Source organism: Streptomyces sp. NPDC002870, assembly GCF_042888505.1.
Classification (GTDB): Bacteria; Actinomycetota; Actinomycetes; order Streptomycetales; family Streptomycetaceae; genus Streptomyces.
In genome coordinates this window covers 114,357-229,699 of record NZ_JBIAPW010000008.1, presented here as the reverse complement: position 1 = coordinate 229,699, position 115,343 = coordinate 114,357, and the positions used below count along the sequence as shown (strand labels likewise).

The 115,343-nt window shown below is 69.3% G+C and carries 96 protein-coding genes and 1 riboswitch (2 of these 97 cut by a window edge); of the genes, 53 read left to right on the top strand and 43 right to left on the bottom strand.

Going from position 1 to position 115,343, the window contains the following annotated elements; genetic code table 11:
* The 3 genes from ACFYWY_RS13290 to ACFYWY_RS13280 form a co-directional block, all read right to left on the bottom strand.
* Positions 1–3,378, bottom strand: partial view of a SpvB/TcaC N-terminal domain-containing protein gene (locus ACFYWY_RS13290; protein WP_389184355.1) — the 5' end (the start) only. 4,179 nt of this gene lie to the left of the window's left edge; the window shows 3,378 of its 7,557 coding nt (coding positions 1–3,378); it begins with the start codon at positions 3,376–3,378; the stop codon falls past the left edge of the window.
* A gap of 530 nt (positions 3,379–3,908) precedes the next feature.
* Positions 3,909–4,880 carry a hypothetical protein gene (locus ACFYWY_RS13285; RefSeq protein WP_389184352.1) on the bottom strand — a complete coding sequence of 324 codons (972 nt, stop codon included), beginning with the start codon at positions 4,878–4,880 and terminating at the stop codon, positions 3,909–3,911.
* 112 nt (positions 4,881–4,992) lie between these two features.
* A complete protein-coding gene (locus ACFYWY_RS13280; protein ID WP_389184349.1) occupies positions 4,993–5,883 on the bottom strand; it encodes a helix-turn-helix domain-containing protein in 891 nt (296 codons plus the stop codon).
* 152 nt (positions 5,884–6,035) lie between these two features.
* Here ACFYWY_RS13280 and ACFYWY_RS13275 point away from each other — a divergent pair, with 152 nt between their 5' ends.
* Positions 6,036–6,422 (top strand): hypothetical protein, encoded by a 387-nt coding sequence (locus tag ACFYWY_RS13275; RefSeq protein ID WP_389184346.1) that lies wholly within the window; start codon positions 6,036–6,038, stop codon positions 6,420–6,422.
* A 90-nt stretch (positions 6,423–6,512) separates the two neighbouring features.
* Here the strand turns inward: ACFYWY_RS13275 and ACFYWY_RS13270 are convergent, their stop codons facing one another.
* Positions 6,513–7,409 (bottom strand): RNA polymerase sigma factor SigF, encoded by an 897-nt coding sequence (locus tag ACFYWY_RS13270; RefSeq protein WP_389184343.1) that lies wholly within the window; start codon positions 7,407–7,409, stop codon positions 6,513–6,515.
* Positions 7,410–7,636: 227 nt separating this feature from the next.
* On the opposite strand from ACFYWY_RS13270, the gene ACFYWY_RS13265 reads away from it, so the two are divergent.
* A complete protein-coding gene (locus ACFYWY_RS13265; RefSeq protein WP_389184340.1) occupies positions 7,637–7,933 on the top strand; it encodes an STAS domain-containing protein in 297 nt (98 codons plus the stop codon).
* Positions 7,930–8,853, top strand: coding sequence for an anti-sigma factor RsbA family regulatory protein (locus tag ACFYWY_RS13260; RefSeq protein WP_389184337.1), 924 nt, complete (start codon positions 7,930–7,932; stop codon positions 8,851–8,853). Before ACFYWY_RS13265 ends, ACFYWY_RS13260 begins: the two co-directional genes overlap by 4 nt.
* A gap of 37 nt (positions 8,854–8,890) precedes the next feature.
* On the opposite strand, the gene ACFYWY_RS13255 is transcribed toward ACFYWY_RS13260, so the two are convergent.
* On the bottom strand, positions 8,891–9,151 hold the full coding sequence (locus ACFYWY_RS13255) for a DUF5133 domain-containing protein (protein ID WP_389184334.1): 261 nt from the start codon (positions 9,149–9,151) through the stop codon (positions 8,891–8,893).
* 323 nt (positions 9,152–9,474) lie between these two features.
* Between ACFYWY_RS13255 and ACFYWY_RS13250 the strand changes: the two genes are divergently transcribed.
* From ACFYWY_RS13250 to ACFYWY_RS13235, 4 genes are all read left to right on the top strand, one after another.
* A complete protein-coding gene (locus ACFYWY_RS13250) occupies positions 9,475–9,645 on the top strand; it encodes a hydrophobic protein (protein ID WP_326654632.1) in 171 nt (56 codons plus the stop codon).
* A gap of 401 nt (positions 9,646–10,046) precedes the next feature.
* Positions 10,047–14,066: a HAMP domain-containing protein gene (locus ACFYWY_RS13245; protein WP_389184331.1), complete on the top strand. Its 4,020-nt coding sequence runs from the start codon at positions 10,047–10,049 to the stop codon at positions 14,064–14,066.
* Between the two features lie 63 nt (positions 14,067–14,129).
* The gene (locus ACFYWY_RS13240; protein WP_389184328.1) at positions 14,130–16,670 is read left to right on the top strand and encodes a SpoIIE family protein phosphatase; all 2,541 of its coding nucleotides are present in this window, start codon (positions 14,130–14,132) and stop codon (positions 16,668–16,670) included.
* A gap of 183 nt (positions 16,671–16,853) precedes the next feature.
* Positions 16,854–17,084: a CsbD family protein gene (locus tag ACFYWY_RS13235; RefSeq protein ID WP_389184325.1), complete on the top strand. Its 231-nt coding sequence runs from the start codon at positions 16,854–16,856 to the stop codon at positions 17,082–17,084.
* A 144-nt stretch (positions 17,085–17,228) separates the two neighbouring features.
* On the opposite strand, the gene ACFYWY_RS13230 is transcribed toward ACFYWY_RS13235, so the two are convergent.
* The 11 genes from ACFYWY_RS13230 to ACFYWY_RS13180 form a co-directional block, all read right to left on the bottom strand.
* Complete coding sequence (locus ACFYWY_RS13230) at positions 17,229–17,960, bottom strand: VOC family protein (protein WP_389184455.1); 732 nt, start codon at positions 17,958–17,960, stop codon at positions 17,229–17,231.
* Positions 17,961–18,143: 183 nt separating this feature from the next.
* On the bottom strand, positions 18,144–18,335 hold the full coding sequence (locus ACFYWY_RS13225; RefSeq protein WP_389184322.1) for a DUF6381 family protein: 192 nt from the start codon (positions 18,333–18,335) through the stop codon (positions 18,144–18,146).
* A gap of 141 nt (positions 18,336–18,476) precedes the next feature.
* Entirely contained in the window at positions 18,477–18,935 is a 459-nt protein-coding gene (locus ACFYWY_RS13220) for an SRPBCC family protein (protein WP_389184319.1), read from the bottom strand.
* 137 nt (positions 18,936–19,072) lie between these two features.
* On the bottom strand, positions 19,073–19,480 hold the full coding sequence (locus ACFYWY_RS13215; RefSeq protein ID WP_389184316.1) for a gas vesicle protein K: 408 nt from the start codon (positions 19,478–19,480) through the stop codon (positions 19,073–19,075).
* Between the two features lie 11 nt (positions 19,481–19,491).
* Positions 19,492–19,731 carry a gas vesicle protein GvpJ gene (gene gvpJ / locus ACFYWY_RS13210; protein ID WP_389184313.1) on the bottom strand — a complete coding sequence of 80 codons (240 nt, stop codon included), beginning with the start codon at positions 19,729–19,731 and terminating at the stop codon, positions 19,492–19,494.
* Complete coding sequence (locus tag ACFYWY_RS13205; RefSeq protein WP_389184310.1) at positions 19,728–20,543, bottom strand: GvpL/GvpF family gas vesicle protein; 816 nt, start codon at positions 20,541–20,543, stop codon at positions 19,728–19,730. Before ACFYWY_RS13205 ends, gvpJ begins: the two co-directional genes overlap by 4 nt.
* Positions 20,536–20,934: a gas vesicle protein gene (locus ACFYWY_RS13200; RefSeq protein ID WP_389184307.1), complete on the bottom strand. Its 399-nt coding sequence runs from the start codon at positions 20,932–20,934 to the stop codon at positions 20,536–20,538. Before ACFYWY_RS13200 ends, ACFYWY_RS13205 begins: the two co-directional genes overlap by 8 nt.
* A gap of 31 nt (positions 20,935–20,965) precedes the next feature.
* On the bottom strand, positions 20,966–21,217 hold the full coding sequence (locus tag ACFYWY_RS13195) for a gas vesicle protein GvpG (protein WP_389184304.1): 252 nt from the start codon (positions 21,215–21,217) through the stop codon (positions 20,966–20,968).
* 10 nt (positions 21,218–21,227) lie between these two features.
* Positions 21,228–21,941 (bottom strand): GvpL/GvpF family gas vesicle protein, encoded by a 714-nt coding sequence (locus tag ACFYWY_RS13190; protein ID WP_389184301.1) that lies wholly within the window; start codon positions 21,939–21,941, stop codon positions 21,228–21,230.
* 3 nt (positions 21,942–21,944) lie between these two features.
* Positions 21,945–22,442: a gas vesicle structural protein GvpA gene (locus tag ACFYWY_RS13185; protein ID WP_389184298.1), complete on the bottom strand. Its 498-nt coding sequence runs from the start codon at positions 22,440–22,442 to the stop codon at positions 21,945–21,947.
* A 27-nt stretch (positions 22,443–22,469) separates the two neighbouring features.
* Positions 22,470–22,820, bottom strand: coding sequence for a gas vesicle protein (locus tag ACFYWY_RS13180; protein WP_389184295.1), 351 nt, complete (start codon positions 22,818–22,820; stop codon positions 22,470–22,472).
* A gap of 240 nt (positions 22,821–23,060) precedes the next feature.
* Here ACFYWY_RS13180 and ACFYWY_RS13175 point away from each other — a divergent pair, with 240 nt between their 5' ends.
* Entirely contained in the window at positions 23,061–23,906 is an 846-nt protein-coding gene (locus ACFYWY_RS13175; protein ID WP_389184293.1) for a histone protein, read from the top strand.
* 3 nt (positions 23,907–23,909) lie between these two features.
* Positions 23,910–24,866 (top strand): SRPBCC family protein, encoded by a 957-nt coding sequence (locus ACFYWY_RS13170; RefSeq protein ID WP_389184291.1) that lies wholly within the window; start codon positions 23,910–23,912, stop codon positions 24,864–24,866.
* 11 nt (positions 24,867–24,877) lie between these two features.
* Here the strand turns inward: ACFYWY_RS13170 and ACFYWY_RS13165 are convergent, their stop codons facing one another.
* Entirely contained in the window at positions 24,878–25,369 is a 492-nt protein-coding gene (locus ACFYWY_RS13165; protein WP_389184288.1) for a metallophosphoesterase family protein, read from the bottom strand.
* A 383-nt stretch (positions 25,370–25,752) separates the two neighbouring features.
* Here ACFYWY_RS13165 and ACFYWY_RS13160 point away from each other — a divergent pair, with 383 nt between their 5' ends.
* The 4 genes from ACFYWY_RS13160 (at position 25,753) to ACFYWY_RS13145 (ending at position 29,231) form a co-directional block, all read left to right on the top strand.
* On the top strand, positions 25,753–26,355 hold the full coding sequence (locus ACFYWY_RS13160; RefSeq protein WP_389184285.1) for a hypothetical protein: 603 nt from the start codon (positions 25,753–25,755) through the stop codon (positions 26,353–26,355).
* Positions 26,356–26,372: 17 nt separating this feature from the next.
* Positions 26,373–26,801, top strand: coding sequence for a hypothetical protein (locus ACFYWY_RS13155; protein WP_389184282.1), 429 nt, complete (start codon positions 26,373–26,375; stop codon positions 26,799–26,801).
* A 106-nt stretch (positions 26,802–26,907) separates the two neighbouring features.
* Positions 26,908–27,714, top strand: a complete 807-nt coding sequence (locus tag ACFYWY_RS13150; RefSeq protein ID WP_389184279.1) for a hypothetical protein — start codon at positions 26,908–26,910, stop codon at positions 27,712–27,714.
* 671 nt (positions 27,715–28,385) lie between these two features.
* Entirely contained in the window at positions 28,386–29,231 is an 846-nt protein-coding gene (locus ACFYWY_RS13145; RefSeq protein WP_389184275.1) for a trimeric intracellular cation channel family protein, read from the top strand.
* 138 nt (positions 29,232–29,369) lie between these two features.
* Here the strand turns inward: ACFYWY_RS13145 and ACFYWY_RS13140 are convergent, their stop codons facing one another.
* The 4 genes from ACFYWY_RS13140 to ACFYWY_RS13125 form a co-directional block, all read right to left on the bottom strand.
* Positions 29,370–29,993, bottom strand: a complete 624-nt coding sequence (locus tag ACFYWY_RS13140; protein WP_389184272.1) for a sigma-70 family RNA polymerase sigma factor — start codon at positions 29,991–29,993, stop codon at positions 29,370–29,372.
* A gap of 137 nt (positions 29,994–30,130) precedes the next feature.
* The gene (locus tag ACFYWY_RS13135) at positions 30,131–32,320 is read right to left on the bottom strand and encodes an AAA family ATPase (RefSeq protein ID WP_389184269.1); all 2,190 of its coding nucleotides are present in this window, start codon (positions 32,318–32,320) and stop codon (positions 30,131–30,133) included.
* An 883-nt stretch (positions 32,321–33,203) separates the two neighbouring features.
* Positions 33,204–33,890, bottom strand: coding sequence for an intradiol ring-cleavage dioxygenase (locus tag ACFYWY_RS13130; protein WP_389184266.1), 687 nt, complete (start codon positions 33,888–33,890; stop codon positions 33,204–33,206).
* Positions 33,887–34,510 carry an ester cyclase gene (locus tag ACFYWY_RS13125; protein ID WP_389184263.1) on the bottom strand — a complete coding sequence of 208 codons (624 nt, stop codon included), beginning with the start codon at positions 34,508–34,510 and terminating at the stop codon, positions 33,887–33,889. Before ACFYWY_RS13125 ends, ACFYWY_RS13130 begins: the two co-directional genes overlap by 4 nt.
* A 774-nt stretch (positions 34,511–35,284) precedes the next feature.
* Here ACFYWY_RS13125 and ACFYWY_RS13120 point away from each other — a divergent pair.
* The gene (locus ACFYWY_RS13120; RefSeq protein WP_389184260.1) at positions 35,285–35,500 is read left to right on the top strand and encodes a hypothetical protein; all 216 of its coding nucleotides are present in this window, start codon (positions 35,285–35,287) and stop codon (positions 35,498–35,500) included.
* Between the two features lie 15 nt (positions 35,501–35,515).
* Here ACFYWY_RS13120 and ACFYWY_RS13115 read toward each other — a convergent pair whose 3' ends face one another.
* On the bottom strand, positions 35,516–36,517 hold the full coding sequence (locus ACFYWY_RS13115) for an alpha/beta fold hydrolase (protein ID WP_389184452.1): 1,002 nt from the start codon (positions 36,515–36,517) through the stop codon (positions 35,516–35,518).
* Between the two features lie 224 nt (positions 36,518–36,741).
* Here ACFYWY_RS13115 and ACFYWY_RS13110 point away from each other — a divergent pair, with 224 nt between their 5' ends.
* From ACFYWY_RS13110 to ACFYWY_RS13000, 23 genes are all read left to right on the top strand, one after another.
* Complete coding sequence (locus ACFYWY_RS13110; protein ID WP_389184257.1) at positions 36,742–37,524, top strand: glucosamine-6-phosphate deaminase; 783 nt, start codon at positions 36,742–36,744, stop codon at positions 37,522–37,524.
* Between the two features lie 156 nt (positions 37,525–37,680).
* On the top strand, positions 37,681–39,006 hold the full coding sequence (locus ACFYWY_RS13105; RefSeq protein ID WP_389184254.1) for a globin domain-containing protein: 1,326 nt from the start codon (positions 37,681–37,683) through the stop codon (positions 39,004–39,006).
* 656 nt (positions 39,007–39,662) lie between these two features.
* Positions 39,663–41,513, top strand: coding sequence for a phage tail sheath family protein (locus tag ACFYWY_RS13100; protein ID WP_389184251.1), 1,851 nt, complete (start codon positions 39,663–39,665; stop codon positions 41,511–41,513).
* A gap of 29 nt (positions 41,514–41,542) precedes the next feature.
* On the top strand, positions 41,543–42,067 hold the full coding sequence (locus ACFYWY_RS13095) for a phage tail protein (RefSeq protein ID WP_030352235.1): 525 nt from the start codon (positions 41,543–41,545) through the stop codon (positions 42,065–42,067).
* Between the two features lie 30 nt (positions 42,068–42,097).
* Positions 42,098–42,844: a hypothetical protein gene (locus ACFYWY_RS13090; protein WP_389184248.1), complete on the top strand. Its 747-nt coding sequence runs from the start codon at positions 42,098–42,100 to the stop codon at positions 42,842–42,844.
* Positions 42,837–43,550: a hypothetical protein gene (locus tag ACFYWY_RS13085; RefSeq protein WP_389184245.1), complete on the top strand. Its 714-nt coding sequence runs from the start codon at positions 42,837–42,839 to the stop codon at positions 43,548–43,550. The genes ACFYWY_RS13090 and ACFYWY_RS13085 overlap by 8 nt, the downstream gene beginning before the upstream one ends.
* 4 nt (positions 43,551–43,554) lie before the next feature.
* On the top strand, positions 43,555–44,439 hold the full coding sequence (locus ACFYWY_RS13080) for a DUF4255 domain-containing protein (RefSeq protein WP_389184242.1): 885 nt from the start codon (positions 43,555–43,557) through the stop codon (positions 44,437–44,439).
* A 33-nt stretch (positions 44,440–44,472) separates the two neighbouring features.
* Entirely contained in the window at positions 44,473–46,707 is a 2,235-nt protein-coding gene (locus ACFYWY_RS13075; RefSeq protein ID WP_389184450.1) for an AAA family ATPase, read from the top strand.
* Positions 46,698–46,994, top strand: coding sequence for a hypothetical protein (locus ACFYWY_RS13070; protein ID WP_389184239.1), 297 nt, complete (start codon positions 46,698–46,700; stop codon positions 46,992–46,994). Before ACFYWY_RS13075 ends, ACFYWY_RS13070 begins: the two co-directional genes overlap by 10 nt.
* Positions 46,991–53,467, top strand: coding sequence for a DUF4157 domain-containing protein (locus ACFYWY_RS13065; RefSeq protein WP_389184236.1), 6,477 nt, complete (start codon positions 46,991–46,993; stop codon positions 53,465–53,467). The genes ACFYWY_RS13070 and ACFYWY_RS13065 overlap by 4 nt, the downstream gene beginning before the upstream one ends.
* Positions 53,468–53,512: 45 nt before the next feature.
* Positions 53,513–54,214, top strand: a complete 702-nt coding sequence (locus tag ACFYWY_RS13060; protein ID WP_389184233.1) for a hypothetical protein — start codon at positions 53,513–53,515, stop codon at positions 54,212–54,214.
* On the top strand, positions 54,211–54,876 hold the full coding sequence (locus tag ACFYWY_RS13055; protein ID WP_307665184.1) for a hypothetical protein: 666 nt from the start codon (positions 54,211–54,213) through the stop codon (positions 54,874–54,876). Before ACFYWY_RS13060 ends, ACFYWY_RS13055 begins: the two co-directional genes overlap by 4 nt.
* Before the next feature lie 3 nt (positions 54,877–54,879).
* Entirely contained in the window at positions 54,880–55,230 is a 351-nt protein-coding gene (locus ACFYWY_RS13050) for a LysM peptidoglycan-binding domain-containing protein (protein ID WP_389184229.1), read from the top strand.
* The gene (locus ACFYWY_RS13045; RefSeq protein ID WP_389184226.1) at positions 55,223–56,362 is read left to right on the top strand and encodes a hypothetical protein; all 1,140 of its coding nucleotides are present in this window, start codon (positions 55,223–55,225) and stop codon (positions 56,360–56,362) included. Before ACFYWY_RS13050 ends, ACFYWY_RS13045 begins: the two co-directional genes overlap by 8 nt.
* 26 nt (positions 56,363–56,388) lie before the next feature.
* Complete coding sequence (locus ACFYWY_RS13040) at positions 56,389–56,916, top strand: phage baseplate assembly protein V (RefSeq protein WP_389184223.1); 528 nt, start codon at positions 56,389–56,391, stop codon at positions 56,914–56,916.
* Positions 56,917–56,945: 29 nt separating this feature from the next.
* The gene (locus ACFYWY_RS13035) at positions 56,946–57,284 is read left to right on the top strand and encodes a hypothetical protein (protein WP_389184447.1); all 339 of its coding nucleotides are present in this window, start codon (positions 56,946–56,948) and stop codon (positions 57,282–57,284) included.
* Positions 57,281–57,667, top strand: a complete 387-nt coding sequence (locus ACFYWY_RS13030; RefSeq protein WP_389184220.1) for a GPW/gp25 family protein — start codon at positions 57,281–57,283, stop codon at positions 57,665–57,667. The genes ACFYWY_RS13035 and ACFYWY_RS13030 overlap by 4 nt, the downstream gene beginning before the upstream one ends.
* A complete protein-coding gene (locus ACFYWY_RS13025) occupies positions 57,664–60,855 on the top strand; it encodes a putative baseplate assembly protein (protein ID WP_389184217.1) in 3,192 nt (1,063 codons plus the stop codon). Before ACFYWY_RS13030 ends, ACFYWY_RS13025 begins: the two co-directional genes overlap by 4 nt.
* A complete protein-coding gene (locus tag ACFYWY_RS13020) occupies positions 60,852–64,634 on the top strand; it encodes a putative baseplate assembly protein (protein ID WP_389184214.1) in 3,783 nt (1,260 codons plus the stop codon). The genes ACFYWY_RS13025 and ACFYWY_RS13020 overlap by 4 nt, the downstream gene beginning before the upstream one ends.
* Positions 64,631–66,790, top strand: a complete 2,160-nt coding sequence (locus ACFYWY_RS13015) for a hypothetical protein (RefSeq protein ID WP_389184211.1) — start codon at positions 64,631–64,633, stop codon at positions 66,788–66,790. The genes ACFYWY_RS13020 and ACFYWY_RS13015 overlap by 4 nt, the downstream gene beginning before the upstream one ends.
* A 77-nt stretch (positions 66,791–66,867) precedes the next feature.
* On the top strand, positions 66,868–68,442 hold the full coding sequence (locus tag ACFYWY_RS13010; RefSeq protein ID WP_389184208.1) for a DUF6519 domain-containing protein: 1,575 nt from the start codon (positions 66,868–66,870) through the stop codon (positions 68,440–68,442).
* Positions 68,443–68,468: 26 nt separating this feature from the next.
* Positions 68,469–69,353, top strand: a complete 885-nt coding sequence (locus ACFYWY_RS13005) for a peptidoglycan-binding protein (RefSeq protein ID WP_389184206.1) — start codon at positions 68,469–68,471, stop codon at positions 69,351–69,353.
* A 103-nt stretch (positions 69,354–69,456) separates the two neighbouring features.
* Positions 69,457–70,407, top strand: coding sequence for an ornithine cyclodeaminase family protein (locus ACFYWY_RS13000; RefSeq protein ID WP_389184203.1), 951 nt, complete (start codon positions 69,457–69,459; stop codon positions 70,405–70,407).
* Between the two features lie 22 nt (positions 70,408–70,429).
* On the opposite strand, the gene ACFYWY_RS12995 is transcribed toward ACFYWY_RS13000, so the two are convergent.
* The 3 genes from ACFYWY_RS12995 to ACFYWY_RS12985 form a co-directional block, all read right to left on the bottom strand.
* Positions 70,430–71,971 (bottom strand): hypothetical protein, encoded by a 1,542-nt coding sequence (locus ACFYWY_RS12995; RefSeq protein WP_389184200.1) that lies wholly within the window; start codon positions 71,969–71,971, stop codon positions 70,430–70,432.
* Entirely contained in the window at positions 71,968–73,956 is a 1,989-nt protein-coding gene (locus tag ACFYWY_RS12990) for a hypothetical protein (RefSeq protein WP_389184197.1), read from the bottom strand. Before ACFYWY_RS12990 ends, ACFYWY_RS12995 begins: the two co-directional genes overlap by 4 nt.
* 133 nt (positions 73,957–74,089) lie before the next feature.
* Complete coding sequence (locus ACFYWY_RS12985; RefSeq protein WP_389184195.1) at positions 74,090–74,476, bottom strand: winged helix-turn-helix transcriptional regulator; 387 nt, start codon at positions 74,474–74,476, stop codon at positions 74,090–74,092.
* Between the two features lie 158 nt (positions 74,477–74,634).
* On the opposite strand from ACFYWY_RS12985, the gene ACFYWY_RS12980 reads away from it, so the two are divergent.
* Positions 74,635–75,606, top strand: coding sequence for an NADP-dependent oxidoreductase (locus tag ACFYWY_RS12980; protein WP_389184192.1), 972 nt, complete (start codon positions 74,635–74,637; stop codon positions 75,604–75,606).
* Between the two features lie 178 nt (positions 75,607–75,784).
* Here the strand turns inward: ACFYWY_RS12980 and ACFYWY_RS12975 are convergent, their stop codons facing one another.
* From ACFYWY_RS12975 to ACFYWY_RS12960, 4 genes are all read right to left on the bottom strand, one after another.
* Positions 75,785–75,958, bottom strand: coding sequence for a CsbD family protein (locus ACFYWY_RS12975; protein ID WP_389184189.1), 174 nt, complete (start codon positions 75,956–75,958; stop codon positions 75,785–75,787).
* A 77-nt stretch (positions 75,959–76,035) separates the two neighbouring features.
* Positions 76,036–76,281, bottom strand: coding sequence for a WhiB family transcriptional regulator (locus ACFYWY_RS12970; RefSeq protein WP_389184186.1), 246 nt, complete (start codon positions 76,279–76,281; stop codon positions 76,036–76,038).
* Between the two features lie 55 nt (positions 76,282–76,336).
* Positions 76,337–76,510 (bottom strand): hypothetical protein, encoded by a 174-nt coding sequence (locus ACFYWY_RS12965; protein WP_389184183.1) that lies wholly within the window; start codon positions 76,508–76,510, stop codon positions 76,337–76,339.
* A gap of 328 nt (positions 76,511–76,838) precedes the next feature.
* Positions 76,839–77,342 carry a DUF6629 family protein gene (locus ACFYWY_RS12960; RefSeq protein ID WP_389184444.1) on the bottom strand — a complete coding sequence of 168 codons (504 nt, stop codon included), beginning with the start codon at positions 77,340–77,342 and terminating at the stop codon, positions 76,839–76,841.
* Between the two features lie 96 nt (positions 77,343–77,438).
* On the opposite strand from ACFYWY_RS12960, the gene ACFYWY_RS12955 reads away from it, so the two are divergent.
* Positions 77,439–77,780 (top strand): nuclear transport factor 2 family protein, encoded by a 342-nt coding sequence (locus ACFYWY_RS12955; RefSeq protein WP_389184180.1) that lies wholly within the window; start codon positions 77,439–77,441, stop codon positions 77,778–77,780.
* A 74-nt stretch (positions 77,781–77,854) separates the two neighbouring features.
* Here the strand turns inward: ACFYWY_RS12955 and ACFYWY_RS12950 are convergent, their stop codons facing one another.
* Positions 77,855–78,220: a VOC family protein gene (locus ACFYWY_RS12950; RefSeq protein ID WP_389184441.1), complete on the bottom strand. Its 366-nt coding sequence runs from the start codon at positions 78,218–78,220 to the stop codon at positions 77,855–77,857.
* Positions 78,221–78,310: 90 nt separating this feature from the next.
* Complete coding sequence (locus ACFYWY_RS12945) at positions 78,311–78,700, bottom strand: MerR family transcriptional regulator (RefSeq protein WP_389184177.1); 390 nt, start codon at positions 78,698–78,700, stop codon at positions 78,311–78,313.
* Between the two features lie 218 nt (positions 78,701–78,918).
* Here ACFYWY_RS12945 and mutA point away from each other — a divergent pair, with 218 nt between their 5' ends.
* From mutA to meaB, 3 genes are read left to right on the top strand one after another with little or no spacing between them, the layout of a single operon-like run.
* Positions 78,919–80,799 (top strand): methylmalonyl-CoA mutase small subunit, encoded by a 1,881-nt coding sequence (gene mutA / locus ACFYWY_RS12940; RefSeq protein WP_389184175.1) that lies wholly within the window; start codon positions 78,919–78,921, stop codon positions 80,797–80,799.
* Positions 80,799–83,003, top strand: a complete 2,205-nt coding sequence (scpA, locus tag ACFYWY_RS12935) for a methylmalonyl-CoA mutase (RefSeq protein WP_389184172.1) — start codon at positions 80,799–80,801, stop codon at positions 83,001–83,003. The genes mutA and scpA overlap by 1 nt, the downstream gene beginning before the upstream one ends.
* A 13-nt stretch (positions 83,004–83,016) precedes the next feature.
* Positions 83,017–84,003, top strand: a complete 987-nt coding sequence (gene meaB / locus ACFYWY_RS12930) for a methylmalonyl Co-A mutase-associated GTPase MeaB (RefSeq protein WP_389184169.1) — start codon at positions 83,017–83,019, stop codon at positions 84,001–84,003.
* A 103-nt stretch (positions 84,004–84,106) separates the two neighbouring features.
* On the opposite strand, the gene metE is transcribed toward meaB, so the two are convergent.
* The 3 genes from metE to ACFYWY_RS12915 all read right to left on the bottom strand — a co-directional run bounded on the left by metE (position 84,107) and on the right by ACFYWY_RS12915 (position 88,941).
* Positions 84,107–86,416 carry a 5-methyltetrahydropteroyltriglutamate--homocysteine S-methyltransferase gene (gene metE / locus ACFYWY_RS12925; RefSeq protein ID WP_389184166.1) on the bottom strand — a complete coding sequence of 770 codons (2,310 nt, stop codon included), beginning with the start codon at positions 86,414–86,416 and terminating at the stop codon, positions 84,107–84,109.
* Positions 86,417–86,568: 152 nt separating this feature from the next.
* Positions 86,569–86,799, bottom strand: a riboswitch (cobalamin riboswitch).
* Between the two features lie 66 nt (positions 86,800–86,865).
* Positions 86,866–88,086, bottom strand: coding sequence for a DUF2993 domain-containing protein (locus ACFYWY_RS12920; RefSeq protein WP_389184163.1), 1,221 nt, complete (start codon positions 88,084–88,086; stop codon positions 86,866–86,868).
* A gap of 159 nt (positions 88,087–88,245) precedes the next feature.
* Positions 88,246–88,941, bottom strand: coding sequence for a type 1 glutamine amidotransferase domain-containing protein (locus ACFYWY_RS12915; RefSeq protein WP_389184160.1), 696 nt, complete (start codon positions 88,939–88,941; stop codon positions 88,246–88,248).
* Between the two features lie 79 nt (positions 88,942–89,020).
* Between ACFYWY_RS12915 and ACFYWY_RS12910 the strand changes: the two genes are divergently transcribed.
* The 5 genes from ACFYWY_RS12910 (at position 89,021) to ACFYWY_RS12890 (ending at position 95,833) form a co-directional block, all read left to right on the top strand.
* Entirely contained in the window at positions 89,021–89,977 is a 957-nt protein-coding gene (locus tag ACFYWY_RS12910) for a LysR family transcriptional regulator (protein WP_389184157.1), read from the top strand.
* A gap of 24 nt (positions 89,978–90,001) precedes the next feature.
* Positions 90,002–90,589, top strand: coding sequence for a putative glycolipid-binding domain-containing protein (locus ACFYWY_RS12905; protein ID WP_389184154.1), 588 nt, complete (start codon positions 90,002–90,004; stop codon positions 90,587–90,589).
* Between the two features lie 102 nt (positions 90,590–90,691).
* The gene (locus tag ACFYWY_RS12900; protein ID WP_389184151.1) at positions 90,692–91,441 is read left to right on the top strand and encodes a DeoR/GlpR family DNA-binding transcription regulator; all 750 of its coding nucleotides are present in this window, start codon (positions 90,692–90,694) and stop codon (positions 91,439–91,441) included.
* A complete protein-coding gene (locus ACFYWY_RS12895) occupies positions 91,438–92,778 on the top strand; it encodes a 6-phospho-beta-glucosidase (protein WP_389184148.1) in 1,341 nt (446 codons plus the stop codon). Before ACFYWY_RS12900 ends, ACFYWY_RS12895 begins: the two co-directional genes overlap by 4 nt.
* Positions 92,779–92,788: 10 nt before the next feature.
* Positions 92,789–95,833, top strand: coding sequence for an alpha-mannosidase (locus ACFYWY_RS12890; protein WP_389184145.1), 3,045 nt, complete (start codon positions 92,789–92,791; stop codon positions 95,831–95,833).
* Between the two features lie 66 nt (positions 95,834–95,899).
* On the opposite strand, the gene ACFYWY_RS12885 is transcribed toward ACFYWY_RS12890, so the two are convergent.
* From ACFYWY_RS12885 to ACFYWY_RS12865, 5 genes are all read right to left on the bottom strand, one after another.
* Positions 95,900–98,116: a WD40/YVTN/BNR-like repeat-containing protein gene (locus ACFYWY_RS12885; RefSeq protein ID WP_389184141.1), complete on the bottom strand. Its 2,217-nt coding sequence runs from the start codon at positions 98,114–98,116 to the stop codon at positions 95,900–95,902.
* 233 nt (positions 98,117–98,349) lie between these two features.
* A complete protein-coding gene (locus ACFYWY_RS12880) occupies positions 98,350–99,336 on the bottom strand; it encodes an NAD(P)-dependent oxidoreductase (protein WP_389184138.1) in 987 nt (328 codons plus the stop codon).
* Between the two features lie 154 nt (positions 99,337–99,490).
* Complete coding sequence (locus tag ACFYWY_RS12875) at positions 99,491–99,751, bottom strand: type B 50S ribosomal protein L31 (protein ID WP_389184135.1); 261 nt, start codon at positions 99,749–99,751, stop codon at positions 99,491–99,493.
* Between the two features lie 63 nt (positions 99,752–99,814).
* Positions 99,815–99,979 (bottom strand): 50S ribosomal protein L33, encoded by a 165-nt coding sequence (rpmG, locus tag ACFYWY_RS12870; RefSeq protein ID WP_389184132.1) that lies wholly within the window; start codon positions 99,977–99,979, stop codon positions 99,815–99,817.
* A gap of 163 nt (positions 99,980–100,142) precedes the next feature.
* On the bottom strand, positions 100,143–100,940 hold the full coding sequence (locus ACFYWY_RS12865) for a lytic polysaccharide monooxygenase (protein WP_389184128.1): 798 nt from the start codon (positions 100,938–100,940) through the stop codon (positions 100,143–100,145).
* A 227-nt stretch (positions 100,941–101,167) separates the two neighbouring features.
* On the opposite strand from ACFYWY_RS12865, the gene ACFYWY_RS12860 reads away from it, so the two are divergent.
* From ACFYWY_RS12860 to ACFYWY_RS12845, 4 genes are all read left to right on the top strand, one after another.
* Positions 101,168–102,007, top strand: a complete 840-nt coding sequence (locus tag ACFYWY_RS12860) for a hypothetical protein (RefSeq protein WP_389184125.1) — start codon at positions 101,168–101,170, stop codon at positions 102,005–102,007.
* Positions 102,008–102,094: 87 nt separating this feature from the next.
* Positions 102,095–104,446 (top strand): FHA domain-containing protein, encoded by a 2,352-nt coding sequence (locus ACFYWY_RS12855; protein ID WP_389184122.1) that lies wholly within the window; start codon positions 102,095–102,097, stop codon positions 104,444–104,446.
* A 14-nt stretch (positions 104,447–104,460) separates the two neighbouring features.
* Positions 104,461–105,108 (top strand): hypothetical protein, encoded by a 648-nt coding sequence (locus ACFYWY_RS12850; protein ID WP_389184119.1) that lies wholly within the window; start codon positions 104,461–104,463, stop codon positions 105,106–105,108.
* The gene (locus ACFYWY_RS12845) at positions 105,108–106,106 is read left to right on the top strand and encodes a serine/threonine-protein kinase (protein WP_389184116.1); all 999 of its coding nucleotides are present in this window, start codon (positions 105,108–105,110) and stop codon (positions 106,104–106,106) included. The genes ACFYWY_RS12850 and ACFYWY_RS12845 overlap by 1 nt, the downstream gene beginning before the upstream one ends.
* 8 nt (positions 106,107–106,114) lie before the next feature.
* Here ACFYWY_RS12845 and ACFYWY_RS12840 read toward each other — a convergent pair whose 3' ends face one another.
* Positions 106,115–107,386 (bottom strand): streptophobe family protein, encoded by a 1,272-nt coding sequence (locus tag ACFYWY_RS12840; protein ID WP_389184113.1) that lies wholly within the window; start codon positions 107,384–107,386, stop codon positions 106,115–106,117.
* Between the two features lie 202 nt (positions 107,387–107,588).
* Between ACFYWY_RS12840 and ACFYWY_RS12835 the strand changes: the two genes are divergently transcribed.
* Entirely contained in the window at positions 107,589–108,821 is a 1,233-nt protein-coding gene (locus tag ACFYWY_RS12835) for a DUF6777 domain-containing protein (RefSeq protein ID WP_389184110.1), read from the top strand.
* A gap of 44 nt (positions 108,822–108,865) precedes the next feature.
* Here the strand turns inward: ACFYWY_RS12835 and ACFYWY_RS12830 are convergent, their stop codons facing one another.
* The 3 genes from ACFYWY_RS12830 to ACFYWY_RS12820 all read right to left on the bottom strand — a co-directional run bounded on the left by ACFYWY_RS12830 (position 108,866) and on the right by ACFYWY_RS12820 (position 112,413).
* Positions 108,866–109,783: a GNAT family N-acetyltransferase gene (locus ACFYWY_RS12830; RefSeq protein WP_389184107.1), complete on the bottom strand. Its 918-nt coding sequence runs from the start codon at positions 109,781–109,783 to the stop codon at positions 108,866–108,868.
* Positions 109,784–109,857: 74 nt separating this feature from the next.
* Complete coding sequence (locus ACFYWY_RS12825; RefSeq protein WP_389184104.1) at positions 109,858–111,309, bottom strand: amino acid permease; 1,452 nt, start codon at positions 111,307–111,309, stop codon at positions 109,858–109,860.
* Positions 111,310–111,456: 147 nt separating this feature from the next.
* Positions 111,457–112,413, bottom strand: coding sequence for a hypothetical protein (locus tag ACFYWY_RS12820; protein WP_389184101.1), 957 nt, complete (start codon positions 112,411–112,413; stop codon positions 111,457–111,459).
* A gap of 613 nt (positions 112,414–113,026) precedes the next feature.
* Here ACFYWY_RS12820 and ACFYWY_RS12815 point away from each other — a divergent pair.
* Positions 113,027–115,343 carry the 5' portion of a GH92 family glycosyl hydrolase gene (locus tag ACFYWY_RS12815; RefSeq protein WP_389184098.1) on the top strand. 986 nt of this gene lie beyond the right edge of the window, so only the first 2,317 of its 3,303 coding nucleotides appear in the window; its start codon is at positions 113,027–113,029; its stop codon lies off the right edge, out of view.

The following is a 115,343-nucleotide window of genomic DNA, read 5'->3' as shown; positions in this document are numbered from 1 at the left end:
CACCACGGCGGGGGTGAAGGCCAGCCGGTAGCTCTCGTATGGCAGGGCGAGGGTGTCCCACTGGCCGAGCGGCAGCGGGTCGAGCGCGTTGTCCCGGAACAGGGCGCGGTCCGCCGCCAGTTGGCGCTTCTGTACGGACGTGCCGTCGGGGTCGGCCTCGTAACCGATGGCGCTCGCACGGGCGATGCCGTCCCGCAGTTCCTGCGGGGTGAAGGCGCCGGCGGCCGGGGCCAGACCAGTGATCTCGTGACTGCGGGTCTCGAAGGCCACGCCGAGGCGGTGTGCCGGTACGGGTGTCCACGCGTCCAGGTCCGGGGTGTAGTCGGCTTCCGCGCAGGTGATGTGCAGGCGCCGCTGGTCGCGGGTGACCTCGGCTGGCAACGCCGTGTCCGCCACCTGACGCCCGTACACGACCGCGGCGGAGCGCAGGACCCGTCCGTGCGGTCCGTGTTCGAGGGCGACGGTGTGCGCGATGCGTGGATCGGAGGGGTCGCGGTCGTAGTGGCGGGTCATCGTCTCGCGGCCCTTGACGAGGAAGGCCGCGTGCGCCGCGCCGTGGGCGTGCTGCAGACGCTCGATCGCGTACGAGCTCTCGGTGACGCTGTAAGGGTGGTCCTGGTCCGGGGAGCCGTCGAAGCTGTAGACCTCGCTGCGCAGCGGTAGTCCCTTCAACGCCCTTACGCATTCGCGCAGTTCCTGCGCGTCGAGGCCGTCGGGCAGCTCGGGAGCGGGCAGGTGTCGCTGCCCCAGGTAGAACTCGGCGGTGATCTTCTCCAGCAGGTCCGCACCGTCGGGGTGGGCGCCGGTGTGGAACCAGGTGCGGGTGGTGACCGGCGGCTGGTACAGGGCCGGTGCGGTCTCCTGCGCGCCGCCGGTGCGCGCCACCTCGGCGGCGTATCCCTCGTACGCCTCGGTGTCGTGCTGCTCGACCATGCCGAAGCCGCGGAACTCCCGCTCCACGCCGTCGTAGTAGCCGTGGTGGTAGGCGTAGCGGGTGGTGAAGCGGGTGCGCCGGACGTGGTCGAGGTGCTCGACCTGCTCGACGACGTGCACCGGGAACGGAAGGCGGGTGTGCCAGGGCCGCCCGTCGCGCCGGTCGGCGAGATAGAAGGCGGTCGAGGGGGCGTAGCGGACGCGGGTCTGGGCGCCCATGTGGTTGTCGGCTCCGACCAGCAGGTGCGGCTTGGTGCCGCCCATGAGGTCGATGTAGCGCAGCGGGTCGTCCGCGTCGGCGGGCAGCGGTGAGGACCACACCAGGCAGGCGGTGCCGTTGCCGAGCAGGTCCGCGGTGCGCACCTGGGCGGGCCGGCCGAGGTGCGGCAGGGCGGGCAGCTGGTAGGCGGGCCCCCAGGCGTTGCCGGAGCGGTTGTACCAGAGCCGCACCCCGTCCGGGGAGACGTAGAGCAGGTCGGTGGTGCCGGAGCCGTCGACGTCGGCGAGGTGGAGATTGCGCGGGTCGAAGCGGTCGGGGGTGTCGAACAGCGGGGCGTCGCTCATGACGACAGGGGCGCCGAACCGCCCGTATCCGAGATTGGGCCAGTAGCGCACTTCTCCGCTGCGGACGCGCACCAGGTCGGTGAGGCCGTCGCCGGACATGTCGGCGAGGAAGAGGGTCTGGGTGCTGTCGCCGAGCAGCGGGCGCGGGCCCGCGCCGTCCTCGTCGGGGTGGGGAGCGCCCTGCGGGTCCCCGAAGCCCCGGGCGCCGAGCGCGGGATACCAGACGACACCGGTGTCCTGACAGGTCAGCAGGTCCGCGAGGCCGTCGCCGGTGAGGTCCATCAGCTGGGTCGAGGCGGCACGGAAGTCGATGTCCGGCACGGCCGCGAACGGGGTGAAGGCCTCCCAGCCCTCGCCGTCGGCGGTGCGCTCGTGGAAGCCGCGCGGCTCGCCACCAAGGCGTACCAGATCGATCCGGCCGTCACCGCCGAGGTCGGTCAACTGATGGAGCGGGGCGCGCAGTTGCATCGATGGCTGCGTGCCAAGGCGCCGCAGCGGGCCGAGCCGGCCCTCGCCGAGGCTCGGCTTGTAATACCAGGCGCCGCCCTGCTCGCTGAGCACTCCGGGCAGCCCTTCGCCGTCCAGGTCGACCCATTCGCAGAGGGTCTCGTCCAGGCCCGCGGGCAGGTTCTCCCGGCTGCCCTCGTCAAGGCGCCGCACCTCGGTGCTGATCCCGGCCCGGGTGTACGTGAAGGTGAGCGGCGGCAGCGACTGGCTGGTGTATCCGCCGCCGGCGGCCCGCCGGAATCCGCTGCCGGTGACCGATTCGAGGAAGGAGCCGCCCGGGTGGCCCCGCTGTGCGTCGCCGGGCACTCCCTGGGTGTCGGGCGCGGCCCGGTAGGCGAAGGCGGTGGCGGCGACGAGACAGTCCCGGCCCACCCCCGGCTCGCCCGGGAAGTGGTGGAACATCAGCACGCGCCGGCACAGCCGGTAGGTGCGTACCTCGAAGCCGGGGCGGTGGGTCGAGAACGGGTCGGCGCGGCAGAGCCAGGGTCCGGTGGGGGCCGGTGTGGGGGTCTCGTCCTGGTGCTCGCCGTAGTCGAAGACCACTTCGAACATCCAGCCCGCGTCGCGCAGCGCCTCCGGCGTGACATCCACCGGGCGGCGCCCGTTCCGGTCGAGCAGCGGAACTTGATTGCCGTAACGAACGCTCTTCAGATACCGGTTCGCGGTGCGTGCAGAGCTGTCCCTGCCGCCGCGGCCCCGTTCATGAGGGAGCGTGACGTCGACATCTTCGGCGTCCTCGCGCTTGTAGCGGTACTGGACGGCGTTTCCCCGGTCGTCACGGGTCTCGCACAGCAGCCAACTGAACACCCGGTGCGGGAAGTCCGGGTCGGCGATGCGCGATTCGCTGTCCCGCCCGTACACACTCAGGACGTTGTCCGCCGACAGGACCCGCCAGTGCACTTCTCCGTCGGCGGCCCGAGTCCAGCGCTCGATGCGGGCGAAGCCGGCTTCGATGCGCGGCCGGTAGCGGCGCACGGTGTATCCGGCGACCTCGCTTTCCCGGTCCTCGTGGCCGGGCGGAAAGGGAACTAGATCGTCCGCACCGCTCAGCACGAAGACATCTGAGTCCTCGGCCTCCCGGTAGCGGGGAAGGCCGGTCTCCGTGCGTCGGGTGACGGAGGGCACGGACAACTGCCAGCCCAGCCCGAACGGACCGTTTCCGGCTCCGGAGTCGTACGAGAGTGAAAGCGAAGGCGTCAATTCACGCGCCGCACTGGTCGCAATCGGAACGGACATCCGGCCGGTACCGCTCACCGGATCGGCGGCGAATTTCTCTCCGATTCCCCGAATGGCGCCCCCGCCCTTGGGCAGCGAGACGGCGGGAGCCATAGGCCGCCCGTCGCCTTCGCGCTCCGTCCCCCTGAGTTCGTCCACGAAGCCCCCTCGTCCCGCGTCTCACGACCGGGTAGGACCAACCTGCGCTCCAGGCAAGAATGAGCCAGTCCAAAGGGACACGTAAAGGGCGAAATCTGGAAGGCCCGCTCAGTGATTCAAGCGGAACAGGCGTACCCACAGACATCCGTACGACAATGATCCACAAGGCATCCTCCCCCCATGCCCGTTCGCACGGAGGGGGCGAGTAATTGCAGCCCGACCCAACACAAGGACGGTTCCGGAGGAATGCTAATCGAATTCTCCTGCTCTGTCTGACTCTGCGTATCCTCGGGTGGAATCCAACAGACCTTCACTCTCCGTCGGGGCACGCTGAATTGGCATCGCGCACCAGGCGCGAACGCGATGCATGCCGGAAAATTCGGCTCGTTTCGCTCTTACCAGCCCCAGGCCTCGGCCACATGGGGGTGCGGGCCTTCGGTCAGCTCCCAGATGACGCTGACGTCGCCCAGCCTGATCTCCTTCGCGGTCTCGTTCATCGTGCGCTCCGTGCGCTCCGTGTGGTTCGGCGGTCAGCGGTTGTGCGGGAGACGGGCCAGCAGCAGATTGGGATCGGTGGCCGTGGTGTAGGCGGCGCTGGGCACGTAAGCGGTGCCGCGGCGCAGTGCGACCGAGGTCGGGTTCTGCAGACCGTCGGCGGCGGTCAGGACGGTGGACACAGCGCCGTTGCCCCGGATGCGGACTACCGTGTTGGGGGCGTTGAGGGCCGCAAGGATCTCGTCGCCATTGCCGGTGAAGGCGAAGTCGTCGATGCCGGCGAGGTTCGTGGCCCTGGTCTGGACCGGGCCGGGCCGGTTGCCCGGCCGGAACGGGATGCGCAGCACAGTGCCCTTGTCGAGATTGGTCACCCACAGCGCACAGTCGTGGATCTTGAGGCCGTTGGCGCCGAGGAAGCCGGCGGGAGCGAGTTCTGCCGCGGAGGACCACGTGGCCGGCGCACCACCGGCGGCGGGGACCGTGAAGATCGTGCCGAGCACGGAGTCGGCGATGTAGAGCACGCCCTTGCGCTCGTCCAACGCCAGCCCGTTGGGCAGGCCGCCTGCGGGCAGCGCGGCGATGCGGTGCGGGGTGCCGCCCGGGCGCAGTCGCCACAGGCCGGTCAGGTCTTCGGTGCCGCTCGCATAGAGGAAGTACAGCGTTCCGTCATGGGCCCGGGCGATGCCGGTGGTCAGCGCGAAGCCGAGGACCGGGGTGTTCACTCCGCCGTCGGCTGGAGCCGGCATGGTGGCCAAAACCCGCGTCCTCCCCGCAGGGGTGACAGCCGCCACCTGCCGACTGGCCGCGAAGGTGACGTAGGCCGTGCCGTTGGGCTCCAGCGCGATGTTCTCCGGCATCTGCCCTTGCGCCAGATCGAAATGCGCGGCAAACCGGGTCTTGATCACCGGATCGGTGCCGGCCGACGCCGGGGCCACCGTGAAGGCGGCCAGGGTGACCACAGCGGCCGCCGTGGCTGCGCCGGCGATTGTTGCCAGTTTCATTTTCATGTTCCTTCACGGTTTTCGGGCGTGCGGTATCCACACGCGAAATACGGGGTGATCACGGTGAGTTCAGCGAACTGATCCGTACAGGCAGAACCGTTTGTCTGCGCCGCTTCGACTACGCCGGATTGCTGGAGCGAGCGGGAACGCCATCCTCCTGGTCGGTCCGCACGCTGTGCATCAGCAGCGTCATGGCGGCCTGGGAGGGCGAACCGGGCTCGGTGGTGGCGACGACGATGTGCTGCCCAAGTTCGGTGTGCAGGGTCTGCTGAGTGACTTCCAGGCTGCCCACCAGCGGATGCAGCATTTCGTAAACTGCGGCGCCGCCGGCCTTGACCCGGTGATCGGCCCACAAGGATGCGAACTCGGCGCTCTTGACCGTCAGCTCGCCGATCAGCGCGGCGAGAGCGGCGTCATCCGGGTGCTGACCGCATGCGAGGCGCAAAGTGCCGACCACGGCTTTGGCCTTGGCCTGCCAGTCGGCGTACAGGGCGCGGGTGTGCCCGTCGAGGAAGAGCAGGCGGGCCATGTTCGGACGCTCAGCCGGCCGGTCCGGGCTGCCCGGGTCGAGATGCCCCGCAAACAGGGCGTGACCGGCACGGTTCCAGGCCAGAACGTCACTGCGCCGACCGAGCACCACCGTCGGCACATCCGCCAGGGCCGCCACCAGTTGACCCACCGCCGGCGTCACCCGTTCCGGCACCGGTCGGCGCGCCCCGGCGCGACGCCGTGTGCCAGTGGCCAGGTCGTGCAGGTGCCGGCGCTCGGCCGCGTCCAGCCGCAGCGCCTGGGCGATCGCGTCGAGGACCTCCGGGGATGCGTTGGACGACTGCCCCTGCTCCAGCCGCGCGTAGTACGAGGCACTCACCCCGGCCAGCAGAGCGAGTTCCTCGCGCCGCAGACCCGGCACACGGCGCCGGTCACCGTACGCCACCAGACCCACGTCCTCGGGCAGCAATTGCGCGCGGCGGGTCCGCAGGAACTCACCGAGCGGTTGTTTTCCTTCCATGTCCCCGAGTATTGGCTCCTCGGCGCGACGCATCCACACCCTGCCAGGGATACCGTCCATCGAGCTGAGGGAGGACACGCTTACCGACAATCACAGCCCGAGGTCGTGACATCGCCCGCCGTGGCCGCCCACGCCATACTACGGTGACGAGCATGAGCGCCGACGACATCAGCCCCGGCAGCCAGTGGCCGCTTCCTCCGGCCTGGATGTTCACTTGTACCGACTGTGTTCGCCTCTACAAGACGATGAAGGAGATCCGGGCCGTTACGGACGAGCTCTGGCTCACCGGGGAACGCGGAGTGGACTGGGACCCCTTCGACAGCGCGGTGGGCGCGCAGATCCGTCTGGCCCGCCACCTCGCATCCGCCCACCAAGACCTCCTGCCGGACTGGGATCCGGCCTGCCCACGGTGCACGGAGCACCGGAACAGTCTGGTTGAACGGGGCCAGTCGGACCTGTTGCGGGGAAGGGCGGAAGCCGCTCGCGAGCATCGCGCGTACCACGTCTTCGCACCGCCACACGGAGTGGGACTCATGTAAGCGGCCGGGCGTAACGGACTCGGGCCGCCTTGCTCGCGGGATGCCGGCGCCTGCCCCCGGTGGGCCGGCAGGGCCGAGGTCAGTTACTGGTCAGGCGAACATGCCGGTGCGAAGCGTGGCGAGCGTGCGCGTGAGGAGTCGGGAGACGTGCATCTGGGAGACGCCCAGTTCTGCGCCGATCTGAGACTGGGTCATCTCCTGGCCGAAGCGCATCTCGATGATGCGTCGCTCCCGGTCCTCGAGCTGTTCCAGGAGGGGGGCCAGGGTATGCAGGTCCTCCATCGTCTCAAGGGCGGGGTCCGGCTCTCCCAGTACGTCGGCGATCGTGCGCGCCTTGCCGGCCTGGCCCTCGTCGCCGAGGTCGTTGGGCATGTCGAGGGAGCCTGCGATGTAGCCGTTGGAGGCGACGAGGCCTTCGATGACCTCGTCCTCGCTGAGCTTCATATGCTCGGCGAGTTCCTTGACCGTCGGGTCGCGGTCCAGGCCGCCTGCGAGCTGTTCCTTTGCCTGGGCGATCTCCACGCGCAGCTCCTGCAGGCGCCGGGGGACGTGGACGGCCCAGGTGGTGTCGCGGAAGAACCGCTTGATCTCGCCGACGATGCAGGGGATGGCGAAGGAGGTGAACTCGACTTCGCGGGACAGGTCGAAGCGGTCGATGGCTTTGATGAGCCCGATGGTGCCGACCTGGATGATGTCCTCCATGTCGCCGCTGCCGCGGTTACGGAAGCGGCTCGCGGCGAACCGCACCAGGGAGAGGTTCATCTCGATGAGGGTGTTGCGCGCGTACTGGTACGCCTGGGTGCCCTCCTCGAGGACCTGAAGCCGGTCGAAGAACAGCTTCGAAAGGGCCTTCGCATCTTTCGGGGCTACCTTCCCCGCGTCCTCGATCCAGGGCAGCTCATCGATGCCGGTCGGCGCGCCGATCGGAGAAGACGCTCCGGCCTCGGACTGCGCGGTGTCGGCCGTCTGTACAGAAGTCTCTGTCATGTCTCCAGCCATTCCCTCGTCGTGCGCTCTTCCCTGACCGCGCCTTCCCGGACGTGAGTGCTCTATGCCTCTCGCCCTTGTTCTGCCTGGTTCTGTGCGATCTGGGGAACGCGGTGGGGATAGGGTCAGCGAAGCTGGGACGATGCCGACTCTGTGGGGGTGGGACTGTGGATGCCTCACTCGGTGCGGACCCGCCAACAGCATCATTGCCGCGCAGGTTGGCCGTATTGGAGATCTGTCCGCTGACGGACAGGCCGGGAGTGCACGCGGCCGGTGAGATCACTCTGACCACGCGCACGGCGTGGGAGCGGGCACTGGAGGGAATGGCCGTCGGGGGTGGGGACGTTTACCTGGATCTGTCTGCGGTGACGTTCATTGACGTCGCGGGTGCGTCCGCCGTGGCGGTCGCGGCCCAGCAGCTGGGCAGCGGCAGGCGCATGGTCCTCAAAGGGCCGCCGCCCGCGCTGCTGCGCGCTTTGGAGATGTTCTGGCCCGGCTTGGCGGCGATCGAGGTGACGACGTGACGCACTCGACTGAGTCTTTCGTCCACCCTGCGCTGTTCTACCGGAATAGCCAGGAGTACCTGGCCGGGACTGTGCCGTTCATCCAGAAGGGTCTCGCTGTAGGCGAGCCGGTGGCGGTAGCGGTCCCCGGGAGCAACGTCCAACTGCTGCGCGCAGAGCTGGGGAAAAGCGCCGAAGCCGTGCAGTTCATCGATATGAAAGAGGCCGGGCGCAACCCGGGAAGGATCATTCCCAAGGTGCTGCGGGCCTTTGCGGACACCCCTCCCAGCGGGCGGGTGCGGATCATCGGTGAGCCGATCTGGCCCGGCCGCACTCCGGCCGAATACCCCGCCTGTGTCCAGCACGAGGCACTGATCAACACCGCGTTCCGCGGACGGGAAGTCACCATCGTCTGCCCCTACGACGCCGCACGGCTCGATGCTGCGGTGCTCGCCGACGCGTACGCCACGCACCCCGTCGTGGTCGACGCAGGACGCGAGGAGTACAGCGACACGTACGACCCGGACCGCGTCGTTGCCGCCTTCAACCAGCCGCTGGCGCGCCCGCTGCGGGCCGCCGGGTTCGCCTTTGAAGCCGAACGCCTGCCCGATGCAAGGGACTTCGCGGTCGCGCAGGCCAAGCGCCTGGGTCTGGCGGGTGAGCGTGAGGACGACTTCGCCCTGGCTGTCGCCGAGCTGACCACCAACAGCGTGGTGCACGGTGGTGGATCAGGCACCGTATGGGTCTGGGGCGAGGGCGGGCAGGTCCTGTGCGAGGTGACAGACTCAGGGCAGCTGAGTGACCCACTGGCGGGCCGCCGTCCGCCCCTGCGCGACCAACTGGGCGGCCGGGGCCTGCTGATGGTCAACTACCTAACCGACCTGGTCCGCGTCCACACCGGCCCGGAGGGCACCGCGATCCGCTTCCACCTCGGGCGCTGACCGGGACAGAGCCATGCCCGGGGTGTGCCGATACCTGTCACACAGCGGCCGGCCCCGCGGCTGGGCTCGGTCGGGCGCTCAGCAAGGAGTCGTCCTCGGTGCGGGCCCCGGGGAGCCGGTGGCGGGCCGCGACAAGAGCGGCGTCGATGTCGCAGGTGCCGGTCGAGACGCACAACGTGTAGGCGACATCGTCCATTCGCTGTCGCGCCTGCGATGACCCGTCCTCGGCGCGCAGCACACGCAGCGCGCCGTACTGCTCGATCAGATTGCGCAGGACGACAGGGTGAGCCATCAGCATGGGGGAGCCTCCTTCAGACAACGGCCGCTGTGGAGCGGGTTGTCTCCCGGCTACCCCCCGCCTCCCACGACATGCCGTCACGATCAAAGGAGGGACTTCCCCGGCTTCAGAAGGCCGGGGTTGTCGCGGTCCGGTGCCGCTGTCACACTGCCGACAATCCGGTGGCTGCCTGGATTCCCCTCAGATCAAAGGCCTTTGGTTCCTACGGGGCCACTCCCTCATGCGGCCACCCCGAATGCCCACAGAGCGACATGCCAAACACATAAGAATCAGCGCATGAGGGCTCAATCGCAGGGAACACGAGGTCCTGGAGGTTGATATCTATGGTTCCCCTGCTTCTCGTTCTCTTGCTCGCGCTGATTCTCTTCGGTGCCGGATTCGCATTGAAGGCACTGTGGATCGTGGCAGTGATCGTGCTCGCCGTATGGCTGCTCGGTTTCGTCATGCGCTCCGCCGGAACCGGAGGAAGTCGCGGCCGCTGGTACCGCTGGTAGGGCACGACCCCAGATCCGCAGGGCGGCCCCGGACATCCGTGTCCGGGGCCGCCCTGCGCTGTGTTTGTTTCTGGTCGAGTCGGTCAACCGACAGCCACCCCGACAGGATTGACGGCCCCGGCCGTGCCCAGCAGTCAGTCTCCGCAGGATCAACTCCCCGCTCCTCCAGCCGCGTCTGACCCCTCGCTCCCCTGCGGCGCGCTCCACCCCGCGCCACCGGAACATACGCCTCCGCAGATCTTTGTCGGTGTCGCAGCTCGTGGGCTAGTCTTTGGCGAATTTGCCGCCTTCAAGGGCGGCGGATGGAAGCGTGGGCTCGGGCATTCGCGATCTGTCCAGGGTGGGCACTTCGTATCTCTGTGTACTGCTCTCGTAGCGGCCGAATTCGAAGTGAGGTTGACATGGCTGACACGACCGGACCACGATCTGCGGCGCGCAGCACGGCTGCACGCGGCGACGCCAGGGTCGGTGAGCAGGAATTGCGGCAGCTGCTTGCCGGGCTGACCGCCGTCCGCGACGGTGATTTCGGCACTCGGCTGCCCAGTGAGGCCGACGGCCTGCTCGGTGAGATCGCCACGGTCTTCAACGGCATGGTCGACCAACTCTCCTTGTTCACATCCGAGGTGACCCGGGTAGCCCGCGAGGTGGGCACCGAGGGAACACTGGGCGGCCAGGCCGAGGTACCCGGCGTGTCCGGCACCTGGGCGGATCTCACCGACTCGGTGAACGCCATGGCCGGCAACCTCACCACGCAGGTACGTGACATTGCGCAAGTGGCCACAGCGGTGGCCAAGGGCGACCTGTCCCAGAAGATCGACGTCGATGCCCGCGGCGAGATCCTGGAGTTGAAGGAGACCGTCAACACGATGGTCGACCAACTCTCAGCGTTCGCCGACGAAGTCACGCGCATGGCACGCGAGGTCGGCAGCGAGGGCCGCCTCGGTGGTCAGGCGCAGGTACCCGGCGTCGGTGGCGTCTGGCGGGATCTGACCGACTCGGTGAACTTCATGGCCGGCAACCTCACCAGTCAGGTCCGCAACATCGCCCAGGTCACCACAGCGGTCGCCAAGGGGGACCTGTCCCAGAAGATCACCGTCGACGCCCGCGGCGAGATCCTCGAGCTGAAGAACACGATCAACACCATGGTCGAACAACTCTCCGCGTTCGCCGACGAGGTGACCCGCGTCGCACGGGAGGTCGGCACCGAGGGCAGGCTCGGCGGGCAGGCGGACGTCCAGGGGGTCTCCGGCACCTGGCGGGATCTGACCGACTCGGTGAACTTCATGGCCGGCAACCTCACCGCTCAGGTGCGTTCGATCGCGCAAGTAGCCACTGCGGTCGCCAAGGGCGACCTGACTCAGAAGATCAACGTAACCGCACGCGGCGAGATCCTCGAGCTGAAGGACACCATCAACACGATGGTCGGCCAGCTCTCCGCCTTCGCCGACGAGGTGACCCGCGTCGCACGCGAGGTCGGCACGGAGGGCAATCTGGGGGGCCAGGCGCACGTCCCCAACGTGGCCGGGACCTGGAAGGACCTGACAGAGAACGTCAACTCCATGGCGAACAACCTGACCGGCCAGGTACGCAACATCGCCCTGGTGACCACCGCTGTCGCCAACGGCGACCTGTCGAAGAAGATCGACGTCGACGCACGCGGCGAAATCCTGGAACTCAAAACCACCATCAACACGATGGTCGACCAGCTGTCGTCCTTCGCAGCCGAGGTGACGCGCGTCGCCCGGGAGGTCGGCAGCGAGGGCCGCCTCGGGGGCCAGGCGGAGGTCGAGGGAGTTTCGGGCATGTGGAAACGCCTCACGGAGAACGTCAACGAGTTGGCAGGCAATCTGACGCGGCAGGTACGGGCCATCGCAGAGGTGACCAGCGCTGTGGCGGAGGGCGATCTGACCCGCTCCATCACCGTGGACGCTTCCGGCGAGGTCGCCGAACTCAAGGACAACATCAACTCGATGGTGGGGTCGCTGCGGGAAACCACCCGGGCCAACCATGAGCAGGACTGGCTGAAGACGAATCTGGCGCGCATTTCCGGCTTGATGCAGGGCCACCGGGACCTCACCGTCGTGGCCGAGACCATCATGGATGAGCTGACCCCGCTGGTGGAGGCTCAGTACGGTGCTTTCTACCTCGCCGTGGACGGCGACCAGGGTGTGGAACTGACACTCGTCGGCTCCTACGGCCGCCCCGCGGGATCCGCCCGGGACACACGGTTCAAGCTTGGCGAATCCCTGGTCGGCCAAGCCGCGCGCAGCCGCCGCGTCATCGCCGCGGACGATGTTCCGGGAGACTACGTCACCGTCTCGTCCGGCCTCGGTCGCACAACGCCGGGTAGCTTGATCGTGCTGCCGATTCTCGTCGAGGACCAAGTCCTCGGTGTCATCGAGCTCGCGTCCTTCAGTTCCTTCGCGCCCGTCCACCGCGACTTCCTCGAACGCCTCATGGGGACCGTGGGCGTCAACGTCAGCACCATCGTGGCCAACGCCCGGACCGACGAGCTGCTCGACGAGTCGCAACGCCTGGCGAGCGAGCTACAGGCACGCTCGGAGGAACTGCAGGTGCAGCAGGAGGAGCTGCAACGGTCCAACGCCGAGCTGGAGGAGAAGGCCGCGCTACTGGCCGCGCAGAACAGCGACATCGAGGCAAAGAACCTCGAGATCGAGCAAGCGCGCGGCGAGTTGGAAGCCCGGGCACAGCAGCTGTCCCTCGCGTCGAAATACAAGTCGGAGTTCTTGGCCAACATGAGCCACGAGCTGAGGACACCGTTGAACAGTCTCCTCATCCTCGCGCAGCTTCTGTCGCAGAACCCCACACGAAACCTCACGCCCAAGCAGGTCGAGTACGCGGGCATCATCCACTCAGCCGGCTCCGATCTGCTGCAATTGATCAACGACATCCTGGACCTGTCGAAGGTCGAGGCCGGAAAGATGGACGTCAATCCGGAGAGAGTCCCGCTGCGCCGGCTCCTGGAGTACGTCGAAGCCACCTTCCAGCCACTTACCATTCAAAAGAGTCTGGGCTTCACGATCACCACAGCCCCTGGAGTGCCGACCGAACTGCTCACCGACGACGTGCGGCTGCGTCAGGTACTGCGCAATCTGCTGTCCAACGCGGTCAAGTTCACCGAACGCGGCAGCGTTGAACTCCGGATTGAGCCGGCGTCGGAAAGCGAACTGCCACAGACCATGCGCCGGACCGGACCCACCGTGGCGTTCCGCGTCAAGGATTCCGGAATCGGCATCGCCGAGCAGCAGCTGGAATCCATCTTCGGCGCCTTCCAGCAAGCAGACGGCACCACGAGCCGGAATTACGGCGGCACCGGGCTGGGTCTGTCCATCAGCAGGGAGATCGCCCACCTGCTCGGAGGCGCGGTCACCGCTGAGAGCACGCTGGGCCAGGGAAGCACCTTCACCCTTTATCTGCCCGCGTGCCGCGCGGACTTCGAACACCGCGCACTGACCCAGAGCGCTGAAATCGGCAGAAGCGAAACGGCCCCCGACGACAGCCTTCGTCCCACCGCTCCCGTCCCGCTTCAAAGGTCCCCGCGACAAAGACGCCTTCTGGTGATCGAGGAACGGCCTCGTGGCCTCATGACACTGGTCGCAGAAAGCACCGTCGCCGAGTTCACCGACAGCCGCGAACTGACCGACCCGCGTGCCTCAGTGGAAGTCATCAGCGCCCTCGGAGCCCAGGAAGCGGCAGCCGCGCTCGCCGCGGAATCCTGTCACTGCGTCGTACTGGACCTTGACATGCCCGACGGCGAGGCGCTGCGGTTCCTTGACGCCATGGATGGCGACGCGGGACTCCGCAGCGTTCCCGTACTGGCCCACAACAACCGTCGCCTGGATCCGCCACACGAACGGAAACTGCAGACGCGTGCCGAGACCCAGCCGCTGGAGCTGCTCTCCAGCCTGGACGAGCTGCGGGAACGCATCGCCCTGCACCTGTCGGCCGAGCAGCCGGGCGACGTCCTGCCACTCATGCGACCCGAAGAAGCCGCACACGCATCGCCCCAGGACACCGACGACACCCTGGCCGGGCGCACCGTCCTCGTCGTCGACGACGACGCCCGTAACCTGTACGCCCTCAGCGGCATCCTCGAACTCCACGGCATCAACGTTCTGCACGCCGAGAACGGCCGCAAGGGCATCGACGCCCTCACCGAGAACCCCGGCATCGACCTGATCCTGATGGACGTGATGATGCCGGAGATGGACGGCTATACCGCCACCGCGGAGATTCGGCGGATGCCGGCCCACAGCGCGCTGCCCGTCATCGCCGTGACGGCCAAGGCCATGCCTGGGGACCGCGAGAAGTGTCTGGCCGCGGGAGCCAGCGACTACGTCACCAAACCGTTGGACGCCGATGAACTCATCGCGTGCGTCCGCCGCTGGGTGAACACGTAGCCGTAGCTCCGCCCCTGCCAACCGCTTTCGCGCGTCAACCATCCTGTCAGGAGCAGCACTACGGTGAATACCCACCAGCCGCCCGAAGAGCCTGTCCCCCATGACGGGCCGCTGGGAGCTGCCTCCGATCGCCGGCACCCCCGCGTCGACGTGCCCCCGCCCCACCGGTCGGAAGAGGGCACCGAGGACGAGGCGAGCTCCGGGCTCTACGTCATCGTGGAGGACGCCCAGGCTGAGGCCGCCGCCGACCCGGCCGGCGCATCGGCGGTCGGCCGACTGGCCGCGACAGTGGAACGTCTTCGTCGTGAAGTCCAAGCAGCCCATGCCGCCGCTGATGGCCGTGCCTTGATCGAGCTCGCCAAAGGCGTCCTGATCGAGCGGTTCCACTGCGGCCCCACCGAGGCAGCCGGGCACCTCGCCGGGCTGGCCGAACAAACGGGCATGTCCCCGCTTGAGCTTGCTGCCGACATCATCAATCAGTCGGCACAGGACAGTTTCGCCGAGGCGGCGCACGACTTCATTTCTCGGACCAGGAGTGCCAGTGAGAGGTCCGACGGGAGAACAGGCGGATCTGTCGCGGTGCGGCTGCGCGCAGCCGAGAGCGGCGCACTGGCCGCAGACGACACGCAGGCAGTGGCCGAGTCCGTCCTGCAACACGCGCTCGCCCCGCTGGGTGCCACTGCGGTCGCCATCTGGGCGGCAGGGCATGACGCGTCTCTCACCCTCGCCGGCAACGCCGGGTTCGCCGCGGAAGAAGCCGGGCGCTGGCGTTACGTGCCGCCCGGTGTGGAGACCGTGGCCCGCCGAGCGCTGACCGAGCGCCGGACAGTGTGGTTCCAGTCACTGGCAGAAGCGAGCGTTCCGTCAATCAGCGATCATCAGGCGACCGGTGGCGGCCGAGTGGCCGTACCGGCCGGCGCCGGCGGCCGGATCATCGGAGTCCTGGAAATCTGCTGGCCCCATCGCCTTGCGCCGCAACCGCGTCAGATCCAGCGTCAAGTGGAAGCCCTCGCTGAACTGTGTGCCCACACCCTGGAAACCCACACAGCCGCAGTCCTCGGTTCCCCGGGCGCACCCAACGCGCTGAAACGAGACCTCGCCGAACTGGTCGACCTCGTCGACGGCCTCTACGATCCCGCGTTGGTGCTGCTGCCTCACGTCGAGGCCGACGGGCACCTGACCGACTTCCGTATCCATCACACGAACCGTCACTTCGTCGATCCCGCGGGGCGACCGCGCAGCGCCGTCAGCGGGGCGATGCTTCTGGAGGCCTACCCCATGGCCGCCGGGGACAGTGAACTGTTCGAGAAGGTGGAGCGGGTGCATGCCACCGGTGAAGCCTTCCACGCCCAGCGGATGACTCTCACCGCGCTGGTCGATCAGGTGCCGCTCGAAGCTGTCGCCGACATCAGTATCAGCAGGCATGGCGGTGCTGTACTGCTCATCTGGCGGATAGAAGACGAAGCGGGCCGGCTGGCCAGCCTGTTGCAGCACGCGCAGCGCCTGGGCCGTATTGGCGGATTCGAGGAGAACACCACCTCCGGCAAGATCACCTGGAACCAGCAACTGCACAGCCTCCACGGCCTGCCGCCCACCGCTGCACCCATTCCTCTGGAGCAACTGCCCGCGCACGCCCACCCCGACGACGCTGTCACCATCGGCCGCTTTCTGCGTACTTTGTTTCAGCACCGGCGGTCCGCTTCCACTGCCTTCCGTCTGCAGCGTCCCGACGGCGTTACTCGGCACGTCCGCGTCGTCGCTGAGCCGGTCCTCGACGCGGACGATCGGCTGCTCGCCGTACGGGGTGCCTTCCAGGACATCTCCTCTCAGCACTGGACCGAGGTGGCGCTGGCAGCAACGCGTGACCAACTCGCCCACACGGAACAGGAGTCGGCCGAGAGAAACCGCCTCGCGCTGCAACTCCAGCAGGCGATCATGCCGCCGGCCCGGGGCCCGATCGACGCGCCTGGGCTCAGCATCGGAGTGCGCTACCGGCCCGCGGAGACCGAGCACCTCGTCGGCGGCGACTGGTACGACGCGTTCGTCCTGCCATCCGGGCAGGTCCTCGTATGCGTCGGTGACATCGCGGGCCATGGCATCGAGGCAGCGACCAGCATGATCGTCCTCCGCAACGCCCTACGGGGCCTCGCTGTCACCGGCGCAGGCCCGGCCCAGCTCCTGACCTGGCTCAACGTAGTGGCTCACCACCTGACCGAACCGGTCACCGCCACTGCGGTCTGCGGCCTTTACGATCCCAGCCGCCGCATCCTGCGCTGGGCCCGTGCCGGGCACCTGCCGCCCGTCCTGGTGACCGAACAGGAGACCACGAAACTGCCGCTCATCCGCGGCATGCTGCTCGGCGCGGTCGCACATGCGGATTACGAGGAAGGCGAAGTACGCCTCGAGGTGGGCGACACGTTGCTGATGTACACCGACGGACTGGTCGAGCGAAGGGACTCCTCCATCCACGACTCACTACAGCATCTGATCGCCACCGCGAGCGTTGCCACCCAGTCGCTGGAACAACAACTGGACCGGCTACTCACTCACAGCAGGGCAGACACCGATGACGACACATGCGTCCTCGGCCTCCAGGTGGAGTGACGGTGCGCACCGGGCGGCCCTGACCGGCATCGCGTCGTTTCTGGTCATCGCGGCACACGACTACATGTGTGGTGCTTCGAACACGGTGTGCCGGTCGCCTTCGAAACGACCTGCCCCGGGGTTTGTCCGCCCCATTTCGAGGTAGTCGCGAAAGTAGCGAAAGCGTCACACGTTGATCGAGAAGTGGAGCTGATCCGCGTGACTCGTCAAGGAAAGAAAATCCGTGGCAAGAGCCAGGAAACCATGGGCAAGGCCAAGGAAACGCTCGGGGACGCAACGGACGACGACAGCCTGCGCCTGAAGGGAAAGACCGACCAGGTTCAGGGCGAAGCCAAGCAGGCGGCCGGAAAGACTGGCGAAGCCGTACGTGACGTAACCGACCAGGCAAAGGGAAAAATCAAGAAGCACAAGTGACGGAAAACCACCGGGCGCTTTGACGCGGCCGGCCGGTCCGACAGGTCACATGAGCAATGGGCCTGGGTGGAAGTGTTCTCCCACCCAGGCCCAGTCATGCTGTCCGGTGTTGAATCTTCGTTATCGCGGGCGTTATCTCGGTCGTTATCCCGGCTCGCGCGTGGTGACCGTGAACAGGCCACCGTCAGGGTCGCGCAGCGTGACCCCGGTGCCGTCGTCGTAGCCCTCGACGGGCGGGACGACGCTGCCGCCGAGCCGGGTGGCCGTCTGGATCGCGGCTTCGGTGTCGGGGACGTAGAAGTGCACGTGCCAGCGCGGGCGGATCTGCGGGTCGGGAGCCGCTTCGACCGCACCTCCGGTCAGCCGTGCCACGGCGTCGCCGGCATGGCGCAGCACCACATGATCGTCCTCGTAGGCCACCTCGCAGCAGCCGGGTCTTTCGCAGGCCCAGTCGAGAACCTCGGCGTAGAAGATGGCCGCGTCAAAGGCGTCTCTGGTACGCAGCTCCAGCCAGGCAGGCGCTTTGTCCCGGCCCACACTCCAGTCGGGGATGACCCTGCCTTCCCAGATGCCGAAGGCGGCGCCGTCGCGGTCGGCGGCGAGGGCGGCCCTGCCGGTACCGAAACTGAGCGGGCCGACCGCGACGGTGGCGCTGCGCTCTCGGATACGGGCCGCGGCCGCGTCCGCGTTGTCGACGGCGAAGTAGGGGGTCCACGCGACGGCCACGGCCAGGCGGCGGGCGAGTGCGCCGATGCCGGCGACCGGGGCTCCGTCGAGGAACGCGACGGAGAACTCCTCCCCCAGTCGCGTGGGCCGGAATTCCCAGCCGAACACGGCACCGTAGAAGCCCTCCGCGGCGCGCAGGTCGCGGGCCATGAGGCTGACCCAGCAGGGAGCGCCGAACACCTCATGACTTGAGGTCGACACGACTGCCAACTCCATCCGCCGCGCACGCGTGAGTGGACCGTTCCACGTTACCCCGCTCACCTGCACAGAACGGGGCGGCACACCCGGCCGACGGGACGCGGCGGCCCCCGTCGGCCGGGTGTGTCACGGCGGTTACTCCTGGGGGTAAATGTCCCCCGCGGCCATGGCGCTCTCCTGCTCGCTCTGCGCAAGCAGCTTCTGCGCCTTGTCCTGGAGCCGCTGGCGCTCGCCCGGGTCGGTCGCCCGCTCCGCCTCCTGTTTCAGTCCCTCGGCTTCTTGTCGCAGCTGACGGACGTGACTCCCGGATTCGCCTGAATCGCTCATGGTCACTCCTCGGACGTTCGGGATGAGCCGGCCCCCTCAGAGAATCAGCGCGCCCACGAATTTGCATCCCGAACGGTCTCCGGAAGGCGGCCCTGGCAGCGGTCTCCGGCTGAGGTCCCGGGCAGCGGTCTCCGACAGCTGTTACGCAGGGCTGACGCGGCCTCGCCACGAGCCGGATTCCCCGCCTCGCTGCTCGATGTACTCCTTGAAGCGCCGCATGTCGCCCTTGACGCGCCGGTCGATCAACCCGACCGCGGTCGCGGTCTTGTCCGCCACCCCGCTCGGTTCGACGTCCATCACGAGTTCCACGCGGGTGTGCGTGTCATCCAGGCGCTGGAAGCGGACCATGCCCATCTGCTTCGTGTCACCGCTGATCGTGCGCCAGGCGATGCGCTCGTCCGGGAGCTGGTCGACGATCTCGGTGTCGAATTCCCGCCGTACGCCACCGATCCTGGTGGTCCAGTGGTTGTGGACGTCGTCGAGCTGGGTCACCTCCTCGACTCCCTCCATGAAGTTCGGGAATTCCTCGAACTGCGTCCACTGGTTGTAGGCGGTGCTGACGGGAACCTCGACCTCGACCGATTCCTTCACCGTGCTCATGCCTGCGCGTCCTTTCCGTATCCATTGCGTCCGCAGCGGTTCTGCCGCACACGGTCGGGCAGATACGGCGGGTACCCCAGATCGCGCGGATTACAGCCCGCGGCCCGTTCCCGGTTCACATCGGGGGTCGTTCGGCCTCAGTCCGAGGGCGGCAGCAACGTGCCCAGCGGCCCGAGATCCAGATTGAGGTCCGCCATGGTCAGTCCGTACTGGTCGCACAGGTCGCTCATGCGCTCGTGCAGAAGCAGGAGCGTGGCCCCGAGCCTTTCCTCCTGCTCGTCGGTGAGGTCTCCCTGGTCGACCCGGTGCAGCGCCTGGCGCTCCATGAGCTGGCGCAGCAGCTCGACGAGAGTGAGGACCAGCTTGATCAGGTCCCGTTCCACGGAGTCGGGGTCGGCGCTGATCCGGTGTGCCGGGGTGCGCGAGGCCTTGCCGGGCGGCGGAAGATCACGAGGCGCGGCAGGCAGCAGCCGGAAGGCGCGCTCGGCGGCGTCCGCGACCTCTTCGAGGCGGCGCGCCGGCCCACCTTCCTCCTCAGCCGTCATGGCGGCCTCCCTCAGCCGTCATGGCCGCCTCGCTGCGGACTCGTGACCGCCCAGGGTGAGGGATTCTGCTCGGTGATGGAGACGATCAGGGCCCGCAGCGAGATACGTACGAGGTCGATGTCCGCGATGGACAGAACCACATCACCGGTGACAACGACCCCGCCGCTGAGTAGGCGGTCCAGCAGATCGATGAGCGCGACCTGCCGTTCCGGCAGGTTCTCCACCGGCCGCGGCGGGCCTGGCGCGGTCATGGGCCCCCGCCTTCCGCGGTCTCTTCGGATCCGGCGGAGAGCGTGGCGAAGGAGTACGGCGCCCATGGGCCGGTGACCTCCACCCGAACCCCCTGGAGCCCGTCGGCGGCATGCTCCACTTCGGATCGGAACTCCTCGGTACGGTCCCGGGGCACCAGGTACGCGTCGTTGACGACGTTTCCGCCGACCCCGTCGGCCAGGGGGCCTTGCTGCACCCTGTGGCGAGCCCTGCCGGCGGCGTGCGCGCGCCCCGCGGCCTCGACCCGTTCAGCGGCCTGCTCGGCAGCCCGGTAGGCGCTGTCGCGGACACTCCGCTGTTCCTTGCGGCTACGGAGATAGGCGCGCCCGGGGGTGAGGTCCGCATCCGGAGCGGGAGCGGGATCGGCGGGCGCCGGGGACAGGTCGACGTAGATCTTGACTCCCCATTCGACGTGCTCGGCGAGCTGCGCCAGTCGCTCCGCGAAGGCGGCGCTCCCGGCGTCCAGGACGTCCCGCGCCCTGGTGTCGTCGAGGTACACGGTCGCCAGGCGCAGCGGAAGCACCGTGGTGCGCGTGGCCAGGGCGTCGATGACGCGGTTGTGCGCGCGGGCGACCGCCTCCAGCCACTCCAGGTCTTCGAGGTGCCCTTTGAGGGCGTCCTCCTGGAAGTCCTGCGCGGGTACCGGGCTCACGACGAGCACCGTCTCGTCGTCACGCGTTCCGGCCACGAGATGGACCGGGGCGTCGGCGACGCCTGTCAGTGCGGCCATGGACTCCTCCAGCCCGGCGGCATTGCGTGCCACGGCGTACGCGTACGTGACGAGGTCACTCATCGCGAGCACTCCCCCGGCGACGGGCGGCCCGTGGCTCTTCCTCACCTTCGGGCAGTTCCCCGCCCTGGCGCAGAGCGTCGATCTCGGCCCGCAGCCGCCGGTTCTCCTCGGCGAGTGACTGCTCGCCCCTGGCCCGGGACGACAGCGCGGGATCGTGCTCCCACCAGTCGATGCCCATTTCCTTCGCCTTGTCGACCGAGGCGACGAGGAGGCGGAGTTTGATGGTCAACAGCTCGATGTCGAGCAGATTGATCTGAATGTCGCCCGCGATGACGATGCCTTTGTCGAGCACCCGCTCGAGGATGTCGGCGAGATTGGCGGAGGAGCCCTGCCCGTGCGGCGCCGCTCTGGACGGGTAGGAGCCGAGTCGGTTGGCCACAGGTTCAGTCACAGTGATGGCCTCGTTTTCGCTCGTACCCGAGTCAGGACTGTTCGCCCTGCCAGAAGGCCCTGATCTCCTCGAGCCGGTCGAGGAGTTCGTCCTCCCGCCGGTCGAACGTCTCCTCGTCGATCTCCCCAGCGACAAGTTGCCGCTCGAGCTCGGCGAGTTCGCGCTGGACCGGCGCCGGGTCGTAGTACTCGTTCTCGGCCGCTTCCAGGACGCGGTCAGCCACCCAGACAGCGCCGCGGACCGGCGCCAGGGGGAGGGTGAGGAGCTGTGTGAGCAGTCCCATGGGAAGTCCTTCAGACGAAGGTGTAGGGGGGAAGGGGGCCGTTGAGCCGGAACTGGAAGTCGTCGCCCATCTGGTTGGCAACGCTCAACTCCGTGGTGAGGAAAGGCTCCTCCTGGTCCTCGGCCACCAGGAAAGAGACATTGAGAAAGTCCGTTCCGGTCGGCTGGGAGTTCTCATGGTCCCGGGCGAACGGGCGCAGCGCCTCGACCACACCCGCGGCCAGGGCCTCCTGGCGCGCCTGCACCTCCTGGGCAACCAGCTCACCGAGCGCGACAGGCGCTTCGGGGCCCGCGGTACCGCTGCGGATGGCGTCGTTGAGCTCCCGTGCGGGGCCCGACTCCTCAAGGATCTGGCGGAGCAGAGCCTCCTCTTCCTGCGACGCCTTCAGGTTGTACTCGGCGCAACCCTCCAGCGTCTTGAGCCGGTCCGTGTACTCCTCGACACGCTCCTCCAGGGCGAGGCGTACGGCTTCGTCGCTCTCTGCCATGAGGCCGAATCGCAGCGGCAGTACCGTGCCGTCCGCCATGAGCCGCTCCTGGACCTCCTGGTGCGCGCTGAGGTCGCGTCGCTTGGGACGCAGATCGTCCGGAGCGTCGCTCACCACCGCGGTCAGTGGCCCGCCTGTCACTGTCCGCAAGGCGGCAGCCGGTTCCCCGACACCGCTCAGACCGTCGAGACGGAGCGGGTGCTGTTTCTCGGTGATGGAGTAGATGTATACGCCCATGGCTCATTCCCTCTCGCGGGGCGAACCCCTCTCACGTCGGGCGCTCCGCCGAGCCGGCCGAGGTCGCCTCTCCACGGGTTCCTTTTCCTTTTCCTTTTCCTTGTCCTCGTCCTCCCCCTCGTCGCCTCCGTCACGGTCGGTGACGCTCTTGACGGAGTCGGTGACCGCTTCCACGGCGCCGGTGAGGGCGCCCTTGGACTTGCCCTTGGCTCCGCTCTCCACCGAATCACCGACTATGTCGGTCAGCTGGGCCGGCTGCTTGCTCCCGGACTCGAGATCGAGGCGGTTGCAGGCCTCGGCGAAGCGCAGATAGGTGTCGACGCTGGCCACGACTATCCGCGCGTCGATCTTAAGGATTTCGATGCCCACCAACGACACGCGGACAAAGACATCGATGACGAGCCCGCGATCAAGAATGAGTTCCAGGACGTCGTAGAGGTTGCTGGTACCACCGCCTCCGCCTCTGGAGACACTGGCTCCGCCCTGCGGCACCACGGTCATGGTGCCTCCTTTCACCGACTGTGGCTCTCAGCCCCGCCGGTCGATCTGTCCACGGGTGTAGCGACGCGTCCGTTCATAGGTAACCAGGTCGCCCTCCTTGTCCAGCGTCACTCGGTAGCTGCCCATCACGCTGGTGGTTTCGGGGATGCGTTCCAACTCCAGAACCTCCACCTCGGCCTCCCACCCGTCGTCCGTCGGTTTCAGCGACGAGACCGACTCGGGGGCCCGCCCGAGCAACTCCTCCAGCTGCTTCGCCGCGGAACGCATGGCCCAAGCCGCTTTGTCCTTGCCGGAGCGGCGCGTGGGGTCCCTCGGAGTGCCGCGGTCGGTGCTGCGGCTACCGCTGGACCGCCGCTTGGCGGGTTCTGCTGCGGCCATGGTCTCTCCGATGGTCGGAGCGCGCGCCATATCCCACGCACGAACATACAATTTCATCATATAGAGCTATATCCCGCATCGGCTTAGGTATGCCCCACAGAATCCGCCGATGGATGCGGGCGACCCGGGGGACAGCGGGCCGTGAGACGTGTCTGTGCGTCCCCGCTTCGTCAATCGCGCGCTGGGCAGAGGGCGTTGGCCCGGAGGCAGGCGCCCCGCCCTTTCCGAAGGGACCGGTTCATGGATGACACGACCAAGATCGCGCTCGCAGCCGCGATCGCGGGCGGGTACCTGCTCGGCCGTACGAAGAAGGGCCGACTCGCCTTCGCCATGGCGACCTATCTCGCCGGCCGCCGCTTCGGGCTCAACCCTCAGCAGTTGGCCACGGAAGGCCTGCGCAAACTCGGAGAAATTCCACAGGTCGCGGACCTGAAGGACCAGGCGCGGGGCGAACTGCTGGAAGCAGGGCGCAAGGCACTGGCGGCCACAGCCGACCGCCGCCTCGCCGACCTGGCAGGCTCTCTACGCGAACGCACCCTCCACCTCGGCGAGAAGGACACGGGCAAGGAGGAGGAGTACGAAGACGAGGAAGAGGGCTACGAGGAGGAGCCGGAGGAAGAGGAGCCGGCGGAGGAAGAGGAGGAAGAGCCCGAGTACGAGGAGGAGTACCGGGACGAAGAGGAACCGGAGGAGGAGGAAGAACCGGAAGAAGAGGAAGAAGAGGAGGAAGAGGAGGAGCCGGAGGAAGAGGAACCGGAGGAGGAAGAGCCGCCACGGCGCCGCCGTCGCCCCGCCGCTGCCCCAGCGAGGAAGCGGACAGCCAAACCCGCTCCTCGTAAGGCCGCCGCCAAGAAGACTGCCGCCCCGAAAAAGGCTGCCCCGGCAAAGAAGACCGCTCCGGCGAAGAAGACCGCGAAGAAGGCGGCGCCCGCCAAAAAGACCGCTAAGAAAGCCTCGCCCCCGGCCAAGAAGACGGCGGCGAAGAAGACCGCCGCGAAGAAGGCGACCGCGAAGAAGACCACGTCCAAGAGGGCGGCTCCGGCGAAGAAGACGGCCGCCAAGAAGACGGCCGGACGGCGGAGGTAGGTCATGGCAAAGAAAACCGAAACCTCAGGTCTGGACCAGCTGCGCGACGAGCTCTCCGATTACCTCAGCGCTCAGGTGGAGCTACTGGCGGAAAAAGCCGGGGACAAACTTGCGGACGTCACCGACCAACTCTTCGACGCCGCCGAGAAGGGCGGTCCTCTTCCCGGCGCCGGCCTCCTCAAGGATGGCTCCCCGTTGAAGGCGCTCATCGGCGCAAAGCTCAAGGGTGACTCCCCGTTGAAGGCGCTCGTCGGCGCAAAGTTCAAGGGCGTCAAGGACAACGTGGTGGACAAGGCCAAGGACCTGGTGGGCGGTGGAAGCGGCCGCAAATCCGGCAGCGCCAAGATAACCAGCATCGTCGAAACGCTGGACGTGGGCGTGCCGATCCGCACTGCTTACGACCACTGGACCCAGTACGAGGAGTTCAGCGGCTTCACCAAAGGTGTACGCAATGTGTCGCAGAAGGACGAGATCACCAGCGACTGGAAAGTGAAGGTGGGCCCGTCAACTCGCGGCTGGAATGCCACTGTTCAGGAGCAGGTGCCGGACGATCGGATCGTATGGACCTCCGAGGGGGCAAAAGGCACCACCCACGGCTGCGTGAGTTTCCACGAACTGGCGCCCAGTCTCACCCGCATCGTGCTCGTGGTCGAGTACTACCCCTCGGGCTTCTTCGAGAAGACCGGAAACATCTGGCGTGCCCAAGGACGCCGCCTGCGGCTCGACTTCAAGCACTTCCAGCGGTACGTCACGCTCACCGACGAGGAGCCTGAGGGCTGGCGGGGCGAAATCCGCGACGGCGAGGTGGTGCGCAGCCACGAGGAGGCGATGGAGGAAGAGGAAGCTGCCGAGGACGAGTACGAAGAGGGCGAGGCCGAAGAGGGCGAAGAGGACGAAGAGGCCGAGGGATACGACGAGGACGAAGAGGAGTACGAAGAGGACGAGGAGGACGAGCAGTGACGGCCGGGCGCTTACAGCCGATGCAAACGCACGTCGGTCAGCTGCCCGTCGGACACGTCGGCGGTCATGTACGTGCAGAAGGGCTGTCGCCGCCTGTCTGTCGGCGAGCCGGGATTGAGCAGCCGCAATCCGCCCGGAGCTGTTGTGTCCCACGGAATGTGACTGTGCCCGAATACCAGCACGTCCAGGTCGGGAAATCGGTCGGCACACCTGCGTTCCCGCCCTTGGGCCGGGCCGGTCTCGTGCACGACGCCGAACCGCAGCCCGCCGAGTTCGACCCGGGCCACCTCGGGCAGCCGGGCCCGAAGCTCGGGCCCGTCGTTGTTGCCGTAGACGCCGATGAGGCGAGCCGAGCGGGCCTCCAGGAGGTCGAGGGTTGCGCTGTCGAGCCAGTCGCCCGCGTGGAACACCACGTCGGCGTGGGCAATCCGGTCCATCAGGTCCGCGGGCAGTTGCCGGGCCCGCTTGGGCAGATGCGTGTCCGAGGTCAGCAGCAGGTGCATGGCTTCACGATGCGGCATTCGGGCGTTCGCCGCAGCTGCACGGGCGAGTGCGTAGCTGTGGCCGGGGGCGGAGTTTTGTCATGCGTGCATCCTTCCCGGCGTCACTGACACCTTGTGTCGGCTGCTCAATCCGCGCTCAACTTCTGTTCTTTTCCCGGCTCTCTCTGTTCACAAGTAGCTCATTCACTCGAAGCCGCGATGCCCACCGCATACCCTGCCCCGAAAGCGGCCTCCGGTGACCAGCACGCGAGAAAGGGGACGCCATTTATGCTAACGCCTCGCTGCCGGCACGGGAGCAGTCTGACGCTCAACCGGTCAGCGAAATATCGACGAACACCTTCATCACGATGGACCGATCAAGGAGCGGCTCTCTTCTCCGTTCGATGCGCAAGGCTCATCTCTTGGGGCCTGTAGCCCACGATTGGGGAGAAAGCAGAGCCTACGAGAACCTGATGCAGAGCCCCAAATCTTTGACGCTGCTCGACTTCCCGCTGAATCGCCCACCGAGCGAAATCAGGGGTCGAGTACGGGTGTTGAGCCGACTCGGTCCCGTTACGGCGCTGATTCCCGCGGGATATGATCCGGTGCCGATTTTGAACGCGGGCGCTCTGGACGTACTGCGCCGGGACGGCACTGTTGAGGAACTGGCAGCAAAACTCAAGGCAAATCAGCGTTGGGCGGCAACCGCTTCGTTTCCGGCGCCGTCCGGGCAAAGAGACTTGACCGCGTCAATGCCGAAACATCGAACGCAGAGGGTTCTTCTCCAGGTCCTGCTGCATAGCCCGGCACCATGGTGCTGCCATGAGTTGAGTCTCTTGCTGGGGTCGGGCAATCAGCCTTTGAGTCGCCCCGCGCTTCGCGCGCGGATCGAACGTCTTCAGCCCCACCTTTCGCGTCATGGTCTGGTGATCGCCACCTCAGGCCGCTGGCAGCGGATCGCGTACAGCCTGCTGTCGCGGCCGACCAGCCGGCCATCGGTGCAATGAGCCGGAGGCCGGACGCCGTGAAAAGGCCTCAGACGGTCTGGACGAATGGAAAATTCTTTGACACTGAAGAACAGTACGCACCGCGCCGCATGGCAATCCTGTCGGGCAACCAGACGCTGCAGCGGCGGGCCCGCTACGTCACCGGTGCAGACATCGTCCGCATCTCGCGGGCTCCGGCTCTTGAACCGTGGCACTTCACCGCGACCGCTCCAGCTGCCGCGGGCGATCCGACCGGGATCGTTCTGGCCGAGGGACGGCGCCGGGTCAGCCTGAGGCTGGCCAACGCCTCTGCCGGCTGCGTCTTCCTGATACGTACCGCCAGCGGGTCGGGCCACTGCGGCCTGGGAGACCTCGCCCCCGTCTCCTGTCGCATCTTCCCCGTGGAGCCTGGTGAGGGCACCGTACCCGCAAGCCAGGCCCTCGTGTCACGTAACAAAAACCCTTGATTCATCACCACCCTGCAACAGCGGCTCCCAGCGGTGAACCGGTGGCCTGTACAGGGCGTTTCCGAGTCGACACACCGGGAACCAACCCCCGAAAGGGCACTCCACCATGTCGCTTGACCGCTCTCACACACTCACCGCGCTCGGCATCCTGATGACAGGGTTGTTCCTCACCGGGTGCAACCCGGAGGGCGATGCCGTCGCCGGCTCGCCCACGACCTCCAGCGCGAGCGCCGCCAAAGGCGAGGGAGCGACCGTCGGCAACCGTAAGGACGGCACCGTCACCGGCACTCTGACCTACCTGGCACCCGGCAAGCTCGAGGTCGACGGCCGGCCCTTCTACATCGGCGAGCAGAGCAAGATCTGGGGAACGGGCGAGATTTGCGGTGATCCAGCAGACCACAAGACCGTCGAGTGCACTGTGGAGCAGGCCGAGTTGGCGGCCAAGTCCGGCACCGCCCGGGCGGAGGTGGTGATCGAGAAGGGTATTGCCACCAAGATCACTGATCAGTACAACTTTGGGAATCCGTCCGAGGTCGACGAAGGCCACGTCTCTGGAGCCGACGGCGGCAGTGACACGCCGACGAGCCCGCCCGGCGGCGACGAGGCAGGCAGCAGCGCCGGTACGTCAGGCAACAGCGGCACCGGCGGAGCAACCGCCGACAACCGCAAGGACGGCACCGTCACCGGCACTCTGACCTACCTGGCACCGGGCAAGATCGAGGTCGACGGCCGACCCTTCTACGTCGCCGAGGACACCAAGATCTTGGGAAGGGGCGGGATTTGCGGTCCCAAGGGGGCCACGTCCGCGACCAGTTGCACGGATCTGCAGCTGGAAGCCGCCGCCAAGACCGGCAAGGTGACCGCTTCGGTGACGATCCAGCGAGGCATCGGCACCAAGGTCGTCGAACAGTAAACCCGTGGAAACCGAGTGTGTCGCCCAGGACTTCGACGCCGTCCTGGGCGACGCACGTTGACACTTCTCACGGCAAGAGCGCCGATGCCCGTCCCGCCTCACTGGGCTCGTCGGCCGCAGCCTCCGCCGCGAGGATCTCGACTCCCGGCTCCCGGGACTGACCTAATGCGAGCATTCGTAAATGCTCAGCCGAGCAGTCACCTACTGAATAGGCGCTCAACCGAGCATTCGAAGCAACGTAGGCTATACATTGACGCCTAATCAACCTTTGATTGACGTCCTCTGATTTGCTGCATTAGAATCCAAGAACTCCTGCGGCCTCAGCAGCGTGAAGCAACCCCCGTGCTCCAGCGAGAGGCCGCAGGAGGCTGACATCTCCGGCAAGCACGAAGCCCTCCACTCGGACGAACGGTCACTTGCGCACGCTCACATCCTCTGAGTCGGTGGTTCAAAGGCTGTCCAAACCCCGCTCAACACGGCTTATCAGGGCCACCATCGCCGCGGCGGGCCATATTTTGGCTTGCGGACCTCTGATCAGGCGGACGGGAAGTCCGTAAGCACCAACATCCCGGTCGGCCCGACCTATGAGACCCGCCTTACGACATGGCACCTGTACAAGCGCCCGACGCAGCGGGACGCGCAGGGGGAACGGGACACGGTAGTAACCCGATATGAACGAAATAAACGCTCTGATGCACTATCCACTGGATCTCCTGGGGATCTTCGCCTTCGCTATTTCTGGAGCTGTTCTCGCCGTACGCAAGGACTACAATCTCTTCGCGACCGTCGTTATGGCAGAGGCTGCGGGGCTTGGGGGCGGGCTCTTCCGGGACCTCGTCCTCGGAGCGCGCCCCATCGCCTTCACCGACCCGGGCTACGCGGCGGCGCCCGTCGTGGCAGCCGCGATCATCTATTTTAGTGACGTGCTTCAGCGTCGGCCGCAACTGTGCGAAGTGCTGGACGCGGCCGCTCTGGGTCTTTTCAGCACCACCGGAGCGATCAAGGCCCTGCAACATGGTTTCGGAGCGTTTGCCGCCCTGGCCCTGGGAGTTGCTACCGCCCTGGGCGGCGGAATTCTGAGCAGCCTGCTCGCGCTGGAAGTGCCTCCCGTGCTGCGCTGGGACAGCGATCTCTACGCAGTACCGGCCATTGTGGGCGCAGGGTCTGCCTCGTTCCTGCACGCCATCGGACAACTCCAGGTCATCACGGCCGTGTTGTCAGCCCTGGTCGCGCTCGAACTGCGCCTTCTCGCAATGAATTACGGCTGGCGCCTGCCGCGTTCGTCGACGTGGCGTGCCAAATCCCAAGCGGCGATGCAGCAACACACTCCCCGGCTCTCCGCCACAGCGGAACGCACAATTCAGCTGCGGCTTCCACAGCTGTCGCAGTCGGCGGACAAGGTCACGCATCGGCTGACGTTGCCGGATTCCGCGACAACGCGGCCGAAGGCGCTGACGCCCGGCACGCGGCACAGACGTGCACGAGGCCAACTCCCCCCTGGTGACCCCAGATCGTGAACCGCCCTTGGTCGTAGCCGACGGCCCACAGAGCGACCCGCCGCTCGGCACACGACGGGCCACATGGGTTCGCCGCTTGGGCCCCCACGTCCGTCACGTACCGCAGATCCCGCGCCCGGCATGCCGGCCGCGCCGTCGTCAGATACTGACGCCACGAGCTGCGAGAGCCGCTTTGAGGGCGCGTAGGGCGTAGTAGGAGCGCGACTTGACCGTCCCTGTGGCTATGCCGAGGGCCTCCGAAGCCTGCGTGGTGGTGCTATGGAGGTAATAGACGAACCATAGGACCTCCCGATGGTGCACGCTCAGATCTGTCATGGCGTTCGCGATGACGTGCCTGGCGAGCACGTGGTCGGAGGGATCCGCTTCCGGAATATCCTCCTCCTGGATGTAGTCCGCCGTCTGCGGACGAGCCTTCCGTGCCCTGTGCTCGTCAATGACAAGATTGCGAACCACTGTCTTCAGCCAGGCTTGCAGATGAAGGTCCTTGTCAGGCCGTTCCTTGGCCTGCAGCCATGCACGTATGGCCGCCTCCTGGACTATGTCTTCCGCCTTGTGCCAGTCTCCGCCCAGCATGCTGACGGCGTATCGCTGCAGGGCCACAAGGTGCTGGTCAAACATCTCCGTGACCACGCTCTCGGGTGCGTTTCTCCTGTACGCGTGTTGCCCACGGTCGGCCGCTACTGGCGTTGACTCGGTCCCAACCTGCATGAAAACGTGACACCTTCCCCCGGTGGCCTTTCTGAATGGCTGCTGCTCCGCCATCGCAGTCGCAATATCGGACATTACCGGGAGACCTCATCCAGAAATGTTCGGTTCAATGTTCAACTCACGGTCACTAAGCGGCAGTTATGGTTCATGCACTGGTCACTGGCGAAGGGGCCGCCGCACCCCCGCCTGAATCAACGCTCAGCAGACGACACTCCGTACAGCTCGCGCTCCCACAGGACATCTGTCGCGCGGTCCAAGGCAACGCCAAGACGCCTGCGGTAGGTGCTGTAAGAAAGCGCGAGGTGACGTGCCGCCGCCTCCTGACTGCGTGTACCGGACAGGAACGTTACTTCCAGAACGCGTCCAAGTTCCTGTCCCTGCGGGTCGGACGACATCGATGTCACGACCTCGGCCAGAATCCCACGCAGAGCCCGCAGACCGCCATCGAGCGGTAGGACCCGCGAGCGCAATAGACCATTGCTTCCCAGCTGATCCGGCTGGCGTACGTGCCGGAACGCTTCCTTGACCGCAGCGGCGAAGTCCCCCCTCGACAGGGGCGTTTCGGTATTGGCCGGCCCAAGGTCGTCGAGAGTGAGGTCTGGACGGATAATGCGGTCTTCCAGGACAGTCAACCACTTCCTGGGACCCGTCACTCGCCAGTCGTGAACATAAGCCGCACGGCTACCACTTCCCAGGGAGAGAAATCCCTCCACTTGCTCATGCCCCGCCAGGCAGAAGATGGGGAACCAAGCGGCACCATCCGCGCCGCAGGTGAAAGCCACAGCCGGAACAGGATCGTTCATCCAGCGCCCGACGAGAGCCGATATCGCCTGGAGATGCGTCAGCGATCCCGCTTCCTCCGGGAGATCGCCGACTATCCAGCGGACTATCAGTATGTCCTCGCCAGGTCGCAGGGGTCTGTTCTCGGCGACCCATGCAAGTGCGGATTGCACCGCCGGATCGTCCGGGACACCCGGGGCGTCGGGGGTAATCCTGAGCGCCACCAGCAGCACATCGGAACACCTCGGATCCCGGCGCAGGATGGTGAAAGCGCGCGGCTGTACTTTCCACCACGCCATTGCCCACCGCAGTGAATGATGGCCTTCGTGCTCGGCGACAAGGGACATGGCCTCGTCGTATCCGACCGGCTCCCCCCGGTCCGGCAGCAGTTCCGGCGCGAGATCCCAGGGATAGCTGTCTTTGAGAATGTCGTTGTGCCTGCCCAGGTACAGGATGTCAAGGGCGGCGCCGCCCTGGGCTGATGAGATCGTTGGCGCAAGGGCCTTGGAGGTGAGATGTCCAAGAACCCTGCGCAGCATGTCCTCGTACCGTGCAGGGTCCCGCCATCGCAAGTCTGCGACTATCGCCTCGCGCGTCGTGTTGTGAGGCACAAGGCCGGCGGGCGACGGTTCCACGAAGTCGAGCCCCCGAAGCCATGCGAAGAGCTCGGCGCTCCTGGCCGCATCGCCCGTGTGGCAGGTACGGAGCAGTTCTTCCGTAGTCACCCTGGCCATCGCGAGGATCTCGACCGCTTCCCTGTGCGGTGCCGTCAGATTGTCGGGCAGAGCCTCGCGGACCAGGGATTCGGCGACATCGGGTGAGTCTTCGATACACCACGGCCTGCTGCCGTCCGGCCTCTGCGAGATCGCGTCCGCAGCGAGGGCGAGGGCCAGGGGATGGCCCTGAGCAAACCTCAGCACGCCACCGGTCTCACGCTCCGGCACGCCTCGACGGCGGAGCAATGCGGCCGAATCCTCCCGGCTCAGATTGCGCAAGGGAAGTGACTTGAAACTGTCCCACCACGAAGGATCGGTGATCCACTCGGAACTCGGCCTGACCCGGCTGGTGATGATCAGAAGAGCGCCTTCCGGTGCCATCGGCATGAAGCTCGTGCGGAGCAGACCTTCCAGCCCAGCGATCAGTTCCGCCGAGTCGAGGAGCAGCCGCCGAACGCCGGAAGGCCACCTTGGCCCTCCGACGGCACGCACAAACCCCTGCACCGTGGGCTCGATCGTTCGACCGTCCACAACGAGGCACTTATCGCCGTCAGTTATTAGCTCGCCCATGAAGTGGCCGGCCAGCGCCGTCTTTCCCACACCGGCAGGACCGTGAAGCCAGAGGATCGAACACGGCCCTTCCGTCTGCTCCAGCATCGACCGCATCGTGGCGATCTCGTGATCCCGTCCGAAGAAGGGAGGCTGCCGCGCCCGGAACTGGTGCTGAGCGAGGATCAGTCCCGCCGTGGCTCCGTGGTGGCGGGATTGCGGGCGCTCGCCACGCCGGGCTTGTGTCCCACTCGCGCCCAGGCGTGGCGATTTCTGGGGCGCGATATGCAGTGGCCAGTCGACTTGACTCGCCGATGACACGGCTTCCGCGTCCATACGTGGATCCATTTCTTCGAGTTGGCGGAGGTCCCTTCGCGGGTACCGCGGTGCCGAGTTCGGCGGAGCACTCCAGTACCTTTCCGATCCGCAAGGACAGGCGAAGGGTCGGACCGGTGTCGTACGCCGGCCGCCGCGCACCACCAGCGTGCTTCTCTGTGCCGTCGACCCGATCGACGTTGGGCACCACCGCTTTACACGCCCTTGCACACTCGCTGCCGCTCTGCCGAGGTTGGGAATCCGGTCCGGACTCTTGCGGCATCGCCCTGGAAACCGACCGACTGCGACGAGCCGCGTCGCCTCCGCATTCGACCCTCGGCCCGACTGCAGCCAGGGCTGCACCGACCCTGGGGTCGCCGTCCCCTGGCATGCGCTTCCCCGTGGACGCACGCGTCGACCGCACCGAGGGCAAGGAGCACCTGAGGAATGGTGAGGGAGGGCCGGGCGAGGCGGAGAGGAGGCAGTGGTGCGGCACAGCTGCCGTGGGCCACTGCCTCCACGAGTACGCGGGCAACCATGAAAGACGTCGGTTGCCGACAGAGGGGGCGGCGTGTCGCTCTCTGCGCCCATATCGATCCCCTGCTCAATGTTCTTGCCAGCGGCATCGTTCGTCGATGTCACTGCATGGGTGTGTGCTGGATGAGGTGCTCGTGATCTCCCGAGTCGGGACCATCGGTGGAGCTACAGTGCCGATGGTCGCGGGGTTCCGCTGTCGCGGCATCGGTCAACCGACCTATCGGTTCAGTTGCCTACGTCTGACGCCGGCGGCGAGCTTGCGGGCGGGCCTGGGCGTCATCCGGAGCATTCAGCCGCATTCCCTCGGCCATCCCGGAGAGTGCGGAGCGCAGATCGCCCTGAGGAGCGAGATCCCGTCCTCCGTACCTCACGCCACCCCCACCACATACGCGGACCGCCATCCCTTCCCCTCCCGCTCCGGCCGGAGCGTCGTCGCGGGCCCGCTCTCCTGGTACTGGGGGTCCCGGGTGTTGGGGGTGTCGGGGCCGGGCCGGCGGACGTAGGGCGCGCGGGCATAGACCGTCCTGAGGAAATCCTCCGGGAGATAGAACTCCGATGTGGACTCCGTACGCCTGTCGGGTCGCACCTTGAAGTGGATGTGCGGGGCCCGGCCCGCGTACCAGCCGGGAACGATCGTCCGGAACGAGCAGCGGCCCGCCGTATCCGTACGCTGCGTGCCGCGCAGGAACGTCGTTCCGTCCTGCGAATATTCGCCGGACGCGTCGCACTGCCAGACGTCGACCTCAGCACCGACGAGTGGCCGACAGCCCGCAGAGGCACGCACCACCGTCAGTTCCAGGCGCAGCGGTGCGCCGTCGCGGCCCTCAGTGATGTCCGATCGAAGCCGATCCAGGTCCTCGTAGTACGGGCCTTCGCTGGACTGCGGGGTGAGGACACAGCCTGGCGCGATCGCGGGGGCTGAGGAAGTCGGCGCCCGCCTCGGCGCACTACCGCCCGAGCCACCGCAGGCCGTCGCCAGCGCGGCCATGCCGGCCGCGCCGGCGGTGATCAGGAGTGCCCGCCGGTCAAATCGATGCGGACTGTTCTCGGTCATCCGGCTCGCCGCGCTGACTGGGACGGCTGCGTCATCTGGCGGTACGCGCCGAAGAAGTCCTCCAGATGGTCGGTACGGGCAATCTGCCGGTGGTGGTTGAACTGATGGACGTCGACTGCCCGGTACGACAGAACCTTGTGGGTGGCCGGTACACCGAGGAACGGGCGGACCTGCGTGCCGCTGATGACCGTGCGCACCGTGACGACTCGACCGGCCACATGGATCGCCTCAATACGGATCTTCAGGTCCGGGAACGTGGCCACGATGTCATCCCGCACATGGGCTTTCATGCCTTCCCGGCCCGGGCCTTGCCCCGGTGCCAGCGGGACATCCACGAAGCCCTCCGTGAGGAGGCGGTCGTACGTCGTCATGTCGCCGGTCTCGAACGGCTCGTAGAGGCGCAGGGCCGCACGCGCCAGGGGTGAGCGCTCAAGCGTAGTGCGGGCCTGATCGCTCAGACCACCCGCCGGAGACCAGCGCTCGCTCAGGACATACGTGCTGGTGAGCGGGGCCTTGGCAGGTACGGCGTCCGCCCGGACCGGAATCATTCCGGCGATCACGAGCAAGGAGCCGCCAAGGACTGCGGCCGGGAGGATGGTTCTGTTGGATCGCAGAGACATAAGCCTTCTCCTGGGCAGAGGCACGGGTTGTTTCCTTGGTGGTTGGAATGGATGACAGGCCCGGTGGCTCAGCAAGCCGTCGTTTGATCCGGGCCAGTCGTTCCTCACCGTCGCCGTGCCGCGGGGCCATGATGTCCGCTGTGATCGACACGCCGACTCGGTCGTGAATGCCCGCCCAGGTCAAGGCTGATGGGCGAGCCAGGCCGCCGCACAGCGGAGGCCGTGAGATCGCGCTACCGCAGGCTCTCCATCCGGCGGTGACGGTTTCGCCGGGAGCTGATCGCTCCCCGGTCGGCTGTTGCCGACCGGGGGCGCCGTGCGCCGGGCTGCGCGACTCGGGGCTGATCAGTGCTCTCGTCGGACCTGGCGCGGCTCTCCGCGGGGTTCTGGAGGGACATGGGAACTCCTGCAAAGGGTGGGATCGGGCGGGTGGGACACGGTCGGCGTCGCCGCCATGTCCCGCCGCGCCCCCCACGATCGGCGGATGTTCCGTCCCCAGCCAGGGCTGCGTCCACCCAGGGGTTGCCGTCCCCTGGCTCAGACCTCGCTGTGAGAGCAACGAAGGGAGGGTGCCACCGCGCACGGCCAGTCCGCCCTGCTCGGCCTGCTGAGCCCGCTCACCACCACCCCCGCCCAGGTCATCACCGACCGCCGCGCTCGTCGGGCGACACCCAGGACATGGCAGCGAGCGAGCACATGAACGCCGACTGAAGCGAACGCGCTGGGATTCAGGGGCCCACCGGGACCCGTCCAGTCGGCTGGCAGACTGGGGGCATGTCCGCTCCCCGTCGTCGCTGTCCGGTCTGCCGTCGCGAGATCGCCGTCGTCGCAGGGCGGTTCGCCCGCCATGACCCGGCCGGCTCACGTACCGCGGCCGAGTTGGTCTCCTGCCCCGGGTCCCGGCGGCAGGCGCACCTCGATCCGGCGCTGCAGCCCGATCTCGACGGAGCTTTCGTGCCGGACTTCCCCGGTCAACTCCCTCTGTTCTGACCGGCAGGCGCGTCCTCAGGTCGCGCTGCGCTCGCTCGCCAGTTGCAGCTCGGCCTCGACGCCGCACCCGGCGCGCAGCAGCTCCCGCCAGCGCTCCCTACTCCAGTCGGCAGGGCGGGTCGTCTCGATGAAGTCCTCAACCAGCGCCAGGAAGCGCGCCGGATCGGTGTGGAAGGGAAAGTGGCCCGCGCCCTCGAAGATCTCCAGCCGGCTTCCGGGCATTGCCGCATGCGCGCCGTGCGCGTGCTCAACAGGCAATACGCTGTCGCGTGATCCCCACAGCAGCATCGTCGGCATCCCCTGTGCCAGATAGCAGCGGTCGAGCATGGTCACCACCTGACCCCGCCAGTCGACGACGGCCCGCAGTGTACGGATGAAGGCGCTGCGGGAGGTCGCGTCCGGCAGCGCGTCCACGAGGTTGAGCAGCTCCGGAGCGTCCTGCCCGAGGTCGGTGTTCAGTATCCTGACCAGCTCGGCGAACAGACCGGTCCCCTGCCGCATCCCCGGCAGCGTCAGCGCAGCGAGCAGCAGGTCGGCTCCCGGCAGGGAGACCGCCCTGAGGACGGGATTGACCTCCCGGCCGACGCCGCCCGCGCTGACCAGCACCAGTCGTTCGGTGCGCTCGGGGAACTGGTACGCGAACTGCATGGCCACTCCGCCGCCGAACGAATGGCCGATGAGGGTGGCCCGGTCGATGTCGAGCACGCCGAGCAGGTCGCGCATACCGTTCGCGTAGGCCGCGACCGAGTAGTCCGCACGCGGCTTGTCCGACGCGCCGTGGCCGAGAAGGTCGGGTGCGATGACGGTGTAGCGACGGGCCAGCCCGGGGATCAGGTCCACCCAGGTGGCGGAGGAGTCTCCTATGCCGTGGACGAGGAGGACGGCCGGGCCTTCTCCGGCGATCCGGTATGCGCGCCGGTAGCCGTGCACCACATAGTGGCGCAGCTGCACATCGCCTTCGCTGACGGAGCGCAGCCTGCTGCGGTCCGTCGTCTGCGGTCCGAGGCCGGTGACCATCCGCTCACCTCCTACGCGGTTCCTCATCCGCTCCTTCGAATCTGCTCCTCCGAGCGTAGAGCCGCCACCGCACGGGGGATTTCCACCAGGTTTCGCCCCGGGTTCGGCCTGCTGCGGGACGGGCGGACCGCCCGGAAAAGCCCGATATCCCCGCGCGCGACAGCAACCCTGCCCACCGGGTAGATTGGTCTACACCACTTGCGCCTTCAGAGACAGGGATCTTCGTGGAAATCGTCATCGTTCCGGACTCCGCCACGGGCGGCGAGCTCATCGCCGAAACCATGGCTGACCTGCTGCGACGCAAGCCCGACGCCCTCGTGGGCGTCGCCACTGGTTCGACCCCGCTGCCCATCTACGAAGCCCTCGCGGCCAAAGTGCGAGCCTCGGAAGTGGACGCCTCCCGTGCCCGGATCTGCCAGCTCGACGAGTACGTCGGACTGCCGTCAGGCCACCCCGAGTCATACCGCTCCGTGGTCCTGCGCGAGGTCGTCGAACCTCTCGGGCTCACCGACGCGTCCTTCATGGGCCCCGACGGGACCGCCGACGACGTCGCGGCCGCCTGCCTCGCCTACGACCGCGCGCTGGCCGAGGCCCGCGGCGTCGACCTCCAGCTGCTCGGCATCGGCACCGACGGGCACATCGGATTCAACGAGCCCTGTTCGTCGCTCGCCTCCCGCACCCGGATCAAGACGCTGACGGAGCAGACCCGGCAGGACAACGCCCGGTTCTTCAACGGCATCGACGAGGTCCCCCACCACGTGATCACCCAGGGCATCGGGACCATCCTGGAAGCCCGCCACCTGGTCCTGCTGGCCACCGGCGAGGCGAAGGCCGACGCCGTGGCGCTCGCCGTCGAAGGCCCGCTGTCCGCGCTGGTGCCCGCATCGGCACTGCAGCTGCACCCGCACGCCACGGTCGTGGTCGACGAGGCGGCGGCCGCCGGCCTCAAGCTCGCCGACTACTTCCGCGCCACCTACGCCGCGAAGCCCGTCTGGCAGGGCCTGTAGCAACGGCCGGCCGTCCCGGCCGAAGGGAAATGTTCCAGTCGAGAAGTAATTGATGCCGCAACGACTCAGATCCGCCCACGAGTTGATACGGTCAGCTCGCTCAGCACTGTGACGCGCGTTCAACTGTCGCGCAACCGTGCAGCCCCGGGGGAATCCATGAACGACGACGACATAGATCTGGTCAGAGCGAGCCTGGAACGCGTCAGACGGCGTGCAAGTCATGTGGTCCGCTACTTCTACTCCCACCTGTTCACGCACCATCCGCAGCTGCGCAAGCTGTTCCCGGCCGCGATGGACGATCAGTACGAGCGGCTGTTCGCCGCCCTCGTGCACGTCGTGGACCATCTCGGCCACCCAGGGCTCTGCGCTCATCTGGCTCAACTCGGCAGGGACCACCGTAAGTTCGGGATTTGCGACGACGACTACGGGGCGGTGGGCGAGAGTCTCGTCGCCGCGGTCCGCTACCACAGCACGCAGTCGTGGGACGCGCGGACCGAAGCGGCCTGGCTGCGGGTGTACGCAAGCACAGCCGAGGCCATGACCGGCGGGGCGCACAACTCTCTCGCCGCGAGCGAGCCCGCGTCGTGGGAGGCCACTGTCGTCTCGCACCGGCTGCATGGTGGGCACACTGCCGTCATCCACGCCGTTCCGTCCGCCCGCTATCCATGGCGCCCCGGCCAGTACGCCACGATCGAGCATCCGGATCTGCCGGGTGTGTGGCGGCCCTACTCCCTGGCCGGCCGCCCCGACAGTGACGGTGTGCTCGAATTCCATATTGGCCGAGTCCCCCGTGGGCGGCTCAGCAATGTGTTGTGCGACCACACAGAGCCCGGCCACTTACTTCGTCTGGGCGCCGCCTCAGGATCCGCGCTCGCCCCTCCGCCCGGCACTCCGGCCGTCACTCTGATAGCCGCCGGCTCGGGCTGGGCTCCGGTCAAGGCGGTCCTGGACGAGTTGCTCGCCCGCAAGCCGGCACCCCGGATCCGAATCGATGTCGTGGCCCGTGGCGAGGCCGACTTCTACGACGGGGGCTCCCTCGTCGGCCTCCTGCGGGCCCACCCCTGTCTGAGCGCCTACTGGTGGTACGAGGAGCGGGGCGAGGGCCGGATACGGGCCGCGGAACGGCTGCACAGCAATCTGAGCGCGCGCCGGGAGTGGACCGGCGAGACCGTCTATCTGTGCGGTCCGGTGATGTTCGTGCAGGAGACGGCCGAATTGCTGCACGAGTGCGGGCTGCCTGCAGAATCGCTCATCCGTGATCCTTTGCCCCCGTCCGTGCGACAGCGCGGACACGTCTCGCACGCGGAACAGTTCCTCGATCCACGCCCGGTGAACTGGATCGATCCGGACGCCCGTACGCGCCCGCTCGACCTCCCGGCGCCCGAGTCCCAATCCGAGCCTCAGCCGGAAGCACAGCCCCAGCCCGCACCACCGGACAGCGGCAGCTGGTTCGAGCCGCACCGCGCGGCAGGACGGGTCTGACTCTCCCGCCGCTTCGCGGAACTCGCTCGGGCCCCGCCACCCGAGCAGGCGCGCCGAAGACTTGAATCCCCCAGAGGAATTGGCCGTAAGGAGCACCTCGGGCCCCAGGCCGTCTCATTACAGCCGAGGACATCACCCCAGCTGCAGTCCGTCGTGGCGCAGGACCGGCCAAACGGCCGAATTGCCGCCTCGACCAGGGAACTTTCCTGCCCGCGCCAACCCAGCGAGGGACAGGCCCAATTGGTCATTTCTCGCGAACCGGACACAAGGCGGCGCGCCGCGTCCAGTTGTATTCGGCTTGTTTCCCACCCTCGATCGCACTTTCCTGTGAAGCGATCGTGAACACCTCTTCATATTCGACCGACGATACCCCTCTGACCACGCCAAATCGCCGCCGATCAGCGCCCTACCCAATGATCACCGGATGACTGAATCGATCCCTTGACCGACCCTTCAGCGGCAAACCAGACTCCCTAGAGGCACTCATGCATCAGGAGCCACAAGCGCAGGCACAGCCGATGGCCCTGCGAGACCGATATCGCACGGGGTGTGTGACGGGGGAATGCAGTGATGAGCGCGTATGCCTGCTGGACGCATACGCGTGGTTTCTTCACCTCCCTCCTCATCTCTTGGTGCGCAAAGGGAATGGAGGGGGAATGCCGACGCACATGGGCTATCCCGGCGTATACATCGAAGAACTTCCCAGCAGCATCCGGACCATCGCCTCGGTCACCACGTCGGTGACCGCGTTCGTGGGGCACACCCGCCGGGGTCCGCTCAACCAACCCGTGCGGGTCACCAGCTTCGCGGACTTCGAGCGGCGCTTCGGCGGACTCACCTCGCAGAGCGCCGTCAGCTACGCGGTGCACCAGTTCTTCGGCAACGGTGGCACGGTCGCGGTGATCGTCCGCGTCGCCAAGGCAGGCACCGGCGAGGAGGCGTGCGTCACGCTCCACTCCACCGAGGGGCACAGCGAGTGCCCGGTGCTGGAGGTGCACGCCAAGGAGCCCGGCGTCTGGGGCTCTGGCCTGCGGGTCGCCGTCGACCACGACACCCCCACCCCGGACAAGACGTTCAACCTGCACATCCTCGACGCCCGTGGCGGCGCCCGTGAGTCCTTCACCGGGCTTTCGATGCACTCCGGCCACGGCCGCTTCGTGGAGACGGTCGTGGGCGCCGGCTCCTCCCTCGTCCGGGTCAAGGCGCTCGACGAGGACCGGCCCGACCCCTCCGGCACGGTCTCCAAGCCGTTCTCGGCCGAACTACCGGACCTCAACGTCGAGTTGAAGGTCAAGATCGGCGACGTGGAGCGCGAGTTCACCCTCTACGAGCCCGACCACGACGGCGAGCCGCCGCGCACCGTCACCGAGCTCGCCCTGCTCCTCGAGCGCAAGCTGCGCGCGCTGCCCGACGCCCCCGGCAAGCACGCCTTCGCCGGCGTCGAGGTCACTGCATTCGGCCGCCGCCTCCAGGTCGTTGCGGGTTCCGTCGACCCCGACGACGTGGTCCGCTTCATTGGCGAGTGCGCCAACGACCTGGGCCTGGAGGCCTCGGTCAACCCGCCCGTCTTCCCGCTCCAGGGCGGCAAGGACGGCGACCCGCCCGGACCGCGCGACCTGATCGGCAGCGAGGCGCGCAAGACCGGTGTGCAGGCGCTGCGCGACGTGGACGACGTCAACCTGCTGGCTCTGCCGGAGCTTTCGGCGTACGAGTCCACCGATGACATGGTCACCGTGCTGTCCGCCGCCGAGCAGCTGTGCCGGGAGCGGCGCATCTTCCTGCTCGTCGACTCGCCGTCGACCTGGGGCAGCGTGGACGCGGCGCGGGCCGGAATCGGCGCGTTCGAGCCCGTACGCAGCAATCACGCGGGGCTGTACTTCCCGCATCTGCAGCTCACCGACCCGCTCACGGGGCGGCTTCGTTCCTTCCCGCCCTCGGGTGCGATCGCGGGCGTCGTCGCCAGGACCGACGGCGAGCGCGGCGTATGGAAGGCGCCGGCCGGGACCGAGGCACGGCTGGCCGGTGTGCGGTCGCTGACGGTCAAGCTCACCGACCGGGAGAACGGGCTGCTCAACCCGCTGGGCATCAACTGCCTGCGCACCTTCCCGGTGGTGGGTCCGCTGGTGTGGGGCGCGCGCACGCTCGAGGGCGCGGACGCGCTCGACAGCGAGTGGAAGTACGTGCCGGTGCGCCGGCTCGCGTTGCATGTCGAGGAGAGCCTGCACCGCGGTCTGCAGTGGGTCGTCTTCGAGCCGAACAACGAGCAGTTGTGGCAGCAGATCCGGCTGAAGGCGTCGGCGTACCTCAACGACCTGTTCCGGCAGGGGGCGTTCAAGGGCGGCACGCCGCGCGAGGCGTACTTCGTCAAGTGCGACAAGGACACCACCACCGACGCCGATATCGACGCCGGAGTGGTCAATGTCGTGATCGGCATCGCGCCGGTGAAGCCGGCGGAGTTCGTGATCGTCAAGATCCAGCAGATGGCCGGACAGTTCGACCTCTCGTAACCCAAGGAAAAGGAACACGAAGGAAACCGATGGCTGAGTTCCAGATAAACGCCCATCGCTTCGACCCGTACAAGAATTTCAAGTTCCTGGTCCTCTGGGACGGTCGAACGGTCGCGGGCATCAGCAAGATCAGTCCTCTGAAGCGCACCACCGAAGTGGTCAAGCACCGCCACGGTGGTGACCCGAGCTCACCGCGCAAGTCGCCGGGCCGCTCCGAGTTCGAGGGCGTAACGCTCGAACGCGGCGTCACCCACGACCCGGAGTTCGACCGCTGGGCCAACAAGGTCTGGCAGGTCGGCGCCGGGCTCGGCTCGGAGGTCTCGCTGCGGGACTTCCGCAAGGACATCATCATCCAGGTCCTCAACGAGGCCGGGCAGGTGGCCGTCTCGCACAAGCTGTACCGGGCCTGGGTGAGCGAGTACCAGGTGCTCGGCGAGCTGGACGCCAACGCCAACGCCGTGGCCATCCAGAGCGTCAAGCTCGAATGCGAGGGCTGGGAGCGGGACTACGAGGTGGAGGAGCCGGTCGAGCCCTCGTTCACCCATCCGGCCTGAGCACGGCCTCTCGCACCGGAGGAATGAGGGATGACGCCGACGGGACCGGCCGAGCTGCTCGCCACCTGGGAGGCCGGTCTTGCGCAGCACGAGTCGGGAAGGTCTCTGCTGCTGCACCGGGCGGCCCGCCCCGGGGCCGGCGCCGACGAGTTGCTGTCGATGCCGGTCGGCGAGCGGGAGGCGGATCTGTTCGCGCTGCGCCGGGCGTTGTTCGGCGAGCGCATGCAGGTCCGTGTCGAGTGCGCGTCGTGCGGCGAGGCGATGGAGTTCGACCTCGACGCCACGCAGCTCGGCACCCGGACTCGGACGCCGGACGGGCCGCTGCGGGTGAAGGAGGGCGAATGGGCGGTCGAGTTCCGGCTGCCCACCGTCGCCGACCTCGCGGCGGCCGGGGCGGTTCGGGATCCGGCTCGGGCGCGCCAGGTGCTGGTGGCACGCTGCACGGTTTCGGCAGTACGGGACGGGGAGGCCGTTCCGCCGGAGCGGCTGGCTTCGCTGCTGCCGGAGCAGGTGCAGCGACGGCTCGCAGAGAAGGCAGAGGCGGCGGATCCGGCGGCCGATGTGACGCTGAACATCGCCTGTCCCGAGTGCGGTGAGGCCACCCCGGCCGAGCTGGACATCACCTCCTATCTGTGGACCGAACTGGACACCTGGGCACGGGACTTGATGCTCGACGTCCATCTGCTCGCCACCGCCTACGGGTGGAGCGAGCCGGAGATTCTGGCGCTCAGCCCGCTGCGGCGTCGTTACTACCTGGAGCTGTGCGCAGATGCCTGACTACTTCGACCGGCTGCTCGCCCGGTACACGCCGGTGCCGGCGGCCGGTGGCGCTGCGGCGCGGGTCCGGCCTCGGCTGCCCGGCCCGTTCGAGCGGGTCGAGGCGCTGCGGAGCGTGGAGCCGGAGCCGGACGCGCCGGCGGCACTGATTCCGGCCGCGCCCGGTCCCGCCTTCGGTCCTGCCGAGCTGGTCCGGCACGAGCGGGAGGTGCGGACCGACCACCACACCGTCGTACGGACCGAGACGACCTGGGCCGGCGAGCCCGAGATACGCGCGGCGCAAGCGGCGCCGAGTCCCGGGCCGCTGCTGCGGCCCGCCGCGACAGCTTCTGCGACGGCGCATCCGGCCACCGGTGTTCCGCGACCGGCGCGGCGGGCCGGGGTGCCCGCGGTGGCCGATACGCCGCGGACGCCGCCGGTTCCCGCGCCCCGTGAGACCGCTCCCCCGGTGGCCGCCACCGCTCCGGCCCGGCCGCGCGGCGCCGACACCGCCGCCGCCCGTGGCGCGGCGCTGAGCGGGGTGGGACGGCGCGCGCCGCGGCCGGCGGAGCGCGTCGTACACGTACAGATCGGCCGACTCGAAGTGAGCGCGGCACCACCGCCCGGCGCGAGCCGCCCCGCGGGCGGCCGCCCCGACCACTCCGGACGGCGCGCACCCGCGCTGACCCTGGACGACTATCTGTCGCGCGGCGAGAAGAGGGACTGACGTCATGAGCAACGCACTCGCCATAGCGACCGTCACCCAGGCGCTGGCCCTGCTCATCGAGAGCAATCTGGGGCCCGAGACGGACATCGCGGTCAAGGTGGATACCCGCAAGCCGCCGGCCGAACCGCCGGCCGAGCCGACCATCAACGTCTTCCTGTACCAGGTCACTCCGAACGCCTCGATGCGCCACACAGACCTGCCGACGCGCGCCTCGGACGGCACGCTGCTCAAACGCCCTGCCGCGGCGCTGGATCTGCACTATCTGATCAGCGCGTACGGGGAGGAGTCGGAGCTGGTCGGCCAGCGGCTCATCGGCTGCGTGGTGCGGGCCCTGCACGAAATCCCCGTCCTGCCGAAGGAATTGATCGAGCTGGCGGCCGAGCGTCCGTATCTGACGGGGAGCGATCTGGCCCAGTCGCCGCAGCGGGTGCGGTTCACGCCGACGGTGATGGACATCGACGAAACGTCGAAGCTGTGGGGGATGCTGCACCAGACCCCGTACACCCTGTCGGTGGCCTACCAGGCGTCGCTGGTCCTGATCGAGGGCCGCGAGCGGCCGGTCCCGGCGAAGCCGGTGGAGCGAAGGACGGTGCGGGTGCTGCCGTTCGGGGCGCCGGGTGCGCCGGTGCCGCCGGGATCGCCGGGGGCTGAGGTGGTCGAGACGTCCGCCCCGGAGACCGAGGAGGCGGCGGCGGACGCCGCGCCGAAGGCTCCCGCGCCCGCGGCCGCGAAGAAGCGCGCCGCCGCTGCGAAGGGCGCTGCGGCCAAGACGGCTGCGGCGAAGTCCACTGCCAAATCGGCGGCCAAGCGGGCCGCGCCCGCTCCTGCCCGCAAGGACGCGGGCACGGGCACAGACGCGGGCACAGGCGCGGACGGCAAGGAGAACTGAGGCACAGTGCGCGACACGGGGGCGGGTGAGGGCATGGGCACGTTCGACGGGGCAGGTCCGGGAGCGGCGTCGGACGGTCAGGCGCTGGCTGCGGCCGTACGGTCGGTCCTTGCGCGCATCGACGCCCACGCGGATCGTGCGCAGCACGGCGGCAGGTCCGCCGAGCCGACGACCCCAGCCGGCGCTGACGCCGCCGGACCGGTACGACGAGAAGGCAACAGGACCGCCGGCGCGGGCGAAGCCGCAGGGCAGGACGGGGCAGACCGGCCGCGCGTAGATGAGGGTGCGTCAGGACCCTTACGGCGGGCCGCCGTCCCGGCCGTCACCGCGAACGCGGCGGAAACGGCCCGCCGAAGCGGTGTCTCGGCTGCGGACGACAGCCCCGTGAGTACACGCGCCGGCCGACCGAGCCCCCTGGCGAGCGCGGACGCACTCATACCGCGGAACAGCCCCGCACCCGCCGCCCCCCCGGTCGCCACCCTCGACGCACTCGTCGCCTGCTTCGGACTGAGCCCCTTCGAGCGTGACGTGATCCTGCTCGCCGCAGCCGCGGAGCTCGACCCCACCACCGGGGGCCGGTGCGCAGCCGCCTGCGGGGATCCGGAGCGTGCGTACCCGACCTTCTCGCTCGCCCTCGCAGCGCTCGGCGGACCGCACTGGAGCGCCCTCACGCCCGTCGCCCCGCTGCGCCGCTGGCGGCTCGTCGAGCTGGACGACGAGACCCGGCTGACCGCCTCCCGGCTGCGGCTCGACGAGCGCATCCTGCATTTCCTGGTCGGTTCGCCCTATCTGGACTCCCGGCTGCACGGGCTGCTGCGCCGTACGCCCGTACCCCAGTCGCTGCCCGCCTCGTACGACCTCGCGGCGAGCCAGGTCGCGGCTAGCTGGTCGGGAGCGGGCCCGCACGCCCCGCTGCGCGTCGAACTGGTCGGCGGCGATCTGCGGACCCGAGCCGACATCGCCGCCGCGGCCGCCCGTCGGCGCGGACTCGGCCTGTACGCGATGGCCGCCGACGACATGCCCACCGACCCCGCAGAGCGCGACCGGCTCGCGCGTCTGTGGCAGCGGGAGGCGATCCTGCTGCCCGCTGCCCTGCTCGTGGAGGTCGGTGAGCTCGACCGCGAACAGGCCGCGGCCACCGACGCGTTCATCGAGAGCGCGGCTGTCCCGCTCGTAGTCTCCAGCCCCGATCCGCGGCAGACGGCCCGCCCGCGCGGCGAGCGGGTGACCGTGCCCGCGCTGGACACCGAGGAGCAGCTGGGGGTGTGGGCCGACGCGTTCGAGGCCGTACCGGAGGTGTCGCAGGAAGACTTGAAGGATCTCGTCGAGCAGTTCTCGCTGCCGCCGCATCTGATCCGGTCCGCCGGCGCGACCGTCGTACGGGATCTGCCCGATGAGGACGAGCTGGACGCCACCGGTCTCGCCTGGCGGGCCGGGCTCACAGAGGCCCGGATGGGCATGGACGAGCTGGGCCGGCGCATCGAGCCGCAGGCGGCGTGGGGCGATCTGGTGCTGGCGGAACGGCAGTTGCGGATTCTGCGCGAGATCGTCGCGCATGTGCGTCAGCGCTCCACCGTCTACCAGGAGTGGGGCTTCGCCGCGACGCTGCGCCGCGGCCTCGGCGTCACCGCGCTCTTCGCGGGCGGCTCCGGCACCGGAAAGACCCTCGCCGCCGAGGTGATGGCGAAGGAACTGGGTCTCGATCTCTTCGTCATCGATCTGTCGCAAGTGGTCAGCAAATACATCGGCGAGACCGAGAAGAACCTCCGCAAGGTCTTCGACGCGGCCGAACGCGGCGGCGCGCTGCTGCTGTTCGACGAGGCGGACGCCCTCTTCGGCAAGCGCAGCGAGGTCAAGGACAGCCATGACCGGTACGCCAACCTCGAGGTCAGCTATCTGCTGATGCGGATGGAGGCGTACCGGGGCCTCGCGATCCTCACGACCAATATGAAGCAGGCGCTGGACACCGCGTTCATGCGCCGTATCCGCTTCGTCGTCGACTTCCCCTTCCCCGGCGAGAGCGAGCGCGCCGAGATCTGGCGGCGGGTGCTGCCCGCGCGGGCTCCGATGAAGGGCGTCGATCCCGAGCTGCTGGCCCGGCTGACGGTGGCGGGCGGCTCCATCCGCAACATCGCGCTGTCGGGCGCTTTCCTCGCGGCGGAGGAGGGCGACCGGCTCCAGATGCGTCACATGCTGGAGGCGGCGCGTACCGAATACCTCAAGCTGGACCGCTCCTTGACGCCCTCGGAGGTCCACGGATGGGTCTGAAAAACGATCTGAACGAGGCTCCCCGGGAATTTCGTGTGGACATCGGCGAGCTGGTGCTCGACGGTTTCGAGCGGCTCGACCCCGACCGGGTCTCGGCCGCCTTCGAGGCCGAGCTGGCCCGGCTGGTGCGGGAGCGGGGCGTGCCGCTGGCCGCGGACGGCGGCCGAGCCCTGGACGCGCTGTCCGGGCTGCCGCCGCTGCCCGCCACCACCTCTCCGGGGCGGCTCGGCGAGGCGCTGGCACGTGCGGTGCACGCAGGTCTTTCGGGTCGGGGTGAGTCACGATGAGTACGTCCCATGCCTCGGCCCAGGACGCCCAGGCGGCCCAGGCGGAACGGCGTCGCAAGCGCAAGGAGCGGGCCAAGTCCCGTACACCGGAGCCGAAGAACATCGTCAGTGGCGCCGGGCAGCCGCTGGATCTGAGCGTCCGGCGCGAACTGGAGGCGCAGCTCGGCCACGACTTCAGCCGCGTGCGCCTGCACACCGACCGGGACGCGGGCACGCTCACGGAGCTGCTGGGCGCGGACGCGGTGGCGGTCGGCCAGGACATCTTCTTCCGCGAGGGAACCTACCGGCCGGGCACGGCCGACGGGCAGCGGCTGCTCGCCCATGAGCTGCTGCACACGGTGCAGAACCCGGACGGGCTCGGCGCGTTGCGCGTCGGCCGCGACCTCGGCGCGGTGAGCCTGCCGCAGCAGGCGATGGAGCGGGAAGCGGAGTCGGCGGCGCGGGCCCTCGTGCGGGACGAGGAGCAGGCTGCTCCGGATGTGGAGCCGGACCAGGCCACGCCCGGCTGGCTGCGTTACGCCACGGTCGACGCCGACCGCAACCGTATGGAACAGCTGGACCCTGCGACGCTGGTGGACCGGCTGGCGAACGGGGTGCTGCGCTCGCTGCGCGGCGACCCGGCGGACCTGTCGGGCCGCGTACGTCTCCAACTCGCCCGGATGTCACCGCAGTTGCAGGACTCGGTGCTCGACCGGCTGGAAGTGCGGCTGCTGTCGAACGAGTACGACCGACTGCTGGACCTCGCCGTGGAGTCCGAGGCCGAGCCGGTGGACCTCCAGCCGGCCGAAGTTCCCGAGCCCGAGACGGACCTCTTCGAACTGCTGGGTGTCGAGCGCACCCAGTGGAAGCGCAAGGAGGAGGGCGGGCGCGAGGCCAGGGGACGGAGGGACGAGGACGCCCGCGAGGAGCAGAAGGACGCCAAGGCGCGTGACGAGAAGCGCGGCGGCGACCGGAGCAGGGCGCAGTCGGACGCCGCGGCCGAGGGGGCGGAAGCCGCCCGGCGCACGGAGCAGGAGGACGAGCGCGCCCGGTCCCGGCAGCAGGCAGCGCAGGAGCAGCAGCAGGAAGAGGAGAAGCAGGGCCAGGACCGTCAGCGGGTCGACGAGGCCGCCGATCAGCGGGCGCAGGGGCAGCAGGAGGGCGCCGAGCAGGCGAAGGAGGAGCGCAAGGAGCAGCGGGACCGGGAGGAGCAGGACCCCGAGCAGGCCAACGCCCCCGGTGCCGACAAGCGCAAGCGCAAGGACGACGCGAACAAGCCCGCGGACGGGTCGAAGCAGGAGAACGTCGACCCGAAGGCCAAGGGGCAGCCCGGGCCTGTGCGAGCCGAGAAGGTGGACGAGCGGGCGGAGCAGCGGGACAGCGCGCTGTCCGAGCACGGCCTGCACGAGAAGGACGAGGACGAGGGCGACCCGCGCGAGGAGGAGAAGCCGCTCGGGCTCGAGGCGGGCGCGGACAGGGAGATCGGCGGCGAGGAGGGCGACCGGGCCAAGGGCGGTGGCGCGGGCGAGGCCGAGCTGAAGCCCGAGGACTATCTGCCGGAGACCGACCTCGATGTCTCGTCCGTTCCGACGGCGGACAACCCCACGGCCACGGTGCCCACCTTCCCCGCTCCCCCGCCGACGAAGGCCGAACAGGTCCAGGAGCAGCGGGAGAACGACGCCGAGGAAGAAGAGGACGAGGACGCCCCGGAGGCGGAGGCCAAGCCGCCCGGCGCGGAGATGGGCCCGGTCGAGGGTGAGGCGCCGCAGCCCGAGGGCGGCCCGGCGGCCGAGGCAGGGGACCGCAGCGAGAAGGACCTCCAGCCGGAGAAGCCGGTGGACCAGGAGGTCGGCCCCGACCCGGAGACGGACGGCAGGCAGGATCCGGAGCCCGAGGCGGAGAAGCAGGATCCGGAACAGCAGAATCCGGAACAGCAGCAGGACGCGGACGAGAAGGACTCGGAGTCCGGCGACGGCGCGGAGCAGCCGGACGCCAAGAGCGCCGAGGACCAGCAGGAGGAACGCAAGGAGCAGGCGGAACAGGACGCCAAGCCCCGGCCGGGGGCCGCCGGTTCCTCGGCGGGTGCGCCGGGCGTGGGCGTCGCCACCAGTACGGCGGCGTCCGCGACCCCGCCGGCGGGCGCACACACGGAACGGACCTCGGTAGAAGACCGCAGGCCCTCCCCCGCCGCGCGCCGGGTCGCGGACTCCGCGAAGGGCGACCACGAGGCATCGGCGCCCAAGAGCTCGGTGCCCAAGGAGAGCGGTCCGGGAGCGGCGCCGAGCGGTGTGGTCGGCGGCAGCAGTACGGCGGGGCCGAGTGCCGCGGCCGGACCCGGCGGCGCACCGTCGGTCGCGCAGGCCGCCGTGAGCCCCGCGGCCGAACAGGCGGAAAGCCCTGGGAAGTTCGGCGCTCCCGCGCCGGAGGGGGCGAAGGCCCAGCCGGAGGCCTCACTGGAGAAGGACGGGGGCGGTTGCGCCCCGCCGGAGCCCGCGGCGGAGAAGGACGAGGGCGGCGGCAGCTGCGGTGGCGGAGGCGGGGCTGCTCCCGAGGAGAAGCAGCAGGAGCCGCCGGACGTCTCGGGCCAGGACCCGAAGGCCGCCATCGGTACGGTCAGCAAGCTGGCGCCCGACCAGGCGGCGGCCGCGATGCCCGGTGTGGACCGCGCGGCGGACAGGAAGGTCGGCGAGGAGCAGCAGCGCCTGGCCGCCAACCCCCCTACGCGGGAGCGTCCTTCGGGCGCGCCTCAGACCCAGTCGGCTCCGCCACAGGCAGCTCCCCCCGCAGCCCAGGTGACCGGCAAAGTCGAGAAACTGGGCCCCGAGGAGCAGGGCGAGAAGCAGAAGGCCAAGGGCAGCGAGAAGGCGGAGGGCGCGAAGCCCACCGACAACACTCCCCCGCCGCCTGCTCCGGTGGCCGCCGAGCTGACCGCCGAAGAGGCGAAGAACGTCGAAGCCGCGGCCGACGCGGTCCCGACCGTCGACCCGGAACTGCAGAACAAGACGGTCGGCCCTGCCCCCAAGATCAGGCTGGAGGGCGAGAGCGACCCGAAGCGCACGGACGACCAGGCCAAGGCGCTCAAGGAGAAGCAGTCCGAGATCCAGAGCACGGGTCGTGACGACTCCGCCAAGCCGATGGGCGAGGACCGGATCTTCCCCAACGCGCCCCAGGAGCAGTTGGTCGGCAAGGCCACGGGCGGTGGAAAGCGGGGCGGTGGGGGCGATGTGCAGGCCGACTCCGCGCCCAAGCCAGGGGTCGGCGCGGTCGCCAAGCAGGAACGCGGCTCGGAGATCCAGGGGGCCGCCGGCCAGGCCCAGGGCGATCTGGTCGTCAAGGAGAAGGAACAGAAGCAGGGCGAGCAGCAGGCCAAGCAGGAGAAGCAGACCGAGATCGACCGCGAGGTCACTCAGAACACCGAGAAGCAGACCGCCGAGCGGGGCCGGGTCGCGGATGAAGCTCAGCGGGAGCGCGAGAACTGGCGCGCCGAGCAGGACACGAAGATCGAGGAAGCGAACACCAAGTCCGAGAAGGAACACACCAGCAAGAACAAGGAGATCGTCAAAGCCCGCGACGACAAGGACAAGGAAGTAGGTGAGCGAAAGGACAACGACAACAAGAAGATCGACACGGAGCGCGAGAACACGGAGAAGGAGGCCGAGAAGAAGAAGGAAGAGGAGAAGCCCTCGGGCGGCTTCTTCGGCTGGATCGCCGACAAGGTGAAGGGATTCTTCACCGCGCTCCTGGAAGCGGTCACGAAGGTCTTCGATGCCGCGCGCAAGGCGGTCAACGGCATCATCGACACGTTCAAGGAGTGGGCCAACAAGGCCATCGACTTCGTACGCGACCTCGCCATCAAGGCGATCAACGTGCTGGCGGACGCGCTGATCGCCATCGGGGACGTGCTGCTCGCGGCGTTCCCGGAACTGCGTGACAAGTTCCGCAAGGCGATCGAGGGCTTGCGCGACAAGGCGATTGCGAAGGTCAACGAGCTGGCGGACGGCCTGAAGAAGGCCGTGAACGCCCTGCTCGACGCCCTTGCCGCCGGCCTGAACAAACTCCTCGACGCGCTCGAGGCCGGTCTCAAGGCCGTCATCAAGATCTACCAGGCCGTCATCCTGGGTGCGATCAAGTTCGCCCAGGCGGCGATCGAGGCACTCGGCAAGTTCGCGGCACTGGTCGCGGACATCGCGCCGGACCCGGGCGGCTGGCTGAGCAAGGCGGGCAGTTCGGCGAAGTCCGGTATTCAGGACCACCTTTGGGGCGCGATCAAGACGGGCGTCAAGCGGTGGTTCGACACCAAGGTCGAGGGCATCCTCGGGCTCGGCAAGGCCGTGATCAACGTCCTGGTGAAGGGCTGCGTCTCGATCAAGCAGATCGGGAAGATGGCGTGGGACGCGATCATCGCGTCGCTGCCGATGATGATCGCGTCGATCGTGATCGAGAAGGTCGTCTCGATGCTGGTGCCGGCGGCGGGCGCGATCCTGACGATCGTGCAGGGCCTGATGGCGGCGTGGCAGAGCCTGAGCTCGATCCTGAACGCCTTCAGCAAGTTCTGGGCGTACTTGAAGGCGGTGAAGGCGGGCCCGGCGGCCTGCCTGTTCGCGGAGGCGGTCGCGGCGGGGATCGTGGCGCTGCTGGACTTCATCGCCAACTTCTTGATGATCCGTCTGGCGGGCGCGACGAAGGGCGTGGGCAAGCGCCTCAAGGCGATGGCCGAGAAGATCATGAAGGGCCTGAAAAAGACGGGCAAGGGAGCGAAGCAGGCGGCGGGCGACGCGGTGAACCGTGCGAGGGGCGCGGTGCGTAGTGCCCAGGAGGCGCTGAGGAAGCCGACGGGCCCGGCGAAGCCGAAGGGCCCGCGGGTCCCGAAGAACCGCTCGACGTCGACGGACCGGGGGCCGGGGGCGAACCGGGGGCCGAAGGACGCGACTTCGGACAGGCCGACGAGCAGGACGCCGGACAAGGAGCGAGACCGGAGCCGGGACGAGTCCCAGGACAAGCTGCACAAGGACGAGGAGTCGGCGAAGAACCAACAGGAAGGCGGCCGCGACTCCACACCAAACAAGCACCGAATACCAGACCAGAAGCCTGACCTGGCCAAGGACAAGAAGCCCGACGCGCCAAAGAAGAAGAAGGAAACCGAGGCCCCGAAGCGGACGAAGCCGCGCAAGTCGAAGTCTCCGCTGGGCAAGGCGCTTCAGAAGATCAAGGGCAAGGTCAAGTCAGCACTGAAGAAGGTACGCAACGCGGGCAAGGCTCTGGGCAAGAAGCTCCGCAAGAGCAGGATCGGCCAGGCGCTCAAGAACAGCGCAATGAAGGTGCGCGACTTCTTCAAGAAGAAGCGCGACCGCATGCGCGACGAGAAGAAAAGGCGTACGAACCACAAGAAGCAAAGCCGCGACCAGCGCAGGAAGAAGGAGAACTCTCCGGAAGCGAAGCAGGCGCGACTGGCGAGAGCTGTTGCCAGGATCCGTCCCATTGAGGAGCGCAAACTGCGGCCGGGCATGCATCGCATGACGCATCTCGGACTCCTTGCTGGACTGCGCCGCTGGTTCCGACTCACCGACCTGTCAAGGCTGAATCCGCCACACTTCCAAGTGATGGCCAAACTCAACCCGACACTGCCGGTCATTCCAGGCGAGTTCGACCAGGGGGACGGCGTCGACTACCTCGACACGGAACAGCCGGACAAGAAGCTCCCGCCGGTCAAGGCTCCGAACTTCAGGGACAACAGACTGATCTCCAGCTTCACAGCGGAGTACCTCAACAAGGAGTTCGGCCGGAAAGGCCAGGAGGCTAGGCAGCGCACTCCCGATGCCATTGGATTCCGGTACATCAACGACCACATCGACAACACGGGCAACGACAACGAGCGATGGAGTCGTACGCACCTTCTGCCGCGCGAACTGGGCGGAACCATCGAGAACGAGAACCTCGTGCCCGCCAGGCAGTACAAGAACATGGCACTCCGGCCGGTCGAGGCCCCTGCGGCCGCGGAGATCAGCAGCGGCAAGGACATCGCCTGGTACTCGATAAACATCCAGTACTGGAGCGAGAAGGCCGGAGACAGCCGCTACCCCGGTGACACGCGTCCGCCCGGATTCCCGAGCTCGATCGACGCGAGTTGGGGCCGCTACAAACGCAAGCCCGGGAAGCGCGGCGACAGCCGCAGCGACTGGAACAAAATCGACACACCGGTGAACACCGTTTCGATCGGCCCTCTGGAGGAGCCACCCATCCCCGCCGAGGTGTCAGAGATCGACATCAACAGCGAGACCGACCTCTACCGCATGCGGCTTGTCCTGCAGGTGGACGAGCCCTACGTCAACGCCATCGTCGCGCTGCGCGATGAGGCGGACTTCACCGACATCAGCAGCGTGATCAACAGGCTAAAGGCATCACGCCGAGGAAGGCCTGGCCGGCCATTCGCCAATCTCGAAAGACTCCGCGCGCGGCTGGAGCAGTTGAAACGAGAGGGCCGACTGGAGTTCTAGCCTTGCGGTGGAAGCGACGGCCCGACATCTGGAAAGAGAACGCACGTGAAGCCATTGACACCGAACGAGGAACGACACCGGGAGTCCCTCGGCGAGCTACGCCGCAGCGAAGCATTCGATGTGCTGTTCGACGAGCAACAGAAGCTGTGGTTCGCACTTGACGAGTTTCTTCCACTGTCCGACACAAAGGCAGAGTGGACGGACCTGACGCTGGGTCCGGAGCTGCTGAGCTGCGCTCTGCGCTTCAAGCGCATCGCCAGCCAATGGCGACTAGTCGGGTCCCGTCACGAGCTCGCGGGAGAATTCAGCCTCCCGCACTTCTACAAAGCCCTTATCGGTGCCTCCCCACGCCCCACATCCGACGCCTCGGATAGCGACCGCCAGCTGTTCTCGGAGCTACGCATCATCGATTCCACGCCGCGCGACGCAACCGGTCAGGCGGCCTTTGTGCGCATTCAGCCTGACAAAGACCCCTTGGAGATCTGGTATCAGGACAGGGATCTGTACGATGCCATTGCCAACCCGCAGGCGTGCGTGAGGACCAGTCTCAACTACTGCGATTACCTGGACGCACTGCGGCTGACCAAAGGAACCTTCGGCTGGCAACTCCTGTTCGCCGACGTAACTCTCCGGAACACACTTCAGCACCGCGCGGAAAAGCTCACCGAAATGCTCGAGGCCTTTCCCACCGCGTTTCCCGCCCATGACTACACAGCGCTCACTCAGCGTTTGGAGGCCCGGCTGTGACCCGCTACGCAGACATACCCAAGCCCATCCGCTCCGGCATCGTCGTCGTCGACCCCGAACGCGGAACCCCCCAACGCATCATCGTCCTCCAGTTCAACCCCGACACCCTCGAACGCTCCCTCGCCCCCCAGGCCGCCGGCGGAGGCGGTGACAGCGGCGGTGGGGGGAGCGGAGGGGACCGGAACGAGGCCCTGCGCCTCAAGGGGCCCGCCGAGGAGAGCTGGAAGTTCACCGCCGAGATCGACGCCACCGATCAGTTCGAGGTCGCCGCGCCCGACGGGATCCATCCCCAGCTCGCCACGCTCGAGATGCTGGTGCATCCCACCAGCGCTCAGCTCCGCGAGGCCTCCCGGCTGACCAAGAAAGGCACCATCGAGATCAGCCCGATCGAGATGCCGCTGACCCTTTTCACATGGGGGAGCAAGCGGGTCATGCCCGTACGGCTCACCGAACTGTCGATCAACGAGTCGGCGTTCGACGTCAACCTCAATCCCATACGGGCAAGCCTCGGCATCGGCATGAAGGTCCTCAGCGTGAGCGATCTGCCGGCCGGGCATCGGGGGGCCGACTTGTATCTCGCACATCTGGCGCAGAAGGAGCGGCTGGCCAGGGCCGCAAGAGGCGGGCGGCTGGCGGAACTCGGGCTGGGACGGGGGCTGTAGGACGTGATTGATCCTTATGAGAGTGCACTGGACGCGATACCCGGGGCCCACCCCTACCCTCGCACCAGCCGGTACCACGACGCCGAGATCGGCGTGCACCGCCTGAGCGACGGCACCGAAGTGCGTTACACGAAGCGGCGGTTGCTGCCACCGCTCAGCGAGGCCGCCGACGAGACCGCGCCGCACACCGTGAACAGCGGTGAGCGGCTCGACCACCTCGGGCAGCGCTATTTCGGCGACCCGGGGCAGTGGTGGCAGATCGCGGACGCCAACCCCGTCCTCGATCCCGGCGAACTGACCGCAGAACCGGGGCGGGAGATCGATATTCCTCTGCCGGGTGGATTCCATGGCTGATGAGCCCATCGGGAACGGGCCCGTGCATCTCACCCTGCGCATGGGGCCCAAGCTCACCCGCCCCGTGCCGGCCGAGGTGACCGAGGCGCTGCTGTCCGCGCAGATCACCATGACCGCCGGCGAACGGAGCGGGTTCCAGCTCGCTTTCGACCTGACCAAGAGGGGGCTGCTCACACAGCGGCTGCTGCCCGAGGGGTTCTTCGACCCGAAGACCCGGGTCATCGTCATCACTTCGATCAAGGGCACCCCCACGGTCGTCCTGGACGGGCTGATCGTTCGGCAGGAGGTGGGGGCGAGCAATGTCCCGGGGCAGACCACCCTCACCGTCACCGGCGAAGACCTGACCCTGCTCATGGACCTGGAGGAGCGCACCGACCGGTATCCGAATCTGGCTCCTTCGAAGCGCGTCGAGCGGATTCTCCAGAAGTACGCCGATTACGGGATCGACCCCCGGATCTTCCGCGAGCAGGTGCACCAGCCGCCCCACGAGCAGCTGCGCGTCGACTACCAGACCGGCACCGATCTGCAGTACGTGAACGAGCTGGCCAGAGCGAACGGCTACACCTTCTACCTCGACCCGGGGCCCCGCCCCGGCCGGTCCACAGCTTTCTGGGGACCCGAGCAGCGCCTCGGCGAGCGCCAGCACGCGCTCAACGTCAACATGGACGTCAACTCCACAGTCGACCAGCTGACCTTCGCGTACGACGGGACAGCGCGCGAGGAGCCGCAGGCGCGCTGGCAGGACCCCCGGACGCGGAACGCGCAGCTCCTCCCCCAGCCCGACATCAGCCCGCTGCGCCCGCCGCTGGGCCGCCGCGCTTCGCCCGCCCTCAAGCGGAAGACGCTCTCCGGGACCGCGAAGAAGGCCCTGGAACAGGCCCAGGCCGAGATGCTGGGCCGCGCCGCGACGTCCGCCGACGCGATCTCCGGTTCCGGGCAGCTCGACGTCAACCGGCACGGATACGTGCTGCGGCCGCGCGAGCTGGTCGGAGTGCGCGGAGCCGGGGTGACATACGACGGCGACTACTACGTCAAGTCCGTCACCCACAATCTCCGCCCCGGCTCGTACCGGCAGAACTTCACGCTCTCCCGCGAGGGCCTCATCGCCCGTAGCAACACAGTGCGTCCGTAAAGACGTGAGGACCAGGAGAACTTCGCATGGCTGCAGGACCGAACAACCGGTTTCTCGGCAAGTTCCGGGGGCGGGTGATCGACAACAAGGACCCGCTCAGGCTCGGCCGGATCACGGCCCAGGTCCCGGACGTGCTGGGCGACGAGGCGTCCACCTGGGCGCTGCCCTGCCTGCCGTTCACCGGGCGGCAGGCGGGCCAGTACGTCGTCCCGCAGATCGGCGCGGGCGTGTGGATGGAGTTCGAGCAGGGGGATCCCAGCTTCCCCATCTGGACCGGGAGTTGGTACGGGGACGCCTCCGAGCTGCCGCCACACGCGGCCGCGGAGCTGCCCGGCTCGCAGCCGGTGGTGATCCAGACGCCGGGCGATCACAAGCTGGTGATGTCGGACGTTCCCGGCGGCACGGGGATTCTGCTCGAGGCCAAGGGCGGGGCGTACATCCAGATCGACGAGAAGGGCGTGACCATCGGCAACGGCAAGGGCGCGTCCATCGTGCTGATCGGCGACGAGGTCAACATCAACGAGGGCCGGCTGATCGTGCCGAGGAAGCGATGAGCACAAGGACCAATGAAACGGGGAGAATCGTGTTGTCCGGGAATCTCGTGAGCGGCGGGTCCGCGATCAGCTGCCCGCACGGCGGCCGGGTCGTGCCCGCCTCCGCCCCGTCGTCCGGCGTCCGGATCGACGGTTGTCAAGTGCCCACCGCCGCCGATGTCTTCATCGTCAACGGCTGCCGCCACACGATCGACGGCGTGCCGCATCCGTGCGCCACCGTCCGCTGGACGCCGCACCGCGACAGCCTGCTCATCGACGGCTCGCCCGTGCTGCTGGACAGCACGTCCGCGCTGTGCTTCAGCGCCGCGCTGGTGCCGCAGGGCCCGCCGGTCGTCGCCGCGTCGACACGGGGGGTGACCTCCCGATGAGGACGACGAGGACGCCGAGGAGCGACATCGCCTTTCCCTTCCGCACCGACCGGCGGGGACGCACCGCGCACGCGGCGTACGACGAGCATGTGCGGGATCTGATCGAGCAGTTGCTGTTCACCAGCCCCGGCGAGCGCCTGATGCGCCCCGACTTCGGCTGCGGGCTCCTCGATCTGGTCTTCACGCCCAACAGCCCCGAGCTGGCCTCCGCACTGGAGCTTTCTGTGCAGGCCTCGCTCCAGCGCTGGCTGGGCGAACTGATCGAGGTGGAAGCCCTGGACGTGGTGAGCGAGGAGAACGTGGTCCGGGTGTATCTGCGCTACGTGGTGCGCTCCACCGCGAGCCGGCGCGACGAGGTGTTCGAGGGGAGCGGCCCGGCATGAGCGGTACGAGCAAGGAGTTGGTCTGCCGTGCGGACGGCAGGCGCACAAAGGTCCGGGCGGCGCAGCTCGGCGGTGTCGACGCGGTCGAGGTCGGTGACGACGGGCTGACCCTCACCGTCACCTTCCTGGGCAAGGCGCCCCACGGACTGCGCCCGGAGAACATACGCATCGACGGCGGCCGCCGGATCACGGGCATCGAGGCCGTGGAGCTCTCCGTCGAACGCGAGGAGGACCCGGAGCTCGACGACCGGCTGTACGTCACGCTGGACCGGACTGGGGACACTCCCCCGGCTACCGCTGGAGGTGCCCCCGGCTACCGGCTCTCGGTCGTGGACACGGATCCGTACGGGCGGCCGGGCACCGAGCCCTTTCCCGGCTTCGACCAGCGGTATTTCTCGGCCGGGTTCGAGTTCCGGCCCGACTGCCCCACCCCCTTCGACTGCAAGGACGAGCAGCCGGACTGCCCGCCCGCCTACGCTCCCGCGCCGGTCATCGACTACACCGCGCGCGACTACGACACGATCCGCCGCCTCATCCTGGACCGGCTGGCGCTGACGACCCCGGACTGGGTCGAACGCAATGCCGCCGACCTCGGCACGACGCTGGTCGAACTGCTCGCCCACACCGCGGACCGGATCAGCTATCAGCAGGACGCGGTCGCGACCGAGGCGTATCTCGACACGGCACGCCGCCGGGTCTCTGTACGCCGTCACGTACGGCTCATCGACTATCCGATGCACGACGGCGTCAACGCGCGCGCGTTCGTCGCGGTCGAGACCGTACGGGCGCTGACGCTGGCGCCCGGCACGTTCCGCTTCGCCTCGGTCGACGTCCGTACCCTCGGGCCGCGCGACCGGCCCGAGATCGGCACCGTCATCGACGACCGGGATCTGGCGGTGCTCGACGAGCGTGGCTCGGTGGAGGTCTTCGAGCCGGTCGTCGGCGACGAGCCGCTGGTGCTGCGCCCCGAGCACAACACCATCCGCTTCTGGACCTGGGGCGACGACGTGTGCTCGCTGCCCAAGGGCGCCACCTCCGCCACGCTGCGGGACGAGTGGACCGACGAGGAGTGCGCCGCCAGGACGCTGGATCTCTCCCCCGGCGATCTGCTGCTGTTCGAGGAGGTCCGCGGGGCGCGGTCCGGTACTCCGGGCGACGCCGACCCGGCCCACCGTCAGGCCGTACGCCTCACCTCCGTCACCCCGGCCGTGGACCGTCTTGCCGACCAGCCGGTCCTGGAGATCACCTGGGCCCCGGAGGACGCGCTCGCCTTCCCCGTCTGCCTGTCGACCCGCGGCGGCCCGGGGTGCGAGCCGGTGGAGGATGTGAGCGTGGTGCGCGGCAATGTCGCGCTCGTCGACCACGGCCGGTCGCTGACGTTTTGCGGCTCAGCGCCTGAGACGGTCACCGTGCCGCCCGGGCCGGCCGTCCTCGGGTCCTGCGATCCGTCCGGCTTCGGCTGCTGGGACCGTGATGAGGGGAACCCGACGGCGGATCTGATCAACTCCCGCCTGGAGCAGACCCGCTGCGGGGGGCTGCTGACAGCCTATCAGGTGCGGGAGCTTTTCACTGTCGTCGGCGAGGACGCGACCGGGCGCGCCGGTCTCGGTCTGGAACTCGCGGGCCGGCGACGCGAGAAGGTCGTGCCGGGCACCGCGTACGCCCAGGCCGATGCGCTGGAGACGCTGCTGGCGCAGGTCGTCTACCCGGGCATCCGGCCGCGCTTCCGGCCGGTGCTGCAACGCTCCCCCGTCGTCCAGTCCGTGCCGTTTCCGGAGCCGCGCCATGTGTCGGCCGGGCAGGCCTTGCGGCTTGCGGCAATTCCGGGCCGGGTCCGCCAGCGGCTGGTGGAGCTGTGGCGCAGCGCCCGCGACTGCGACGGCCTCACCGAGGCGGAGATCGCCGAGCTGACCGTGCTGTTCGGGCTGCGGGTGCTGGAGCGTCTTGAGCTGCGCCGCCATCCGGTGCGTGCGCTGAGGGAGTTGCTGCACCGCAGCGAACGGCTGCTGGCGGCCAAGCTGCGCCGGATCGAGGTGCTCAGTGCCCGGGCACGGGCCGGCGCGGTACTCGATGACGGCGTCGCCTGGGAGATCACGCACACCTGGGGCCCGCAGTACGCGGCCGGGCTCGACCCGGCCGACCCGGTGCTGCGGGGGCCTGCCGCCGCGCTCGTACAGGATCCGCGGGCAGCGCTGCCCGCGGTGACGATCGCGGACGACGACGAGCCGTGGACGCCGAAGCGGGATCTGCTCAGATCCGGCCCGCGCGAGCGGCACTTCGTCGGCGAGCTGGAGGACGACGGGCGGATCGCGCTGCGCTTCGGGGACGGCCGGTACGGCGCCCGTCCGCAGCCGGGCGCCCGGCTTGAGCTGCACTACCGGCTCGGCGGCGGCACGGCAGGCAACGTGGGCGCGGAGGCCATCAACCACCTCGTCCTGTGCCGTGATCCGGAGGCTTCGGAGGCCGGGGACCCGCTGCCCGTCGCCGGTGTGCGCAATCCGATGCCCGCCGTCGGCGGCACCGAGCCCGAACCGATCGAGCAGGTACGCCAGTTGGCCCCGCTCGACCTCAAGCGCTCCCGGCTGCGGGCCGTCACCGCCGACGACTACGCGGCGCTGGCGTCGAAGCTGCCGGGGGTGCAGCGGGCGGCCGCCGAGATCCGCTGGACCGGCAGTGTGCAGGAGGCGCATGTCGCCGTCGACGCGCAGGGCACGGGGGATCCCTCCCCGGAGCTGCTCGACTCGGTGTCGTACGCGCTGGAGAGCTACCGCCGGATCGGCCACGACCTGGTGGTCGGACCGGCCAGGTCGGTGCCGCTGGACATCGCACTCACGGTGTGTGCCGCGCCCGGCCATCAGCACGGCCAGATCCTCGCCGAGCTGTACCGGCTGCTGGGCAGCCGTCGGCTGTCCGGCGGACGGATCGGCTTCTTCCACCCCGATGCCCTGAGCTTCGGTGAACCGGTGCGGCTCAGCCGTCTGGTGGCCGTGGCTGCGGCCGTCCAGGGCGTGGAGAGCGTGACGGTGACCCGGCTGCGCCGGCTGTTCCACGAAGATCCACTCGATGACACCGCACTGGAGGCAGGCGTGCTGCGGCTCGGCCCGCTGGAGATCGCACGTTGCGACAACGACCCCGACCGGCCGGAGTTCGGCCGGCTGTCGATCGAGCTCGGCGGAGGTGCCCGATGAGCGGCTCCTGCGGTTGCGGCTGCGGTGGACACGACGAACGCCACGCGCCCGAGGTCCTGTACAACCCGCCGGGCCGCACCGCCCTGGACTACCGGGTGGGTGAGTACGGCTCGTTCCTCGCGGCCATGCTCGATCGGCTGGCATCCCCCGCCTATCCGGCGCTGCGCGGGCTGACCGTCCGCACCCCGGACGATCCGGCGATCGGGCTGCTCGACTCCTGGGCGGTCGTCGGCGACCTGCTCACCTTCCACTCCGAGCGCATCGCCGACGAGGGCTATCTGCGCACGGCCGACGAGCACCGCTCGCTGGCCCTGCTCGGGCGCCTTGTCGGGCACCGGCCGCGACCCGGAATCGCCGCCGACACCCATCTCGCGTACACCCTGGACCGGGATCCGCGGGCGGAGGACGTGCCGGTGCTGATCCCCCGCGGCGCGCGCAGCAACAGCGTGCCCAGCACCTCCGACGAGGAGTCGCAGGCCTTCGAGACCAGCGAGGATCTCGTCGCCCGCTGGGCCTGGAACGAGCTGACGGTCCGCCGGCGCCGGCCGGCGCTGCTCACCCCGGACGATCTGCGCAAGCAGTCCGAGATCTTCGTGTCCGGGACCAGTACGTCCCTGCAGACCGGGGACAGGCTGCTCTTCGTCTTCGGCGTGGACAAGAACGCGGGCACGAACGCGGGCAAGGACGCGGCCGGACAGCGGCTGCTGCTGCCCGTGGCGCGCGTCCGGATCGACCGGGACGACGATGTGACGGCGATCGGACTGCCGCAGTCCGCGCCGCCGTCGCTGACCGAGCTGGTGGCGGAGCTGCGCGAGTGGATCACAGAGGACGAGCGGGAGGTCGAGGAGGGCGAGCCCACCCCCGACAACCCCAATCCGCGTCCTGTCAGCCGGATCATCGAGGCCTTCGACACGCAGGTGCTGGCGCCGCTGCGTGCCGACCTGGACGGGATCAAGACGCCCGCGCAGTTCGCCGGGCGGCTCGTCGATCCGCATGAGCGGCTCGCCGAGGCGCAGGCGATCGCCGCCGCGTACGAGGAAGTCGCCGCCTGGTTCGAGCAGTTGGAGGCGGTGGTCGGTGAGCTGATGGAGCGCGCGGCCGAGCTGGAGCCCTCGCGCCCCGAACCTCCGCGCCCCGCGGCCGACGCCGCCTCTCCTGCCATGCGGGCGCTGGGCGCCCTACTTCCGGCACTGCGCACCCGCGTCGTGCGGCCCCCGTCGGGCGCGCGCACGCTGTCGCACGATCCGGGCCGTTACTTCGCCTCGGGCTCCGATCTGGGCGCGCAGTTGTTGTCCGCGCTCGATCCGCGGGGCGCGGACGGCATGTACACGGCGTGGCGGCAGGCCGCCCCCGCCGTGCCCGCGCTGCTGCGCGAGCTGCAGGCGATGCGGGTGACCGCCGCTCCGTTCGGGGCGACGGCGCCGCTCAAGCCCGTACAGGACGACCGCGGGCGGGTCGTCCGGCAGACGGACTGGCCGCTCTCCGGATCCGCGCTGACGACCATGCGGGTCGTGTACGACACGGCAGGCCGCGTTCCGGTACGCGCCGAGTTCCAGCACATCGAGACCGGATCCTCGGTGCAGCGGTCGGAGAACCTGCCCGCAGAGACGAGCTTCGGCCTGGGGCCCGGACGGGTCCTGCTGCAGACCCGCGTCGGCCAGGACCACGATCTGAGCTGGCTGACCAGGCGTCCCGCAGACTCTCAGGAGCCCGGTGTAACCGCACAGTTCACGTCCGGGCTGCCCGAGCGCACCATTTTCGTGTCCCGGCCCGCCGAGGACGGCCGGGTGCATGTGGCCGTGCACAACGGCGAGCCGCTCAACTGGCTGCTGTCTCCCGGCGAGCACAAGCAGGTCACGCACGGCGGGTTCGAAGTGACCGTGCGGTACACGGTCGGCAGTGAGCCGGCGAATGTCGAGGTCGGCATCACCACCGTGCCGGAGCAGGCCAACCGTCATGTCCTGCCGCTGGACTCCGTGCAGGACGGCATCACCGTCGGCAGCTGGGTCGCGATCGAGCGTCCCCGCAAGGGTGCCGAGGGGCCGGACGGGATTCCCGGGGACAAGAAGCTCGCGCTCGTGACCACCCGTGTCACCGCCGTACGCACCGCCGCGTACACCAACTACGGGATCACGGGCCGCGGCACCGAGCTCACCCTCGCCGAGCCCTGGCTGGACGAGCACGACGTGCTGCTCTCCACGATCCGGGACGCCACCGTGCATGCCGGCGGCGAGGCGCTGCGACTGGCCGACGAACCGCTCGGCGAGGACGTGCACGGTAATGAGCTCGAACTGGCCGAGCTGTACGACGGGTTGCGGCCGGGTCGTCATCTGGTGGTGTCGGGCGAGCGCACCGACATCCCGAACACGGCCGGCGTGCGCGGCACCGAACTGGCCGTGATCGCCGCGGTGGAGCAGCAGCTCGACCCGCGGCTGCCCGGTGACCATGTCCATACGAAGCTGACGCTCACCACGGATCTGGCCTACCGCTACCGCCGTGACACGGTCCGCGTCCAGGGCAATGTGGTGCCGGCGACGCACGGCGAGAGCCGCGACGAACCGATCGGCAGCGGTGACGCCGACCGGACCAACCAGACGTTCACGCTCTGGCAGTCGCCGCTGACCTGGCTGCCCGCCGACAATCCCCTGGGCGCGACGCCCACGCTGGAGGTGCGCGTCGACGGGCTGCTGTGGCACGAGGTGGACAGTCTGGCGGGGCGTGGGCCGCGCGAGCGGGTCTATGTGTCCGGGACGGCCGGGGACGGACGTACGACCGTCACCTTCGGCGACGGGGTGCACGGCGCGAGGCTGCCCACCGGGCAGGAGAACGTCCGGGCCCGGTACCGCTTCGGCACGGGCAAGGCCGCCAACGTCCGGGCGGACCGCATCACCCAGGCGATCACCCGGCCGCTGGGCGTCACCGCCGTCACCAATCCGCAGCCCGCGACGGGCGGCGCGGACGCCGACGGTCCGGGTCTCACCCGGCGCACGATCCCGCTCGCGGTCTCCGCGCTCGACCGGCTCGTGTCCGTCACGGACTACGAGGACTTCGCCCGCTCGCGGGCCGGCATCGGCCGGGCGGCGGCGCGCGAGATCTTCGACGGCCGACGGCGAGTGCTGCATGTGACGGTCGCCGGGGTGGACGACATCGCGATCGCGGAGGACTCCGAGGTGCTTCGCTCGCTGCGCTCCTCGCTGGCCGAGTACGGGGACTCACGGCTGCCGGTCCGCGTCGACGTGCGCGAGCTGGTGCTGCTGCTCCTGGCGGCGAAGGTGAAGGTCGCCCGCGACCACACCTGGACCGTGGTCGAGCCGCGGCTGCGGCAGGCGCTGCTGCGTGAATTCGGCAGCGGGCGGCGGGAGTTGGGCCGTCCGGCCCGGCTGTCTCAGGTGCTGGCGACCGCCCACAAGGTGCCCGGCGTCGACTACATTGACGTGGATGCCTTCACCGGAGTACCGGCTTCCGTCACGCCCGACGAGCTTACGCGCCTCGGGGAACAGCTCGCCGAGCCCCGTACCGCGGTGGGGGCCAGGCTCGCGGAGTACGACGAGGACGTGCACCGAGTCACCGCCGAGGGCGGTCAGACGCTCACCCAAATCGCCGCCCGTTACGGCATCCCGCTCGCCGAACTGCTGCGGCTCAACCCGGACATCACCGATACCCGGCCGCTCGAGAAGGGCCGGGCGGTGTTCGTCTTCCGCGGCATCCGGCCCGCGCAGCTCGCCCTGCTCTCCCCGCATGTCGCGGACACGCTGATTCTGACGGAGGTCACCGCATGACGAGGGAACCGGACGGGCTCGCGGAGCTGCTCCCGCAGTGGCACCGCCTGCGGGACGCCGAGGGCGGGGAACCCCTGCGCGCCCTGCTCGCGGTGATCGCCGAGCAGGTCGACCGGGTGCGGGACGGGGTCGAGCAGAGTTACGAGGACTGGTTCGTGGAGACCGCGGCCGAGTGGGTGCTGCCGTATCTGGGCGATCTGGTCGGCTACACCCCGCTGCCGGGCTACGAGCGGGTGCAGGCGAAGGGCCTTGAGGGCGCGGACGGGGACGATTCACGCATATGCCTCGCCGAGGCCCTGGCACCGCGCCGCGATGTGGCCGCCACGGTCGCCAACCGGCGGCGCAAGGGATCCCTGGCCCTGCTCGAGGAGTTGGCCGAGGACGTCGCCGGATGGCCTTCGCGGGCCGTCGAGTTCTCCCGGCTCGTCTCCCACCAGCAGCCGGTGAAGCTGTACGGATCGGGCACTGAGGCGGTCAACGCGCGCCGGCGGGACCGCGGCAGGCTCGTGGACGTACGGGAGGGGGCGGCGCTCGATCTGGCGGGCGGGCCGTTCGGCGCGGTCGCCCAGTCGGTGAATGTGCGGCGGGCGGGCTCGGCGCGCACGCAGGGCGGCTACTCCCCGGCGGGGGTCGGGCTGTTCGTCTGGCGGCTGAAGCCGTACCACGTGAGCGATGCGCCCGCGTACTGCATCGACCGGGCGCGTAACCTCTACACCTTCTCGATCCTGGGCAATGACACGCCCCTGGTGACCAAGCCGGTGCCGGAGCCGTCCGCCACTCATGTCGCGACGATCGACAACGTGCCCGCGTACATACGGCGCAGGCAGCTCGCCGACCGGCTCGCGGACTACTACGGGCCGGGCAAGAGCTTCACGATCTGGCGCGACGGGCAGGACGAGCCGGTGCCGCTGTCCGACATCGTGGTGGCCGATCTGACCGACTGGCGCTACCGCCCGAGGCGCGGGCAGGTGGCCGTCGACCCGGCGCTCGGCCGGATCGCCTTCGGGTCGCGGTCGGCGCCGCGGCAGGGCGTGTGGGTCACCTACCACTACGCGTTCGCGGACGACACGGGCGGCGGTGAGTACCCCCGAGAGCGTGAGACGCCGGCGGCCGCGACGGTCTACCGGGTCGGCCCCGGTCAGACGTACCAGCGGATCATGGACGCGTACAACGACTGGCGGGGCGAGAGGCGGTCGGGGCGCTGCGGTCCCGAGGGCATCATCGAGATCACGCACAGCGGCGCCTACCAGGAGCAGTTGGACTTCGATCTGGACCCGGGCGACCGTCTGGAGCTGCGCGCGGCCGAGGGCACCCGGCCGGTGATCCGGCTGCTCGACTGGTACAGCAACCGGCCCGACGCGCTCAACATCCGTGCCCAGGAGGAGAGTCAGGGCGATGCCCCGCGCATCGTGCTCGACGGTCTGCTGATCACCGGTCGCGGGCTCAATGTCACCGGCCCTGTGGGAGCGGTGGTGCTGCGGCACTGCACGCTCGTACCGGGCTGGTCGCTGGAGCCCGAGTGCGAGCCGCACTCCCCCGATGAGCCGAGCCTGGTCCTGGACCGGACCACCGCGTGCGTCTCCGTCGAACGCAGCATCCTCGGCACCATCGAGGTGATCGGCGACGAGGTGAACCACGACCCGCTGTCCATCCATGTCAGGGACAGCATCCTGGACGCCACCGGCCACGACCGGGCGGCGCTGTCCGCCCCGGACTGCCGCCACGCCCACGCCGTGCTGCACGTGCACCGCACCACCGTCATCGGAGAGGTCCACACCCACGCAGTGGAGATCGCCGAGAACAGCATCTTCACCGGGCGGCTGCAGGTGGCCCGGCGCGGCATCGGCTGTGTGCGGTTCTCGTACGTGCCTCCCGGCTCGCGCACTCCGCGCCGCCACCGCTGCCAGCCGGACCTGGTGGGCAAGGAGAACGCGCAGCTGGTCCGGCCGCTGTTCACCGGCGAGCGGTACGGCACGCCCGCGTACGGGCAACTCGCCGCGGGCTGCGCCGAAGAGATCTGGCGGGGTGCCGAGGACGGCGCCGAGATGGGTGCCTTCCACGACCTCTACCAGCCGCAGCGCGAGGACAGCCTGCGGGCCCGGCTCGCCGAGTACACCCCGGCCGGTACCGACGCCGGGATCATCGCCGTCACCTGATCCCCGTCACCCGACATCCCCGTCACCCGACACGACTCTTTCACCGACTGCCGAACTTCCGAGGGGGACCCCTTCCCATGCACGCAGACATCTCCCGCATCACCTTCCGGCCGGACCGGCACTACTCGGCGGTGATCGCACAGCAGGGCCGTGTCCAGCTCGACGCCGACGCCAACGAGCAGACCGCGATCCAGCTGACGCAGGCCCGTACCACCGCCGCCGATCTGATCGGGCAGCACGGCGGGCCGCGCGGCGCGACCGGCTTCGAACTGCACTTCCTGGGCGGCAGCCGGGATCTCGACGATCTGTCCATCGGCGGCGGCCGTTACTACGTGGACGGTATCCTGCTGGACGCGACGCGCCCGCAGCCCGGCGTCCCGGTCGTCGACGACGGGCACAGCGCCGAGGAGGGCGACAAGGACGCCCCGGCGGACGCGCAGCCGTCGGCCACCTGGACGTACTGGGACCAGCCGGACGGCCACCGGGACCCGGAGCGCCCCGGCGACCGGCTGCCTTCTCAATTCCCGTATCTGGCCTATCTGAAGGTGTGGGAGCGCTCGGTCACCGCGGCCGAGGATCCGCTGCTGCGCGAAGTGGCGCTGGGTTCGGCCATGCCCGACACCGCGGCCCGGCTGAAGGTCGTCTGGCAGGTGCTGCCGCTGCCCGGCTCGCAGCTGGAGCTGGACGACGGCTCGACGAAGGACCAGGTCCGCGCGGCGTTCGCGAAGTGGGCGGCGGCGCAGGCGCCGAGCGCGCGGATGGCCGCGCGCAGCGAGCGCCCCGAGCACGCGGACGAGGACCCGTGCCTGGTGAAGCCGGACGCCCGCTACCGGGGCCAGGAGAACCAGATGTACCGGGTGGAGATCCACGAGGGCGGCGCGGCCAAGGACGCGACCTTCAAGTGGTCGCGGGAGAACGGCTCTGTGACCTTCCCGGTCGACGAACTCGACGGCACATGGGCGGAGTTGGCGTCTCTGGGCAGCGACGACAAGCTCGATCTGAACGTCGGTGACTGGGTCGAGTTCGTGGACAGCGCCTACATCAGCCGCGGCGAGCCGCTGCCGCTGCTGCGCGTCGAGGAGGTCGATCTGCCGGGCCGCCGGGTGCGGCTGTCGGGCGAGCCGGACCCGTCGGTCGGGCGGCGTCCCGAGCTGCATCCGTTCCTGCGGCGCTGGGACCACCGGTCGGGTTCGCGGAGCGGTTCGAGCCGTACGAAGCAGGGCACAGCGAGGCTGCGGGACGGTGCGCTGCGGATCGAGGAAGGCGGCTGGCTGCCGCTGGAGGACGGTGTGTTCGTGTACTTCGAGCCGGGCAGGACGTACCGCCCTGGCGACTTCTGGACGGTGGTGGCGCGTACGGCGACAGGCAATGTCGAGTGGCCGACGGAGGCGGCGCGCCGGCCGCTGCTGCAGGCCCCGGCCGGAAATCAGGTCCACTACGCGCCGCTGGCCTGGGTGCTGGGCGAGGGCTCGGTGGCGGATCTGCGGCTGGAGTTCGGGCCGCTGGCGACCGCCATCCCGGCCGCCGACGCACAGGCGCTGGAGGCGGAGGCCACGTTCGAGGCGGAGGCCGCGGCCGCCGAGAGCGCGGCGCCGGACGGTTCCGGCTCGCGTCCGGCGGGGCAGGACGTCGAAGGACAGCCCGAGAACTGACGTACCACCTGGAAAGGAGCACCACGATGGCAACGCCTCTGTCAGCCTCCAAACTGCTCAAGGTCCTGCGTGACGAAGGACTTCAGGTCGTCGAGCACCGGAGCTGGCGCACGCACAACCGCAATCACAAGGGCCCCTGGGGGCCCATGCACGGGGTGATGATCCATCACACCGTGACCTCGGGCACCCAGAACTCCGTGGACATCTGCTACAACGGCTACTCCAGCCTGCCGGGCCCGCTCTGCCACGGGGTGATAGCCAAGGACGGCACGGTGCACATGGTCGGCAACGGCCGGGCCAACCACGCCGGACTCGGCGACGACGACGTCCTGCGCGCGGTGATCAACGAGACGGCGCTGCCCGCCGACAACGAAGCCAACACCGACGGCAACCGGTACTTCTACGGCTTCGAGTGCGTCAACCTCGGCAACGGCAAGGACCCGTGGCCGGCGGCTCAGCTGGAGGCGATCGAGAAGGCCTCGGCGGCGATCTGCCGGGCGCACGGCTGGACGTTCCGCTCGGTGATCGGCCACAAGGAGTGGCAGCCCGGGAAGATCGACCCGCGCGGGTTCACGATGGACTCGATGCGCGCCCGGATCAAGGCGCGGCTCGGCGGCAGGCCGGACGGCCCGGCCAAGCCGCCCGCGCCCAAGCCCCCGGCGACGTACGAGCCGTTCCCCGGTGCCGCGTTCTTCGCGCCGGGCCGGCGCAGTCCGATCATCACGGCGATGGGCAAGCGGCTGGTGGCAGAGGGCTGCGGCCGGTACGAAGTGGGGCCGAGCCCCGACTGGTCGGAGGCCGACCGCAAGTCGTACGCCGCATGGCAACGCAAGCTGGGCTTCACGGGCAGCGACGCCGACGGCATTCCGGGAAAGTCGAGCTGGGACAGACTCAGGGTGCCCAACGTCTGACGTGCTCGCTGCTCGCCCGGCCGGGCGGCCCTGTCCGTGGACGAGGGGCCGCCCGGCCGGTGCGTGACCTGTAGCGTTTCACTCACAGGGCACTGGAGGGCAGATGAGCAAGGGTGCGGCGCTGGTCATCGGGGCCGACGAGGTACGCGAGGCCCTCCCCATGGCCGCCGCGATCGCCGCGCTCCAGGATGCGCTGTGCGAGGGACTCGACCCGGAGACCGACCCGGCCCGCTCCGTGGTCCCGGTCAGCCACGGGCAGTTGCTGATGATGCCCTCGCACTCCCGCCGCTACGCGGGCGTCAAGATCGCCACCGTGGCGCCGGGCAACCCTGCGCTGGGAATCCCCCGCATTCAGGGCGCCTACCTGCTGCTGGACGCCGAGACGCTGAGCCCGCTGGCCGTGCTGGACGGTATCGCGCTGACCGCCATCCGTACCGCGGCGGTCTCGGCGGCCGCGGCCGACCTGCTCGCCGTGCCGGGGGCCGAGCGCCTGGTCGTCTTCGGCACCGGCCCTCAGGCACACAGCCATATCGAGGCGCTGCGCGCCGTTCGCCCCCTGCGGCACATTTCGGTCGTCGGCCGCGACCTCGACCGTCTCGCCACCTTCCTTCAGCAGTACGGGGACTGGGGGCAGGACTCGGCACCGTTGGTCGAGGCGGGTACGGCGGAGGCGGTGGCGCAGGCCGATCTGGTGGCCTGCTGCACCACGGCCCGTACTCCCCTCTTCGACGGATCGGCGCTGCCCGCGCATGCGACGGTCGTCGCCGTCGGCTCCCACGAGCCGCAGGCTCGCGAGGTCGACGACGAGACGGTGCGCCGCTCGACGGTGGTGGTCGAGGCGCGGGCGGCGGCGCTGCGCGAGGCCGGTGACATCATCCTCGCGGTCCAGTCGGGCGCGCTGGATCCCGAGTCCCTCGTTGGCCTGGCGGAACTGGCGCGCGGCACGGCAGAGGCCGACGTCTCCCGGCCCCGGCTGTTCAAGAGCGTCGGCATGGCCTGGGAGGACCTGGTCGTCGCCGGGGTCGCCTACGAGGCCCGCCAAGGCGTGTCTTAGCAGTCCCGGGTGCCCGGGGAGTTCACTCGCTGCGTGGCGCCGTGCAGTCCTTCGGGGTCGGCTTGCCGGTCGGCCAGGCGAGGCCGACGAAGCGGATGCGTCCGGGGATGTCCGGGGCCAGCTCCACGACCGAGACGGCCTTGTTGTAGGGGTTGCCGTAGTTGTCCAGGCAGATCCAGCCGCTCGCGCCCTCGACCTTGCCCATGCCGTGCAGCCGCAGCCAGGAGTCGCTGATGCGGCCGAGCGCGGGGATGACGGGGTCGCCGTCGTCGCGCATCCGGATGGCGGTGATCGCGGTGAGGCCGGCGTCGTAGAAGGTGATGGTGCGCGAGTCGGTCAGCTCCACCGGGCCGATGTCACCGACCTCCGGGTCGGCGGAGAGCCTCTCGAGCGTACGGAAGGCCGCCGCGGAGCCGCCCGTGACGGTCGGCCCGGCGTCCTTCCAGGCGTCGGGGTGGGCGACGGCCGCGTACTGCAGGGTCACGCCCTTGCCGAAGGCGCCCCATTCGAGCCGCTTGTCGGAGGAGAGGGTGGAGGCTCCGGATCCGGTGATGACGGTGTACTTCTTCTCGGTGCAGCCGCGGTTGCCGAGCTCGTTGATGAACTGCCGCAGTTGCACGGGCCGGCCGGCGAAGTAGATGACCTCGGCGGACGAGGTGCAGATGGTGTCGACCATCTGGTCGAAGGCGTTGGCCGTGGTGCCTTCGTCATGGAATTCGTCGGGCGCACGGTACTGCTCGGGGGCGCGCGGTGAGCCCTTGGTCCGGTTGGCGAAGGCGCGCTTGAGGGCGTCCACGTAGTTGTCGCCTGTGCGAATGTCCTCGACGACCAGGGTGTTCTCGGGCTTGATGTCCTTGTTGAAGTGGGACAGCGCGGCGGCCTGGTCGCTGGTGGTGGGGACGACACGGGCGAGGCCCGGGTAGGCGTCGGGGTTGTGTTTGCTGTTGCCGGAGTCGTCGGCGGTGATGGGGCCGCCGACGACGGGGATGCGCCGCTCGTTCGTCAGATAGGCGATGGCCTGCTGAGTGCTGGCCGTGCTCACGTCGAATCCGATCACCGCGCGCAGATTCGCGCTGCCGCTCTCGGAGAGGGAGCCGAGCTGTTCGGCGACGGGACGCCAATGGGTGTGGTTGCGGCCGGGGTTGGCGAGCAGCAACCGGATCGCGGGCTTCTTGCTGTTGGATTCGTGGTTGGCCCGGTACTGCGCGAGGTAGGCGCCCTGTACCTCGTGCAGTGTCTTCTGCTGTTCGAAGGCCTGGGTGGGCGCCATCGGCAGCATGACGGCGATGGAAACGTACTCGCCCTTGATCTGATCGTTCTCGGCCTTGATCCGGGCGCTGACCTCTTCGAGGTTGGGGGCGAAGGCGTAACTGCCGTCGGTCACCCCGGTGCACTCCTGCTCGCCGTCGGGTCCGCGCCGCTCGACGCCCTTTCCGCAGGACGGGTCGGGGCCGAAGATCGCGTAGCCGGTCCACGCGGCGGCGATGAGCACCACCACGGCGACGAGGAGGACACCCGCCTTGGTGAGCGGGCCGCCGGGGAGTCGCCTGATGAAGGACGTCATGACGGGGACCCTTCCGAGATCGGGAGGTCGGGAGCCTGGACGCCGGCCCTGAGGCGGGCGGGCCACGCGGCGGAAGCTGCGCGGTAGGCGGCGTGGGCGGTCTTGTTGCCGTAGAGCGTCTCCAGCGCGATGCGCACGCTGGTCAGATCGTCCTCGCGCGGTGCGAGGGTGAGCGGGTCGGACAACCGCCACACGATGGGGACGAGGCTGTTCACCGCGTCGTGGTGCGGTCCTGGTCCTTCGCTGCCGCAGGCCGTGCACGAGAACGCATCGGCGGCGTCCGGCGACCGGTAGTCCTCGCGCGGATGGGGTGCGGAGCAGATGTCGTTGAGCGCGGCCAGCCACTGCGGTGCGGGCGTGGCGGTGAACCGGTGGTGGAGCCCGCACACGACTTCGTCCACCCGCCCGAGGGCGAGGGTGTGATGGAGATACGTGGTGCCGCTCGGGTCGCACAGTGAGCGCAGGCGCAGGTGGGTGTCCCGCCATCTGTCGTGCGATGTGGTGGCCGCCAGCCGGTGGCGCAAGAGCAGGTCGAGCGCCCGGTCGCCGTCCAGGCAGGCGCGGGTGCGGTACTCGTCGGCCTCGCGGACGCGGGCGGCGACGAGGTCTTCGGAGTGGTCCTCGGGGTGGGCGAAGGTCCACAGGCCGCGCCTGGTTTCCTCGTCGACCGCGGCGGACAGCAGCACGAGACGGTCGCGCATCGCGGGCTGCGGCAGCAGTTTCGTGAGGAGGTCGGGGGCTGCCGCGTCCAGTAACTCCCGGGTGCCTATGGCGCCTGCTTCCTGGACGCGGCGTATCGCGGCGTCGGCGAGCGTACGGGCGCTGGCCGGGCGGCCTCCGCTGTAACGGGCGACGAGCCGGGGCAGATGCTCGGGGTAGTCGACTGTGCCGAGCATCTCGCCGATGTGTCCGTGCTCGATGGCGGGGAGACCGAGCACGAGCGGGCGGCTCGCGGGGGTGGCGCCCCCGGCGACCGCCCTCAGCGGCGGGTACTCCTCGCCCTTGCCGAGCCGGGTGGCGATCACGACGGGCCGGGTGGGGTCCTTCGTGCTCGGGGCGTAGCCGGATTCGAGCAGCCCGGTGAAGGTCTGGCCGACCTCGGTGTGCGCATTGTCGAGGAGCATCAGCGGCCGCGGCTTCCTGTTGAGCCGCCTCAGCCGGCCGTAGTTGCCGTCGATGTCGTCGAGGAGGGCCGCGACGAGATGCTCCTCGGCGGTGCGCCGCCGGTCGTCGAGCCGCCGGAAGCCTCGTACGAATTGGAACAGCCGCTGCAGCGAGTCTCCTTGATATCCCTGGGAGCGGTGCAGCCGCTCGCCCCACCAGGCCAGCGCGCCGCGGTCCGGCTCGCCCTTCAGGAGTTGGATGCGGGCGGTGTCCAGGACGATGCCGGCGATGCCCGCGAGGCCCGGCACGACCTCCAGCACCTGCGGCAGGTTCTGGGAGACGACGTCGAACCACTGGCCGAGGCTCTCACGGCGGCGCTTCACATCCGGGTCCTCGGCGGTGATGAAGTCCCCCAGTTCAGCTTCGGCGCGCCGCAGGTCGGCGGGTCGCACATCGGCTTCGTCGCTGTTCAGCGGCCGCCAGGCGGTCACCACCAGCAGGCCGAGCGATAGCCTCGGAAAGGCCATGGGTTTGCCGAAATGGCCTACGTCCAAGCCGAGTTTGTATGCGAGGAGATACAGCAGATGCGTGATGTGCGAAGCGTTCGGCACATCGTCGTCGCTGAGTTCGGCGACGCCCGGCTCGCCGAATCCGGGCGCTGCGAGGTCCACGCGCGCAAGTGGGACGCGTTCGTTGTACGCGTCCTGTACCGCGTTCAGCAGCGCGGTCTTGCCGCTGCCGCGTCCGCCGACGAGATGGACGAGGGGCGCGCCCCTCGGATAGGCGAACGGGATCTGGTACCCGTCGCTCTGATGCAGACCGACCAGCCGGGGCACAAAGCCTTCGTGCAGCGTCCCCTGGCCGTAAAGTCTCCCGCCCACGGCGCTCCCCTCGTCTCCTGGTCCCCTGCAGGTCACTGAGAACAACTGCCCGTGCACAGAGGGAATTTACCCGACCTGGGGCCGCCGGGGCGGGTGTTGAGGATGCCCCGGTCCAATGACTGCGGACAGGCGATCAGCCGCAGGCGGGCTCCTCCACCCCGGTGGACCGTATGCCGTCGAGATTGTCCTCCACCCACGCCCGCAGCTGCCCCAGCGGCTGCGCGACACCGCTCCCCAACCTCGTCAGTTCGTACTCGACATGCAGCGGTACGGCCGGGTAGACCGTGCGGTCGACGAAGCCATGGGCCTCCAGCCGGCGCAACGTATTGGTCAGCACCTTGGGGCTCACCCCCTTGAGCCGCCGCTGCAGCGCGCCGAAGCGCTGCGGGCCTTCCTCCAGCGCCCCGATCGCGAGTGCCGACCACTTGCCGGCCAGCACGTCGAGTACGTCGCGGCAGGGACACTGCGCTTCGTACACATCGTGCTCCCCGTGCTCGCCGGTGGTACACGCAACGGCCATGAAAAGTCGCCTCCCGACGGCTGGACCTCACTACTTTCCAATGGATAGTAGTGTCCCTTGCGGGTTACCACTACCCCACAGGTAGCTTCTCGGGTGTCGATGATCAACCGGCCGGGCGGCGCGTCCACGCCCCCGGCATACACCCCAGGAGACCCGACATGAGCAGCCGTCCGACCATGCGCGCGATCACCCAGGACGCCCCTGGCGGCCCCGAAGTGCTGCGTCTCGCCAAGGTGCCACGGCCCGAGCCGCTGCCCACCGAGGTACTGGTGCGGGTGCATTCCGCCGGTGTGAACCCGGTGGACTGGAAGACGCGCGAGGGCGGCGGCATGGCCGGCGTTCTGGGAGAGCCGCCGTTCATCCTCGGCTGGGACGTCTCCGGCGTCGTGGAGGAGGTCGGCTTCGGCGTCCACACGCTCGAGGTCGGCGACGAGGTCTACGGCATGCCGTGGTTCCCGCGTCAGGCCGGTGCGTACGCCGAGTATGTGACCGCACCCTCGCGCCAGTTCGCCCGCAAGCCCACCGCGCTCGACCACGACCGGGCCGCCGCGATGCCGCTCGCCGCGCTCACCGCCTGGCAGTCGCTCGTCGACGCCGCGCGCGTCGAGGCCGGACAGCGAGTGCTGATCCACGCGGCGGCGGGCGGAGTGGGGCACTTCGCCGTGCAGTTCGCCAAGCACCTCGGCGCGCATGTCATCGGCACGGCGCGCGCGACGAAGCACGACTGGCTGCGCTCACTCGGTGCCGACGAACTGATCGACTACACCGCCGTCCGTTTCGAGGACGCGGTGCGCGACGTCGACGTCGTGATCGATCTGGTCGGTGACGGGCAGGACGGTACGAGCACCCGGTCGCTCAAGACGCTGCGCCCCGGCGGCACGATCATCGCCGTGCCGTCCGGCGTCTCCCCCGAGCTCCTGGAGACGGCCCGCTCCCAGGGGCTGCGGGCGAGCGCCTACCTGGTGGAGCCGGACGGTGCGTCGCTCGCCCGCATCGCCGGCCTGGTCGGCAGCGGCGCGGTGAGCGTCGAGGTGGAGGCCGTACTGCCGCTGGACGAGGCCGCGGATGCGCACCGCCGGGGCCAGGAAGGCCGCACCCGCGGCAAGCTCGTACTGCGGGTGACCGACTGAGACCAAACGGGACGTACCAGCCGACCGGCGACGGGCCACGGCGCGGCGCGGCCGATGAGCACGCGACCGCCGCCGGGCCCGGAGCGGCCCACGGGCCTCGCCCCGGCAGCCGTACGGACGCGACAGCGTCGGGACGGCTGCACAGGAACGAGGCCCGTGCGTGGCTCTTCCGGCCCGACTACCGTCCGGACTTCTTGATCCGGTCGCCGGCCTTCTCCGCGGTCTCCTGGGCCTTGCCCATCATCTGCTCGCTGCGGCCTTCGGCCTGCATGCGCTTGTCATCCATGGCGTTGCCCGCGGTCTCCTTGAGCTTGCCCTTCATCTGCTTGGCCTTGGCCTTGCTCTTGCCCATGACGGTTCCTTTCACCGTGGAGGTTTCACTGCCTCATCCACATTGCGCCCGTCACTCAATGTTCGCAATCGGGCACTTTACGTGACCCTCGCCCGGGAGCGCCGACCCCGCACACAGCGGCGTTCCGACGGCTCCATGCCGCCCCACACACCGGTCCCCTGTCCGGTCCTCAGCGCCCAGTCGAGGCACCGGTCCTGCACCGGGCAGCGGTGGCACACCTGCTTGGCCCGGTCGACCTGATCGGCTCCCGAGCCGGTGGTGCTGACGGGGAAGAACAGATCCGGGTCCTCGTCCGCGCAAGCGGCTTCCCGCAGCCATTCCATGGGTTCGTGGCCTGGGCTGTCCGGAGCTTGGTCCGTGGGGGCCCAGGCCGTGCGATCAGTCCTCGCCGCGGACGACATTGCTCTCCAGTTCCGGGGCGTCGCTCACTTCGCCGCCGCCGTCGTGTAGTTCCGCCAGTTCCGCGCGGGCCGGGATGTACGTGCGCAGCCGGCCCTGCTTCGTCTCGCCCTCCACCACCAGGCACACGCCGGCGCTGCGGCCGGGTTTCATGGGAATGCCTCCTCGGTCCGGTATACGGGAATGTCTCCGGCTTCGGGTACCCGTACGACAGTCGCCAAACCGCCGCAGGAATACAGGAATAGGAGCCGGGCGGCGAAGCGTCCACACGTTATGCAATTGGCGGCCTCCGGTGTCCGCCGGATCCGTTCCAACGCGCTCCCCATCTGTCTGCCCGGAGGCCGCACGCCTGCCGCGGACCACAACCGACCAGCCCCCGGGGGCACTTGCCGACGGGCGGGAGCACAGAACCAGGGGCATCGTCGCCGTCCTCGCCTTCGGCCGGCATCATCGTCGCGGCCCCAGGAATCGGTGGGGCTCCTCAGGTCGGTCGTCCGACCAGTCTTGCGCTGTCCTCCGGCTGCCGTCGTGCCCAGCCGAGTATGACGACCGACGCCACGGCGGCGAGGGCGCACCAGGTGGAGACGAATTCCATCCGCCACAGCACCGCGCAGAGAACCGCCCCCGTCCCGGCGAGGGCTCCGAGCAGCCGCAGCACCGGATCGCCGCCGAGCAGCAGGGCGCCGACGGTGGCCAGCAGATAGCCCACGATGATCAGCGGGGATTGCGGCAGGTCCAGGACATACCCGAGGGTGTGACCGCGGATGTCCGCCGTCACGGTCCGGGTGGCGAGGCAGTACGCGAGGACGGCGGCGGTGGCGAGCCCGGCGGCGGCCGGAACGGCCAGTCGGCGCCGGACGCGCGGCGGCGCGGCGAGCAGCACGGCGAACGGCACCCATACCGGCAGCAGGGGCAGAGCGATCAAGGCCCATGCCAGGGTGGCGGGACCCGCCCCGCCGCCCGACCGCCACACGACGGACTCGATGACGGAAAATGAGGGTCGGTCAAGCTATATCCCAACAGGGCGTACGGATCCCTGAACGGAACGGGTCCGCCGCCAGGACCGGGAGGAAACGCAGCCATGCGGAACGTGAATGTCGTCCGTGCCTGCCTGGAGAGTTACATCGCCCAGGACCGCGAGACCGCGGACCGGCTGATCGCGGAGGACTTCGTGTTCACCAGTCCTCAGGACGACCACATCGACAGAGCCGCGTTCTTCGAACGCTGCTTCCCCACGGCGGACCGCTTCCGGTCCCAGCAGATCATCGAGGCCGTCCCTGCCTCGGGCGACGGCGTCTTCATCGCGTACGAGTACGAACTGAAGACCGGCGAGCGCTATCGCAACGTCGAGCTGAGCACCGTCAGGGACGGCCGGATCACCGAGACCCAGGTCTTCTTCGGGGGCCGTGTCCCCGGGGCGTGAGGGCCGCGCCCGGGACGTCTTGACCCGGGTGGTCTCCGGCCACGCCGCCCGTGCCCGCCACCCTCGACGCGTAGTCAGCCGCCCCTGGGAGGCTCGTGCAGGCCGAAGGGTGAGCCCTGGTCGTCGTGACAGAGCTTGAAGCGGCCGAAGCGGGCGATCGTCTCGTCGTCGTCACCCATGTCGAAGTCGTCGACCGTGCCGCCGAGTTCACGGACCCGGTCGAGCGCGGCCGTCATGTCGTCGACCTTGAAGAAGACGTACGGGCTCGCGCCCGAGTCGCCGCCGTGCACTCCGCCGGGGACGTTCGGCGTCTGGATCGCATAGCCGCCGCCCTCGGTCGGGCCCGGCTCGAAGGTCCAGCCGAACAGACCGCCGTAGAAGGTGCGGGCCGCTTCGAAGTCGTCCACGCCCAGTTCGAAGAAGGAGATCTCACCGGCCATCGCGGTTTCCGCCTTCCGTACGGAGAGTGTCCGTCCCAGGGCTGACGATCCCACCGTACGGCCGCCCCCGCACCGCTGCACCCAGCCAGGTCACACCTGCCCGGACGGGGGCGCGGTGCCGGGCCGGACCGCCGAGAGACAGGCGAGGATCGCGTCGCGGTTGCGCGCCAGGCAGTCGATCCGCTGCTGGATCCGGTCCGCTTCGCCCTGCAGCAGCGCCGCCGTGTCCGGCGTCAGGCATTCCGGGTGGACGTGGATCTCGTCCGGCTCGGTCAGAAAGGGCAGGATCCTCCGGATGATCTCCGTGGTCAGCCCGGAGTCGAGCAGCCCGCGAATCTGCTGGACCCGGTAGAGGGCGGACGCGTCATACCGGCGGTAGCCGTTCTCGGCCCGCTCCGGGTGCAGCAGATCCTGCTCCTCGTAGTAGCGCAGCATCCTGGTGGGGATGCCGGTGCGCCGGGACAGTTCGCCGATCTTCATGGCTCTCCTTGCCTTCACATTGATGTGAAGGTTTCACCATGGTCGCATGTCGACCGCACCGGTTCCCGACCCGCCGCGCCGCCGCTCCCGCGCGGTAGGGGAACCGGTCTCCGGCTGGATAGGCCATCACGCCGTAAGGATCAAGTGCCGCTCGGAGAGTGCAAGGTCACAGCCCTTTCCTCTGCTGCACCTTTGTGGGCTTGACCTAGCATCTGAGCATGACGGTCCTCCCCGATGACGGGTTTTCCCTGGCCGCCGAATTCCCGGATGCGACCCACGATCAGTGGCAGCGGCTGGTGGCCGGCGTGCTGCGCAAGGCAGGCAAGGACGCCCCGGACACGGCGGCCGACGATCTGCTGTCCACGTCCATCGAGGACGGGCTCACCACCCGCCCTCTGTACACCGCGGACACGGCACACAACGGCGCGGACAGCGCCGGGTATCCGGGCTTCGCGCCCTTCACCAGGGGCGGCAGGCCCGAAGGCGGCGCTGTCTCCGGCTGGGACGTACGCCAGCGCCACGACCGGCCGGATCCGGTGCGTACGAACGAAGCCGTGCTCGCGGACCTGGAGAACGGGGTCACCTCGCTCTGGCTGTCCGTCGGCCCGGCCGGGGTTCCCGTCTCCGGACTCGCCAAGGCACTGGAGGGCGTCTATCTCGACCTCGCGTCCGTCGCCCTCGACGCGGGGGCCGAATTCGGCGCCGCCGCCCGGGAGTTGCTGCGACTCTACGAGGAGAGGGGCGTGCCCAGGCAGTCGGCACGCGGAAACCTCGGCGCAGATCCGCTGGGCTACGAGGCCCGGACCGGCGAGGTCCTCGACCCCTCAGACGCGGTCGCGACGGCGGCGCTGTGCGCACGCGAGTGGCCGGCGCTGCGGGCGCTGACCGTCGACGCGCTGCCCTACCACGAGGCCGGCGGATCGGCTGCACAGGAGCTGGGCTGCTCGCTGGCGACCGGGGTCGCCTATCTGCGGGCGCTCGGCGAAGGCGGGCTGAGCATCGAAGAGGCCTGCGGCCAGCTGGAGTTCCGGTACGCGGCCACCGCCGACCAGTTCCTGACGATCGCGAAACTGCGCGCCGCCCGACGGGTGTGGGCCCGCGTCGCCGAGGCCTGTGGTGCGGATCCGGCCGCCGGAGCACAGCGCCAGCACGCGGTGACCTCCCCGGTGATGATGACGCGGCGCGACCCCTGGGTGAACATGCTGCGCACCACGGTCGCCTCGCTCGCCGCGGGCGTCGGCGGCGCCGACGCCGTGACCGTGCTGCCCTTCGACCACGCCCTCGGGCTGCCGGACGGCTTCGCCCGCCGCATCGCCCGTAACACCTCGACGATCCTGGTCGAAGAGTCACATGTGGGCCGGGTCATCGACCCGGCGGGCGGCTCCTGGTACGTGGAGCAGCTCACCGACGAGCTGGCGCACGCGGCCTGGGCCTGGTTCCAGGAGATCGAGCGCGCCGGGGGCCAGGGGGCCGCGCTGCGCGGCGGTCTGATCTCCGAGCGGCTCGGCGCCACCTGGGACAGCCGCAGGAAGAACCTGGCCAAGCGGCGCGAACCGGTCACCGGCGTCAGCGAGTTCCCGCTGCTCGCCCAGGCTCCGGTCGAGCGCGACCCCGCGCCCGCCCCGCCCCGTGGCGGACTGCCGAAGGTGCGCCGCGACGAGGACTTCGAAGCTCTGCGGGCCCGCTCGGAGGCGCATCTGGTCGCAACCGGCGCGCGGCCGCGCGTCTTCCTCGCGGCCCTCGGCCCGGCGGCCGCGCACACCGCACGCGCCTCCTTCGCCGCCAACCTCTTCCAGGCGGGCGGCATCGAGGCGGTACACGACCCGGTCACCGTCGACGCGGCCTCGGTCGCCGAGGCATTCACCGGCAGCGGGGCGACCGTGGCGTGCATCTGCTCCAGCGACGCCCTCTACGCCGAGCAGGCCGCGCCGGTGGCCCAGGCGCTCAAGGCGGCCGGCGCGCTGCGGGTGTTCCTCGCGGGCCGTCCCGGCGAGCAGCGCGAGACGTATGTACGGGCCGGAGTCGACGAGTTCGTCGTCGCGGGCGGCGACGCGGTCGCCGTCCTCACCTCCGCCCTCGACCGGATCGGAGTGGCGTGATGCGGATCCCGGACTTCTCAGGAATCGAGCTCGGGCCCGGCGACACGTCGGAGGTCCTCGAGGACCAGTGGCGTACCGCCGTCAAGGAGAGCACCGGCAAGGACGACAGCGACCTCGTATGGGAGACGCCCGAGGGCATTCCCGTCAAGCCGCTGTACACAGGGCAGGATCTGGCAGGCCTCGACTTCCTCGGCACATATCCGGGCATCGCGCCGTATCTGCGCGGCCCGTACCCGACGATGTACGTCAACCAGCCCTGGACGATCAGGCAGTACGCCGGGTTCTCCACTGCCGAGGAGTCCAACGCCTTCTACCGGCGCAACCTCGCCGCCGGGCAGAAGGGTCTGTCGGTCGCCTTCGATCTGCCGACCCACCGTGGCTACGACAGCGACCATCCTCGGGTGACGGGCGATGTCGGCATGGCCGGTGTGGCCATCGACTCGATCTACGACATGCGGCAGCTCTTCGACGGCATTCCGCTGGACAAGATGAGTGTGTCGATGACGATGAACGGCGCCGTGCTGCCGGTGCTGGCGCTGTACATCGTGGCCGCCGAGGAGCAGGGCGTACCGCCCGAGAAGCTGGCCGGGACCATCCAGAACGACATCCTCAAGGAGTTCATGGTCCGCAACACCTATATCTATCCGCCCGGTCCCTCGATGCGGATCATCTCGGACATCTTCTCCTACACCTCGCAGAAGATGCCCCGCTACAACTCCATCTCCATCTCCGGCTATCACATCCAGGAGGCCGGAGCGACGGCCGATCTGGAGCTGGCGTACACGCTCGCCGACGGCATGGAGTATCTGCGGGCGGGCATCGGCGCGGGGATGGACGTGGACGCCTTCGCGCCGCGGCTTTCGTTCTTCTGGGCGATCGGCATGAACTTCTTCATGGAGATCGCCAAGCTCCGGGCCGCACGGCTGCTGTGGGCGAAGCTGGTGAAGAAGTTCGACCCGCAGAACCCCAAGTCGCTCTCGCTGCGCACCCACTGCCAGACCTCGGGCTGGTCGCTGACCGCACAGGACGTCTTCAACAACGTCACCCGCACCTGCGTGGAGGCGATGGCCGCCACCCAGGGGCACACCCAGTCGCTGCACACCAACGCCCTGGACGAGGCGCTGGCCCTGCCCACCGACTTCTCGGCGCGCATCGCCCGCAACACCCAGCTGCTGCTCCAGCAGGAGTCCGGGACCTGCCGGGTCATCGACCCCTGGGGCGGCAGCGCGTACGTCGAGAAGCTCACGCACGACCTCGCGCGGCGCGCGTGGCAGCACATCGAGGAGGTCGAGGCGGCCGGGGGCATGGCGCAGGCCATCGACGCCGGTATCCCGAAGCTGCGCGTCGAGGAGGCCGCGGCGCGTACGCAGGCCCGCATCGACTCCGGCCGTCAGCCCGTCATCGGCGTGAACAAGTACCGCGTCGAGACCGACGAGCAGATCGATGTGCACAAGGTCGACAACTCCTCGGTGCGCACCCAGCAGATCGAGAAGCTGCGGCGGCTGCGGGCGGAGCGCGACGAGAACGCCTGCCAGGATTCGCTGCGCGCACTGACCGCCGCCGCTCAGGCGGGCCCGGGCGGCGCCGGTCTGGAGGGCAATCTGCTGGCGCTCGCGGTGAACGCGGCGCGCGCGATGGCGACCGTCGGTGAGATTTCCGACGCCCTGGAGAAGGTGTACGGGCGGCACTCGGGGCAGATCCGTACGATCTCCGGTGTGTACCGGAACGAGGCAGGGACGTCACCCGCGGTGGAGCAGACCCGCACCTTGGTCGAGGAGTTCGAGCAGGCCGAGGGCCGCCGACCGCGCATCCTGGTCGCCAAGATGGGCCAGGACGGCCATGACCGCGGCCAGAAGGTGATCGCCACAGCCTTCGCCGACCTGGGCTTCGACGTGGATGTCGGCCCGCTGTTCCAGACGCCGGAAGAGGTGGCCCGCCAGGCGGTCGAGGCGGACGTCCACATCGTCGGCGTCTCCTCGCTGGCCGCCGGGCATCTCACTCTCGTACCGGCGCTCAAGGAGCAACTGGCCGCCGAGGGACGGGAAGACATCATGATCGTGGTGGGCGGGGTGATTCCGCCCCAGGACGTCCAGACGCTTCACGAGGCCGGAGCCGCCGCGGTCTTCCCGCCCGGCACGGTGATCCCGGATGCCGCGCGGGACCTGGTGAAGACGCTGGGCGCCTCGCTCGGCCACGAGTTGTAGGACTGTGCCCCGGATGCGTCCCACGCTCGACATCGACAGCTATGTCAAGGGCGTGCGTGAGGGGTCGCGGGCGTACATCGCTCGCGCCATCACGCTCGTCGAGTCCACCCGCGCCGATCACCGGGTGCTGGCCCAGCGGCTGCTGACCGAGCTGCTGCCGTACTCCGGTACGGCACGGCGGGTGGGTATCAGTGGTGTGCCGGGCGTCGGCAAGTCCACCTTCATCGACGCTCTCGGCACCATGCTCACCGGCCTCGGCCACCGGGTCGCGGTCCTTGCCGTCGATCCGTCCTCCACCCGTACGGGCGGCTCCATCCTGGGTGACAAGACCCGGATGGAACGGCTCGCGGTGGATCCGGCTGCCTTTGTGCGGCCTTCGCCCACCTCGGGCACGCTGGGTGGAGTGGCCAAGGCGACCCGCGAGACCATCATCGTGATGGAGGCCGCGGGCTATGACGTGGTGCTCGTGGAGACCGTCGGCGTCGGCCAGTCGGAGACGGCCGTGGCCAACATGGTGGACTCCTTTCTGCTGCTCAGCCTGGCCCGAACCGGCGACCAGCTCCAGGGCATCAAGAAGGGTGTGCTGGAGCTGGCCGACGTCATCGCGGTGAACAAGGCGGACGGGCCGCACGAGCGCGACGCCCGCTCGGCGGCCCGTGAACTGGCCGGTGCGCTACGGCTGATGCACCCCGCCGACGCGGCGTGGACTCCCCCGGTCCTGTCCTGCAGTGCCCGCGAGGGCACCGGCCTCGACACGCTCTGGGAGCGTCTCGAGCAGCACCGGGCGCTCCTCGACTCGACGGGCAGGCTCGACGCCAAGCGCCGTGACCAGCAGATCGACTGGGCGTGGGCGATGGTCCACGACGAGCTGCGGGACCGGCTGCGCGGCCATCCCGAGGTACGGGCGCTCGCGCCCGGTCTCGAACAGCAGGTGCGGAACGGGGAGTTGACGGCGACGCTGGCCGCCGAGCGCATCCTGGAGGCGTTCCAGCGGCGGTAGCGGGGTCCGCGCGAGTCCCTCAACGGGGCTCCGCCCCAGATCCCTCCCCCTACGCCCTGGCGGGCGTGGGGGGACCCCCACCTCAATCGCCGGAGAGGCTGAATTACAGCCCGGCCCTGACCTCGCGGGCCGCGGCCACCAGATGCTCCAGCGACGTGCGCACCTCGGGCCAGCCGCGGGTCTTCAGACCGCAGTCGGGGTTGACCCACAGCCGCTCGGCGGGAATGGCGTCAAGTCCCTTGCGCAGCAGTGCGGTTGCCTCCTCAGTGCTGGGCACCCGCGGCGAGTGGATGTCGTAGACGCCGGGGCCCACCTCGCGGGGATACCCGGCGGTGGCGAGTTCGTCGGCGACCTGCATATGGGAGCGGGCGGCCTCCAGGCTGATGACATCCGCGTCGAGGTCGTCGATGGCCTGGAGGATGTCGCCGAACTCCGCGTAGCACATATGTGTATGGATCTGGGTATCGGGACGGACGCCGCCGGTGGTGAGGCGGAACGCCTGTGTCGCCCAGGCCAGATAGGCCTCGTGACCGGCCCTGCGCAGTGGCAGCGTCTCACGCAGCGCCGGTTCGTCCACCTGGATGACCGACGATCCGGCGGCCTCCAGGTCGTTCACCTCGTCGCGCAGCGCGAGGGCGACCTGCCGTGCGGTGTCGGCGAGCGGCTGGTCGTCGCGGACGAAGGACCAGGCGAGCATGGTGACGGGCCCGGTGAGCATGCCCTTGACGGGGCGGCCGGTGAGCGACTGGGCGTACCGGGTCCAGCGGACGGTCATCGGGTCGGGCCGGGAGATGTCGCCGGCCAGGATCGGCGGCCGGACATAGCGGGTGCCGTACGACTGGACCCAGCCGTGCCGGGTGGCGAGGTAGCCGCTGAGCTGCTCGGCGAAGTACTGCACCATGTCGTTGCGTTCGGGCTCGCCGTGCACCAGGACGTCGATGTCGGCCTTCTCCTGGAAGGAGATGACCTCACGGATCTCGGCCTCGATCCGCTTCTCGTACCCCTCCGTGTCGATGCGCCCGGACCTCAGCTCAGCACGCGCGGTGCGCAGCTCGGTGGTCTGCGGGAACGAACCGATCGTGGTCGTGGGAAGGAGGGGCAGGCCGAGGCGCGAGCGCTGAGCGGCGGCACGCTCGCTGTACGGGAGGCTGCGCCGGGCGTCGGCCTCGGTGACTTGTGCGCAGCGGGCCCGTACGGCGGGGTCGTGGGTGAGCGCGGAGGTGGCGCGAGAGCGCAGGTCGGCCCGGTTGGCGGCGAGTTGGGCGGCGATGCTGCCGGCGCCCTCGGTCAGTCCGCGGGCCAGGGTGACCACCTCGGCCGTCTTCTGACGGGCGAAGGCCAGCCAGCGCGCGACCTGCGTGTCCACGCCCCGTTCCGCGGCCGCGTCGAGGGGCACATGCAGCAGGGAGCAGGACGCCGCCACATCCACCCGGTCGGCGAACCCGAGCAGGGTGGCGAGTGTGGCCCTCGACTTTTCGAGGTCGTTGATCCATACGTTGCGGCCGTCGACGACTCCGGCGACGAGCCGCTTGCCGGGCAGGCCGCCGACGGCGGCGAGGTCGCCGAGGTTGGCGGCGGCAGGCCCGGTGAAGTCGAGGGCGAGTCCGTCGACCGGCGCCTTGGCCAGTACGGGGAGGGCGTCGCCCAGCCGGTCGAAGTAGGAGGCGACCAGGAGTTGGGGCCGGTCGGTGAGCCCGCCCAGCTCCCGGTAGGCGCGGGCCGCGGCGTTCAGCACGGCCCGCGGCTGGTCCTGGACCAGGGCCGGCTCGTCGAGCTGCACCCACTGCGCGCCCGCGGCCCGCAGATCTGAGAGCACCTCGGCGTACACCACAAGCAGCCGGTCCAGCAGGGTGAGCGGTTCGAAGTCGGCGAGGACGCCCGGTGCGGGCTTGGCGAGCAGCAGATAGGTGATGGGGCCGACGAGCACCGGGCGGGCGGTGTGCCCGAGGGCGAGGGCCTCCTTCAGCTCGGCGACCTGCTTGGCGGAGTCGGTGCTGAAGACGGTGTCGGGGCCGAGTTCGGGCACGAGGTAGTGGTAGTTGGTGTCGAACCACTTGGTCATTTCCAGGGGCGCGACGTCCTGGGTCCCGCGGGCCATGGCGAAGTAGCCGTCGAGCGCGCCTGCCTCCACGGCCGCACGGTGGCGCGCGGGAATGGCGCCGACCATGACGGTGGTGTCCAGGACGTGGTCGTAGTACGAGAAGTCTCCGGTGGGCACTTCATGGATGCCGGCGTCGGCGAGCTGCTGCCAGTTGGCGCGGCGCAGTTGAGCGGCGCTCTCCCGGAGGGCTTCGGCGCTGACGCGGCCCTTCCAGTAGCCCTCGATGGCCTTCTTCAGTTCCCGGTCGGGGCCCTGGCGCGGATAACCGTAGACGGTGGCCCTGGCTCCCGCTGCTGAGGATGTGCTGGTCACGGAACTCTCCTTCGCGAGTACTCGTCAGGCGACCCCGGAGCGGATCGTGGAACGCGAAGGAACGGCAACCGGAGCAGCCACCGGCACGCCTGTGCCCTGTGCTGCCCGTACCGCCGACCCGCCCACGAGGTCACCGAGATCTCCGCGCACGTCGGTCGCGCACGGGCAGTGGCAGGTCTTCGGACTTGCGGGCACGCCTTCCTCGTACGTGTCGTACGAAGGCACCTACTGGCCGTCGCTTCCCGGATCCGGTGCCGGATCCAGTGCGTATGACGGCGGTCGTTCCCACTCACCGCTGCGGGGCAGTTCCGGATTTCCACCGGATTCCCTCTTGCGACGCGCCTGCCTGGCGGGCAGGGCGAACCAACTGCGAGACCCAGCCTAGGCGCTGCCGCTCGCGGGGCACACCCCCGCCCCTGCGGGGGTGTGCCCTCAGCTTCCGGTCCGGTTCACTTCCCCGGCCGGGCGGCGTCCCCGACGCTCAGGCCGGATCCGGCCACCCGGGCCCTGATGCCGTCGCGCTCCACGGTGATGTCGCGCAGCCGCAGCTCGCTGAGCGAGTCGGGCAGCTCGAAGGAGAGGGAGAGCCGCTCCGAGAGCTCCGGCGGCCTGACCGCGAGCAGTCCCTTGACCAGGGCGGGGTCGATGCCCGCTTTCTCCAGCAGCTGTGGATGCGCGATCACCACATCGACGAGATTGACTTTCATCAGCCGCTCGACGAACTTCGGTGCTCCGGTGAGGCGGTGGAGTTCCTCCTCGCTCCGCAGCGCCCGGCGCACCTGCTCCTTGGGCACGCCGAGCCGGTCCACGATGGCGGGCACCGCCAGCATTGCCTTCGCGCGGGCCGCTTCGCGGCTGATCCGCTCGGCCGCCTCGCGGTGCAGCCGCAGTCCCGAATGATCCGGGTCCTTGCCGGGCCGGTAGGTGGCGACGCGGGGAATGTCGAGCTGCATGCCGTCGAGGGTGGTGGTGAGGGCCCGGCCGTTGTCGCGCCGGATGTGCGCACGGGCGCGTACGTGCAGTTCCTGTCCGGCGACGGCGAGTTCGCCGTTCACGCGTATCCCGTCGGCACCGGTGCCGGTGAACCGGAGCTGTGAGGCGCCCAGTTCGCGGTTGAGGTCGTCGAAGGAGAGCAGCACCTCGCCGTCGAGGTTGCCGATGACGGCGCCCTTGATCGAGGTCGGCGCGTCGCCGACGATGCGTACGTCCTTGGCGGTGGCCCGCACTTCGGCGAGCGAGACGCGGTCGGCGGAGACGTCCGGCACGGTGACGTCGACCTGGTCGATCCGCTCGTCGATGAGCTGGGTGAGGAAGGGGAAGCCGTGGATGTCCACGTCCGGCCTGGTGGCGAGTGAGAGCGACTGCTGGAGCTTGTCCGCCGCCTTGCTCTGCGCGTACGCCTCCGCGAGCCGGTCGGTGAGGAGCAGACAGACGGTGCACAGGAGTGCCGCGACGGTCAGCTTCACCACCGCGGGCAGGGCCGAAAGACGGCTCTGCCCGCGGTGGTTGGGCGGTGACCAGTCGTCCTCGTCGTCGAGGTCCGAGGTGAGCCCGAGCTCCAGCGGGTCGGGTGGGACGTAGTCGGCGTAATCGGGTTCCGGGTCCGCCAACTGGGCGAGTTCTTCGTACGGATTGCGTGAATGCGCTGATATGCGTGTGGGGGGTCGCATCGGCTCATCCCACCATGTGAGCCACCCTCGAACGCAAGTCCTACGGTGTGTACGTAATGGTTTGAGCCAAAATTCCGGCGACCCGCCGCCTGCCGGGCCCGGGCGATCCGCCGCCTGCTCGGGCCCGGGCGACCCGCCGGCCGGGCCCGAGTCAGCGCCTCAGCTCAAGACCTTGAGGATCTCGGCGGCGAGCGGGGCGGACGAAGCGGGGTTCTGGCCGGTGACCAGGTTGCGGTCCACGACCACCTTCGGAGCCCACGGCTCGCCTTCCTGGAAGTCCGCGCCGAGCTCGACGAGCCGGTCCTGGAGCAGCCACTTCGCCTTGTCCGCCAAGCCCGCCTGCGTCTCCTCCGCGTTGGTGAAACCCGTCAGCCGGTAGTCGGCGAACGGCCAGGAGCCGTCCTCCCGCTCGGCGGCGAGCAGCGCGGCCGGACCGTGGCAGACCACGCCGAGCGGCTTGCCGGATTCCAGGGCGGCGGTGAGCAGCCTGCCGGAGTCCGGGTTGACGGCCAGGTCCTCCATCGGGCCGTGGCCACCGGGGTAGAAGACCGCGGCGTAGTCGGCCAGGTCGGCCTCCTCCAGCTTCAGCGGTCGCTGCAGGGCGGCGATCGAGGACAGCTCGGCGGCGATCGCGTCGGCGTTCTCCTTGCCTCCGTTCACCTCGGGCGCGAGGCTCGCCCTGTCCACGGTGGGTACGACACCACCCGGCGTGGCGACGGCGATGTCGTGCCCCGCCTCGGTGAAGGCGCGGTAGGGAGCCACGACCTCCTCCGCCCAGAAGCCGCTGGGGTGCCGGGTGCCGTCGGCCAGGGTCCAGTGGTCCGCGCCGGTCACCACGAAAAGGATCTTCGCCATCTCACATCTCTCCGTCAAAAGGTCACTGATGCCTCGAACGTAGACCGATGAGCCATTGGGATCCAATAGGCTATCCATCATGACCCATAGGGAATCCAATGGATCGTCGGGAATACAGGGTCCGACCCAGAACGGGCCGCTCGATCTGACCCTGCTGCGGACCTTCCTCGCCGTGCACCGCACCGGCTCGTTCACCGCGGCCGCCCGTCTGCTCGGCCTGTCCCAGCCGACGGTCACCACTCAGATCCGCTCCCTCGAGCGGCAGCTCGGGCGCGAACTCTTCGGCCGCCTCCCCCGTGGAGTCGCCCCCACCCCGGTCGCCGACGACCTGGCAGCCCAGATCGCCGACCCGCTGGACGCCCTCGTCGCCGTCGCCGTCCGTGGTCAGGCCGGCGAGAGCGGCCCGGTCGATCCGGTCCATCTGGCAGGCCCCGCCGAGCTCCTCTGCACGCGCGCGCTGCCCGCTCTCGCGCCCCTTGTCGAGCAGGGCGTACGCCTCCGCGTCACCACCGGCCTCACCGACGAACTCCTCGACGGCCTGCGTGCCGGCCACAGCGATCTGGTGATCGCCACCACCCGCCCTCGCGGCCGCTCCCTGACCGCCGTACCACTGACGGACGAGGAGTTCGTCCTGGTTGCTTCAGCGCAGTGGGCGCAGCGGATCGGCCAGGACCGGATCGCGGCCGAGGGCCCCGCCGCCCTGCGCGGCGTCCCTCTCGTGGCGTACGCAGAGGATCTGCCCATCGCCCGCCGTTACTGGCGCCATGTCTTCGGCACCCGGCTGACCGGCCAGGCCGCTGTGACCGTCCCCGATCTGCGCGGAGTGCTGTCGGCGGTCGCCGCCGGGGCCGGGATCACGGTGCTCCCCCGCTATCTCTGCCAGCACGAACTGGCCGCCGGCACGCTGGTGCAGCTGCTCACGCCCGACGACCCGCCCATCAACACCGGCTATCTCGTCCAGCGCCCGGGCGCGTCGGACAACCCGCACCTGGCACTGGTCCGCGACCGTCTGCTGCGCGAGGCTCCCGCCTGGTGAGTACTCCGGCTCGTAGGGTGAGGCATGGTCAGTTCTCACGTCATCACCTGGGAAGTCACGGAGAGCCAGGGATACGAGACCTCCTGGATCGAGCTCCGCGGCACGACCCTGCAGGCCCGTGGGCGCGCCGTCGCAACCGTGCCCCATCCGCACTGGATCTCCTACGAGCTCGAAACCGGCGACGACTACCTCACCCGTGAACTGCGGGTCCACGCCGCGACCGCCACGGGTTCGCACGAACTCCAGCTGCGGCACGACGGTCACGGCCGGTGGACCGCGGACGGGGAGCCGCTGCCCGACGTCGACGGCGCGCTCGACTGCGACCTCGCTCTCTGCCCACTCACCAACACCATGCCGGTACTGCGGCACGGACTCCATCTGGCACCCGGTGAACGGAGTTTCCTGATGGCCTGGGTCTCGGTGCCGGACCTGACCGTGCACGCGTCACCGCAGACCTACACCCATCTGAGGCGTACCGAACGCGGCGCGCGCGTCCGGTTCGCGTCGGGCGACTACCGCAGCGATGTGGAGTTCGACGAGGACGGGCTCGTCATCGACTACCCGGGCTTGGCTCGCCGGCTTTCGTGGAATCCGGGACGGCCGCGGCCGTAGGGCCGGTGTGCACAGGATCGTGCGCGCGGCGCGCAGAATTGGGCAAGAGTTGAGCACAAGAATGCATAGAAATGCTTGAGATTGACGAGTAGCGTTCCCGGTGTGCTGGCTGAGCGACGACATCAACTCATCCTGCGGGCCCTGCGATCAGGCGGCCCCGCAGCCGTAACCGACCTGTCCGGCCAGCTCGGCGTGAGCCCCGCGACCGTCCGGCGCGACCTGGTCAAGCTGGCGGAGGAGGGCCTTCTCACGCGGGTCCACGGGGGAGCGTCGGTCGAGGAGGGCGATCAACCCTTCGCAGAGGTCGCCGAGATCAGGGTCCCGGAGAAGGACGCGATAGCGGTCCGGGCCGCGGCCATGATCGAGGAGGGGCAGTCCGTCCTCCTCGACATCGGCACCACCGCCTACCGCCTGGCCCGGCAGCTGCACGGTCGCAGACTGACCGTGATCACCAGCAATCTGGTGGTGTACGAGGAGCTGGCGGACGACACCGGGATCGAGCTGATTCTGCTCGGCGGGATGGTCCGGCGGGAGTACCGCTCCCTGGTCGGCTTCCTCACCGAGGACAACCTCCGCCAGCTGCACGCGGACTGGCTGTTCCTGGGCACGAGCGGCATCCGCCCCGACGGCCAGGTCATGGACACCACGGTGATCGAGGTCCCGGTGAAGCGGGCGATGATCGCGGCCGCGGACTCGGTGGTACTCCTCGCCGACGCGGGCAAGTTCCCCGGCACCGGCATGGCGAAGGTGTGCGGCCCGGGGGCCCTCGACACAGTGGTGACCAACGCGCCCGCGGACCCGGCGACCAGCACGGCGTTCGACGAGGCAGGAGTGAAGGTGGTTGAGGTATGAGGCTCACGATCCTCGGCGGCGGCGGCTTCAGACTCCCGCTGGTGTACGGCGCCCTGCTCGGCGATCACGCCGAGGGCCGAATCACCCACGTGACCCTTCACGACCTGGACGCCGGACGGCTGGCCGCGATCGCGCGCGTCCTCGCCGACCAGGCGGAAGGCGTGCCGGACGCCCCGCCGGTCACCGTCACCACCGACCTCGACGAGGCGCTGCGCGGCGCCGACTTCGTGTTCTCCGCGATCCGCGTCGGCGGCCTCGAGGGCCGCGCGGCCGACGAACGCATCGCCCTGGCCGAGGACGTGCTGGGCCAGGAGACCGTCGGCGCGGGCGGCATCGCGTACGGACTGCGCACCGTCCCGGTCGCCGTCGACATCGCGCGCCGGGTCGCCCGGCTCGCCCCCGACGCCTGGGTCATCAACTTCACCAATCCGGCCGGTCTGGTGACCGAGGCCATGGCCCGACACCTGGGCGACCGCGTCATCGGCATCTGCGACTCGCCGGTGGGCCTCGGCCGGCGCGTCGCCCGCGCGCTGGGCGCGGACCCCGACAGCGCCTGGATCGACTATGCGGGCCTCAACCACCTCGGCTGGCTGCGCGGCCTGCGCATCGAGGGCCGTGACGAACTGCCCCGGCTGCTCGCCGACCCCGAGCTGCTCGGCTCCTTCGAGGAGGGCAAGCTCTTCGGCCCCGACTGGCTCCGCTCCCTCGGCGCGATCCCCAACGAATACCTGCACTACTACTACTTCAACCGCGAGGCGGTACGCGCCTACCAGGAGGCGAAGCAGACCCGCGGGGCCTTCCTCCATGAGCAACAGGCCCGGTTCTACGCGGAGATGCGGCGGCCCGACGCCCCGGCGCTGGCGACCTGGGACCGTACCCGAGCCGAGCGCGAGGCGACCTACATGGCGCACAACCGCGAGGCCGCGGGGGCCGGCGAGCGAGACGCCTGCGACCTGGAGTCCGGTGGATACGAGCAGGTCGCCCTCGCCCTGATGCGGGCCATCGCGCACAACCAGCGCACGACGCTCATCCTCAACGTCCGTAATCGCACGACCCTTTCCGTACTGGACGAGGAAGCGGTCGTCGAAGTGCCCTGCTTCGTCGACGCGAACGGCGCGCACCCCCTCTCCGTGTCCCCGCTGCCGCTGCACGCCACCGGACTGGTCTGCGCCGTCAAGGCCGTCGAGCGCGAGGTCCTGGCGGCGGCCGACAGCGGCTCGCGTGCGACGGCGGTGAAGGCCTTCGCCCTGCACCCCCTCATCGATTCAGTGACCGTGGCCCGCCGTCTCGTCGACGGCTACACCAGCGTCCACCCCGCGCTCGCGTATCTGAGGTAGGAGTCCGCACATGCACGACGAACGCCGCCGCATCGAGGAGCGCGTCGAGCGCATCCTCCAGCAGCGCATCCAGCCCGCCGTCCACGCCTCCTCGCTCCCCTTCGAGGTCGCGGCATGGGAGGCCCCGGACGAGCCGGTGTCCTTCGCCGAGGCCGCGTCGCAGACGTACGAGCCGTTCGCGACGGGAACGCCGTGGGGCCCGCCCTGGGGCACGACCTGGTTCAGGGTCCGCGGTGAAGTCCCCGCCCAGTGGGCCGGCCGTCGCGTCGAGGCCGTCTTCGACCTCGGCTTCACCGGCCCCTGGCCGGGCAACCAGGCCGAGGCCCTCGTCCACACCCTGGACGGCGGCCCCCTCAAGGCGGTCAACCCGCAGAACCAGTACGTGCCGGTCGCCAACCCCGCGGCGGGCGGCGAGCGGATCGACTATCTCCTCGAGGCCGCGTCCAACCCCGACATCCTGGCAGGCGGCTTCCGCCCGACCCCGCTCGGCGACAAGGCCACCGCCGGCCGGGGGCCCCTCTACACCTTCGCCCGCGCCGACCTCGCCGTACTCGACGAGGACGTCTGGCACCTCTCGCTCGACATGCAGGTGCTGCGCGAGCTGATGCTGGAGCTCGCCGGGCAGGATCCGCGCAGGCACGAGATCATGCACGCGCTGGACCGCGCCCTCGACGCGCTGGACCTGGACGACATCTCCGGCACGGCGGCGGATGTACGGGAGCTGCTGCGGCCGGTCCTGACGCGTCCCGCGCACGCCAGCGCCCACACCATGTCGGCCGTCGGTCACGCCCACATCGACAGCGCCTGGCTGTGGCCGATCCGCGAGACCAAGCGCAAGACGTCCCGCACCTTCTCCAATGTGACCGCGCTGGCCGAGGAGTACGAGGAGTTCGTCTTCGCGTGCTCGCAGGCCCAGCAGTACGAGTGGGTCCGCGACGACTACCCGCGGGTGTGGGAGCGCATCAAGAAGGCCGTCGCGGACGGCCAGTGGGCTCCGGTCGGCGGCATGTGGGTGGAGTCCGACGGCAATCTGCCCGGCGGTGAGGCCATCGCCCGCCAGTTCGTCCACGGCAAGCGCTTCTTCATCGAGCACTTCGGCATCGAGACCAAGGGCGTCTGGCTGCCGGACTCCTTCGGCTACAACGCGGCCTATCCGCAGCTGGCGAAGCTGGCCGGCAACGAGTGGTTCCTCACCCAGAAGCTGTCCTGGAACCAGACCAACAAGCTGCCCCACCACACCTTCTGGTGGGAGGGCATCGACGGCTCGCGGATCTTCACGCACTTCCCGCCGGTGGACACCTACAACGTGGAGTTCTCCGGCAGGGAGATGGCGCACGCGGTCCGCAACTACCAGGACAAGGGCCGCGGTACCCGCTCGCTGGCACCGTTCGGGCACGGCGACGGCGGTGGCGGCCCCACCCGCGAAATGATGGAGCGCGCGCGGCGTCTTGCCGACCTCGAAGGCTCGGCGAAGGTCAAGGTCGAGCACCCGGACGCGTTCTTCGAGGCGGCGCGCGCGGAGTACGCGGACGCGCCCGTCTGGTCCGGCGAGCTCTATCTGGAGCTGCACCGCGCCACCTACACCTCGCAGGCCCGCACCAAGCAGGGCAACCGCCGCAGTGAACACCGGCTGCGCGAGGCCGAGTTGTGGGCGACGGCGGCCGCGCTGCACGCGCCGGGCTACGACTACCCGTACGAGAAGCTCGACCGGCTGTGGAAGACGGTCCTGCTGCACCAGTTCCATGACATCCTGCCCGGCTCGTCGATCGCCTGGGTGCACCGCGAGGCGGAGGCGGAGTACGCGCGGGTGGCGCGGGAGCTGGAGGCGCTGACCGGCGATGCCCTGTCGGCACTCGGGTCGGGCCGGCCGTACGTCTTCAACACGAGCCCGCGTGCTCGCGCCGAGGTGGTCACGGGACCGGACGGCGCCCCCGTCTACACCGAGGTCCCGGCGAGCGGCAGCGCCCCCATCGGCACCGGGGCGGCTCCGCGGCCGGTCTCCAACACCGGCCGTACGCTCGACAACGGACTTGTCCGCGTCACCGTCGCGGACGACGGCACCCTGGCGTCCGTACGCGATCTGGTCGCCGGCCGCGAAGTCCTCGCCGCCCCCGGAAACCGCCTGCGGCTGCACAGCGACCTGCCCAACCACTGGGACGCCTGGGACATCGACAAGCATTACAAGAACCGCTTCACCGACCTGCTCGCCACCGAGTCGGTCACGGTCGTCGAAACGGGACCGCTGGTCGGCGCGGTGCGGGTCGAGCGCGCCTTCGGCAAGGGCTCGCGCATCGTGCAGACCGTCACGGTCCGGGCAGGCAGCCGCCGCGTCGACGTACAGACCGAGATCGACTGGCACGAGGCCGAGAAGATCCTCAAGGCGGCCTTCCCGATCGACGTCCGGGCCGACCGGTCCACGGCGGAGATCCAGTTCGGCCATGTCCACCGGCCCACGCACACCAACACCAGCTGGGAAGCGGCCCGTTTCGAGGTCTACGGCCACCGATGGGTGCATGTCGGGGAGCCCGGCTACGGCGTCGCGGTCATCAACGACTCGACCTACGGGCACGATGTCACCCGCACCACCCGCGACGACGGCGGCACGACCACCACCGTCCGACTCAGCCTGGTGCGCGCTCCTCGCGTACCGGACCCCGAGGCCGACCAGGGCACCCACCGCTTCACCTACGCGCTGCTGCCGGGCGCGACCGTGGAGGACGCGATCGCGGAGGGGTACGCGCTCAATCTGCCGCTGCGGGTGGCGGAGGCGGCCGGGAGCATCGAGCCGCTGGTGAGCAGCGACAACCCCGCCGTGACGGTCGAGGCGGTGAAGCTCGCGGACGACCGCTCGGGCGACGTGGTCCTGCGGCTCTACGAGTGCCTCGGCGGCCGGGCGAAGGCGACCCTGCGCATGGGCTTCCCGCTGGCCGGTGCGCAGGTCACGGACCTGCTGGAGCGTCCGCTGCCGGACGAGCCGGTGGCCGTCGTGGACGGCGGGGTGGCGCTGGCACTGCGGCCGTTCCAGATCCTGACGCTGCGTCTTTCGCGGGCGTAGTCAGCCCTGCCCGGTCCTGCTCCCGGCAGCCGAACGGCGGCCGGGAGCAGGGTGGTCGACATGGGTTCAGAGGGTCCTCAACTCGTAGAACCCCCTGCCGAAGGTGGCGGCGACCAGGCGGTGGTGCCCGGCGTCGTACTCGATGTCGTCGACGGGGACCTGTGGCATGCCGCGGCCGAGGCGGTACCAGCGCCCGCCGCCGGGCAGCGAGGCGAACACACCCTGGTCCGTGCCGATGTACAGGATGTCGCCCCGGCCGACGATCAGGTCGTTGACGGGCGCGGACGGGAGATTGCCCGACAGGTCCTTCCAGTGCTTGCCGCCGTCGGTGCTGCCGTAGACATGGGCCATTGGCGAACCCGCCCGGTAGCCGGAGTGTGTGGTGTAGACGCGGTCGGGGTTCTTCGGGTCGACGACGACCCGGGTCACCCACGGCCGGCCCTCGGCCAGTTTCGTCCAGGTCGCGCCCAGGTCCTTGGTGACCCAGACACGGCCGTCGTCGGTGCCGGCGTAGACCGTGCGGCCATCGCCCGCCGGGGCGATGGCCGTGATCGTGCCGTAGTTCGTGTAGATCGGGTCGGGCCCGGGACCGCCGCTGAGGTCGGGGCTGATGGCCTGCCACGTCACGCCGCCGTCGGTGGAGCGGTTGAGTACCTCGGAGCCGTAGTAGAGGACCTTCGGGTCGCGCGGGTCGAAGACGACCGGGGTGAACCAGTTGCGCCGCTTGAAGATCGTCTTGTCGGCGAAGTACGTCAGGTTGTCGCCGCCGTCTGTGGAGCGGAAGCAATTGCCGTACTGGTAGCAGGCGTACACATTGTTCACGTCGGTGGGGTTGATGAGGTTCTCCTCGCCGTCCCCGCCGAGATACTCGTTGAAGCCGTCCCCGCCCCAGGACCGCAGCGAGCCGTTGTCCTGCGCGCCGCCGGAGATCCGGCTGGTGTCCTGCGGGCTGATGGCCGCGCTGTAGAGCTGGGTGTACGGCTCATGCCGGGCCTTGACCCAGCCGCCGTCCCCGTCGGCGTCGGAGCGGTAGACGCCGCCGTCGTTGCCCAGATAGACGCGGCCCGGACGGCGCGGATCCCAGACCATCGCGTGGTGGTCGACATGGATGCTGCTGTCGTCGTACGTCCAGGAGTCGCCGCCGTCCTTCGAGGTCAGCAGCGCCACCCCGGCCACATGCAGATGCCTGGCGTCCTTGGGGTCGGCCCAGATCTTGCCGAACCACCAGCCGAAGCTCGACTGCGAGTTGGCGAGATCCTTGTTCTCCGGTGTCCGGCTCCAGGTGTCACCGCCGTCTTTCGAGGCGTAGAAGCCCTCGAAGGGCCCGCTGGTCTTGTTGACGATGGCGTAGACGTTCTCTCCCGCGACGGCGAGGCCGATCCGCCCGACGTCGGGGCTCTGGGCGGGCAGACCGCCGCCGAGCCGCTGCCAGGACTTCCCGCCGTCGTCGCTGCGGAAGACGCCCGAGCCGACGCCGCCGTAGGTGCGCAGATCGGGCCGGCGGCGGTGGTCCCACATCACGGCGTACAGCCTCGTGCCCTGGACGACCACTTCGGTGGCGCCGGTGAACTCGTTGGCCCCGGTGAGGATCCGCTGCCACCTCGACCCGCCGTCGTCCGAGCGGTAGACACCGCGGTCGCCACCGCCGTTGTAGAGCGATCCGGCCGCGGCGACGTATAACCGGCGGGGGTTGGCCGGGTCCACCGTGATCGCGCTGATCGCGCCGGAGTCGCGCAGTCCGATCGGTTGCCAGTGGGCGCCGCCGTCGGTGCTGCGATAGAGGCCCGTGCCCTCGTAGGTGATGCTTCCGCCACCTGGGTTGGGCTCGCCGGTCCCCGCGTAGAGAGTGCCGTCGGGGCCGGTCGCCACAGCGCCCATCGCCTGCGTCCAGTCGTCCGGCCAGGCGGACGTGAAGGTCTGCCCGGCGTCGGTGCTGCGCCAGATCCCGCCACTGGCCGCGGCGGCGTACACGGTGTCGGCGCGCCCCGGGTCGAGGGCGAGCGAGACGATACGACCGCCGATATTGGTCGGTCCGACCGGCTTCCAGCGCCCGCCGACGGTGGGCAGCCGACGTGCCTGCGCCGCGGCGGTGTCGTGAGCGTGGCGCGGAATCGACTCCCCCGGCAAGGTCTTCTGCAGATACCGGTACTCGGCCGGCGCGGCAGGCCCGCGGACGGGCCGGTACACGTCCGGCGGACCGGGCGGCGCCGCGACCGCGGGCGCCGCGAGTGTCGCGGCGCCCACGAGCGAGGCGAGGACCAGCTGAAGCAGACGTCTGTGCATGAACACCCTCTTCATCGTCATGACCCCTTCAAGACGTGCCGACGTTACGAGAGGGGGCAGTGCAACAGAAGGGCGCGCTTCGGACTTTGTGAGCCGTGAGACGGGCGGGGTGCTGGGCACCGGCGCCCGGTCAGCCTGAGCCCGGGGGGACTCGGGCCTGGCCGATTGCGCGTCAGCCGCGCGCCGACTTCCCGTCAATTGCCCGTCAGCCGCGCGCCGACGGATTCAGCGGGCTAACGATCCGGCGACTTCCCGTCCTGGGCGTCCTGGCTGTCCGAGCCGCCCGAGCTGCCCGGGAAAAGCTCTTTGCCGTCCTCGAAGGACGCCAAATACGTTGCCGCCATGTCGCGTTCGCCCAACCCCCGGCGCTCCAGCCGCTCGAAGCGCGCCACTCCCGCCCGCGCGACATCCAGCTGTACGCCGGACCGCTCCGCCGCGTCCACGATCAGCCGTGTGTCCTTGAGCGCGTTGGAGACCGAAAAACTCGGCGTGTAGTCGCCACTGAGGATTGCCGCCGACTTGACCCGCATGTACCCGCTGTCCAGCGGTCCGCCGGACACGCTGTCGAGGAATATCTGCGGATCGACGCCGATGCCGCGCGCCAGGGCGAGCGTCTCACCCGTGGCGTGCATCAGCGCGCCGATCCAGCTGTTCAGTACGAGTTTGAGCCTGCTGGCGGCGCCGGTGGAGCCGTCGTCGTCGACCCAAGTGGTGCGCACGCCCACGGCGTCGAAGACCGGCGCAAGAATGCCACGGGCACTCTGCGGGCCCGCGGCCAGTACCACCAACTGCCCCTCCTCCGCGGGCTGCTTCGTACCGAGAACGGGTGCGTCGACAAAGGTGAGGCCGTGCTGCCGCGCGAAGTCGGCCAGCTCGGCCGTGGCGGCGTCCCCGACGGTGGCCGACTGCGCCCACACCGCTCCGGGGGCGAGACCCTCGCTCGCCTCCCGCATGGCCGCGAGCACCCGCGGTCCGTCGTTGAGCATGGTCAGCACCACGTCCGCGCCGGTGACGGCGTCGGCGGGTGATCCGGCACAGTACGCTCCGTCGGCCACGAGGACTTCCGCTCTGGCCCGCGTACGGTTCCACGCGCGGACGGGCAGGCCACTGCCGAGCAGGTTGCGTGCCATCGCGGCGCCCATGATGCCGGTGCCGAGCACCGCCACCGTGGGCCGGTCCGCCCTCTCACTCTGTGCGGTGGGCGCGGGGGATGAGGACACTCGAATCACCTCTCGGCGTCATGCGTGCTGGCTGTCGCTGGGCCAGCCAATCAGCCCGCCCGGCCTCCGGCGGGCAGCGACAGGCTGCATCCGGACACGAACACGACGGCGCGGCCGCCCATCGTGGGCGGCCGCGCCTGGCTGGTCGACCGGGTCAGTTCCGGGCCGGTGCGACGGCGCCGTAGCGGCGCTCGAAGCGCTCCACACGGCCGGCCGTGTCCAGCACCCGGGAGGTTCCGGTGTAGAAGGGGTGGCTCGCCGAGGAGATCTCCACGTCGATCACCGGGTAGGTGTTGCCGTCCCCCCACTCCACACGCTGCGCGGAATCCGCGGTCGAGTGGATCAGGAAGGCGACGTCAGCGGCGCGGTCACGGAAGACGACCGGGCGCGAGACGGGGTGGATACGAGGCTTCATGCGGGATTCCTTCCTCAATGGAGGGGCGGCCGGATGGAGGGGGCGGCCGGTGTCCGTGGCAGGTCAGCGTTCCTCGCGGAACAGGACGTGCTCGCCGAGGACGGGGTCGAACTTGCGCAGCAACAGCCGGTCGGGGTTGTTGAGGCGGCTCTTGCGCGTGACGTACGTGTGGCCGGTCCCGGCTTGAGACCGCAGGGTGATGACGGGACGGGTATTACTGCGTGCCATGCGTTCCTCCCGGCGCCTCACAAGCCCACTGGGGGTGGGGGTGAATGTCACGTTCACGTCAGCGCCTGATGATGTAACCGCGCGGACCCCGACGGCATTCCCGCCGTCGTGCCCGCCTTTCCCGCCGCCACCGCTCCGGGCGGTCACACTGTCCGACAGCGGCCTATCCGTGCCGGCCGCGGCGCCTGACCAGCGCGGATGCGGCCACCGCGAGCAGCCCGAGCAGCGCGGCCACCCCGCCGACCAGGACGGCCTGCTTGTCCTCGTCACGCTCAGCGGATGCCGCGGCCTGCCGATCGGCGGGCTCGCCGCCCGGCTGCTGCGGCTGGCCCGATTCGCCTGTCAGCACCAGGTCGGAGCAGGAGTAATAGGTGTCCGGGGTACTCGAGTTCCGCCAGACCGTATAGAGCACATGGCGGCCCGTCTGTCCCGCCGGGAGCTGCCCCGAGATCCGGTACGCACCGTCCACGAGCCGGGGGTCGGTGGCCGTGCCGACCGGTTCCGAGATGAGATCGTCCCACCGCAGCGGTACCGTCGGATCATGGCCCGCCTTGGTGAGATACAGGTGGAACGTTCCTTTGTGCGGGATGGTCGAAAGGTAGGTGAGAGCGAACCTGGCACCGGCCGTCAGGGTCGTCGCCGGCCAGTCCTCGCGGGCGATGTCCAGGCCCTTGTACGCGTCGAGGCCCGCACTGCACAGCTGCCCGTCCGGGATGAACTCCCGGTCTCTGCCCCGGACATCGGCCAACCGCAGGTTGTCCCACTCGTCGAAGGCCACTCCCCCGTTCGCGGCGACAGCGGCCCGGCAGACCGCGGACTCGCGCTGCACCCCCTCGGGACCGCATGCGAAGACCCGGCTGACGGGGTCGGTCGGCGCGCCATGGGCCTGCGCGGTCCCGGCGGCCCCGACGGTGAGCACGACGGCAACGGCAGCGGCGGCGGCAGTGCGATGGGCAGTCATCCGCGGCAGACCTCCTTGGTGGACTCGGCAGCCTGCCGTGTATTACGACTTCGCCCGGCGCAGCGTTCACCGCGCGCGGCGGACCCCTCGCAGGAGGCCTGTCCCCCGGTCGCCCGCCACGGATCACCCGTGGCCGGTTCCACACCCGCGCCCTACCGGCCAACGACACCGCTCCGCTAGATCTTGAGAGGCATAGACCTGTCCCCCCACTCACGGAGGTACGCCCCATGACCCGAGGTCAGACCAGTGCCACCACACCGGGCAAGAGCCGGTTCGACGACATCTACAACGAGCCCGACCCCCGCGCCTACTTCCGCCGGCTCGCTCCGCTGGAGTACGAGATCCCGCACCAGGCGCAGGACGTCTTCCGCCGCACTCTCGCCGACCGGGCAGCCGCCCGGCGGGGCACGGAGGGCCCGGTCACCGTCCTCGACCTGTGCTGCTCGTACGGGATCAACGCCGCGCTGCTCAACCACGACCTCACGCTTCCCGAGCTGTACGCGCACTACACCGGCCCTGAGACCGAAGCCCTCACGACCGAGGAGCTCATCGACGTCGACAAGGAGTTCTACGCTTCACGGCGCCGCGCCGACGCGACCCCGGTCATCGGTCTCGACTCCGCCGACCGTGCCGTCGGCTACGCCCTGGCGGTCGGGCTGCTCGACGACGGCTATGGCGAGAACCTGGAGGGCCACTCGCCGGGACCGCAGCTGCGACGAGCCGTCGCGGGCGTCGGCCTGATCACGGTCACCGGAGGCATCGGCTACATCACCCACCGCACCTTCGAAGCCCTTATGGAGTGTGCCCGGGTGCCGGTCTGGGTGACCGCCTTCGTGCTGCGCACGGTCCCGTACCAACCGGTGATCGCCAGTCTTGCCCACTACGGTCTGGTCACCCGGACGGACGCCTCGCAGACCTTCCCGCAGCGGCTGTTCACCGGCCCGGCGGAACAGCGCAGCGCGATCGAGCAGACCCTTCGCGAGGGTTACGACCCCACCGGGCTGGAGGCAGAAGGCCGCTACTACACCCAGCTGTACCAGTCCCGCCCCGGGCCCCGCCCGGCCTGACCGGGGCAGGCCCGGAGGGTGCAGGGGCGCAGGGGTCCCGCGGGCGCAGATCAGGCGCAGATACGGACCAATCGTTAGAATCCGACCATGGGAGAGCGGCCTGTCGCGCCGACTGCGCCCGAGCTCGTCCTCGAAACCGATGCGGGCTCCATGGTGATGAGTCCGAGCCGGGACTATCACGTCGGGCGCGACCCAATGAGCGACGTCGTCATCGACGACGCCCGGGTGTCGTGGCACCACGCGGTGCTGCGGCCCGAGGCCGACCACTGGACGATCGAGGACGAGGACAGCAAGAACGGCACATACGCCGACGGCAGGCGGATCCACGAAGGTGGGATCGGCCCCGGCACCGTCATCCGGTTCGGCAATCCGGCCGACGGCCCGCGGGCCGTTCTCGTCGACCGGAACCCGCCGCCAGGCGCGCAGGCGCCTGCCCGGCCGTCCGCCGTCTCCATGCCGTCGGAGACCGGCACCTTCCGGCAGCCGACCACCGTACGTCCGCTTTCGGCCCGCACCGTGCGCATCGGGCGCGAATCCGACAACGACCTGGTCATCGACGATCTCGTCGTCTCGCGGCGGCACGCGGAGCTGCGGGCGCTCCCTGACGGCACCTACGAGATCGTCGACCTCGGCTCTCACAACGGCACCTTCCTCAACGGCCGGCCGGTCGCCCAGGCCCTCGTCTCCCCGCGCGACATCGTCGGCATCGGCCACTCGGCGTTCTGTCTCGTCGGCGACCAACTGCAGGAGTACGTCGACACCGGCGACGTCTCGCTCGACGTCCAGGGCCTGGCGGTCGCGGTGGACCGGGGCCGTAAGACACTGCTCGACGACGTCTCGTTCCCTGTCGGCGAGAAGTGCCTGCTCGCCGTGGTGGGGCCCAGCGGCGCCGGCAAGTCCACGCTCCTGAACGCGCTGACCGGGCTGCGCCCCGCCGACCAGGGCACCGTCCTCTACGACGGCCGCGACCTCTACCACGACTACGCGGAGCTGCGCCAGCGCATCGGCCTCGTACCGCAGGACGACATCCTGCACTCGCAGCTGAGTGTCCGCCGGGCCCTGGGATACGCCGCCGAGCTGCGCTTTCCGCAGGACACCGCGAAGACCGAACGCCAGGACCGGGTGGCCGAAGTGATGCGCGAACTCGGCCTGGAACAGCGGGCCGCCCAGCCCATCCACAGCCTGTCGGGCGGCCAGCGCAAGCGGGTCAGCGTGGCCCTGGAACTACTGACGAAACCATCGCTCCTCTTCCTCGACGAGCCGACCTCCGGGCTCGATCCCGGCATGGACCGCTCGGTCATGCATATGCTCCGCGGCCTCGCCGACGACGGCCATACGGTCATCGTCGTCACGCACAGCGTGCTCAGTCTCGATGTGTGCGACCGGCTGCTGGTGCTCGCTCCCGGCGGCAGGATCGCCTATTACGGGCCGCCGGACGACGCCCTCGCCTTCTTCGGCTTCGAGCAGTGGCCGGAGGCGTTCGAGGCCTTCGAGAACGACCCGGACCGGGACTGGGCGGGGACGTACCGCGAGTCCCCCTTCCACCGGCAGTACATCGCGAACTCGACCGCCCAGCCGCGCCTGCCGCACGCCGCGGCGGACGGTTTCGTCGCGCCGCCGAAGGCGCAGAGCTGGAGTGCGCAGCTGGGGACGCTGGTCCGGCGTTACGCGGCCGCGCTGAGCACCGACCGGACCTTCCTGGTCGTCATGATCGCACTGCCGATCGTGATGGGCGCGATGACCCGCGCCCTGGCCGGCAGTCGGCTCACCCAGGAGACGGCGATGAACACCCTGCTCATCCTGTGTGTGGGCGGCGTCCTGACAGGCGCCGCCAACGCCGTGCGCGAACTTGTCAAGGAGCGGGTGATCTACCGGCGGGAGCGGGCTGTCGGGCTGTCCCGGTCCGCGTATCTGATGTCCAAGGTCGTGGTGCTCGGCACGATCACGGTGCTGCAGGCGGTGGTGCTGACCCTCGTCGGACTCGTCGGCGTCGACCTGAACGCCCCGGGCGGTGAAGGCGTGCTCATGCCGCCGCTCGTGGAGATCACCCTGGCCGTGGCGGCGCTGTCGTTCACGGCGATGATGCTCGGCCTGCTGGTGTCCGCGCTTGTACGCAAGGAGGAGGTCACCATGCCGCTGCTGGTGCTCCTCGCCATCGTCCAGGTCGTGTTCTGCGGGGCGCTGTTGAAGCTGGACGGCGTTCCCGGCGTCGAGCAGCTGGCGTGGCTGGTCCCGTCCCGGTGGGCGATGGGAGCGATGTCGGGGACGATCGGGCTGGCCCGGATCGTGCCGGGCAAGCTGACGGCAGACCCGCTCTTCGAGCACTCGGCGGGCGTGTGGCTGCTCAACATGGGGATGCTCGTGGTCCTCTCCGTCGTCTTCGGGTACGCGGTCGCGAAGCTCCTGCGCCGCCATGAGCCCGCCATCATGCGGAAGTAGGGACGGGACCGCCGATGACGATCGGGGACTTCCGCCCGACACATGTCGTCCCCCAGGACGGACTGCCCGCCTGGGAGGCACCTGACGGGGCGCGGCCGACCGAACCGCTCGACCCGCTGCTTCCGGTCCAGCTGGCCGACCGGCGCGGGGACTGGGGCCGGATCGTCTGCGCGAACGGCTGGTCGGCGTGGGTCGACGCCCGCCTGCTGGTCTCCGTACCGCAGGAGCCCCCGGCGGCCGGACAGCCACTGGCCCGCACGGCGGACCCGCGCCCGCTGCTGGCCCGCGCCGAGGAGTCGCTGGGCCGGTACCGCCGCGCGGCGGAGGAACTGGCGGCCGGGCGGACGGACGGCGAGACGTTCCACCGCAGCACGCAGGGGCTGCGGGTGGGGATGGTCGTGGACGGCGAGTCGGTGTGGCTGTACGACGCGGAGCACGAGCGGTGGGTGTACTGCGACGGGACGCACCTGAGCACGTACGCGGCGCCGCCGGGCCCGACCGGCGGGCCGCCGGAACCGACAGGGGCGGCCGCCGGGGAAGAAGTACCCGGCACGGACCGGCCGGGAACATACCCGCCACAGCCTGGCGGAACAGCGGGGCCGACGAGGGTCGTCGACCCGGACCGGGCGGCCGGTGCGGACCGGCCCGGCGGTGACGTCTGATGGTCCGCGTTCCGCGCGATGCCAGCCTGCCCACCGGGAGGCCGTCCGAACTGCTCGGGAAGCAGATCGCGGGGTACCTAGTCGAGAGCGAGATCGGCCGCGGCGGCATGGCCGTCGTCTACCGCACCAAGGACCTCCGCCTGGACCGCACCGTCGCCCTCAAACTGCTCGCCCCCGAGCTCGCCCGCAGCGACACCTTCCGCAGGCGGTTCACCCACGAGTCCCGGGTCGCCGCTGCCATCGACCACCCCCACATCGTGCCGGTGTTCGAGGCGGGCGAGACCGACGGCATCCTCTACATCGCGATGCGCTACGTCGCGGGACAGGACCTCCGCGCGCTCCTCGACCGCACGGGGCCCCTCACGGTCCGCGTCGCGGGCCGGATCGCCGCGCAGGTCGCGTCCGCGCTCGACGCCGCCCACGACCACGACCTGGTGCACCGGGACGTCAAGCCCGGCAACATCCTCATCGCGGCCGGCACGGACAGCGAACACCCGGAGCACGTCTACCTCACGGACTTCGGCCTGACGAAGAAGGCGCAGTCATTGACCGGATTCACCTCGGCCGGCCAGTTCGTCGGCACCCTCGACTACGTCGCCCCGGAGCAGATCTCGGGCCGCCCGGTGGACGGCCGGTGCGATGTCTACAGCCTCGGCTGCGTCGTGTTCGAGACCATGGCCGGGACTCCGCCCTTCCAACGCGACGACGACATGGCGCTGTTGTGGGCACACCAGTACGATCCGCCGCCGTCCCTGACCGAGCAGCGTCCCGATCTCCCTGTCTCGGTCGACGACGTACTGGCGAAGGCACTCGCCAAGTCGCCCGACGACCGGTACGACAGCTGCCTGGAGTTCGTCGCGGCGCTGCGTGTCGCGTGTGCCGGGCACGAGGCGGGCGATCATCCGCCGACGCTGGTGGACATGGGTGTAGCCGCGCCGCCGCCCCTGCCGCCCCGCTGGGCGCGGCCGGTGTTCGCCGGCCTCGGCCCGGATGAGTGATCCGCGGTTCAGACCTCGCCCCGGCGACGTACGCGGTGCGCGAGCAAGCTGCCGAGGAAGCCGGTGACCAGCCCCCACACCACCGCCAGGCCGAGCGCCGGCCACAGGTGCGGCCGAAGCGTCACCTCTCCCGCCAGGTCGCCGCCGAGGTCGCCGATGCCCAGCAGGGACAGGCCGACGTGCGCGGAGATGCGGGCGAGGAGGCAGATGGCCAGGACCGTGAGCGTGAGCGCCACCGCCATCTGCACGGCGTGCTGCCACGGCCGCATCCGGGCAGGTGAGCGGACCGCCATGACAAACGCGGCGCCCAGCAGCAGCACCGCCGCGACGACGACGAGCAGCCACCAGGCCCGGCCGTCGTAGTCGGACAGCGAGCCAACATTGAGGGTGGAGTTCTCGGGCGTGCGCAGCACCGAGTCCAGGACCTGCGGCATGGGCAGCCGGAACGGACCGTCCACCCTTCCCTCCCAGGAGGCGCCCAGACCGACGGTCAGCCCGAGCCAGACGAGGTTCGGCAGCCCGAGCAGGATCACGGCGAAGGTCTCCGCGCCGTGGCCGCGGGTCGCGGCGACGACGAGTGCGATGACCACTCCTACGACGACGTAGGCGAGAAGCAGCACGACCATGGCGAAGGCGGCGGGGCGCACCGACTCCTGGAAGCGAACGAGGCGGGCGGGGAGCGGAGCCCCGCGCGATACGAGCAGCGCGAGGAACAGCAGGCCCGCCAGCCACAACAGGCCGAAGACGAGGGTGATGGGGATGTCGGCGCGGAACCCGATCTCGGGGGAGGCGTCCAGCAGATCCCCGATGTCGGCGATCGTCCCCTCCCCGAGCGGGATGTCGAAGGTGTGGCGGGCCAGGACCGAGAGGCCGATGAGAGCCGGCACCCACAGCACGGCCAACCGGGCGGCCCAGCCGACGAGTTCGCGGCTGTCGGCGACGGCTCGGTGCCGTAGCGGACGGAGAAAGCCGGCGGCGATGACCAGGGCTCCGGCGAGGGTGACGGAGAGCGGCAGCACGTTGAGGTCCGCGTTGGTGCCGGCGATCAGTCCGGCGTCTCCGGAGAGCTCCACGGAGCCGCCGGCCGCGATGACGACGACGGCCGCGACGACGCGCGGGAACGCGCCCCCGGGCAGATCGGCCGCGCCCGCCGCCCATAGGCCGAGGGCGGCCGTGACGACCATGGCGACCAGCCCGGCGAGCACCGCGACGAAGGCCTCGCCCCAGCCGTGGGGGACGCGCGTCGCGCGCCCCCGGTCGCTGGCCTGCTGCTGGCTCACTCTTGCCACGCTAAACAGGGGTCCGGCGCTCCGCCCGCCGGGAGGGCCGACCGACTCGGCTTGCGGGCCGTACGGGTACGGGGCACACAATAGGTTCGGTATGCGTGGATTGCGCACTATTTTTTTCTTCTACCCGCATCCACTGACATTCCTGTGCCCGATTTTCCTGCGCTGAATGGTTCCTACGCTGGGAAGAAGAGCTGTGAGTGCCCAACCGCCGCCACCCGAACGGCCCTCAGGACCTCCGTCAGGCCCGCTCTCGGGCCGGCCGCGGGGTCGTCCTACGCAAGCCACGCCGCCGCCCGGCACCCCGCCGGGGCCGCCGAGCGGCGGAGGATCGGGCGGACCGGGCGGGGGCGGACCGGCGAAGGGCTCCGGCGAGGGCCCCGACCACCCCTGGTGGCGGTCCGTCCCCAGAATCGCGGCGATCGCCGTCGCGATTGTCGCCGCCGTGGTGCTGACCGTCGTCCTCACCCGCCCCGGGGGACGCGGCGCGGTCGCGGCTGAGGAGATCGTCAGGGACCCCGTCAACTCGTCGGGCGAGGATCCGTTCACGCCCCCGTCGACGGTCGAGGAGGCTCCCTCCAAGGAACCGCCCGCCCCGCCGGGGACGAACCTGAACGGTTCGGATGCCGGTGTGTACGGCGGGACGCAGCAGACAGCCAGCTGCGACGTCGAGAAACAGATCAGGTATCTCTCAAAGGACGCGGCCAAGAACAGCACGTTCGCCTCCGTCCTGGGCATCAGCCCGTCGCAGGTGCCCGGGTATCTGCGGTCGCTGACCCCCCTTCGGCTGAGCTATGACACCCGGGTCACCAACCACGGCTACAAGAACGGCGCCGCCACCAAGTATCAGTCGGTGCTGCAGGCCGGTACGGCCGTCCTCGTCGACGACCACGGCGTCCCGCGAGTGCGCTGCGCATGCGGCAATCCGCTGAAACCGCCGGTCAAGGTGGAGGGCAACGTCCGGCTGACGGGCCCCACGTGGTCGGGATTCCAGCCGACCAAGGTTGTGCAGGTGCAGCCCTCCGTCACGGTGATCGACGTCTTCGTCGTCTACGACCCGGACCGCGAGGACTGGTTCGAGCGGAAGCAGGGTGACCATCACGGCCGCCACGACAAGAAGGTCCCGCCGCCGCCCCTGCCCCAACGGTCCCACTCCCCCTCCCCGCACACTTCCTCTCCGCCCCCGCACACCTCCTCTCCGTCCAAGTCTCCGTCGTCCAAGTCGCACCCCTCGAAGTCGCCGTCATCGAAGTCCCCGTCGTCCGAGCCGCCGGCCCCCGGGACCCCATCCCCGAAGTCGCCCCCACCGCCGTCGGACTACTCGGCATCGGCGCCGCCACCGGCTGATACATCCGCCTCGGAGCCCATTGCCTCCAGCGCGTCGAGCCCGCCTATGGCCCCCGACAGCCCTGCGGGCTCGCCCTCGTAGCCTCCCGCCCGCCGGTGTACTGGAGACGGGGCGCGGCGGGGGTATCAGCCGAGTTCGAGTGTGGTGACGCCGTAGGTGCGTTCGGCCCGGACCTCGGGGACCGGGCCGGTGTACATGCGCACGGTGTGCGAGCGCGCTTCGAGACCGTGGGCCGTGACCAACGCCCCTGCGGCGTGCTGTGGTTCGGGGAGGTCGATGGAGACCTCGTCCTGCGGGCCGACGTGGGCGGTGAGTGCCTCGAAGAGGGCCTCGGCATCTTCGGGGGTGTCGGCGAACAGGGGCCCGATGCGGTGACCGTCGAGTGCCGGGCGGATCACGCCATAGCCGGTGATGCGTCCCTCCCGCAGGCGGGCGTACGCGATGTGGCCGGCAGCGGTCAGCCAGCGCCTGACGAACGCGGTCCGCTGGGCGGGGAAGCACTGCCGGTCGTACGCCGCGATCGCTTCGATGTGCTCCGCGGCCACAGACACGACCCCCGCCGCCGGGGCTCCGGACCTCTCCGGGCGCCCTCCATAACGAATCGTGTCGTGGGCGGACTTGAACCCGGCGCGTCCGTAGGTGGCTTGCTGCGCGGGCACCGCGTCCAGGCCGACGGTGCGGGTTCCGGCATGCGGGAAGGCCGCGCGCCAGGTCGCCAGGCCGAAGCCCTGCCCGCGGTGGCCGGGATGGACGAGGTAATAGCCGAGGAACGCGTACTGCTCGGAGTACGTGACGATCGAGACGGCCGAGATCGGCCGGCTGCCCAGGCGGCCGATGAAGAAGCCCGTGGGGTCGGTGGGGTGGAAGCAGGCCACATCGCCGCGGCCGGGATTCCACCCCTCCTCGGCGGCCCACTCGGCCACTTGGTGCCATTCCTCCAACGAGGCGCCGGCGACGGCGAGTCCGTCGGCGCCGCCGGGAGGATTCCCGGCCGCGCGCTCGCTGGTGGAGTGTGACCGGGGGGCTTCGCCAAGGGGGTTCATACGTACTGTCCGTCCCTTCAGATGGAGGCGGGTTGCGGCCGCGTCGAGCGGCCTGATGGTCGTTGCCGCGCCGGTCAGATCAGGTCCATGGCGGCGACTTCGTCGGGGCTGCCGTAACTGACCGGCCCCTGGAAGCGGCGGCGGGCGGTGGCGAACCACCACACCGTGGCGATGAGGAGTACCACCCCCAGTGCGATCGGCGCGTAGTTGAACTTGGTGGCGGTGATCGGAGAGACCTGGGGCAGCATGAACAGCACACTGCTGATCACGATCCAGGTCACCGCGACACCAGCGACCAGCTTGCCGTAACGCCCCAGGTTCCATGGGCCGGGCTCGAAGTCGTTCAGCCGCAGCCGCAGGAAAATGGGCACACCGTAGGCGAGGTAGAGGCCGACGACATTGACGCTCACAATCGCGGTGAAGGCGGTGTGGGACCACCAGGCCGGAATGATCAGCACCAGTGGGCAGGCCGCCGCGAGCCATACCGCCTTGACGGGCGTACGGGTGCGCAGGGACACCGAATGCCACCAACGCGAGCCGGGCATCGCCCCGTCGCGGGAGAAGGCGAAGATCTGGCGGGTATTGCTCGTCATGTTGGCGAGGCCGCAGAACAACATGGCGCCGATCACGACCAGCAGGAGCAGCTTCGCGGTGCCCATGCCAAGCGCATCGATGAGAATCTGCACCGGCGGCGCGGCCGAGCTCGCGGTGGCGGCGTAATCCCGGATCGCGTACACCAGAGCGAGCATGAGGATCAGACCGGCGCCCGCGGAGTAGGCGATGGCCCGCATGATGCCCCTCGGCGTGTTGACGGTCGCCTTCACGGTCTCCTCGGACATGTGGAAGCTGCCGTCGAAGCCGGTGAAGGTCCAGCTGGTCACGAGCAGACCCAGCATCGCGGCGTAAAAGCCGTTGCTGAACCCGGTGTTGTTCACGAAGTGCGTCATGAACGACGCCGGCTGGTGATGGTCGGGCACCACGGTCAGGGCGACGACGATCACCACCATGCCGATCAGCAGCCACCACACGGAGATCCGGTTCACCAGGGCGACCAACTGCACGGTGTAGGTGTTGGCCAGCGCCTGGATCAGCAGGATCACCGCTGTGATGAGGACCGTGCGCTGCGCCGTCACCTCGTAGCTCGGCCACTGCATCGCGATGAACGCCTGGATGAAGGTGGCGGCGGCGTAGCCGGTGGCGGCCGTACCGCCCACCTGGCCGACGAAGTTCAGCCAGCCGGTGTACCAGGACCAGGCTCCGCGGTGCCGCTTGGCGAGCTTGCCCGCGGAGAAGTACAGCGCGCCACTCGTCGGGTAGGCGGAGGCGATCTCCCCCATCGCGGCGCCGACGAACAGCACCATGACCGATACGCCTATCCAGCCGAAAATGAGAATCCGCGGTCCGCCGGCTCCCATTCCGAAGCCGAAAGCCGAGAAGATTCCGGAGATAATGTTGATGATGGTGAAGGAGATGGCGAAATTGTCGAACGCGCGGAATCGACGGGTGAGTTTCCGCGGGTATCCCATGGCATGCAGTGTCGCGTCGTCGTCGAGGGTGACGGGATCTGCGTGGCGACCGGTTTTCGAGCGAGTGAGAGACGTGCGCTCGGACACAACCGCAACCTTTCTGATGGGGCGTGGGGACGGTGGGTGAAAGGGGACATCAATGGTGAATCAGGCGGCGCTGGGGGTGGGGAGCCCGCACGACCGTCTCGCTTTGGTCAACTGCTCCTCGGGGGCGCCGAACGCGCTCCAGGGCATTCGGGAGGCATACGGACCCATCGCCGTGAATACTTCCCGCGCCTCGAATTCGCGCTTCGCCATGTACAGCGCATGCGCCAGATACGACAGGTCGAGGACGGGGGTGAATCGATAACCGGCAACTCCGGGAAACCAGTTGTTGTAGCTGCTGATGGCCGTTGTCAGCCACTGGGACTGCTCCCAGGTGCGGTCGGCAAGGAGCGCGGAGGAGTCATAGTCCTCGACAAGGGCGACCAGCGGCAGCAGCCGCAGCGGTGAGGAGGCCGGCGCCCGGTGGCTCAGGAACGAGGCGACGTCCCATCGCGCGCTCGCCGTTCCGCCGTGGCGGGTGAAGAAGAACGCCAGAAACCGGTGGTGCGCCTCGCGGTGCCATGGGTCGAGCCGGAGGATGTGCGCAAACAGCTGCCAGGGGCCGGGCGGCGCGGTCAGCAGCCCCTGCGGCGCGGGGTCCCGGGGCCGACGAAGCCGGGACAGCGCCAATTGGGCCACCCATGGGGTGGGGTCGTCGGGCAGCAGCTGCGCCGCCCGCTCGCACGCCGTCTGTGCGATGCCTGCGAGAGTGCCTGCCCGCCGGTCATGGGCATCGGCCATCCGTAAGGCCCGGAGCATCGCGACCCGCGCCCAGAGCAGGGCCGCCTCGGGGCCCGGCTCCTCGGCCAGCCAGCGCTCGGCCAGATCGGAGTCCGCCGCTTCGGAGGCCAGCACCAGCGACCGGTGGGCGCGCACCTCGAAATCTCCGCGCGCGTCCTTGAGTGCTTCGTGCGCGCCGAGGTACCGGCCCGCCTTCACATCGATGCAGGCTCGGGCCAACTGGCGGTCATCGGCAGCCGGATGCCACACATACTGCCCCTCGAACGAGCCAGCAGCCACGAACCCCTCCCGTTCCCGCAGTCGACACGACCCATGCACACATTCCGGCCAGGCAGAATTCAGCCGGATCCCGTCCATAGATCCACCGGCAGCGAGCACACCCTACTCACCATCAAGTGGTAGCGAAAACAGTGGTCCGGAATATCTGGTTCCCACTCATTTAGGCGCAACCGGACTTCAGTCGGCGAGGCTTTTCCATACCGCATCTCGGCAAGGCGCGTTTGGCATATGCCTTTCCTCGGGAGACATCCAGGCGGATTCCCGGGTTGGTTGAATGATGGAAGATGACCTGCCGTTCGGGCGGGGTTCTCCGCATGCATCACCGTCACCTTGCGACAGTACTGACCCCGGCGGCGCAAGCGCGCAATTCGACGGCCCCGACGCCGCCACGATCGACCCCGCGGGCAGATCACCGACGACGGCACAGTCACGTTCACCGGCAGATACCGCTGCTCCTCGCCGTTCCAGCCTGCGCGCCCGGCGAGGCCGCACTCACTCCTTGACGGCTCGGCCGCGGAGAGCGGCTCGTGACGGGGCCGTTGACAGGCTTTGCACGGCCATGACATCTTTCCCGAGCCCAGGTCGGACAACGTTGTCAGCAAGGGGTGCGCACATGCGACGGACAGCCGGTTGGATAAGTACGAGAGCGGCACGGCTGGTGGTCGTCGTCCTGCTGGCCGGCGGTCTGACGGGCCCGGCCGCCGGGACCGCCGGCGCCGAGCCCTCCCCCGTCGCCGACACGACCGACGCGACCGACCTGGTCAACCCCTTTGTCGGCACACAGAACTTCGGCAACACCTTCCCCGGCGCGAGCGCCCCCTTCGGCATGGTCCAGGTCAGTCCCGACACCGGTGGCCAGGGCGGCTACGACTATCAACAGAACAAGATCCACGGCTTCAGCCAGACCCATCTCTCCGGCGTCGGCTGCGGCGTCGCGGGTGAGTTGCCGATGATGCCCACCACCGGCGCGGTCGACCGGGTGAACCCCGACGACTACCGCTCGGAGTACTCGCACGACGACGAGAAGGCCGAACCCGGCTACTACCGGGTGGGCCTGAAGACGTACGGCATCGACGCGGAGCTGACCGCGACGCGGCGCACCGGCTGGCAGCGCTACACCTTCCCGTCCACCGGCGCCGCCAATGTCCTGTTCAACACCGGCAAGGCCAATCAGCAGGTCCACGACTCCGAGGTGCACGTCGTCGGCGACCGCACCGTCGAGGGCCGGGTGCACGCCGGCACCTTCTGCGCCGGCAAGGACGACCACACCGTCTACTTCACGGCCACCTTCGACCGGCCCTTCAAGACCCATGGCACATGGCGCGGTTCGACCCCCGAGCCCGGCAGCCGAGATGCCGCGGGCGAGGGCGGCAACGGCGCCTGGGTGACCTTCGACGCCGGCGCCGACAAGGACGTCGTGGTCAAGGTCGGCCTGTCCTACACCGGTGTGGAAGGGGCCCGGAAGAACCTGGCGGCGGAGACGAAGGATTCGTACGACTTCGACGCCACCCGTGCGGCACTGCACCGCACCTGGGAGGAGCAGCTCGGCTCGATCCGGATCGGCGGCGGTTCACGGGACCGGCAGAGCGCCTTCTACACCGCGCTCTACCACGCGCAGTTGCACCCGAACCTGGCAGGCGACGTGGACGGCCGGTACATGGGCTTCGACCGGAAGCCGCACACGGCCGAGGGCTTCACGCCGTACCAGAACCTCTCCCTGTGGGACACCTACCGGCCGCAGAACCAGCTCCTGGAACTGCTGGAGCCCGGCGTCGCCCGCGATGTCGCGCTGTCCGTCGTCGCGATCGGCAGGGACGGCGGCTGGCTGCCCCGCTGGGCGCTCGCCAACAGCGAGACCAACATCATGACCGGTGACCCGGTGACTCCGTTCCTCGTCGAGGCCTGGTCGAAGGGGCTGTTGGCCGGGCATGAGGAAGAGGCGTACGCGCTGCTGAAGAAGAACGCCACCAGCACCCCGCCCGCGGACTCCCCGTACAACGGCCGCTCGGGCGTGGACTTCTACAGCGAGCGCGGCTACATCCCCTCGGGGCTCGGCACGGGTGAGGACTGCGCCGACAAGGGCGGCGACAACGACTGCAACCACCCGGCGTCGGCCACCCTGGAGTACGCGGCCGCCGACGCCTCGCTGGCCCTGATGGCCGAGGGGCTCGGTCGTCGGGCGGACGCCAGGATGCTCGCCGCGCGCGGTCAGTGGTACCGCAACCTGTGGGACTCCTCGATCGGCCAGTTCCGCCCCCGTACGACGCAGGGCACCTGGGTGACGCCGTACGACCCGGTCGAGGCGGGCCACCAGTTCCACGAGGGCGGCGCCCACCAGTACCAGTGGCTGGTGCCCCAGGACCCGGCCGGTCTCGTCGGTCTGATGGGTGGCAGGAAGGCCGCAGAGAGGCGGCTCGATTCCTTCTTCGTCCACGACAAGCTGCTCACGGACCCCGCGGGCACCGCGCGCAGGGACTGGATCTCACAGCCCTACGACTACTACGGCAAGCCCACCTACAACCCCAACAACGAGCCGGATCTGCACGCCCCGTACATGTATCTGTGGGCGGGCGCGCCCGCGAAGACCGCGACCGTCACACGGGCGGCGATGACGCTCTTCACCAACGGCCCGGACGGCATGACCGGCAACGACGATCTGGGCACGATGTCTGCCTGGTACGTCTTCTCGTCGCTCGGTCTGTATCCGACGATGAGCGGCGCGGACTTCCTGGCCCTGTCCAGCCCGCAGTTCGAGTCGGCGACCGTCCGGATCGGGCAGTACGGCCGCCAGCAGGGCGGCACGCTGAACATCACCGCCCCCGGCGCGAGCGACGACCGGCGCTATGTCCAGTCGGTGGGCCTCAACGGCAAGGAAATAACCGCCACTTGGCTGGACTGGGAGGCGATCGCGCACGGCGGGCGGCTGGCCC

What these genes read in the sequence shown, in the direction of transcription:
- ACFYWY_RS13080 (WP_389184242.1), top strand. Translation starts at nt 43,555, where the DNA reads ATGAGCAACGCACTCGCCATAGCGACCGTCACCCAGGCGCTGGCCCTG.
- ACFYWY_RS13220 (WP_389184319.1), bottom strand. Translation starts at nt 18,935, where the DNA reads ATGAGCACGGTGAAGGAATCGGTCGAGGTCGAGGTTCCCGTCAGCACC.
- ACFYWY_RS13095 (WP_030352235.1), top strand. Translation starts at nt 41,543, where the DNA reads ATGGCTGAGTTCCAGATAAACGCCCATCGCTTCGACCCGTACAAGAAT.
- ACFYWY_RS12825 (WP_389184104.1), bottom strand. Translation starts at nt 111,309, where the DNA reads ATGGGATACCCGCGGAAACTCACCCGTCGATTCCGCGCGTTCGACAAT.
- ACFYWY_RS13100 (WP_389184251.1), top strand. Translation starts at nt 39,663, where the DNA reads ATGCCGACGCACATGGGCTATCCCGGCGTATACATCGAAGAACTTCCC.
- ACFYWY_RS12955 (WP_389184180.1), top strand. Translation starts at nt 77,439, where the DNA reads ATGCGGAACGTGAATGTCGTCCGTGCCTGCCTGGAGAGTTACATCGCC.
- ACFYWY_RS12950 (WP_389184441.1), bottom strand. Translation starts at nt 78,220, where the DNA reads ATGGCCGGTGAGATCTCCTTCTTCGAACTGGGCGTGGACGACTTCGAA.
- ACFYWY_RS13090 (WP_389184248.1), top strand. Translation starts at nt 42,098, where the DNA reads ATGACGCCGACGGGACCGGCCGAGCTGCTCGCCACCTGGGAGGCCGGT.
- ACFYWY_RS13065 (WP_389184236.1), top strand. Translation starts at nt 46,991, where the DNA reads ATGAGTACGTCCCATGCCTCGGCCCAGGACGCCCAGGCGGCCCAGGCG.
- ACFYWY_RS13120 (WP_389184260.1), top strand. Translation starts at nt 35,285, where the DNA reads ATGTCCGCTCCCCGTCGTCGCTGTCCGGTCTGCCGTCGCGAGATCGCC.
- ACFYWY_RS13030 (WP_389184220.1), top strand. Translation starts at nt 57,281, where the DNA reads ATGAGGACGACGAGGACGCCGAGGAGCGACATCGCCTTTCCCTTCCGC.
- ACFYWY_RS13145 (WP_389184275.1), top strand. Translation starts at nt 28,386, where the DNA reads ATGAACGAAATAAACGCTCTGATGCACTATCCACTGGATCTCCTGGGG.
- ACFYWY_RS13275 (WP_389184346.1), top strand. Translation starts at nt 6,036, where the DNA reads ATGAGCGCCGACGACATCAGCCCCGGCAGCCAGTGGCCGCTTCCTCCG.
- ACFYWY_RS13225 (WP_389184322.1), bottom strand. Translation starts at nt 18,335, where the DNA reads ATGAGCGATTCAGGCGAATCCGGGAGTCACGTCCGTCAGCTGCGACAA.
- ACFYWY_RS12910 (WP_389184157.1), top strand. Translation starts at nt 89,021, where the DNA reads ATGACCCATAGGGAATCCAATGGATCGTCGGGAATACAGGGTCCGACC.
- ACFYWY_RS13015 (WP_389184211.1), top strand. Translation starts at nt 64,631, where the DNA reads ATGACGAGGGAACCGGACGGGCTCGCGGAGCTGCTCCCGCAGTGGCAC.
- ACFYWY_RS12850 (WP_389184119.1), top strand. Translation starts at nt 104,461, where the DNA reads ATGACGATCGGGGACTTCCGCCCGACACATGTCGTCCCCCAGGACGGA.
- ACFYWY_RS12905 (WP_389184154.1), top strand. Translation starts at nt 90,002, where the DNA reads ATGGTCAGTTCTCACGTCATCACCTGGGAAGTCACGGAGAGCCAGGGA.
- ACFYWY_RS13280 (WP_389184349.1), bottom strand. Translation starts at nt 5,883, where the DNA reads ATGGAAGGAAAACAACCGCTCGGTGAGTTCCTGCGGACCCGCCGCGCG.
- ACFYWY_RS12915 (WP_389184160.1), bottom strand. Translation starts at nt 88,941, where the DNA reads ATGGCGAAGATCCTTTTCGTGGTGACCGGCGCGGACCACTGGACCCTG.
- ACFYWY_RS13250 (WP_326654632.1), top strand. Translation starts at nt 9,475, where the DNA reads ATGGTTCCCCTGCTTCTCGTTCTCTTGCTCGCGCTGATTCTCTTCGGT.
- ACFYWY_RS12865 (WP_389184128.1), bottom strand. Translation starts at nt 100,940, where the DNA reads ATGACTGCCCATCGCACTGCCGCCGCCGCTGCCGTTGCCGTCGTGCTC.
- ACFYWY_RS13010 (WP_389184208.1), top strand. Translation starts at nt 66,868, where the DNA reads ATGCACGCAGACATCTCCCGCATCACCTTCCGGCCGGACCGGCACTAC.
- ACFYWY_RS13045 (WP_389184226.1), top strand. Translation starts at nt 55,223, where the DNA reads ATGGCTGATGAGCCCATCGGGAACGGGCCCGTGCATCTCACCCTGCGC.
- ACFYWY_RS13185 (WP_389184298.1), bottom strand. Translation starts at nt 22,442, where the DNA reads ATGACCGTGGTGCCGCAGGGCGGAGCCAGTGTCTCCAGAGGCGGAGGC.
- ACFYWY_RS12885 (WP_389184141.1), bottom strand. Translation starts at nt 98,116, where the DNA reads ATGCACAGACGTCTGCTTCAGCTGGTCCTCGCCTCGCTCGTGGGCGCC.
- scpA (WP_389184172.1), top strand. Translation starts at nt 80,799, where the DNA reads ATGCGGATCCCGGACTTCTCAGGAATCGAGCTCGGGCCCGGCGACACG.
- ACFYWY_RS13070 (WP_389184239.1), top strand. Translation starts at nt 46,698, where the DNA reads ATGGGTCTGAAAAACGATCTGAACGAGGCTCCCCGGGAATTTCGTGTG.
- ACFYWY_RS13270 (WP_389184343.1), bottom strand. Translation starts at nt 7,409, where the DNA reads ATGACAGAGACTTCTGTACAGACGGCCGACACCGCGCAGTCCGAGGCC.
- ACFYWY_RS12890 (WP_389184145.1), top strand. Translation starts at nt 92,789, where the DNA reads ATGCACGACGAACGCCGCCGCATCGAGGAGCGCGTCGAGCGCATCCTC.
- ACFYWY_RS12875 (WP_389184135.1), bottom strand. Translation starts at nt 99,751, where the DNA reads ATGAAGCCTCGTATCCACCCCGTCTCGCGCCCGGTCGTCTTCCGTGAC.
- ACFYWY_RS12945 (WP_389184177.1), bottom strand. Translation starts at nt 78,700, where the DNA reads ATGAAGATCGGCGAACTGTCCCGGCGCACCGGCATCCCCACCAGGATG.
- ACFYWY_RS12895 (WP_389184148.1), top strand. Translation starts at nt 91,438, where the DNA reads ATGAGGCTCACGATCCTCGGCGGCGGCGGCTTCAGACTCCCGCTGGTG.
- ACFYWY_RS12970 (WP_389184186.1), bottom strand. Translation starts at nt 76,281, where the DNA reads ATGGAATGGCTGCGGGAAGCCGCTTGCGCGGACGAGGACCCGGATCTG.
- ACFYWY_RS12975 (WP_389184189.1), bottom strand. Translation starts at nt 75,958, where the DNA reads ATGGGCAAGAGCAAGGCCAAGGCCAAGCAGATGAAGGGCAAGCTCAAG.
- ACFYWY_RS13125 (WP_389184263.1), bottom strand. Translation starts at nt 34,510, where the DNA reads ATGTCTCTGCGATCCAACAGAACCATCCTCCCGGCCGCAGTCCTTGGC.
- ACFYWY_RS13025 (WP_389184217.1), top strand. Translation starts at nt 57,664, where the DNA reads ATGAGCGGTACGAGCAAGGAGTTGGTCTGCCGTGCGGACGGCAGGCGC.
- ACFYWY_RS13040 (WP_389184223.1), top strand. Translation starts at nt 56,389, where the DNA reads ATGGCTGCAGGACCGAACAACCGGTTTCTCGGCAAGTTCCGGGGGCGG.
- ACFYWY_RS13195 (WP_389184304.1), bottom strand. Translation starts at nt 21,217, where the DNA reads ATGGGACTGCTCACACAGCTCCTCACCCTCCCCCTGGCGCCGGTCCGC.
- ACFYWY_RS13190 (WP_389184301.1), bottom strand. Translation starts at nt 21,941, where the DNA reads ATGGGCGTATACATCTACTCCATCACCGAGAAACAGCACCCGCTCCGT.
- gvpJ (WP_389184313.1), bottom strand. Translation starts at nt 19,731, where the DNA reads ATGACCGCGCCAGGCCCGCCGCGGCCGGTGGAGAACCTGCCGGAACGG.
- meaB (WP_389184169.1), top strand. Translation starts at nt 83,017, where the DNA reads ATGCGTCCCACGCTCGACATCGACAGCTATGTCAAGGGCGTGCGTGAG.
- ACFYWY_RS12985 (WP_389184195.1), bottom strand. Translation starts at nt 74,476, where the DNA reads ATGGCCGTTGCGTGTACCACCGGCGAGCACGGGGAGCACGATGTGTAC.
- ACFYWY_RS12860 (WP_389184125.1), top strand. Translation starts at nt 101,168, where the DNA reads ATGACCCGAGGTCAGACCAGTGCCACCACACCGGGCAAGAGCCGGTTC.
- ACFYWY_RS13085 (WP_389184245.1), top strand. Translation starts at nt 42,837, where the DNA reads ATGCCTGACTACTTCGACCGGCTGCTCGCCCGGTACACGCCGGTGCCG.
- ACFYWY_RS13000 (WP_389184203.1), top strand. Translation starts at nt 69,457, where the DNA reads ATGAGCAAGGGTGCGGCGCTGGTCATCGGGGCCGACGAGGTACGCGAG.
- ACFYWY_RS13005 (WP_389184206.1), top strand. Translation starts at nt 68,469, where the DNA reads ATGGCAACGCCTCTGTCAGCCTCCAAACTGCTCAAGGTCCTGCGTGAC.
- ACFYWY_RS13180 (WP_389184295.1), bottom strand. Translation starts at nt 22,820, where the DNA reads ATGGCCGCAGCAGAACCCGCCAAGCGGCGGTCCAGCGGTAGCCGCAGC.
- ACFYWY_RS13150 (WP_389184279.1), top strand. Translation starts at nt 26,908, where the DNA reads ATGTCGCTTGACCGCTCTCACACACTCACCGCGCTCGGCATCCTGATG.
- ACFYWY_RS12920 (WP_389184163.1), bottom strand. Translation starts at nt 88,086, where the DNA reads ATGCGACCCCCCACACGCATATCAGCGCATTCACGCAATCCGTACGAA.
- ACFYWY_RS12855 (WP_389184122.1), top strand. Translation starts at nt 102,095, where the DNA reads ATGGGAGAGCGGCCTGTCGCGCCGACTGCGCCCGAGCTCGTCCTCGAA.
- ACFYWY_RS13255 (WP_389184334.1), bottom strand. Translation starts at nt 9,151, where the DNA reads ATGCTGATGGCTCACCCTGTCGTCCTGCGCAATCTGATCGAGCAGTAC.
- ACFYWY_RS13175 (WP_389184293.1), top strand. Translation starts at nt 23,061, where the DNA reads ATGGATGACACGACCAAGATCGCGCTCGCAGCCGCGATCGCGGGCGGG.
- ACFYWY_RS13215 (WP_389184316.1), bottom strand. Translation starts at nt 19,480, where the DNA reads ATGACGGCTGAGGAGGAAGGTGGGCCGGCGCGCCGCCTCGAAGAGGTC.
- ACFYWY_RS13165 (WP_389184288.1), bottom strand. Translation starts at nt 25,369, where the DNA reads ATGCACCTGCTGCTGACCTCGGACACGCATCTGCCCAAGCGGGCCCGG.
- ACFYWY_RS13140 (WP_389184272.1), bottom strand. Translation starts at nt 29,993, where the DNA reads ATGGCGGAGCAGCAGCCATTCAGAAAGGCCACCGGGGGAAGGTGTCAC.
- rpmG (WP_389184132.1), bottom strand. Translation starts at nt 99,979, where the DNA reads ATGGCACGCAGTAATACCCGTCCCGTCATCACCCTGCGGTCTCAAGCC.
- ACFYWY_RS12845 (WP_389184116.1), top strand. Translation starts at nt 105,108, where the DNA reads ATGGTCCGCGTTCCGCGCGATGCCAGCCTGCCCACCGGGAGGCCGTCC.
- ACFYWY_RS13020 (WP_389184214.1), top strand. Translation starts at nt 60,852, where the DNA reads ATGAGCGGCTCCTGCGGTTGCGGCTGCGGTGGACACGACGAACGCCAC.
- ACFYWY_RS13230 (WP_389184455.1), bottom strand. Translation starts at nt 17,960, where the DNA reads ATGGCCCGCGACCTGCGCGCCGCGGAGGGCTTCTACGGTGCCGTGTTC.
- ACFYWY_RS12830 (WP_389184107.1), bottom strand. Translation starts at nt 109,783, where the DNA reads ATGAACCCCCTTGGCGAAGCCCCCCGGTCACACTCCACCAGCGAGCGC.
- ACFYWY_RS13245 (WP_389184331.1), top strand. Translation starts at nt 10,047, where the DNA reads ATGGCTGACACGACCGGACCACGATCTGCGGCGCGCAGCACGGCTGCA.
- ACFYWY_RS13170 (WP_389184291.1), top strand. Translation starts at nt 23,910, where the DNA reads ATGGCAAAGAAAACCGAAACCTCAGGTCTGGACCAGCTGCGCGACGAG.
- mutA (WP_389184175.1), top strand. Translation starts at nt 78,919, where the DNA reads ATGACGGTCCTCCCCGATGACGGGTTTTCCCTGGCCGCCGAATTCCCG.
- ACFYWY_RS13130 (WP_389184266.1), bottom strand. Translation starts at nt 33,890, where the DNA reads ATGACCGAGAACAGTCCGCATCGATTTGACCGGCGGGCACTCCTGATC.
- ACFYWY_RS13205 (WP_389184310.1), bottom strand. Translation starts at nt 20,543, where the DNA reads ATGAGTGACCTCGTCACGTACGCGTACGCCGTGGCACGCAATGCCGCC.
- ACFYWY_RS13075 (WP_389184450.1), top strand. Translation starts at nt 44,473, where the DNA reads ATGGGCACGTTCGACGGGGCAGGTCCGGGAGCGGCGTCGGACGGTCAG.
- ACFYWY_RS13160 (WP_389184285.1), top strand. Translation starts at nt 25,753, where the DNA reads ATGCGCAAGGCTCATCTCTTGGGGCCTGTAGCCCACGATTGGGGAGAA.
- ACFYWY_RS13285 (WP_389184352.1), bottom strand. Translation starts at nt 4,880, where the DNA reads ATGAAAATGAAACTGGCAACAATCGCCGGCGCAGCCACGGCGGCCGCT.
- ACFYWY_RS12995 (WP_389184200.1), bottom strand. Translation starts at nt 71,971, where the DNA reads ATGACGTCCTTCATCAGGCGACTCCCCGGCGGCCCGCTCACCAAGGCG.
- ACFYWY_RS13115 (WP_389184452.1), bottom strand. Translation starts at nt 36,517, where the DNA reads ATGGTCACCGGCCTCGGACCGCAGACGACGGACCGCAGCAGGCTGCGC.
- ACFYWY_RS12980 (WP_389184192.1), top strand. Translation starts at nt 74,635, where the DNA reads ATGAGCAGCCGTCCGACCATGCGCGCGATCACCCAGGACGCCCCTGGC.
- ACFYWY_RS12965 (WP_389184183.1), bottom strand. Translation starts at nt 76,510, where the DNA reads ATGAAACCCGGCCGCAGCGCCGGCGTGTGCCTGGTGGTGGAGGGCGAG.
- ACFYWY_RS13135 (WP_389184269.1), bottom strand. Translation starts at nt 32,320, where the DNA reads ATGGACGCGGAAGCCGTGTCATCGGCGAGTCAAGTCGACTGGCCACTG.
- ACFYWY_RS13105 (WP_389184254.1), top strand. Translation starts at nt 37,681, where the DNA reads ATGAACGACGACGACATAGATCTGGTCAGAGCGAGCCTGGAACGCGTC.